The organism is Sorangium sp. So ce426, assembly GCF_051475585.1.
Classification (GTDB): domain Bacteria; phylum Myxococcota_A; class Polyangia; order Polyangiales; family Polyangiaceae; genus Sorangium; species Sorangium cellulosum_B.
In genome coordinates this window covers 10,283,737-10,397,516 of the sequence record NZ_CP150341.1, presented here as the reverse complement: position 1 = coordinate 10,397,516, position 113,780 = coordinate 10,283,737, and the positions used below count along the sequence as shown (strand labels likewise).

The 113,780-nt window shown below is 71.3% G+C and carries 94 protein-coding genes (2 of these 94 only partly in view); 42 read left to right on the top strand and 52 right to left on the bottom strand.

Annotation, left to right across the window (positions count from 1 at the left end; all coding sequences use genetic code 11):
• The 3 genes from WMF44_RS38895 to WMF44_RS38885 all read right to left on the bottom strand — a co-directional run.
• On the bottom strand, window positions 1-236 hold the 5' end (the start) of the coding sequence (locus WMF44_RS38895) for a thiamine pyrophosphate-binding protein (RefSeq protein WP_437295098.1). Its footprint begins 277 nt before the window's first position; 236 of the gene's 513 nt are visible here — the first part of the coding sequence; the start codon lies at window positions 234-236; its stop codon lies off the left edge, out of view.
• 4 nt (window positions 237-240) lie between these two features.
• Window positions 241-1,905, bottom strand: a complete 1,665-nt coding sequence (locus WMF44_RS38890; RefSeq protein WP_437295097.1) for an isocitrate lyase/phosphoenolpyruvate mutase family protein — start codon at window positions 1,903-1,905, stop codon at window positions 241-243.
• A 333-nt stretch (window positions 1,906-2,238) separates the two neighbouring features.
• A complete protein-coding gene (locus tag WMF44_RS38885) occupies window positions 2,239-2,550 on the bottom strand; it encodes a 2Fe-2S iron-sulfur cluster-binding protein (protein WP_437295096.1) in 312 nt (103 codons plus the stop codon).
• Window positions 2,551-2,642: 92 nt separating this feature from the next.
• Here WMF44_RS38885 and WMF44_RS38880 point away from each other — a divergent pair, with 92 nt between their 5' ends.
• Window positions 2,643-3,932 (top strand): NAD(P)/FAD-dependent oxidoreductase, encoded by a 1,290-nt coding sequence (locus tag WMF44_RS38880; RefSeq protein ID WP_437295095.1) that lies wholly within the window; start codon window positions 2,643-2,645, stop codon window positions 3,930-3,932.
• A gap of 52 nt (window positions 3,933-3,984) precedes the next feature.
• Here the strand turns inward: WMF44_RS38880 and WMF44_RS38875 are convergent, their stop codons facing one another.
• The 4 genes from WMF44_RS38875 to WMF44_RS38860 all read right to left on the bottom strand — a co-directional run bounded on the left by WMF44_RS38875 (window position 3,985) and on the right by WMF44_RS38860 (window position 6,931).
• Window positions 3,985-4,329, bottom strand: coding sequence for a hypothetical protein (locus tag WMF44_RS38875; RefSeq protein WP_437295094.1), 345 nt, complete (start codon window positions 4,327-4,329; stop codon window positions 3,985-3,987).
• Window positions 4,330-4,492: 163 nt separating this feature from the next.
• Window positions 4,493-5,794 (bottom strand): DNA methyltransferase, encoded by a 1,302-nt coding sequence (locus WMF44_RS38870; RefSeq protein WP_437295093.1) that lies wholly within the window; start codon window positions 5,792-5,794, stop codon window positions 4,493-4,495.
• Complete coding sequence (locus WMF44_RS38865) at window positions 5,772-6,578, bottom strand: zinc ribbon domain-containing protein (RefSeq protein WP_437295092.1); 807 nt, start codon at window positions 6,576-6,578, stop codon at window positions 5,772-5,774. The genes WMF44_RS38870 and WMF44_RS38865 overlap by 23 nt, the downstream gene beginning before the upstream one ends.
• Window positions 6,575-6,931, bottom strand: a complete 357-nt coding sequence (locus WMF44_RS38860) for a phosphoribosylformylglycinamidine synthase subunit PurQ (protein WP_437295091.1) — start codon at window positions 6,929-6,931, stop codon at window positions 6,575-6,577. The genes WMF44_RS38865 and WMF44_RS38860 overlap by 4 nt, the downstream gene beginning before the upstream one ends.
• 141 nt (window positions 6,932-7,072) lie before the next feature.
• On the opposite strand from WMF44_RS38860, the gene WMF44_RS38855 reads away from it, so the two are divergent.
• Window positions 7,073-7,681, top strand: coding sequence for a CPBP family intramembrane glutamic endopeptidase (locus WMF44_RS38855; protein ID WP_437295090.1), 609 nt, complete (start codon window positions 7,073-7,075; stop codon window positions 7,679-7,681).
• 42 nt (window positions 7,682-7,723) lie between these two features.
• Here WMF44_RS38855 and WMF44_RS38850 read toward each other — a convergent pair whose 3' ends face one another.
• Window positions 7,724-9,016 (bottom strand): response regulator, encoded by a 1,293-nt coding sequence (locus tag WMF44_RS38850; protein ID WP_437295089.1) that lies wholly within the window; start codon window positions 9,014-9,016, stop codon window positions 7,724-7,726.
• A gap of 206 nt (window positions 9,017-9,222) precedes the next feature.
• Here WMF44_RS38850 and mnmA point away from each other — a divergent pair, with 206 nt between their 5' ends.
• The 7 genes from mnmA (at window position 9,223) to ftsH (ending at window position 18,389) form a co-directional block, all read left to right on the top strand.
• Entirely contained in the window at window positions 9,223-10,380 is a 1,158-nt protein-coding gene (gene mnmA, locus WMF44_RS38845; protein ID WP_437295088.1) for a tRNA 2-thiouridine(34) synthase MnmA, read from the top strand.
• Window positions 10,377-11,030 carry a hypothetical protein gene (locus tag WMF44_RS38840; RefSeq protein WP_437295087.1) on the top strand — a complete coding sequence of 218 codons (654 nt, stop codon included), beginning with the start codon at window positions 10,377-10,379 and terminating at the stop codon, window positions 11,028-11,030. Before mnmA ends, WMF44_RS38840 begins: the two co-directional genes overlap by 4 nt.
• A gap of 190 nt (window positions 11,031-11,220) precedes the next feature.
• Window positions 11,221-13,497, top strand: a complete 2,277-nt coding sequence (locus WMF44_RS38835; RefSeq protein WP_437295086.1) for a protein kinase domain-containing protein — start codon at window positions 11,221-11,223, stop codon at window positions 13,495-13,497.
• The gene (locus WMF44_RS38830) at window positions 13,494-14,903 is read left to right on the top strand and encodes a class I SAM-dependent RNA methyltransferase (protein WP_437295085.1); all 1,410 of its coding nucleotides are present in this window, start codon (window positions 13,494-13,496) and stop codon (window positions 14,901-14,903) included. The genes WMF44_RS38835 and WMF44_RS38830 overlap by 4 nt, the downstream gene beginning before the upstream one ends.
• Window positions 14,904-15,021: 118 nt before the next feature.
• The gene (locus WMF44_RS38825) at window positions 15,022-15,258 is read left to right on the top strand and encodes a hypothetical protein (protein WP_437295084.1); all 237 of its coding nucleotides are present in this window, start codon (window positions 15,022-15,024) and stop codon (window positions 15,256-15,258) included.
• Complete coding sequence (gene tilS / locus WMF44_RS38820) at window positions 15,255-16,280, top strand: tRNA lysidine(34) synthetase TilS (protein WP_437295083.1); 1,026 nt, start codon at window positions 15,255-15,257, stop codon at window positions 16,278-16,280. The genes WMF44_RS38825 and tilS overlap by 4 nt, the downstream gene beginning before the upstream one ends.
• Window positions 16,281-16,442: 162 nt before the next feature.
• A complete protein-coding gene (ftsH, locus tag WMF44_RS38815; RefSeq protein ID WP_437295082.1) occupies window positions 16,443-18,389 on the top strand; it encodes an ATP-dependent zinc metalloprotease FtsH in 1,947 nt (648 codons plus the stop codon).
• 148 nt (window positions 18,390-18,537) lie between these two features.
• On the opposite strand, the gene WMF44_RS38810 is transcribed toward ftsH, so the two are convergent.
• From WMF44_RS38810 to WMF44_RS38800, 3 genes are all read right to left on the bottom strand, one after another.
• Complete coding sequence (locus WMF44_RS38810) at window positions 18,538-20,007, bottom strand: alginate export family protein (RefSeq protein WP_437295081.1); 1,470 nt, start codon at window positions 20,005-20,007, stop codon at window positions 18,538-18,540.
• 210 nt (window positions 20,008-20,217) lie between these two features.
• A complete protein-coding gene (locus WMF44_RS38805; protein ID WP_437295080.1) occupies window positions 20,218-21,066 on the bottom strand; it encodes a hypothetical protein in 849 nt (282 codons plus the stop codon).
• On the bottom strand, window positions 21,057-24,011 hold the full coding sequence (locus tag WMF44_RS38800) for a GYF domain-containing protein (RefSeq protein ID WP_437295079.1): 2,955 nt from the start codon (window positions 24,009-24,011) through the stop codon (window positions 21,057-21,059). The genes WMF44_RS38805 and WMF44_RS38800 overlap by 10 nt, the downstream gene beginning before the upstream one ends.
• Window positions 24,012-24,164: 153 nt before the next feature.
• Between WMF44_RS38800 and WMF44_RS38795 the strand changes: the two genes are divergently transcribed.
• The 3 genes from WMF44_RS38795 (at window position 24,165) to WMF44_RS38785 (ending at window position 27,890) form a co-directional block, all read left to right on the top strand.
• Window positions 24,165-24,905, top strand: coding sequence for a ComF family protein (locus tag WMF44_RS38795; RefSeq protein ID WP_437295078.1), 741 nt, complete (start codon window positions 24,165-24,167; stop codon window positions 24,903-24,905).
• Window positions 24,906-25,982: 1,077 nt separating this feature from the next.
• Window positions 25,983-26,987, top strand: coding sequence for a polysaccharide deacetylase family protein (locus tag WMF44_RS38790; RefSeq protein ID WP_437295077.1), 1,005 nt, complete (start codon window positions 25,983-25,985; stop codon window positions 26,985-26,987).
• A gap of 189 nt (window positions 26,988-27,176) precedes the next feature.
• On the top strand, window positions 27,177-27,890 hold the full coding sequence (locus WMF44_RS38785; RefSeq protein ID WP_437295076.1) for a hypothetical protein: 714 nt from the start codon (window positions 27,177-27,179) through the stop codon (window positions 27,888-27,890).
• Window positions 27,891-27,945: 55 nt separating this feature from the next.
• Here the strand turns inward: WMF44_RS38785 and WMF44_RS38780 are convergent, their stop codons facing one another.
• Window positions 27,946-29,010: an endonuclease/exonuclease/phosphatase family protein gene (locus tag WMF44_RS38780; protein WP_437295075.1), complete on the bottom strand. Its 1,065-nt coding sequence runs from the start codon at window positions 29,008-29,010 to the stop codon at window positions 27,946-27,948.
• A 14-nt stretch (window positions 29,011-29,024) separates the two neighbouring features.
• On the opposite strand from WMF44_RS38780, the gene WMF44_RS38775 reads away from it, so the two are divergent.
• Window positions 29,025-29,483 carry a hypothetical protein gene (locus WMF44_RS38775; RefSeq protein ID WP_437295074.1) on the top strand — a complete coding sequence of 153 codons (459 nt, stop codon included), beginning with the start codon at window positions 29,025-29,027 and terminating at the stop codon, window positions 29,481-29,483.
• A gap of 102 nt (window positions 29,484-29,585) precedes the next feature.
• On the opposite strand, the gene WMF44_RS38770 is transcribed toward WMF44_RS38775, so the two are convergent.
• Window positions 29,586-30,947: a tetratricopeptide repeat protein gene (locus WMF44_RS38770; protein ID WP_437295073.1), complete on the bottom strand. Its 1,362-nt coding sequence runs from the start codon at window positions 30,945-30,947 to the stop codon at window positions 29,586-29,588.
• A 178-nt stretch (window positions 30,948-31,125) separates the two neighbouring features.
• Here WMF44_RS38770 and WMF44_RS38765 point away from each other — a divergent pair, with 178 nt between their 5' ends.
• Window positions 31,126-32,121, top strand: coding sequence for a hypothetical protein (locus tag WMF44_RS38765; RefSeq protein ID WP_437295072.1), 996 nt, complete (start codon window positions 31,126-31,128; stop codon window positions 32,119-32,121).
• 36 nt (window positions 32,122-32,157) lie between these two features.
• Here the strand turns inward: WMF44_RS38765 and WMF44_RS38760 are convergent, their stop codons facing one another.
• Both WMF44_RS38760 and WMF44_RS38755 read right to left on the bottom strand, forming a co-directional pair.
• Window positions 32,158-33,570: a DUF4331 domain-containing protein gene (locus WMF44_RS38760; RefSeq protein WP_437295071.1), complete on the bottom strand. Its 1,413-nt coding sequence runs from the start codon at window positions 33,568-33,570 to the stop codon at window positions 32,158-32,160.
• A 32-nt stretch (window positions 33,571-33,602) separates the two neighbouring features.
• Window positions 33,603-34,667, bottom strand: coding sequence for a hypothetical protein (locus tag WMF44_RS38755; RefSeq protein ID WP_437295070.1), 1,065 nt, complete (start codon window positions 34,665-34,667; stop codon window positions 33,603-33,605).
• Between the two features lie 289 nt (window positions 34,668-34,956).
• On the opposite strand from WMF44_RS38755, the gene kbl reads away from it, so the two are divergent.
• Window positions 34,957-36,147, top strand: coding sequence for a glycine C-acetyltransferase (kbl, locus tag WMF44_RS38750; protein WP_437295069.1), 1,191 nt, complete (start codon window positions 34,957-34,959; stop codon window positions 36,145-36,147).
• 5 nt (window positions 36,148-36,152) lie between these two features.
• Here kbl and WMF44_RS38745 read toward each other — a convergent pair whose 3' ends face one another.
• The 3 genes from WMF44_RS38745 to WMF44_RS38735 all read right to left on the bottom strand — a co-directional run bounded on the left by WMF44_RS38745 (window position 36,153) and on the right by WMF44_RS38735 (window position 40,400).
• Complete coding sequence (locus WMF44_RS38745) at window positions 36,153-37,322, bottom strand: zinc-binding dehydrogenase (RefSeq protein WP_437295068.1); 1,170 nt, start codon at window positions 37,320-37,322, stop codon at window positions 36,153-36,155.
• A 289-nt stretch (window positions 37,323-37,611) separates the two neighbouring features.
• Complete coding sequence (gene lepB / locus WMF44_RS38740; protein ID WP_437295067.1) at window positions 37,612-39,072, bottom strand: signal peptidase I; 1,461 nt, start codon at window positions 39,070-39,072, stop codon at window positions 37,612-37,614.
• A 254-nt stretch (window positions 39,073-39,326) separates the two neighbouring features.
• On the bottom strand, window positions 39,327-40,400 hold the full coding sequence (locus WMF44_RS38735) for a hypothetical protein (RefSeq protein ID WP_437295066.1): 1,074 nt from the start codon (window positions 40,398-40,400) through the stop codon (window positions 39,327-39,329).
• Between the two features lie 177 nt (window positions 40,401-40,577).
• On the opposite strand from WMF44_RS38735, the gene WMF44_RS38730 reads away from it, so the two are divergent.
• The 4 genes from WMF44_RS38730 to WMF44_RS38715 all read left to right on the top strand — a co-directional run bounded on the left by WMF44_RS38730 (window position 40,578) and on the right by WMF44_RS38715 (window position 47,185).
• Complete coding sequence (locus WMF44_RS38730; protein ID WP_437295065.1) at window positions 40,578-41,576, top strand: NAD(P)H-dependent glycerol-3-phosphate dehydrogenase; 999 nt, start codon at window positions 40,578-40,580, stop codon at window positions 41,574-41,576.
• Between the two features lie 82 nt (window positions 41,577-41,658).
• The gene (locus WMF44_RS38725) at window positions 41,659-42,729 is read left to right on the top strand and encodes a hypothetical protein (protein WP_437295064.1); all 1,071 of its coding nucleotides are present in this window, start codon (window positions 41,659-41,661) and stop codon (window positions 42,727-42,729) included.
• Between the two features lie 50 nt (window positions 42,730-42,779).
• Window positions 42,780-44,726, top strand: coding sequence for a sigma 54-interacting transcriptional regulator (locus WMF44_RS38720; protein ID WP_437295063.1), 1,947 nt, complete (start codon window positions 42,780-42,782; stop codon window positions 44,724-44,726).
• The gene (locus WMF44_RS38715) at window positions 44,726-47,185 is read left to right on the top strand and encodes an endonuclease MutS2 (RefSeq protein WP_437295062.1); all 2,460 of its coding nucleotides are present in this window, start codon (window positions 44,726-44,728) and stop codon (window positions 47,183-47,185) included. The genes WMF44_RS38720 and WMF44_RS38715 overlap by 1 nt, the downstream gene beginning before the upstream one ends.
• 37 nt (window positions 47,186-47,222) lie before the next feature.
• Here the strand turns inward: WMF44_RS38715 and nusB are convergent, their stop codons facing one another.
• The 8 genes from nusB to WMF44_RS38675 form a co-directional block, all read right to left on the bottom strand.
• Window positions 47,223-47,645: a transcription antitermination factor NusB gene (gene nusB / locus WMF44_RS38710; RefSeq protein ID WP_012239877.1), complete on the bottom strand. Its 423-nt coding sequence runs from the start codon at window positions 47,643-47,645 to the stop codon at window positions 47,223-47,225.
• 16 nt (window positions 47,646-47,661) lie between these two features.
• Window positions 47,662-48,171, bottom strand: coding sequence for a 6,7-dimethyl-8-ribityllumazine synthase (gene ribH / locus WMF44_RS38705; RefSeq protein ID WP_437295061.1), 510 nt, complete (start codon window positions 48,169-48,171; stop codon window positions 47,662-47,664).
• A gap of 96 nt (window positions 48,172-48,267) precedes the next feature.
• Window positions 48,268-49,437 (bottom strand): 3,4-dihydroxy-2-butanone-4-phosphate synthase, encoded by a 1,170-nt coding sequence (ribB, locus tag WMF44_RS38700; RefSeq protein WP_437295060.1) that lies wholly within the window; start codon window positions 49,435-49,437, stop codon window positions 48,268-48,270.
• A 58-nt stretch (window positions 49,438-49,495) separates the two neighbouring features.
• Complete coding sequence (locus WMF44_RS38695; RefSeq protein ID WP_437295059.1) at window positions 49,496-50,239, bottom strand: riboflavin synthase; 744 nt, start codon at window positions 50,237-50,239, stop codon at window positions 49,496-49,498.
• Window positions 50,240-50,255: 16 nt separating this feature from the next.
• Complete coding sequence (locus WMF44_RS38690) at window positions 50,256-50,618, bottom strand: PilZ domain-containing protein (RefSeq protein WP_272102827.1); 363 nt, start codon at window positions 50,616-50,618, stop codon at window positions 50,256-50,258.
• Window positions 50,619-50,624: 6 nt separating this feature from the next.
• Window positions 50,625-53,324 (bottom strand): Rne/Rng family ribonuclease, encoded by a 2,700-nt coding sequence (locus WMF44_RS38685; RefSeq protein WP_437295058.1) that lies wholly within the window; start codon window positions 53,322-53,324, stop codon window positions 50,625-50,627.
• Window positions 53,325-53,904: 580 nt separating this feature from the next.
• Entirely contained in the window at window positions 53,905-54,441 is a 537-nt protein-coding gene (locus WMF44_RS38680; RefSeq protein WP_437295057.1) for a hypothetical protein, read from the bottom strand.
• A 318-nt stretch (window positions 54,442-54,759) separates the two neighbouring features.
• Window positions 54,760-55,305, bottom strand: a complete 546-nt coding sequence (locus WMF44_RS38675; protein WP_437295056.1) for a carboxyl transferase domain-containing protein — start codon at window positions 55,303-55,305, stop codon at window positions 54,760-54,762.
• A 580-nt stretch (window positions 55,306-55,885) separates the two neighbouring features.
• Between WMF44_RS38675 and WMF44_RS38670 the strand changes: the two genes are divergently transcribed.
• Window positions 55,886-58,546, top strand: coding sequence for a protein kinase domain-containing protein (locus tag WMF44_RS38670; protein WP_437295055.1), 2,661 nt, complete (start codon window positions 55,886-55,888; stop codon window positions 58,544-58,546).
• 9 nt (window positions 58,547-58,555) lie between these two features.
• On the opposite strand, the gene WMF44_RS38665 is transcribed toward WMF44_RS38670, so the two are convergent.
• The 4 genes from WMF44_RS38665 to WMF44_RS38650 all read right to left on the bottom strand — a co-directional run bounded on the left by WMF44_RS38665 (window position 58,556) and on the right by WMF44_RS38650 (window position 61,977).
• Window positions 58,556-59,791, bottom strand: coding sequence for a KamA family radical SAM protein (locus WMF44_RS38665; RefSeq protein WP_437295054.1), 1,236 nt, complete (start codon window positions 59,789-59,791; stop codon window positions 58,556-58,558).
• The gene (locus WMF44_RS38660; RefSeq protein WP_437295053.1) at window positions 59,778-60,854 is read right to left on the bottom strand and encodes a peptidylprolyl isomerase; all 1,077 of its coding nucleotides are present in this window, start codon (window positions 60,852-60,854) and stop codon (window positions 59,778-59,780) included. The genes WMF44_RS38665 and WMF44_RS38660 overlap by 14 nt, the downstream gene beginning before the upstream one ends.
• Before the next feature lie 117 nt (window positions 60,855-60,971).
• Entirely contained in the window at window positions 60,972-61,733 is a 762-nt protein-coding gene (gene pyrH, locus WMF44_RS38655) for a UMP kinase (RefSeq protein WP_080599110.1), read from the bottom strand.
• Window positions 61,723-61,977 carry a hypothetical protein gene (locus tag WMF44_RS38650; protein WP_437295052.1) on the bottom strand — a complete coding sequence of 85 codons (255 nt, stop codon included), beginning with the start codon at window positions 61,975-61,977 and terminating at the stop codon, window positions 61,723-61,725. The genes pyrH and WMF44_RS38650 overlap by 11 nt, the downstream gene beginning before the upstream one ends.
• Window positions 61,978-62,021: 44 nt before the next feature.
• Between WMF44_RS38650 and rpoZ the strand changes: the two genes are divergently transcribed.
• Together rpoZ and WMF44_RS38640 are read left to right on the top strand one after the other, a co-directional pair.
• Entirely contained in the window at window positions 62,022-62,264 is a 243-nt protein-coding gene (rpoZ, locus tag WMF44_RS38645; RefSeq protein WP_044966694.1) for a DNA-directed RNA polymerase subunit omega, read from the top strand.
• Between the two features lie 108 nt (window positions 62,265-62,372).
• Window positions 62,373-63,260: a class I SAM-dependent methyltransferase gene (locus tag WMF44_RS38640; RefSeq protein ID WP_437295051.1), complete on the top strand. Its 888-nt coding sequence runs from the start codon at window positions 62,373-62,375 to the stop codon at window positions 63,258-63,260.
• 155 nt (window positions 63,261-63,415) lie between these two features.
• Here WMF44_RS38640 and WMF44_RS38635 read toward each other — a convergent pair whose 3' ends face one another.
• Window positions 63,416-64,153, bottom strand: a complete 738-nt coding sequence (locus WMF44_RS38635) for a metallophosphoesterase family protein (protein WP_012239864.1) — start codon at window positions 64,151-64,153, stop codon at window positions 63,416-63,418.
• A gap of 355 nt (window positions 64,154-64,508) precedes the next feature.
• Here WMF44_RS38635 and WMF44_RS38630 point away from each other — a divergent pair, with 355 nt between their 5' ends.
• Both WMF44_RS38630 and tssM read left to right on the top strand, forming a co-directional pair.
• Window positions 64,509-65,273: a hypothetical protein gene (locus WMF44_RS38630; RefSeq protein WP_437295050.1), complete on the top strand. Its 765-nt coding sequence runs from the start codon at window positions 64,509-64,511 to the stop codon at window positions 65,271-65,273.
• 93 nt (window positions 65,274-65,366) lie between these two features.
• Window positions 65,367-68,279: a type VI secretion system membrane subunit TssM gene (tssM, locus tag WMF44_RS38625; protein ID WP_437295049.1), complete on the top strand. Its 2,913-nt coding sequence runs from the start codon at window positions 65,367-65,369 to the stop codon at window positions 68,277-68,279.
• 15 nt (window positions 68,280-68,294) lie between these two features.
• On the opposite strand, the gene rimI is transcribed toward tssM, so the two are convergent.
• From rimI to WMF44_RS38595, 6 genes are all read right to left on the bottom strand, one after another.
• The gene (gene rimI / locus WMF44_RS38620; protein WP_437295048.1) at window positions 68,295-68,819 is read right to left on the bottom strand and encodes a ribosomal protein S18-alanine N-acetyltransferase; all 525 of its coding nucleotides are present in this window, start codon (window positions 68,817-68,819) and stop codon (window positions 68,295-68,297) included.
• A complete protein-coding gene (locus WMF44_RS38615) occupies window positions 68,816-70,024 on the bottom strand; it encodes a vWA domain-containing protein (RefSeq protein WP_437295047.1) in 1,209 nt (402 codons plus the stop codon). The genes rimI and WMF44_RS38615 overlap by 4 nt, the downstream gene beginning before the upstream one ends.
• A 56-nt stretch (window positions 70,025-70,080) precedes the next feature.
• Complete coding sequence (gene alr, locus WMF44_RS38610) at window positions 70,081-71,361, bottom strand: alanine racemase (protein WP_231864449.1); 1,281 nt, start codon at window positions 71,359-71,361, stop codon at window positions 70,081-70,083.
• A gap of 99 nt (window positions 71,362-71,460) precedes the next feature.
• A complete protein-coding gene (locus tag WMF44_RS38605; protein ID WP_437295046.1) occupies window positions 71,461-72,048 on the bottom strand; it encodes a hypothetical protein in 588 nt (195 codons plus the stop codon).
• A 385-nt stretch (window positions 72,049-72,433) separates the two neighbouring features.
• Entirely contained in the window at window positions 72,434-73,024 is a 591-nt protein-coding gene (locus tag WMF44_RS38600; protein WP_012239857.1) for a GTP-binding protein, read from the bottom strand.
• Between the two features lie 11 nt (window positions 73,025-73,035).
• Window positions 73,036-73,518, bottom strand: a complete 483-nt coding sequence (locus WMF44_RS38595) for a roadblock/LC7 domain-containing protein (RefSeq protein ID WP_012239856.1) — start codon at window positions 73,516-73,518, stop codon at window positions 73,036-73,038.
• 753 nt (window positions 73,519-74,271) lie between these two features.
• Between WMF44_RS38595 and WMF44_RS38590 the strand changes: the two genes are divergently transcribed.
• The 4 genes from WMF44_RS38590 to WMF44_RS38575 all read left to right on the top strand — a co-directional run bounded on the left by WMF44_RS38590 (window position 74,272) and on the right by WMF44_RS38575 (window position 81,766).
• A complete protein-coding gene (locus WMF44_RS38590; protein WP_437295045.1) occupies window positions 74,272-78,075 on the top strand; it encodes a DUF3857 domain-containing protein in 3,804 nt (1,267 codons plus the stop codon).
• A 201-nt stretch (window positions 78,076-78,276) separates the two neighbouring features.
• Window positions 78,277-78,474 (top strand): 50S ribosomal protein L35, encoded by a 198-nt coding sequence (gene rpmI / locus WMF44_RS38585; RefSeq protein ID WP_012239854.1) that lies wholly within the window; start codon window positions 78,277-78,279, stop codon window positions 78,472-78,474.
• Between the two features lie 26 nt (window positions 78,475-78,500).
• Window positions 78,501-78,860, top strand: coding sequence for a 50S ribosomal protein L20 (rplT, locus tag WMF44_RS38580; RefSeq protein ID WP_012239853.1), 360 nt, complete (start codon window positions 78,501-78,503; stop codon window positions 78,858-78,860).
• A 1,421-nt stretch (window positions 78,861-80,281) separates the two neighbouring features.
• Entirely contained in the window at window positions 80,282-81,766 is a 1,485-nt protein-coding gene (locus WMF44_RS38575) for a sigma-70 family RNA polymerase sigma factor (RefSeq protein ID WP_437295044.1), read from the top strand.
• A 163-nt stretch (window positions 81,767-81,929) separates the two neighbouring features.
• Here WMF44_RS38575 and dacB read toward each other — a convergent pair whose 3' ends face one another.
• On the bottom strand, window positions 81,930-83,504 hold the full coding sequence (gene dacB / locus WMF44_RS38570) for a D-alanyl-D-alanine carboxypeptidase/D-alanyl-D-alanine endopeptidase (RefSeq protein WP_437295043.1): 1,575 nt from the start codon (window positions 83,502-83,504) through the stop codon (window positions 81,930-81,932).
• Between the two features lie 177 nt (window positions 83,505-83,681).
• On the opposite strand from dacB, the gene WMF44_RS38565 reads away from it, so the two are divergent.
• Both WMF44_RS38565 and WMF44_RS38560 read left to right on the top strand, forming a co-directional pair.
• Window positions 83,682-84,215 (top strand): hypothetical protein, encoded by a 534-nt coding sequence (locus WMF44_RS38565; RefSeq protein WP_437295042.1) that lies wholly within the window; start codon window positions 83,682-83,684, stop codon window positions 84,213-84,215.
• Window positions 84,212-84,694 carry a hypothetical protein gene (locus WMF44_RS38560; RefSeq protein WP_437295041.1) on the top strand — a complete coding sequence of 161 codons (483 nt, stop codon included), beginning with the start codon at window positions 84,212-84,214 and terminating at the stop codon, window positions 84,692-84,694. Before WMF44_RS38565 ends, WMF44_RS38560 begins: the two co-directional genes overlap by 4 nt.
• Window positions 84,695-84,773: 79 nt before the next feature.
• Here WMF44_RS38560 and WMF44_RS38555 read toward each other — a convergent pair whose 3' ends face one another.
• On the bottom strand, window positions 84,774-85,673 hold the full coding sequence (locus WMF44_RS38555; RefSeq protein ID WP_437295040.1) for a fumarylacetoacetate hydrolase family protein: 900 nt from the start codon (window positions 85,671-85,673) through the stop codon (window positions 84,774-84,776).
• A 460-nt stretch (window positions 85,674-86,133) separates the two neighbouring features.
• Here WMF44_RS38555 and WMF44_RS38550 point away from each other — a divergent pair, with 460 nt between their 5' ends.
• Window positions 86,134-87,819, top strand: coding sequence for a CTP synthase (locus WMF44_RS38550; protein ID WP_437295039.1), 1,686 nt, complete (start codon window positions 86,134-86,136; stop codon window positions 87,817-87,819).
• Between the two features lie 176 nt (window positions 87,820-87,995).
• Here WMF44_RS38550 and WMF44_RS38545 read toward each other — a convergent pair whose 3' ends face one another.
• Window positions 87,996-88,958, bottom strand: a complete 963-nt coding sequence (locus WMF44_RS38545; protein WP_437295038.1) for an acyl-CoA desaturase — start codon at window positions 88,956-88,958, stop codon at window positions 87,996-87,998.
• Between the two features lie 130 nt (window positions 88,959-89,088).
• On the bottom strand, window positions 89,089-90,078 hold the full coding sequence (locus WMF44_RS38540; RefSeq protein WP_437295037.1) for a diacylglycerol kinase family protein: 990 nt from the start codon (window positions 90,076-90,078) through the stop codon (window positions 89,089-89,091).
• Between the two features lie 95 nt (window positions 90,079-90,173).
• Here WMF44_RS38540 and WMF44_RS38535 point away from each other — a divergent pair, with 95 nt between their 5' ends.
• Window positions 90,174-91,481, top strand: a complete 1,308-nt coding sequence (locus tag WMF44_RS38535) for a hypothetical protein (protein WP_437295036.1) — start codon at window positions 90,174-90,176, stop codon at window positions 91,479-91,481.
• Window positions 91,482-91,505: 24 nt separating this feature from the next.
• Here the strand turns inward: WMF44_RS38535 and WMF44_RS38530 are convergent, their stop codons facing one another.
• The 3 genes from WMF44_RS38530 to WMF44_RS38520 form a co-directional block, all read right to left on the bottom strand.
• Window positions 91,506-93,521 carry a DUF6029 family protein gene (locus tag WMF44_RS38530; RefSeq protein ID WP_437295035.1) on the bottom strand — a complete coding sequence of 672 codons (2,016 nt, stop codon included), beginning with the start codon at window positions 93,519-93,521 and terminating at the stop codon, window positions 91,506-91,508.
• 88 nt (window positions 93,522-93,609) lie between these two features.
• Window positions 93,610-94,134 (bottom strand): TlpA disulfide reductase family protein, encoded by a 525-nt coding sequence (locus WMF44_RS38525; protein WP_437295034.1) that lies wholly within the window; start codon window positions 94,132-94,134, stop codon window positions 93,610-93,612.
• Between the two features lie 147 nt (window positions 94,135-94,281).
• On the bottom strand, window positions 94,282-94,809 hold the full coding sequence (locus WMF44_RS38520) for a TlpA disulfide reductase family protein (RefSeq protein WP_437295033.1): 528 nt from the start codon (window positions 94,807-94,809) through the stop codon (window positions 94,282-94,284).
• 407 nt (window positions 94,810-95,216) lie between these two features.
• On the opposite strand from WMF44_RS38520, the gene WMF44_RS38515 reads away from it, so the two are divergent.
• The 3 genes from WMF44_RS38515 to WMF44_RS38505 all read left to right on the top strand — a co-directional run bounded on the left by WMF44_RS38515 (window position 95,217) and on the right by WMF44_RS38505 (window position 99,857).
• Window positions 95,217-96,452 carry a hypothetical protein gene (locus WMF44_RS38515; RefSeq protein WP_437295032.1) on the top strand — a complete coding sequence of 412 codons (1,236 nt, stop codon included), beginning with the start codon at window positions 95,217-95,219 and terminating at the stop codon, window positions 96,450-96,452.
• 126 nt (window positions 96,453-96,578) lie between these two features.
• Window positions 96,579-97,679, top strand: coding sequence for a P-loop NTPase (locus WMF44_RS38510; RefSeq protein ID WP_437295031.1), 1,101 nt, complete (start codon window positions 96,579-96,581; stop codon window positions 97,677-97,679).
• 126 nt (window positions 97,680-97,805) lie between these two features.
• Window positions 97,806-99,857 (top strand): S1 RNA-binding domain-containing protein, encoded by a 2,052-nt coding sequence (locus WMF44_RS38505; RefSeq protein WP_437295030.1) that lies wholly within the window; start codon window positions 97,806-97,808, stop codon window positions 99,855-99,857.
• Window positions 99,858-99,942: 85 nt separating this feature from the next.
• On the opposite strand, the gene WMF44_RS38500 is transcribed toward WMF44_RS38505, so the two are convergent.
• The 4 genes from WMF44_RS38500 to WMF44_RS38485 are packed head-to-tail and all read right to left on the bottom strand — an operon-like array spanning window position 99,943 to window position 104,647.
• Window positions 99,943-101,175, bottom strand: a complete 1,233-nt coding sequence (locus WMF44_RS38500) for an ABC transporter permease (protein ID WP_437295029.1) — start codon at window positions 101,173-101,175, stop codon at window positions 99,943-99,945.
• Entirely contained in the window at window positions 101,172-102,392 is a 1,221-nt protein-coding gene (locus WMF44_RS38495) for an ABC transporter permease (RefSeq protein ID WP_437295028.1), read from the bottom strand. Before WMF44_RS38495 ends, WMF44_RS38500 begins: the two co-directional genes overlap by 4 nt.
• The gene (locus WMF44_RS38490) at window positions 102,389-103,186 is read right to left on the bottom strand and encodes an ABC transporter ATP-binding protein (RefSeq protein WP_437295027.1); all 798 of its coding nucleotides are present in this window, start codon (window positions 103,184-103,186) and stop codon (window positions 102,389-102,391) included. Before WMF44_RS38490 ends, WMF44_RS38495 begins: the two co-directional genes overlap by 4 nt.
• 6 nt (window positions 103,187-103,192) lie before the next feature.
• Window positions 103,193-104,647, bottom strand: a complete 1,455-nt coding sequence (locus WMF44_RS38485; protein ID WP_437295026.1) for an efflux RND transporter periplasmic adaptor subunit — start codon at window positions 104,645-104,647, stop codon at window positions 103,193-103,195.
• 16 nt (window positions 104,648-104,663) lie between these two features.
• Between WMF44_RS38485 and WMF44_RS38480 the strand changes: the two genes are divergently transcribed.
• From WMF44_RS38480 to WMF44_RS38450, 7 genes are all read left to right on the top strand, one after another.
• Window positions 104,664-105,335: an FKBP-type peptidyl-prolyl cis-trans isomerase gene (locus tag WMF44_RS38480; RefSeq protein ID WP_437295025.1), complete on the top strand. Its 672-nt coding sequence runs from the start codon at window positions 104,664-104,666 to the stop codon at window positions 105,333-105,335.
• Between the two features lie 40 nt (window positions 105,336-105,375).
• Complete coding sequence (locus WMF44_RS38475; RefSeq protein WP_012239832.1) at window positions 105,376-105,606, top strand: hypothetical protein; 231 nt, start codon at window positions 105,376-105,378, stop codon at window positions 105,604-105,606.
• On the top strand, window positions 105,603-105,905 hold the full coding sequence (locus WMF44_RS38470; protein ID WP_012239831.1) for a DUF1844 domain-containing protein: 303 nt from the start codon (window positions 105,603-105,605) through the stop codon (window positions 105,903-105,905). Before WMF44_RS38475 ends, WMF44_RS38470 begins: the two co-directional genes overlap by 4 nt.
• A complete protein-coding gene (locus tag WMF44_RS38465; protein WP_437295024.1) occupies window positions 105,902-107,053 on the top strand; it encodes a S1C family serine protease in 1,152 nt (383 codons plus the stop codon). The genes WMF44_RS38470 and WMF44_RS38465 overlap by 4 nt, the downstream gene beginning before the upstream one ends.
• 113 nt (window positions 107,054-107,166) lie before the next feature.
• Window positions 107,167-107,967, top strand: a complete 801-nt coding sequence (locus WMF44_RS38460; RefSeq protein WP_437295023.1) for a sigma-70 family RNA polymerase sigma factor — start codon at window positions 107,167-107,169, stop codon at window positions 107,965-107,967.
• Window positions 107,964-108,689 (top strand): anti-sigma factor family protein, encoded by a 726-nt coding sequence (locus WMF44_RS38455; protein WP_437295022.1) that lies wholly within the window; start codon window positions 107,964-107,966, stop codon window positions 108,687-108,689. The genes WMF44_RS38460 and WMF44_RS38455 overlap by 4 nt, the downstream gene beginning before the upstream one ends.
• A complete protein-coding gene (locus WMF44_RS38450) occupies window positions 108,689-109,207 on the top strand; it encodes a hypothetical protein (protein ID WP_437295021.1) in 519 nt (172 codons plus the stop codon). Before WMF44_RS38455 ends, WMF44_RS38450 begins: the two co-directional genes overlap by 1 nt.
• A gap of 21 nt (window positions 109,208-109,228) precedes the next feature.
• On the opposite strand, the gene WMF44_RS38445 is transcribed toward WMF44_RS38450, so the two are convergent.
• From WMF44_RS38445 to WMF44_RS38430, 4 genes are all read right to left on the bottom strand, one after another.
• Window positions 109,229-110,428, bottom strand: a complete 1,200-nt coding sequence (locus WMF44_RS38445; RefSeq protein ID WP_437295020.1) for a sensor histidine kinase — start codon at window positions 110,426-110,428, stop codon at window positions 109,229-109,231.
• Entirely contained in the window at window positions 110,425-112,446 is a 2,022-nt protein-coding gene (locus WMF44_RS38440) for a PAS domain S-box protein (protein WP_437295019.1), read from the bottom strand. Before WMF44_RS38440 ends, WMF44_RS38445 begins: the two co-directional genes overlap by 4 nt.
• A gap of 96 nt (window positions 112,447-112,542) precedes the next feature.
• The gene (gene ruvB, locus WMF44_RS38435) at window positions 112,543-113,565 is read right to left on the bottom strand and encodes a Holliday junction branch migration DNA helicase RuvB (RefSeq protein ID WP_012239824.1); all 1,023 of its coding nucleotides are present in this window, start codon (window positions 113,563-113,565) and stop codon (window positions 112,543-112,545) included.
• A 103-nt stretch (window positions 113,566-113,668) separates the two neighbouring features.
• Window positions 113,669-113,780, bottom strand: the final stretch of a protein-coding gene (locus WMF44_RS38430) for a sensor histidine kinase (protein WP_437295018.1). The gene runs 1,808 nt beyond the window's last position; the window shows 112 of its 1,920 coding nt (coding positions 1,809-1,920); its start codon lies beyond the right edge, outside the window; its stop codon occupies window positions 113,669-113,671.

Sequence of the window (113,780 nt, the reverse complement as noted above, 5' to 3'; positions counted from 1 at the left end):
CCGGAGTTCTGCATCAGGACCATCGGCAGCCTGCCGCCGAGCCAGGCGCCGAACGCCATGCCGATGGCGCTGTCCTCGCGGGTCGCCGAGATGTAACGGGCGCCCGCGTCGGCGTCGAGCAGCGAGACAAGGCCCTTCAAGAGCGAGCAGGGCACGCCCGCGAAGAAGTCGAACCCCGCCTCCTTGAGCGCGGCGACGAACTCGGGCGCATACGATTTGCCTGAACCGTGGGACATCACCTCACTCCTTGATGAGCGCCCAGGCGCGACGGTAGTCCTCGAACGTGTCGATCTCGAGCCACCCCTTGTAAACGTCGATCGCCTGCACGTCCGCGCCGCGGTCGATGAGCTCCTGGAGCAGGTCGGTGAAGGTCGCGTTGCGGAGCGACTCGGCCTCGTGGAAGCCGCCCTTCGCGCGGCTCTCCTGCAGCTGATGGTAGCAGTCGGTGAGCAGGCGCGCGCCCTTCGCCGTGAACATGGCCATGCCCACGAACTCGCCGTGCGCCTCGCCCGCCGGGATCGCGCGGCCGACGCGGGCCACCCGGTGCGGCGCCTCGGCGCCGACGAAGCGGTAGCCGGCCTCCTGCGCGTCCTTCAGGGCCACGAGGTCGGGCACGCCGCGCGCGTCCTTGGGCCGCTGGCCCTCGGCGTACGCGCGGTCGATGACGATCGAGATGTCCGCCGGGCTCTTGAGGAGCTTCTCGAGGTGGCCGCGCTCGAACACGATGTCGCCGTAGAGGAAGAGGAACGGCCCGCTCAGCTCCTTGGAGGCGCGGAAGAGCGAGACCACCTCGTTCGTCGTCGCGTACTCGTCGTTGTCGTAGAAGCGGGCGTTCGGGACCTTGATCGCCTCCTTCTTGTACCCGCGCACGACGGCGACGTCCTTGACGCCGCACGCGTTGAGCACGTCGATCTGCCGCTCGATGATGCTCTTGCCCTTCAGGTCGAGCATCGGCTTCGGCAGCTCCTCCGTGAGCGGCAGGAGCCCCTGGCTCTGGCCGGCGGCGAGGATGACGGCGGTGACGCCCGGGCTGCCGGAGGGCAGGAAGCTCGACTCCTCCTGCTTCATCTTGTCGACGCCCACGAGCTGGTAGACGCGCTCGAGCGGCACGACCTTGTCGTCGACGCTGCCGGTGTACATCTCGCGCTTCAGCGTCTGGAGCGTCTCCGTCATCGCCTTGATCGACGAGCGGATCGCGTGGTTCGCGAAGATGATCAGCTTGAAGCCGGCCTTGTGCAGCGTGTCGACGCTCGTCGTGCGGTAGATCGTCGGCACGCAGACGAGCGGCGTGTTCGGGCGGTCCCACGCGCGGGCGAAGGAGAGCACCTCGTCCGGGTCCTTGCTCTTCGAGTGGATGAGGACCATGTCGGCGCCCGCGTCCGCGTAGGCGCGGCCGCGGCGGAGCGCCTCCTCCATCCCCCAGCCGGCGATGAGCGCCTCGGTCCGCGCGATGACCACGAAGTCGCGATCCTTCTGCGTCGCCTTCGCCGCGCGGACCTTGAGCGCGTGCTCCTCGACGTCCGCGAGCTCGCGCTTCACGCCGGCGTAGAAGCTGCAGCGCTTCGGGAAGATGTTGTCTTCCATGCAGATCGCCGCGATGCCCGCCGCCTCGTACTCCTCGACGCAGCGGACGACGTTGACGGCGTTGCCGTAGCCGTTGTCGCAGTCCGCGACGACCGGGAGCGACGTGTTGTTCATCATCTTGGCGGCCTGGAGGTTCTCCGCCATCGTGAGGATGTTCGCGTCCGGCACCGCGTAGCTCGCGGAGATCTCGAAGCCGGAAGCCCAGAGCCCGTCGAACCCTGCCTCTTCGCCGATCTTTGCAGAGAGCCCGTTGTGCGCGCCGATGATGACGATCGGCCCGGGGCGGGCCATGAGTTCGCGCAGCTTCCTGGCTTTGGTCACGTCTCGTCCACTCCTCCGCGCGGTGTTGCCATCTCCACCCGACGGGCGACCGCGGCTGCGGGTGCCGCGGTGCGCGTCCCAGGCGAGCGGCGTCCCGTCGTCACCGCGCGCGGGCAGCTCCGGGGTGCGCCTGATCTCGCTCTCCTCCCCGAGGAGCCGGGCCTCAGAACGGGGCGTGCCTTAACACCGTTCGCCTGTGCCGCCAATGGCGGGGCACGACCGGAGCGGACGATCGCGAGGGCGGCGGCGCGCGCTCCGCCGCGTGGGGACGTGCGCGCTGCGGCGGTGCCCGATGGCGGGCGCGCGCGATGCTCGCCGCGGGCCCGCTGCCGCTCAGCTCTCGCGGCCGACGATCCCGCGCAAGCGGACCAGCCCGGGGCCCGCGCGGAGCACCGCCTGGCACGCGAGCCGGAGCCGCGGCGGGGCGCCGAGGCGCTCGAGCAGATCGCGCTCGCCGCGCGCGGGCGGCTCGAGGAGCTGCTCGCCTTCGACGACCTCGACGCGGCACGTGGCGCAGCGCGCGTCGCGGCACGAGAACACGATCGGAGCGCGCGCGTCGTCGCAGACATCGATGAGCCTGCCGGCTCCCGCCTCCGCGGTGACGGCGGGGCCGAGCGCGCCGTCCTCGAACACGACCGTGGGCACCGCCGATCCCTCCTCCTCGACCCGGCGCGTACCCGGCGCGCGGCGCCGAGAGCGCATTTTCTCGGGCGTCGGCACGCACTATACGACGAGCGATGACGGATCGCTGGGACGCAATCATCCTCGGCGGAGGGCCGGGTGGGTCGACGCTCGCCGCATCGCTGGCCCGCCTCGGCCGCCGGGCCCTCGTGCTCGAGCGCGAGCGGTTCCCTCGCTTTCACATCGGCGAGTCGCTGCTGCCGCTGTCCCGCGAGGTCTTCGAGCGGCTCGGGCTGGACGCGGAGCTGGACGCGCGCTTCCTCCGCAAATACGGCGCCCGGTTCCTGTGCTCGTCGACCGGGCGGACGCGGCGCTACAGCTTCGCCGACGCGTTCGATCCGAGGTTCGAGTTCGCCTACCAGGTGCAGCGCGACGCGTTCGACCAGCTGCTGCTCCGCCACGCCGCGGAGCTCGGGGCGGAGGTGCGCGAGTCATGGGAGGCCGTCGAGGTGGTGTTCGAGGGCCCCCGCGCCGTCGGGGTGCGCGCGCGGCCCAGCGCTCGACCCGACGGCGCCGGGCCGGAGGAGGCCGCGGCCGCGCGCGCCGGCTCGAGCGACGCCGTCGAGCTCCGGGCGCCGGTGATCGTGGACGCGACGGGGCGGGACACGCTGCTCGCGTCGAGGATGCGGCGGAAGGCGCAGCTGGCCGAGCTCGACAAGACCGCGCTGTTCACCCACTACGAGGGCGTGCCCCGCGAGGAGGGGATCCACCAGGGCGACATCCAGATCGTCCTCTTCGAGCACGGGTGGTTCTGGTTCATCCCGTTCCGCGGCGAGGTGACGAGCGTCGGCGCGGTGGTGTCGTCGAGCTGGATCCGGAGCCGGGCGAAGGGGGAGCGGCTCGACGAGCTCTTCGATCGCACCGTCGCGCAGAGCGGCTGGGCGCGGGAGTTCCTCGCGAGCGCGCGGCGCGTCAGGCCGGTGGGGGCGCTCGCCGATTTCTCGTACCGGATCGACCAGCTCGCCGGAGATGGATGGCTCTTCGTGGGCGACGCGGGCGGGTTCCTCGACCCGCTCTTCTCGACGGGCGCGCACCTCGCCATCAAGGGCGCCGATCTGGCCGCCACGGCGATCGACCGCGCGCTCGACGCCGGGGACACCTCGCGCGCCGCGTTCGCGGCCTACGAGGCGGAGATCCGCTACGCCGTCGATCTCTTCCTGGGGGTTGTTCAGGGCTTTTACAAAGGCCAGTTCCGGGAGACGCTGTTCGAGCCGAACCAGCGGCCCACGATGCGCAAGCTCATCACCAGCATGCTCGCGGGCGACGTGTTCCACGCGGAGCGGCGGCCGCCGTGGGCCTCGTTCCTCCGGCAGCACTATCCGGCGGAGGTGCCCGCCTTCGCATGAAGCGCGGCGGGCGGCCGCGCGTGCCTCGCAGCGTGAACGCTCGCCCGGGCGCTCAGCGGCCGCACGCCTCGCGGTCCAGGACCGCGTCGCTCATCTGCTTGCAGGCGGCCGCGAGCGCGACGCGCGCCTCCGCCCTCGCGTCGCCCTCCAGCGCGTCGTCGTCGGCGTCCGCCCGGGCCTCGAGCACGTCGCGCGCGATCCGGATCGCGGCCTCGTGGCTCTTCCTGCTCTCCGCGGGCAGCTTGCTGGCGCAGGTGGTCATCGTGGCCAGGTAGCTGTCGCAGGCGTCGACCCCCGTGCTGTCGAGGTCGGCCTTCCCCGGATCGCCGCCCGCCTTGCCGCAGCCGAGGGCGAAGGTGCCCCAGAGAAGAAGAAGTGCCAGGTGAGCTCTCGCCATCGTCGCGCGCGCCGGGGCGCTGCAGGAGGCCGTTGCTGGCCGCCTCGCGCGCTGCCCGACGCCGGTGCACCCTGCCATGAGCCCGCGCCGCGGGGCAATTTTCGGTGGCTCATGCGCGGCGGCGCGGCCTGCCATGCGCCTGCGCCGCGGGGAGCTCGGCGGGTCATGCGCGGATCAGCAGGATGGCGTGCTCGTGGCGCGGGCGGCGCTGGAAGGCGCGCGCCGTGGGGCGGTGGAAGTGGGGGCGCGGCTGCGACGCGACCGCGCGGACCGCGAAGCGCGCGCCGGACGCGGCGGCCCTGACCACGTCGACCGCGTAGACCGGCGCGCCGGCGACCACGCTGTCGGCGATGAGCAGCACGAGCGGCGCGCCGCTCCGGAGGACGCGCGCGAGCGCGGTGAGCACGCCGCCGAGCTCGTCGCGCCAGCGCGCGCGGCCGGCCTCGGGGCCGAGCGGGTCGAGGTGCCGGCGGGCCCCGATCTCGTCCTGCTCGAAGCGAGCGCTGCGGAGCCGGAGCCAGCGCAGCCTCGCCTCGTGGTGGGCGAGGTAGTCGTACACGCCCGGGTAGGGCGGCGACGTGATCGCGAGGTGGACGGAGCCGGCCTCGACGCCGCGGAGCACGCGCGCGTCTCCCTCCTCGACGAGCGCGGGGGGGCTCGCTTCGAGCGGCGCCGCGACCTCGGCGAGGCGCTGGGCGAGCTCCTCCGCCTTGCGGATGAAGAGCCGCGCCGGATAACCGGCGGCGATCCGCCGCGGCAGCTCGTGCTCCGACGTGTCGGACGTGCGGCGGCTGAGCTTCGTCAGGATGGCGGAGAGGACGAGCTCGAGATCGGCGCGGAGCGCGTCGGCGCCGTGGCCCGCGAGGCGGTCGAGGCCGACGCGGAGCCCGTCGAGCTCGAGGAGCACGTGCGGCTCGAACAGGGCGACGTCCTCGGGGCCGTACCGGCGGCTCGGACCTGCGCGCGCCTTGCGGCGCTCATCGGCCGCGGCCGCGACCTCGCGGGCGGCGGCGACGAGCCGCTCGCGCTCGCCGGGGGTGCTGCCCTGCACCTTGAGGCGGGCGAGGCGCACGGCCAGCGGGTTCGCGTCGACGCCGATCGCCGCCCGGCCCGCGAGCCGGGCCTCGACGAGGACGGTGCCGCTGCCGCAGAAGGGGTCGAGCACCCGCTCTCCCGGCCTCGAGAGGCCCTCGATCAGCCGGCGGGCGGTGTCCGGGTGCATCCGGGCCGGGTAGCTGTGGAACCCGTGCACGTGCGCGCGCGCCGCTTCCTCCGCCGTGCTCGAGCTGGCCACGTCGAGCGCGTGGGCGAGCTTCGCGGCGCTCTCGGGGTCGCCCTCGAGCACCGTCGCGCCGCCGATGTGGGTCAGGGCGCGGCGCTCCTGGGGCGCGGGCCGGCCCGCGCGGGCCTTCTGCTGCTGCGGGCCTGGCTTCGGCTTGGGATCAGCGCTTCGCGGGGTCGACATGGGCGGTCCGTTGCGTCAGGGGCTCGGCGGCGAAGGCTTCCTCTTCGGCGGCGAGGGCGTGCGCCGCGCTCTCGGCCCCGGCCTCGCCCTGGTCTTCGCCGCGCGCCGCGCCGACGCGCAGCTTCGGCGCATAGCCGAACTCGCCCGCGGGGCTCACCGCGCCGCGCACGACGTCGTTGACCTCCAGCAGGGCGAGGAGCTCCTCGGCCTGGGACTCGGCGATGCGGAGGGTCGAGGCGAGCCCGCCGGCGGTGAGCGGGCCCTCGGCCTGGCGGGCGACGTCGGAGGCGACGGAGACCCAGGCGGCGTCGAGCGCGGGCGCGATGTCGCGGCTCCGCGACTTCGCCCGCCGGAGCGCCCAGAGGGCGAAGGCGCCGACGGGCGCCATGGTGAGGAGGCCGGCGGTGAAGAGCCCGACGCTCGCGTTGAGGACGAGCAGCAGCACGGCGAACAGGAACAGCTCGAAGCCGAGCAGCGCGCTGGCCGCGACGCCCGCGGCGCGCCAGACCGAGCGCGCCGAGGCCGCCGCGCGCGCCTTCTGGAGCAGCGGCACCTCGCGGCCGGATCGCTCGACGCGGTCGTCGGCGACGGGGACGCGCGGGCCGCCGCAGGCGTCGCACGCGAAGCGCAGCTCGGGGTGCGCCGAGACGCCGGTCACGCCGCCGCAGTGCGGGCAGGCCTCGGCGCGCGCGGCCGCGCCGCACTGCGGGCAGCGATCGCCCTCCGGCGCGAGCGCCGCGTCGCACACGCGGCAGCGGGCGGCGCCGGGCGACGCGTCGCTCACGGCGCGCTCGCGGATGGGGCCGAGCGGGCGCCGCCCACGCTGCGCAGCACGGCGTCGAACAGGGCGCGCCCATCCGCGCTGCCGTGGCCCTGGAAGGGCTCGCTCATCCGTTCGGGGTGCGGAATCAGCCCGAGCACGTTCCGCCGGGGCCCGCCGTAGATGCCGGCGATGTCCATCGCCGATCCGTTGGGGTTCGCGTCGCCGCCGACCAGCCCCTCCCGGTCGCAGTACTGCAGCGCGATGGCGCGCTCATCGACGAGCTTGCGGAGCGTCTCCGGATCAGCCTGGTACCTCCCGTCGGCGTGGGCGATCGGCGTGCGGACCTGGAGCACGTCGCGGAGCGGTTGGATCATTTCGGCATCCGCGTCGGATCCCGGGAAGATGACCACGGTCGCGTGCATGGGCGTCGACGTACTCCGGTTGCCGGCGCTCGGCCAGGGGTCCTGACGGCGCGCGCGGCTTCACCGGCTTCTTTCGGCGTGCCATGATGGGACATGGCGTCGCGATGGGCGCGGACCGGTCGAACCGACGCGACGGTGCAGGCGGCGTCCGGCTATCTCATCCTCGCGGCGCTGGCGGTCTCGCTGGGCCTGGTGCTGCGGGATGGATGGCCGTGGATCCACCCGAGCCCGTGGCTCGCGCTGCCGCCGCTGGCCGCGCTGCTGATGAGCGCCGCGCTCGGCCTCACGCTGGCGGCCGGCGTCATCGTGACGACGCGCGTCGCCGTGGCCCGGTTCAGCTGGGCCCGGCGCCTGCACGCGGAGCTCCGCCCGGTCGCGCGCGACTTCTCGCTCGGCCAGATCCTGCTCCTCGCGGGCCTCTCGAGCCTGGGGGAGGAGCTGCTCTTCCGCGGGCTGCTGACGCCGCTCCTCGGCGTGCTGCTGAGCGCGATCCTCTTCGGTCTGATGCACCAGATGCGCGGCCCCAGCCGCTGGGTGTGGATCGGCTGGGCGGTGGGCGTGGGCGCGGGGCTCGGCGCCATCTTCGCGGCGACGGGGTCGCTCGTCGGGCCGGTCCTGGCGCACGCCGTCGTGAACGCGGTCAACCTGAGCTACCTGCGCGATCACGATCCGGGCGAGGTGGAGCAGCGGACGGCGCTCTAGATCGGCGCTTCCGCTTCTTCTTCTTGTACCCGTTGCCCGCCGTCAGCGCTTCTTCGTGTCGGGGCGGGGAGGCCTGGCCGGCGCCGGTCTCGGGGGGATCGGGGTCGCGCGCGGCGGGCCTTCGTCGCTTGCCGGCTGGGTCTCCGGCGGAGCGAGGGTCCCGCGGGAGAGCTCGCCCGTGTCCACGGCGCTCTGCCGCTCGCGGCCTGGCGAGGACGGTCGCGAGGGCGGCGTTCGGCTCCCGCTTCGCGGGAGCGTCGGAGGCTCGCTCTCCTCCACGCGCCTGCCGCGCTGGCTCGACGGCCTCGCCGTCCTGCGGGCCAGCGAGGGCAGCGTCGGCGCCGCCGCCGGGGTCGCCAGATCGAACTCGAAGTTCAGCTCGAGCGACGGCGGTCCATCGGAGATCGCCAGGCCGGGGTCGGAGCCCTTCGGCGGCGCAGGGGTGGGCCCGCGGCGCAGGCGCTCCTCGGACACGACGCGCGACGACGGCGGCGCGACGTCGTCCAGGATGGATGACGGCCCGCCGAGCGCCGTCGTCGCGCTCCGGGGCTCCGGACGGCGTCGCGATGGCGGGAGCGGCAGCTCGACGCGGGCGCTCTCGTCCTCGAGCCGGGTCGCCTCGAGCAGGTACGCAGCGATGGAGGTCCGCTCCGCGGGCAGGGGGCGGACGCCTGGCACGAACGCGAACCGTCCGACCTTCCAGCTGAGCATGGTGCGGAGCGCGGCGAGCGCCGATGCGCGCGTGCCTCCCACAGTCCCCTCGACGATGCACCCTTCGGCGATGTCCAGCTGAGCCCGACGTTTCTTGCTGCTCACCTCGAACACGCCCGACCGCCGCTCCATCTCGAGCACCGTGAGGACGGTCGCGATGGACATCTGGCTGAGATCGCCCTCGATCGCGGTCTGATCGACGGAGGCCGGGATGGACATGAGGCTGTCCCGCCGCTGGCGCAGGCGCGACGCCATCTGCACGAGCGCCCCGATCTGCGCGACGACCTCGTCGACCCGGAACGGCTTGGTCATGTAGACGTCGGCGCCCACGTGGAACCCTTCGAGGCGGGCCTCCTGGTCGTCGAGCGCGGAGAGGAACAGGAAGGGGGTGACCGATACCCGGGACGGCTGGGTGCGCACGTTGCGCGCGACCCAGTAGCCGTCGTGGTCGGGCAGCCCGATGTCGCAGACGATGCACTCGGGCTCCAGGGTGCAGGCGGTGGAGAGCCCGGCCTCCGCGGTGGAGCAGAAGATGACCTCGTAACCTGCCTCCCGGATCGCGGTGGCGAGCAGGTCCGCGATGTACTCCTCGTCCTCGATCACGAGCACGACCCCGCTCGGCATCTGGCAGACGGTACACGCGCCCTGCGGGGGTGGCCAAGGGTGAATGGCGGAGAGCCAGCCTGATCATTCATTCGCCGGCGCGCCGCCGTCCCGGCGCGTTGCGCGAGCCCTCGCCGCGGCATCCCGCGCGAGCTCGCCGCGGCATCCCGTGCGGGTTCGCCCGCGGCGTCCGGCCGCGGCGAGGAATCCACGCTATAAGAACGGAAATGGCAACTCTGGTCCGAGAGGCCGACGGTACGGCGCGGCCTGGCGAGCGGGCCTCGTCGGGGGCTCGCGTCTTCATCGCGATGAGCGGCGGAGTCGACTCGTCCGTCGCGGCGGCGCGCCTCTGCGACGCTGGATACGAGGTCGTCGGCGTGACGCTGCACCTCTGGGACTACCCCGACGACGGCAGCGTCAAGAGCCGCTGCTGCGCGCCCGAGGATCAGCACGACGCCCGCCGGGTCGCCGACCACCTCGGGATCCCGCACTACACGTTCGACCGCCGCGCCCTGTTCCGCGAGCACGTCGTCGACCCCTTCGTCGACGCCTACCTCGCGGGCGAGACGCCGAGCCCGTGCGTGGCCTGCAACCGCTCCGTCAAGCTCCGGGAGCTGTTCCCGCTGGCGGAGCGGCTGGGCGTCTCGTGGGTCGCGACGGGCCACTATGCGCGGGTCGTCCAGGAGGAGGGCGGCGCTCGCCTCTACCGCGGCCGCGATCGGCACAAGGATCAGAGCTATTTCCTGCACATGCTCCGGTCGGACGAGCTGTCGCGGCTCCTCTTCCCGCTTGGCGACTCGACCAAGGACGAGGTGCGCGCCGAGGCGATCGCCCGCGGGCTCCCGGGCGCCGAGAAGGGGGAGAGCCAGGAGCTCTGCTTCATCCCCTCCGGCCGTTACGCGCCGTTCGTGGCCGACCGCGCCGCGGACAGGCTCCGGCCCGGCCCCATCGTCGATCGGGACGGCCGCGTGGTCGGGTCGCACGGCGGAGTGCACGGCTTCACGGTGGGCCAGCGCAAGGGCATCGGCGTCTCGCTCGGCCGGCCCGCGTTCGTCGTGGGCCTCGACGCCGCGTCCGGCGCTGTGCACCTCGGCGACGAGGGCGATCTGTACGCCGCGGGCGCCGAGATCGCCGACGCTGTGTGGTGCGACGACGCGGTCTTCCCCCTGGAGGCCGAGGTGCGGGTGCGCGCGCGGCACGAGGCGGCGCCTGGCATCATCGAGCGGCGCCGCGACCCCGCGACGGGCGCGGAGAGCTTCGTTGCGCGGTTCGCGAGCCCGGTGCGGTCGGTCTCCCCCGGGCAGATGGCCGTGGTCTACCGGGGCGATCGCGTCCTCGGGGGAGGTCGCATCAAGGCGGCCCTTCGCTCGCAGGCGGCGTCATGAGGATCCGTGCGCTCGCGCCCCTCGCCTGCGCGCTCTCGCTCGGGTGCTCGCTCGGGCAGGGGGAAGGCGAGGTCGTCAGCGAACGGCTGCGCGCGGCCGGCTGCTGGGACGACAGCTACGACATGAACCCGGACTTCTTCGCTGCGGTCCCCTACCGCTCCACCTTGCAGGTCCGGGTGCAGCGGGGGAGCGACCTGCAGGAGATCTCGGACGGGCTCGCGGTCCTGATCGATGACGTCGACCTCATCCGCGGGGACGGGACCGTGAACAAGCTCGACGTCGACCTGAGCGTCGGGCTCCCGCCCGGCGTCGAGCTGCCGGGCTCGCCTCCACCGACGCCGAAGCCGGAGGGGCTCGCGCCGCTCGTGCACATGGCGCTTTACCTCCAGCGGTCCTGCCACAACCAGAACATCGTGCTCTACGCCGTCGATGGGACCATCAAGTTCCAGGCGCTGTTCAGCGGCGATCCCAACGAGACGGACGCGGTCGACAAGTACACGGACGCGACGTTCGACGTCTGGGTCGGCGATCCGCGCGACGCAGGGCTCGGTAATCCGGCCGACGCCATCCCTCGGGAGCTCCTCTCGCGGGTCACCGGGGGGTTCCGCTTCTACTTCGAGCGGGGTCAACCTGGGCAACCGTTCCCCTGAGCCCGTCACGACTCCGTCCTGGGTTTCAGGTGGTGTCCTACCTGTCGGGACAGGCGCCTTCAGCGCTCCGGTGGATTGAAGCTGACCATCTGGAAGGTGTCCTGGCCGAGACGACATGGCAAAGCGCCGCGAACTCGCGGTAAAGTAGTGACCGCTCATGCCCCAACCCCCGCCTCGACCCGCATCGCGAATGGGCGGACCTCCAAGCCCCGGGTCGACCCATTCATCGCTCGAAGCGCGCGCGAAGGAGTCCGAGAAGCAGCAGGGGACCTACTTCCTGGGCCGTTACCGTGTGGTCGACGAGATCGGGGTGGGCGGAATGGCGAGCGTTCACCTGGCTCGCATGGATGGCCCGGGCGGCTTCCAAAAGTGGGTCGCGATCAAGCGGATCCACCCTCATCTGGTCGAGGACGATCAGTTCGTCGACATGTTCCTGGATGAGGCGCGCATCGCGGCTGGCATCAACCACGCCAACGTCGCGCAGGTCTTCGATCTCGGGAAGGACGACAACACCTACTGGATCGCCATGGAGTACCTCCACGGCGAGCCGCTCCGGGAGGTGATGCGCCGCGCGGAGGAGCGCCGGCTGCGCATCTCGCCCGAGCTCGCTGCGCGCATCTGCTCCGATGCCGCAGAGGGGCTTCACGCCGCTCACGAGCTGCGCGGAAAGAACGGCCAGCTGCTCGGCCTGGTGCACCGAGATGTCACGCCGCACAACCTGTTCCTCACCTACGACGGCTACACCAAGGTCGTGGATTTCGGGATCGCCAAGGTGGCCGACAGGCTGTCGTCCACCCGCGCGGGAACGCTGAAAGGCAAGTTGGCCTACATGTCTCCCGAGCAGGTGCGCGGCAACGAGATCGATCGCACGACCGACGTGTTCGCGCTCGGGGTCGTCCTCTGGGAGCTCACGACGAACCAACGCCTCTTCCGGATGGATACGGATCTCGACACGCTCGAGAAGGTGCAGGCCTGCGTGGTCCCGCCGCCGTCCACGATCGTGCACGACTATCCGATCGAGCTGGAGAGCGTGGTCATGAAGGCGCTCGCCAAGCACAAGCAAGACCGCTTCCAGACCGCGCGTGAGTTCTCGCGAGCCCTGCAGAATTTCCTGATGAGGAGCGGGGTCTTCGTTGGCTCCGAAGAGGTCGCGCAGTTCGTGCAGCAGGTGTTCGTCGATCGCATCCAGAAGCGCGAGGCGCACCTCGCGTGGGCCGCCGAGGTGACGTCCACCATCAACGTCGAGCAGGTGCGCGCGCGCAGCTCGACGACGGCCACGGACAGCGTCGGGCTGCGCGGCCGCGGTCGAGAGCCCGAGCCGCAGCAGCGCCTCACGCCGCCGCAGATCCTGCGGCACAACGCTCCGCCGGCGAGCGGGATCGCGCCGGTCGGGCGCCCGCAGCCGAGGGACGCAGACGACAGGCAGATGGTCGCCTCATCGCTGATGGATGACGATGAGGATGTCCCGACGACGGTCGCGACGCGCGAGCAAGCCGAGCCGGTGCGCTCCCTTCCTCACGGGGAGCGCCCGATGGTGCGCCCGGCGGCAGGCATGGTGCCCGAGCCGGCGCCAGCGCAGCTTCGCCAGGCCGGCGTCCAGTCCGGCATTGCCACGGTGCGCCCTGGCATGCCGGCGGCGCGCCCCGGCGTTTCGCCGGCCTACCCGAGCCCACCGCGCGTGCCCGGCGGCCACGACCCTGCTCCGCCTCCGCTCTCCTCGATCCCGTACCCTCCGCGCGACTTCGACACGGGCGAGCTCGCGCCCCTCCCCAAGGGAGGCCTCCTCGACAGCGATCTGGGCAACCCGCTCGCGTCAACGCTCGCGCTCCCGTCGCAGGATCCACCGCCGGTTCTGCAGAGCGCGAGCGAGCCTGCGCGTCACGCCCGGATGACCAGGACCCCTGCCGTCGCCGCGCCGTCGCCGGCGCACGCTGCGGTCCCGTACGCGCTCCCCTTCAATGGCCAGGGCCATGCCCCGGCCCATGCGCCCGCTGTCGGCTCGCCGGTGCAGGCGGCGCCGCCGCCGATGACCGTGGGGCAGGCCCAGCTGTTCGCGTCCGCGGCGACAGCGCAGCCTCCACAGTCGCAGATCGAGACGGCGCTCTCCCTGCCGCGCCCGGATCCGGCGGCCATCTGGGCCGCCACGCAGGACGCGGCGTCCAAGGGGAACGGCAGGAACACGCTCGTGCTCGTCGCGGTCATCACCCTCACCGTGCTGTGCGTGCTCGGGATCGGCGCGCTGATCTACATGAAGACGAGCGCCGCGCAGTCCTCGCCTTCCAGGGGCGTGGACGCTGTCCCTGCGTCGCCCGCCTCGACGGACGCGACAACCACGGGCCAGTCGAGCTCCTGCGTGCCGGGGGGCTCCTCGGGGGACGGGGGCGCGCGCGGCCTCGCTGTCCGCGACCGAGCGTCCGTCGTCCACCCCGGCCCGATCCGCCTGCAGCGCCTTACGATGACGGGATGAAGTCTGTCCACCGCCGCTCGAACGGTGCCAGGGCGCGGCACCGCCCCGGCGAGCGAGCTCAGCTGCGTATCGAGGCGCTGGCCGCCGGAGGCGCGGGGGTCGGTCGGCTCGCGGGCGAGGTCGTCTTCGTACCTGGGACCGCGCCGGGTGATCTCGTCGAGGTCGAGCTCGACAGGAGCGCGCGCCCGGCGAGGGGCAGGCTCCTCGGTGTCGTCGAGCCGAGCGCCGACCGCGTCCCTCCGCCGTGCCGCTTCGCTGACGCCTGCGGCGGCTGCGACTGGATGCACGTCCGTATCGAGGCGCAGCAGGCCGCGCACGAGCAGATCGTCCGGCAAGCCATCGCGCGGGCGACGTCGCTTGCCGAGGCCGATCTGCCGCCGATCCGCGTCCATCCGGCCCCCCTTCCGCTCGGCTACCGGTCGCGGGCGAGGTTGTTCGCGCGCGCGGAGCGCGGCGAGGTGCGCGTGGGGTATCGCGCGCCGAGGACGCACGCCGTGGCGGCGGTCGATCGCTGCGTGGTGCTCGTCGACGCGATCGCGCCGCTCGCCGGCGAGCTGCCCGGCGTCCTCCATGGGGCCGTGGGGGAGGGCGATGTCCTGATCTCGCTGGGCGCCTCGAGCCGCCCGGTGGTCGAGGTCCTGTGGCGTGGCCAGCTGCCGCCGGCCGTGTGGCAGCGGCTGGACGAGCGCACGGCGCGCGGCGGGTGGGCCGGCGCCCGCGTCACGCTCGACGGCGCGCGCGAGGCCGCGTCGTTCGGCGATCCGCGGCCCGCGATCCTGGGAGCGGACGGCCTGCCGCTGTTCCTCGCGCCGGGCGGCTTTGGGCAGCCGTCCGAGGAGGGGGCAGCCGTCCTCGCCCGCCGCGCCGCCGAGCTCGCCCACCTCGACTCCACCCGCCCGCCGCACGTCCTGGAGCTGTTCGCCGGGAGCGGGACGCTCTCCGTGCTGCTCGCGCGCGGCGCGCAGCGACCCTCCCCGGCCGCCGAGCCCGCCGGGGCCGCGGCTTCCGGCGCGACCTCCGACCCCCCGGGGCCCGCGTCCTTCACGGCCGTCGAGCTCTCGTCCGCAGCGGTCGCTTGCCTGCGGCAGAACCTCGCCGCTCGGGGCCTCGCCGGCAAGGCGATCGAGGCGGACGCCGATCAGTACCCGATCCCGGCGCGCACCGACGTCGTGGTGCTGGATCCGCCGCGCAGCGGGGCTCCCGGCGCGGCGCGCGCGATCGCCGCCTCGAGCGCGCGCGTGGTCGTCTACGTCTCCTGCGATCCGGCCACCCTCGCGCGCGATCTCGGCGGGATCCTCCGCGGGGGCTTCGAGATCACGGACATCGAGGCGGTCGAGCTCTTTCCCCAGACGAGCCATATCGAGTCGATCGTGCGGCTCTCCCGCGCCCGCAGATCCGCGCGCTGATCCGCGCGGGCATGCCGGCTTGCTCGCCGCGCCGAGCGCTGCTCCGCCGAGCTCGGCCGGAGGGCCGCGCGCTGCCGCGCGGCGCCGTCGCCCGGCGGCTTGCGCTACGCTGCCAGGGATGATTCACCACCTCGACGATCGGCTCCGCGACGAGGCGCGGCGCTATCGTCTCGTGTTCGCCTGCCCCGATTGCGCCTCGTTCGAGCCGGTGGTCCCCGATCCCGACGACGGGGGCGCCGGGCCGCCTGGCCGCGGGCCTCGTTGCTCGCTTGGCTACCCGGTCGCGCCGCACCTGAGCACATCGCTCGAGGATCGCGACGAGATCATCTTCTGCAAAGCGTTCGAGCTGCGATGAGCCCTCCTGCTGGACCTCCCCCGCCGCCCAGGCGGGGCCGGTCGCATCCCCCGTCGCTGATCCGCCTCGCCGAGCGGCTGATCCGGGACGAGCGGCTGCTCGCTCGCGGCGACGTCGTGCTCTGCGCCTGCTCCGGAGGCCCCGACTCGACCGCCCTGCTGCACGTCCTTTCGCTGCTCCGGCGGCGGATCGGCCACGAGGTGGTCGCGCACGGCGTCGACCACGGCCTCCGCGCCGCGGCCGCGGCCGAGCTCGCGATCGTGCGCGACCTGTCCGGGCAGCTCGGGGTCCCTTACGCCGAGACCCGCGTGGACGTGGCGCCCGGCGCGAACCTCCAGGCCAGGGCGCGCGCCGCCCGGTTCGCCGCGCTGGCGGCCGCCGCGGCGGCCCACGGCGCCCGCGCGATCGCGACCGGCCACACCGCGGACGACCGGGCCGAGACGGTGCTCTTGCGCCTGCTGCGGGGCGCGGGGCCGCGTGGGCTCGCCGTCCTGCCGCCGCGCGCCCCGCTCCCGTCCGACGTCGCCGGCGCGGCGCGCGGCGGCGCGGAGCCGGGCTCGGCGGCGAACATCGAGCTCATCCGCCCCTTGCTCCAGGCCCGCCGCGCCGACGTCCTGGCCCACCTCGGCCGACATCGCCTGGCGTTCGCCGAGGATCCCAGCAACCGGGATCCCCGTTTCACCCGCGTCCGCGTCCGCCGCGAGCTCCTCCCGCTCCTCGAGGACCTGTCACCGGCGATCGTCGAGCACCTCTGCGCGCTCTCGGACATGCTCGTCGCCGGGCGAGAGCGGCCGCCTGGCGGCGATCCAGACGTCCTCGACGGCAGCGAGCCGCTGTCGATTCCGCTGTCGATTCCGCTGTCGATTCCGCTCGGTCGGGCGCAGCGATTCGCGATCGAGCGGGCTCGCAAGCTGGGGCGGCCGCTGCGCGTCCGGGTTCGCGGCGGCGAAGAGATCGCCGTGGGCTTTCCAGAGGAGTCCAGCGTGCTTATCGAGGACGGGTCTGCGCGTCGCGGGACCTGACCGCATGCACCCCACCCGCGGCCCCTGTCGAGTCCCTTTTTTCGCTGTGTCACCACGGTGGAGAGCCGCGGTCGACGACCGAGCTGACGGGTGGCATGCTGACTGGAACACGCGTACAATTTCAGTACACGCCGGCTCGCCGCGCGAGCTTAGAGGGTCCTCGTGAAGCAATCGCACAAGACGCTGCTGCTCTGGGTTCTGCTGATCATGATGTTCTTGGCGATCTGGCGTTTCTTGAGCCCGGATTCCCGGCCCGCCACACAAGTCGCGTTCAGCGAGTTCATGGCCCAGGTCCAGGTCGAGGCCAAGGACAAGGATCCGCACGTCGAGTCGGTCACGATCAAGGACCGCGAGTACACCTTCTGGGTCAAGGACCCGAAGAGCGGGACGAAGACGAAGAAGGTCACGATCGGGCCTGACAACGCCGACGAGATCACGAAGACGATCGTCGACAACAAGGTCGCGGTGTTCTTCGAGAAGGAGGACACGTCGCCGTTCTGGCCGGGGGCGATCATGTACCTCCTGCCGACGGTCTTCCTGCTCGTGATGTTCTATCTGTTCATGCGCCAGCTCCAGGCCGGCGGCGGCAAGGCGATGAGCTTCGGCAAGTCGCGCGCCCGGCTGCTCAGCGAGGCGCAGAACAAGGTGACGTTCGCCGACGTCGCGGGCATCGACGAGGCGAAGGACGAGCTCGAGGAGATCATCGCGTTCCTCAAGGACCCGAAGAAGTTCCAGAAGCTCGGCGGCCGGATCCCGAAGGGCGTGCTGATGATGGGCCCCCCCGGGACGGGCAAGACGCTGCTCGCGCGCGCGATCGCCGGCGAGGCGGGCGTGCCGTTCTTCTCGATCTCCGGGTCGGATTTCGTCGAGATGTTCGTCGGCGTCGGCGCGAGCCGGGTGCGCGACCTGTTCGAGCAGGGCAAGAAGCACGCGCCGTGCATCATCTTCATCGATGAGATCGACGCGGTCGGCCGCCACCGCGGCGCGGGGCTCGGCGGCGGTCATGACGAGCGCGAGCAGACGTTGAACCAGCTGCTCGTCGAGATGGACGGCTTCGAGTCGAACGAGGGCGTGATCATCGTCGCCGCGACGAACCGCCCCGACGTCCTCGACCCTGCGATCCTGCGGCCTGGCCGCTTCGACCGGCGCATCGTCGTGAACCGCCCCGACGTGCGCGGCCGCGAGGGCATCCTCCGGGTCCACACGAAGAAGGTCCCGCTCGGTCCGGACGTCGACATGGAGATCCTGGCGCGGGGAACGCCCGGGTTCGTCGGCGCCGACATCGAGAACCTGGTCAACGAGGCGGCCCTCCTCGCGGCGCGTCAGGACAAGGACGTCGTCTCGATGGTCGACTTCGAGATGGCCAAGGACAAGGTGCTGATGGGCGCCGAGCGCCGCAGCATGGTCATCAGCGACGAGGAGAAGCGGACCACGGCCTACCACGAGGCCGGGCACGCGCTCGTCGCGAAGCTCCTGGAGAAGTTCTCGGATCCGGTCCACAAGGTGACGATCATCCCGCGCGGCCCGGCGCTCGGCCTCACGCAGCAGCTGCCGAAGGAGGACCGGCTCAGCATGTCGCGCGACTTCGCCAAGGCGCGGCTGTCGGTGCTGATGGGCGGCCGCGTGGCGGAGGAGATCGTGTTCGGCCAGTTCACGACGGGCGCGGGCAACGACATCAAGCAGGCGTCGAACCTCGCGCGGCGCATGGTGACCGAGTTCGGCATGAGCGACGTGATCGGACCGATCTCGTACGGCGCGGACGAGGAGAGCGTGTTTCTCGGGCGCGATTTCACGAGCCGGCGCCGCGACTACTCGGAGACGATCGCCAACCAGATCGACGACGAGGTGCGGCGGTTCATCCTCGACGCCCACGCCGAGGCGCGGCAGCTCCTCACGGACAACCGCGAGATCCTCGAGCGGCTCGCCACGGCGCTCCTCGAGCGCGAGACGCTGGACGCCGAGGAGGTCGAAGCCATCGTCGGGGGCCGCGAGCTGCCGCAGCGCCAGCGCGTCGTGATCCCGAGCTACAGCGATCGCGATCGCGCCGCCAAGGAGAAGCGCCGCGCGGCCAGCATCTTCGGCACCCCGAAGCCCGCCCCGAGCACCTGATCCCGAAGCGCGGGGCGGCGCCCGATGCCTCGGGCGGCCCCCCGCGCACCTGCGGCGCCACGCGGGACGGCGCGGCGCCCCGGGCCCCCTCGATTCCCTTCCTCATCAGAAAAGCGGCGCGCGCAGCCGGCGCGCTCCCGGGATCGCCTCAGGGGGCGGTCAGCGTTGCCTGCAGGAACGCCCACTGCTGCAGATCCGCCGGGCGGCCGTCGTCGTGCGCGCGGTTCGCCTTCGTGAAGATCGCCTGGGCGCCGTCACCGAAGATGAACAGGCCGTAGCCGAGCGCGAGGCGCAGCGGCTCCCACGGCTGCAAGGTGAGCGAGACGTCGATCTCGTGGCCCAGCGTCCGGCTCTCGTTGTCGCTGGCGGCGCCGACAGGGAGGAGGCGCGCTGTCACCCACCTGCCTGCTGGAGAGGCGAGGCCGACGAACGTGTATCCGGCGGAGACGGTCAGCGGGTCGAACGGTGAGGCGCGGACGCTTCCGCCCCCCTCGATCACGTTGGACCACGCGTAGAGCCCCATGGGGCCGTGGTTGTTCTGTGCGTCGGGCAGGATCGGATCGAAGCGGCGCTGCGTCTCGCCCACCGCGAGCGCGCCATCGTCGCCCGTCGCGTAAGCGCCGCGGGCGCTGAAGGTGAGGTGGGCGGGGAGCGCTGTCTCGAGCTCTGCCCGCGCCGCGGCCGCGAACGCGCCGAGAGCGCGGTCGGCCGCGAACGTGGCCACACGACCGAGCTCGTACGCCCCCTCGATCGCGTAGCGAAAGCCCCGGCGGTCGCCGGAGACGCGCGCGTCGAGGACGACAGTGTCGCCGGGCGTGAGCCAGGTCGGGCGCGGCTCCCGGGTGATGCGCGCGAGCGCCGTGGCCTCGAGGTGGAGCAGGGGAGCGAGCCGCCAGATCGCGTTCAGGCCGTAGAGCTGGGACCCTGTCCCGGCGGCGATGGGCTTGCGCGTCCCCGCCACCTCGGGCGGAGCGCCTCCCGGCGCGGCGAGGAGCACGGCCATCGCCTCGAGGTCGACGTTGCCGAGCTGCAGCCCTGCGCGCACCGCATCGAGCGATCGCCCGGTGAGCGTCTCGTCGTCCGCTCCGACGAGGCGGCCGTCCCCCCACGTTACCCGCTGCCGGCCCAGCCGGAGGAAGGCGCGGCGTCCCGAGCGCGTGCGCAGATCGATGTACGCCTCGTAAGGCGCCGTCTCCGGGAGGGCCGGCTCGCCCGGCCCGACGAAGATCGCGTCGTCGTTCCCCCAGAGCCGCGCGTCCTGCAGCGTGACGACGCCCGTGACGGGGCCGCGCTCGACGGTCAGCCCGAGGCGCGCGCGCTGGGCGAAGAACCACTGCGTCTTGACGACGTTGCCCGTGTCGCTGAGCGGCGGCAGCGCGCCTCCGAAGCCTTCGGCGAGCACCGCGTTCGAGCTGTAGACGTCGCCGCCCGTGTCGACCGGGTACCGGCGGAACTCTCCGCGGAGCCGGAGCTCCACCGAGGGGCGGAACGTGAACCCGCCGACGGCCAGGCCCTCCGACTGCGGCGACGCCTGCGCCGCTGCCCTCCTGGGCGCGGACGTGAGCGCGAGGAGCGCCGATCCCAGAGCGATGGAGGCGAACGGCAGGGATCGGATCATCAGCGAGGAGGGCCGGAGCGCGGGGGCGTCGAACTGCAGATGTGCGGCCAGGACCGCGCCGTTCAGGCGGGCCGCGCTCCTGGAACGCTCGCGCGAGGATAGGCGTCCCGATGCGCGTCGGACAAGTGGGGAAGCGGCTCCGCTCCTCCCCGGCGGCCCAGGCGTCCGGCGGACCAGCTCGCGCGGCGTGCGGCGTGCGCCATGCCGACGTCAGGGATCGAAATCGTCCTCGCCGTGCGACGTCGGTGGCTTCGGCGGCTTCGGGGCGGCCCCCGTGCTGCTCCCGCGCCGCGGCGGCGCCTTCACGCTCGCGGCGGGTCGCCTCGTCGGCGGTCGGCTCGCCGCGCCCCGCCGCGCCGGAGCGTCGCCCGAATCGACGGCGAGCACCAGATCGAGCGCGAGCTTCGACGCCCTGCCGGCGTGTCGATCCGCGGACGCGCCCGCCTCCGCGATCACGCGCTCGGCCGCCTCGAGCTCGTGCTTCACCTCGCGGCGCTGCGGATCGTCCGCGAGCGCCTCTGCCCACGCGGCCGAGAGCGACGCCCGCTTCTTCTCCAGCTCCGCGGCGCGGCTCGACAGCTCGCCGAGCTGCTTCGACATCGCGAGGGAGCTCTTCAAGGACGCCTCGAACGCCGCGATGGTGTCCCTGTCCTCCGCGCCGAGCGAGCGTCCGCCTCGTGCGCTCACGATCCGCGCCTCTGGCACGAGCTCGACCTGGAGCAGCACGCCCGCCGCGCGGAGCTCCGCCGCGCGCGCGCGCGCCGCTTCGAGCGCCGCCTTGCCGTCCGATCTCGGATCGAGCCCGAGCGCGCGCGACAGCTCGGTGGCCGCCGCGTTCGAGAGCTCCTCGGCCTTCAGCGACTCGTCGCGGAGCGCCCGCGTGGCCTCGAAGAACTCGTCGTAGGGCTGCTTGCCCGTGCGCAGGGCCTGTCCCTGATCGAGCAGCGAGACCTGCGCGGTGCACGCGGCGAGCAAGGGGGCGTGCGGCGCGACGAGCAGCAGCGCGAGCGCCGCCATGCGGAGCCGGCTCGCGCGGTCCGGCGGCCTGGTCACCCACATTGGAGGATGACCCCCCAGAGCTCGTAGCTCGCGGCAGGCTTCGAGAGGAACACCACGCCCACGTAACCCGAGCGCGACGATACGCCGAGCACGCCTTGCCCGAAGTTCCCGGCCGGCGGCGAGAGCGCGATCGGGTCCCCGATCGGGGAGAAGTTGGCGGCCAGGGTCTGCGCGCGCATGGCGCGGCTCCCCGGAGGGCCCTCGGTCCACACGAGGAGCCAGCGTCCATCGCCGAGCCCCGCGATGTCCGGCGCGAAGGCGTCTCCCCCGGGGCCGCCGGAAGGGAGCGGGATCACCTGGGTCGACCCGGGGATGGACCCCGGAGCGGCCTGCCCGGCGCGGATCTCCCATCGCCCGTCCGCTGGCCGATCGGCAAAGACGACGGCGAGCGCGCGCTCGTTCCATCCGAGCGATGGCTTGCCGAGCGAGCCTCCGGAGCCGGTCACCCGGGTGAGCTCGCCGACGGGCTTCCGCTCGGCGTCGAGCCAGCCTGCCCACACGGCCTTCTCGCGGCGGAACGCGACGGCGTAGCCGCCGGCGCCGGCCGAGAGCGCGCGCGGCGCCTCGAGCGGCTCATCACCCTGCACCGGCCAGAGCGTGGAGGGGGCGGCGTCGGGAGCATCGGCCGCCACCAGGGCGCCGTCCGCCAGACCGACGACGAACGGCCTCGGCCCCGGCACGCTGACGGGAGAGCGGATGGCCTGCTGCGCCGCCGTGAGAATGGTGAAGCGCTCCTCGACCGGCGAGATGCTCACGATGTCGGCGGCCTCTCGGTTCGAGAACCGCTCGCGCCGCTCCCCGGTCGCGGGATCGATCTCGAGGCCAACGGCCTCCATGGGGCTCTTCGCGTACCCCACCACGAGCTTGCCGCCCTTCGTCGCCGTGACCTCGAAGGGGATGCTCTTCGCAACGAGCGGCGCCCATGGCTGGGGCTGACGCGCCACCCAGCAAGGCTTCGGCGGGACGGGGATCGCCGAGCGCGCGGCGTCCTGCGCTGCGCCGAGCGTCGTGCGCGCCGTCCCGACCGGCGACTGGCGCGCGGTCGTGACGGAGCGGCGGCCCGCGAAGAAGGCGACGACGCTCATGAGCAGCGCCGCCCCGCAGAGGCCGACGAGCGACGAGACCGGCACGGTCACCGCTGCAGAGAGCCCGTTGCCGTCGCCGCGTCGCGCCGCGAGCGCGCGCGGGTTGAGCGCTGGCGGGCCGTTGCCCGATCCGGGGACAGAGCCCCGATCCGAGCGCTGGCCCGAGGCCTGGAGCGCGTCGGCAGCCGTCGCGCTGCGCTGCGGGTTCGGCAGCCCCGGCCACGAGCGCATCGCCGGGTGCCCCGGCGACGCGCTCGATCCGACGCCGACCGACGGGATCGTCGCGTACTCGCGGCGCCCCATCGGCGCCTCGGCGGCCAGAGGAGAGCGCTTCGTCTCGCTGGGCACGGGCGGCGTGGGGAGCTCCGGGCTCTCGCGGCGCAGCACCGTGGTGGAGGGCTCCGGGGCGTCGCTGCGATCGCGGCTCGCCGCGGGATCGTGGCCGTCGGCGGCCGGCGTGTCCTCGGCGCTGCGGGGCGAGGGACCGTCGGTGGGCGTCGCTGGGCTCGCAGGGCGAGAGCCAGGCGAAGAGCCAGGCGACGCCGTCGCCGTGGGGGCGGCGCCCGTGACAGGCGCAGCTTCGGCCGGCGGGGTCGGCGCAGCGAGCGGCAAGGTCGGCGTCGCCAGCGGGGCCGATGGCGCGGGGGGCGCTGCCATCAAGGGCGTGGCGCGGGGCGCGTCCGCGGGGGGGCGCGGCGGCGGCGCGGGGAGCGCTCCGAGACGGACGAGCGCCTTTGCGCCGGCCGCCGTCTGATCCGGCGCGTCAGGCGCGCGCGGGCCTGCAGGCCGCTTCGCGGCGACCGCGGGGAACCGGACCGGAACTGGAGGTGGCGGCACGGAGCGCTTCCCCGCGGGCGCGAGGCGCCTCGTGGCGCGGCCGGGGCTCGACGGCGCCGGTGGCGTCGCCGCGAGCGGCTTGCCGGCGCCCTGATCCGCGCCGGTCGTCGCTCCGCCGCGCCCATCGTTCTGCGGTGCGGCGCCCGCCGGCGGTGCGTCGCGATCGGCGGGGAGAGGCGGCGGCCGGGGTGGTCTCGCCTCCGCGCGCGACGTCGTACCGCCCGCGGCTCTCGGCGCTGTTCCCGGGCTGCTGGGCGCGGCCGCGCCCGCCGCACGCCTCGGCGGCGCCGGCTCATCGCCGTCCGTCGTCGCGCCGGCGCCGCCCGCGGCGCTGCCTGCGTCTGCGGCGGGGCGCTGACCCGCGGAGGTCTCCTCGGGTTCCTCCGCCCCCGAGGGGAGCTTCGGCGCGCGCGGGATCTCGGTCGTCCCCTGGTCGCCCGGCGAGGGGCCGTCGTAACGGGGGAGCTGGGTGATCGCGCGGGCGACCCCCGCATCGAACGTTCCGCCCGCGGCTGGCACGACGATCGGCGCGTTCTGTCCGCTGGCCGGCGCGTCTGCCGGCGCCTCGACGCCCGTGAGCGTCCTCATGGACTCTCGCTTGCGCGGCGGCAGGGGAGGCGGCTTCGGTCGCGTGGTCGCCCGGCTCGCGTGCGGCGCCGCGGGCCTCCGCCCGTTCGAGGACCTCTCCGCGGGCGCCGGGCCGATGGGCTGACCGCCGCGGGCGGGCGCTGGACCCAGATCCTCGATGAGCTCGAGCTCCAGCGCCGCGCCGTCCTCGTGAGCGGCCTCTTCAACCCCGGCGGCCGACCCCTCGGGCGCAGCGGTGCGCGCCTCGGGCTTGCGCCGGAGCTGGGCGGCGTCGGCGAGCTCCGGCTGCCCGGACGCGGGCGCCCAGGCGTCCATGCCCTTGCGCCAGACGAGCGTGGAGCCTGGAATGATCCCGGCAGCCAGCGCGCTGCGCAGCTCGGCGGTGCTCAGGCTCCGCTGGACGCCACGCTCGTCCGTCCACCTCCACGCGCTCAACGGGGGCCCCTCCGCCAGCTGGTAGAGCGCCGGAATTTCAGGACGTGAACCACGACGATCGCGATCGTACCGCGCGTCGTTTGCAAAGAGATCTTCTTTCGTGCGCCCACGCAACCGCACGTCCACTCACGACGAAGATCGCGCTGGTAGCTCATGAGCCTTTCCAGCGCCCTCGCCGCCGCAGTCCGCTCCGTGGTCGCCGCCGCTGCGCGCACGCTCAGCCCGCCGGCCTGCGCGGGCTGTGACACCCCGATCGCCGATGCCTCGGTGTTCTGCGCCGATTGCGCGCGGACCTCCGTGCCGTACGCAGAGGGGGCGCCGCGGGGAGGAGCGGGCACGCGCGCCGCGGCGGGAGCACCTCTCGTCGCGTTCGCTCCGTTTGGAGGGGCGGTCGCGGAGGGTATCCGGCGCTTCAAGTACGGAGATCGTCCGGATCTCGCGCGCCCGCTCGGCCGGTTGATGCTCTGCGCGGCGCGCGATGCGGGGGTGCGCGCCGACCTCGTTGTCCCGGTGCCGCTGCATCCGCGCCGTCTCGCCGAGCGCGGGTACAACCAGGCCGCCCTGCTGGCCGCGCACGTCGCTGACGGACTCGCGGTGTCCTTCGCGCCACGGGCCCTCTGCCGTGTCCGTCCCACCGCGCAGCAGGCGCAGCTCCCGCGCGATCTCCGCCTGCAGAACGTGGCAGGTGCGTTTCGCGTGCACGCGCCCGAGCGCGTCCAGCGCCGGAGGGTCGCGCTCATCGATGACGTGGCGACCACGGGGGCCACGCTCGCGGCGTGCCGAGATGCGCTCCTCGGGGCGGGCGCAGCTTCGGTGACCTACCTCGTCCTCGCGGCCGCCGAGAGCGGGGCGGACGAGCTCAGAAGCTCACCTCCGTCAGCACACCGCACTTGACGCGGACGGTCCTGCCCTCGGTGAGCCATCGCGTGCCGTCGCGCGTCGGCTCGCCGAGCCGAACGAAGAAGCGCCCGCAACGCACCTCGACGGGTCGCTCGCTGGGCCCCACCGGCACGCCCGTCACGTAGACGGTCGCATTCCGGGAGGAGTTGAGCTTGAGCAGGCCGTGGCCCTTTCGCGGGGTCGGTAGAGTCGTCGCTGCAGCGTCGACGGATGTCTGTTGTTGAAGGGCTGCCGTCTCGGTGGCTGGTGGTGCTGGAGGTGCCGCGGCCTCGGTGGCTGGTGGTGCTGGAGGTGCCGCGGCCTCGGTGGCTGGTGGTGCTGGAGGTGCCGCGGCCTCGGTGCTTGGCAGTGCTGGCGGTGGCGCAACCTCAGCACGTGGCGTCGGGGATGCGGTCGGCGTCGGCTGTGCCGTGGCGTCGGTCGCGCTCGCCAGCTGCACGGGGGCGGCTGCTTGCTTTGAAGCCACAGCGGTGATGCTTGCAGGATCGCCGGTGGTCACGATCGCCGGTCGAGGCGCTCGGCTGCGCGTCGCCAGTTCGGGCAGGCTCGTCTCGACGGCGTACACCCCCAGCGCAAACAGGATGGTTGCTGTCGCCAGCGCAACTCCGGCCGTGCCGAGCGGCGAGAGCGGCTTCGACAGAGGCGCCGCGACTGACTCAGGTTGAGGCGAGGCCGAACCAGGTTGGGGCGAGGGCGGCTTCGACGGGGGGCCATCGTCCGACCCAGGTTGAGGTACGTTCGACCCAGGTTGAGGTACGTCCACGCCCGTCGACCCAGGTTGAGGTACGTCCGACCCAGGTTGGGGGGCGTCCGCAGGTTGGGGGGCGTCCGGGGGAGCGTCCGCGTCCGTCGAGAACATCGGGCGCCACTCTAGCGGGATCGCTGTCGCGCCGGATTCCCCGGTCGGCGGCCCACCCGCCGGAAGCGCAGGAGCTTCGCCGTCGGAGCCGGTCTCGAGAGCAAGCACGAACGTCGAATGTGTGCTGGAATACATTCGTGTACGTCGTCGCACATCCACTGACGTGGATCCGCAGGAGGTTGCCGCGCGGTCGTCGTGTGCTGGCTGCCGGGGTGCTCGACACCCTCGGGCTCCTGGATCGCTTCCTCTGGCTGCGCGCGAAGCTTCGGCTGCCCGTGCTCTCCGTGTTCACCTACCATCGCATCGCGGACGTCTCGGAGGTGGACGAGCTCGATCCGGGGGTCGCCGAGGTGAGCGCGCGCGAGTTCGAGGAGCAGCTCGCGGTCATCAAGACGCACGGCACCGTGGTGTCCCTCCGGGACGTGCGGCTGCTCGCGAAGGGGCGGAAGCTCCCGCCGAACCCCGTCATGGTCGCGTTCGACGACGGCTACCGTGACAACCACGACGTCGCGTTGCCCCTCCTCGAGCGCGCGGGGGTCACGGCCACGTTCTTCATCGCCACCGGGTACCCCGACAGGGGCCGCCTCTTCTGGTGGGATCGCGTCGCGCTCCTCATGCACCGGTGCCGGCGGGCGCGCGTCGAGATCGCCTACCCAGCGACGCTCGTGCTCGAGCCGCTGCGCGACCCGATCGCCGCGGCGACGCTCGTCTGCCAGACCATCAAGCATACCTCCGGGGTCGACATCGGGCGCCTCTGGGACGAGATCGAGCGCGCCACGGGGGTGTCGATCGACCTCGGCGAGGAGCGCGCGCTCGCGACCAGGACGATCATGGACTGGAAGCACATCGGGGCGCTGCGCCGGGCGGGCATGGACGTGCAGTCGCACTCGCACAGCCATCGTGTCCTCCAGACCCTCTCGCCCGAAGAGGCGACTCGCGATCTTGCGCGCTCCCGCCGCGTGCTCTCCGACGCCCTGAACGAGGCCGTGCACGCGGTCGCGTACCCCGTCGGATACAGCCTGTGCGGCGCCTTCCATCGCGCCGTGAAGGAGGCCGGCTTCGAGATCGGCTTCACCAACAACTCCGGCCTTTGCATGCTCTCGTCCTTCGACCCCCTGAATTTCCCGCGCATCGCCATGGACCGCGGGCAGATCGGCGCGCTCTTCAAGCTCAAGCTGCTCATCGGCCAGCGGCCCGGCTCTCGGTCCGGCCGCTGATCGAGCAAAGACCGCGCGCCGCTCCGCCGCCGCGCGCCCCGAGCGCCTCCGCTCGCCCGACGCCGCCTCGGCCGGCGCGCGTGTGGCCTGGGCTGTGCACGTGCACGTCGCTGGGCCGGTTCTGCACGCGCGTGGCCTCGATGGGCCAGCAAAGCTGCTGCGCAGCCTGTTCGACGAAGGGGGGCTCCCGTGAAAGGCACAATCCAAGAACGCAGCTTCCGCGCCGCCGTCTCCATGCTCGGCGCGGCCTCGCTGATCTCCGCGGCCCTCGCGTCGGGATGCGGCGGCGCGCCGGCGCCCGCCGCCTCCGCGAAGGCGCCCGCGCGGCCCGCGCAGGCGTCGCCCGACGGGCAGGGCGCGCGGGGGGCGGGCGTCGAGCAGCGCGAGCAGCGCGAGGCCCAGCGCGCCTGGTGCGTGTACCTCGAGGCGCTCTACCAGCGGGCCACCGAGCAGGCGAAGGGCTGGCCGAAGTTCGAGCAGTGCACGCAGATGACGACGATGGCCTCGCCGAAGATGCTCCGCGCGACCTCGGAGTGCTCGCTGGCAGCGCTGCGGCGCTTCGAGGGCGATCCCTTCACCGCCGCCTATGCGGAGGAGGTGAGCCGCTGCGGCTCCGAGGCCATGACGGCCACCACGCTCGCGCGCGCCGACCTGGCGCCGTACATGGCCGTCCTCTGCGGCCGCCTCGCGGGGTGCGGAGACCTCGACTACGACACCTGCCGGCACAGCCTGGAGGACGGCCTCGGCCCGCAGCTCGAGCGAGCGATCGGCGCGATGAACAGCCGCGGCCGGCACGAGGTCCGCGCCTGCTTCGGCAAGCTCGCGTGCGGCGGCGATCTCGGCCCCCAGATCTCCGCGTGCCTCGAGCCCATCATGGACGACCTGCTCTGGCTGCCGGGGTGAGCGGCCGCGGCGCCGCGCTCCGCCGCGCCCAGAGCGCGGCGGCGCCGCGCGGCGGTCAGCCGCCGGCGCCCGGCAGGCGGCAGCGCGCGATCAGGGGGACATGATCGGATAGCCCTGCGAACGCGCCCTTGTGCCCGAACGGGTGCGTGCCCGTGAAGTCCAGCCACTGGAGGCGCTCGGACGAGTAGACGTGGTCGAGGTGCATGCGGAGGTTCATGAAGCCGGCCGTCGGGAAGGCGCGCGCCTCGGTCTCGGAGAAGCAGCGGACCTTGGCGAACGCGTCCACGAAGCCGATCTCCTCGCGCAGGAAGCGATCGACCGGCGAGCCTGGCAGCGAGTTGAAGTCGCCGACCACCACGAAGTTGTCGCTCCGGCGCTCGCGGCGGACGAAATCGGCGAGCACCCTCGCCTCCTCGATCTGATTGGGCCCGAACCCCATCCGCGCCTCGCCTGTCCAGAACTCCCGCGAGAACACGCTCGGCAGGCTGAGGTGGGTGTTGAACACATCGAAGCTCTGCCCGCTCTCGTGCTCGAACGACACGTGCGCGCAGATGCGCGTCTGCTTCAGGCTCTTGACCCCCCGCCGATGGGTGATGTCGTGCGGGCGCTCCGCGTTGTGGTGTCCGATGTGGAATGTGTCGCGCGCGAGCACCGCGAGCCCGGTCGTGTAGATGTTCGTCCGCGAGGTAAGCCTGTAGGTGTGCGCGGGGAAGTAGTAGGCGACGTAGCGCTCGCGCCGCGCTGCCTGCGCCAGCGCCGCGTGCAGCTCGGTCATCAGGCGATCGAGCTGGGTCTCCTCCGGGTGCCAGCGCGGGTTCATCGTCGAGGACCTCAGCGACTGGGTCTCGACCTCCTGGAGGCACACGAGATCGGGCAGCGGGGACATCCGCGCGAGCGTCGTCGCGATCCGGGTGATGGCGGCGCTGGTCGAGGCGATGCCCCGCGTCCCGTGCCCGAAGTAGCGGACGTTATAGGAGACGATCCTGAGCGACGTGGCGTCGTCGCGCGGTGTCCCGGGGCCGAGGAGAGCGCCGGTCGGCGCGCGCGTCGAGGTCGGGTCCGGCACCCGCTCCGCCGGTGTTGGGCCGCTCGAACGAGGTGGGAGGCGTCGCTCGGTCATGTATCCTCTCGCCCATGGGCAAGAACATCATCGTTTCCGAGGATACCATTCGTGACCTGCTGGAAGCGCATGCCTCCCTCTCCGCCTGGTATTACGAGCTCTGGTCGGCGCTGCGGGTCGCGAAGGCCTCGGCGAGCGCCCCCGATGATGCGGCCCGTGCGGCGTTTGTCGAGCGGATGGCCACGAGCTTCCCGGAGGTCGCGTCGATCGCCCGCTCGATCCAGGTGCCGAGGATGTTCGTCCCGCCGCCGCCCGCGGTGAGCGTGCCCCCCGTCGCGGCGGGCGAGACGGGAGGAGATGAGGCCCCGACAGCGATCGAGCCCGCGCCCGCCCGGCTGCGGGAGCTCCACGGCCAGCCACCCAAGAGCCAGCCAGGCTCGGACCCCACCGATGAGCCTGCCCCGGCGCCGTCGCAACCCGCCATCGCTCCTCCACCGATGGTGGTCCCGTCGACCGTGAAATACGACACCTGAGGTCGAGTCCACGCCCGGCCGGACTCTCGAGCTCCCACCACCAAGGCACGCCTCGCGTGCTCACCCCCAGCGCGCCTCGCGCGCAGCTCCTCGCACAGGCCGTCAGCGCGGCGGGCCGCGGGGGGCCCTGCGACGCGCGAGGAGCTGCTCGGCCTCGGCGGCCCCTGTCATGTCGAACCTGGGGTTCAGATCGAGCGCCTCCCGCACGAGCCGCTCGCCTCCCGCCACGTCCCCCAGGGCGATCCGGATCGCCCCGGCGTGGTAGAGCAAGCGCGCGTCCCTCGTGCCGAGCGCCAGCGCCCTGTCGCTTGCCGCGCGCGCTTCGGCCAGCTTGCCCGCGCGGTACAGCGCCCAGGCGTGGGTGTCCTCCGTGTAGATGTCCGCGCGGACGGCGCGCTCCGCGGCGGCGAGGCGGAGCGCCTCGTCGCGCTCCAGGCCCTTGGTCGCGTAGTACAGCGCGAGGGCCTGGCGGTCCGACCGCTGCCCCGCGTCGACCGCGCCGGCGTAAGCCCGCGCCGCGCCGGCGTGGTCGCCTGCAGCCATCCTGGCGTCGCCGAGCAGCCACGCGGTCTCCGCGTCCGGGCCCTGCTGGTGGGCCCGCTCGAGGAGCTCGACGGCGCGGCCCCACGCGCCGCGGGCCAGCGCGACGCGCGCCCTGCCGGTGAGCGCCGGCGGATACCCGGCCTGCGCGGCGAGCGCCCGCTCGAAGCCCAGGTCTGCGCCCTCGTGGTCGCCCTCGTGCCAGAACATCATGGCCGCCTGGGTCAGGGTCCACGCGAGCGCCTCGGGTTCGCCCGGGTCGCCGGCGTCGATCGCGAGGCGGATGATCCGCTTCGCCGTCGCCGCGTCGCCCTGGAGCCACCGCAGGTGTGCGGCCCGCGCGTAGGACGGCAGGCCGGGCCGCAGGTCGACCATCCGCTGCGCCGCGTGCGCCGCGACCTGGAAGGCGCCGAGCGCGAGGGCGGCGTCGCTGAGCGTCCCGAGCGCGAGCGCGTCGCCCTCGTCCCGCGAGAGGACCCGCTCCGCCGCGTCGCGCGCCTCAATGAACCTGCGCTCGTGGATCAGCACGAGGCCGAGCAGGTTGAGCGACGCGCGATCCCCTGCGGCCAGCGCGAGCCCGACCTCCGCGCACGTGTGAGCCCGGCCGTAGAGCGACGGATCGCCCGATGCGCGCGCCTTTCGGAGCCACGCGTGGCCGAGCGCGCTCCAGAGAGCCGCGCCGCCGGGCGCCGTCGCGAGGCGTCGGGACAGCGCCTGGATCTCGCGATCGACGGCGCTCGCGCCCACTGGGGCCGCGAGCGCGAGCGCGCGCGCCGCGTCGAGGCTCGAGGGCGCCGGCGCCTCGGCGGCGCGCCCGGTCGATACCGTCGCGGCCGGGACGGCCTCTGCGCGCGGGCGCTCGGTGCAACCGAGGCTTCCGCTCAGGGCAGCGCAGGCGAAGAGGCAACCCGTTCGTCGCAGCATCGGAGCGCTGACCTCCCCTCGCGCTGGAGCTCCGCCCTGGGCGCGCCGCGGCTCACCTGGGGCGTCACAGGCGCGAGCCGATCGCGAAAGAGCTTGCCTCGCCGGCCTGCGCCGGCAAGCTCGCCGCTCCAGCGCATCGCTCGATCGACCAGCAGCGCGCAGCGCGAAGGAGATCGCATTGCCTGTCCAGACGGATGGCCGCCGCCTGCAGCGGCTCTGCGCCGCGGCGCTCATCGTGCACCTCTGCGCCGCGTGTGCTCGCCGCACCTCGCCGGAGGCGGGCACGACCGCGGCGCCCTCGCCGGAGGCGGGCGCGGCCGCGACGCCCTCGCCGGCAGGGCCCGCGGAGAACCTGCCGGGCGACGAGATCACGCCCGTCTACGGGAAGGCCGAGGGCGCGCCGGAGCCGCTCGCGGCCCGGCTGTGCGACGCGCTTCATGCGTTGCCCGCGCGGCGCAAGGCGGCGTGCTGCGGCGGCGCCGCGGGCTTCCAGGCCGCCGCCGAGTGCGCGCGCGCGCTGAGCGTCGCGGTGCGCGCGCGGGCGGTGACGCTATCGACCGACGAGGTGGGCCGCTGCGTCGAGGCGATGGAGCGGTCGCTCGATGGATGCGACTGGGTCTCTCCGCTCGCCGCCCCGGTCCCGCCCGCGTGCGAGGGGATCGTGCGGGGCGCGCTCGACGAGGGGGCCCGGTGCCGGTCGTCGCTCGAATGCGCGGGCGGGCTGCGCTGCGACGGCGCCGGCCCCACCGACGCGGGCACCTGCCGCGCCCCGCGCGCCGCGGGGCCCTGCGGCCTCTCGGTCGACGCGCTGGCCGCGGTCACCCGGCAGACGCGCTACGCCGAGGCGCACCCCGAGTGCCGCGGCCACTGCGCCGGGCGCGCGTGCGCGGACGACGTCCCGCTCGGCGGCCGGTGCGAGGCCCACGCGGCCTGCGGGAGGGGCCGCCGCTGCGTCGACGCGCGCTGCAGCGAGGCGGCGCTGCCCCCCGCCGGCGCCGCCTGCCTCGGCGGGCTCTGCGCGGCCGGCGCGCGCTGCGTGGACGGGCGCTGCGCGGCGCCGAAGGCCGAGGGCGAGGCCTGCGCGCGCGCCGGCGAGTGCCGCGCCGCGTGTGTTCGACGAGCGCGCGGGGGCGCCGCGGGCGGCGTGTGCGGGATGCGGTGCGCCGCGCCGTGACGGGCGAGCTGCGCGCGCTGCGCCACGCCGGGCGGCTCAGGGCCGGAAGTGGCCCTGGGTCGCGCCCTCCCAGGCCGTCGCGAGGTAAGGGAAGGCCGGGAGGAACCGCGCGTCGTTCGCGCCCACGCCGTCGCCCGCCGTCGCGCCGAGCGCGCCGGTCAGGACGAGCGTGAGCAGCGCGTCGGTGACGTCGGTCTGCTCGTGATCCGCGCCGGGGACCAGCGCGCGGCCGTTCGGGAAGCCCGACGGCATGCCCAGATCGATCCGGAGCACGTCGCCGACGGTCTCCAGGCTGTGCCCTCCGAGGTTCGCGGGCTTCAGGTTGAAGGCGTCGATGAGGTCGGTCCGGCTCTGCTTCAGCGCCTCGGGATCGAACGCCGCGAGCGGCTGGCCTGCCTGGTAGAGCCCGGCGAACTCGGCGTCCCGCACCAGGATCGGGTTCAGGAAGTAGGCTCCGAAGTTGGCGAGATCGTCGCGCGGGTGCGCGCGGTTGTACTTGTCCTTGTCCTGCAGGCCGATGATCCAGGTGTTGATCAGCGGCAGGCCGACGCGCGACACCTGGACCCAGGGACCGAGGCCATCTTCCTTGCCGTTCGCGCGCAGGATCCGCACCTTGCGGCGGCTCGCGGAGGCCCAGACGCCGAGCGTCTGCCGGTCGCTCGGCCCCGGCGTCGGCTCCGCGCCGCCGTTGACCGCGGCGAGCGGGAGCTCGAGGGCGAGCGTGTGGACGTTGAAGCCGGCGAGGTTGTCGCGCGGGGTGCACGACGGGTTCGGCGCCGCGAGGAGCGGGCACAGCCCCGCCAGATCGGACGCGCGGCCGAGATCCGCGTAGAACCCGTCGTCGCGCGGCCCGGCCCAGGCGCGCCCCGCGCCGCCCGCCATCTGCTTGAGGAACTTCGAGGACGTCGCGAAGGCCGGGTAGCCGCCGCCGGTGATCCGGTAGGCGAGCTGGTTCGTCCTCCTCCCGATGTTCGGCGGCGCGACAGGGGCGTCCCTCAGGAGCACGGTCGACGCGCCGCCCTCGATCCTCGTCACGGTGTACGTCTGCTCCCCGCCGGCGAGCTGCGAGAAGAACTCGTTGCCGCCGCTCGGCGCCGGCGTGAGCCCCGCCGGATCCGCCGCCACGTACGGCCTGGTCGAGAACCGGAACTGATAGGTCAGCGCGTCCTCGAGGCTCGACGGCCCGCGCGCGATGTGCACCTCGTAGAGCACGTCGTCCGAGAAGCCGTGGAAGTTCGGCCCGCTGGCGGGCTCCTCGAGCGGAATGTAGCTCGCGAGGATCACGAGGTTGCCGCCTTCCACCCACGCGTACAGGTCGGTGTTGTCGGCGGCCGGATCCCTCGCGATGGCCGGCGCCTCGCGGTGGCTCGACGCCGCGGCGAGGCTGGGCGCGCTGAGCGCGACGGACGCCGTGAAGACGGCGACGGCGCGCGACGGTCGGTGGATCATGCGTGCGGGTCCTTCCATCGCTCCTCTGCGGCTCATTGCCTGAGCAGGAACACCGAGCCTCGCTCCTGGGCCCTGTGATCGACGAACGCGAAGACGTCGGCGCCCCTCGCCCGGTGCAGCCCCCCGGGCTCGTCGTGGCCAGGCGCGCCAGCGGCCGTCGCCGAGCGCGCTCCGGACGCCACCTCGATCCACACGACCTCGTCGGCGCCTCGGGTCGGGTCGCGCGTGAGCACGAGCAGCGCCGCGTCGTCGCGCGTCAGCGCGATGCCGCACGGAGTACCGACGTGGAGCCCGGTCGCGAACGGGCTCACGAAGCCGTCCTCGATCCTGAAGATGGTCGCCGTCTTGTCGGGGCTCGCGAGGGCGTCGCACACGAAGACGTCGCCCCGCCCGGTGACCGCGATCCCGCTCGGGTCGACGAGCGGGCTCCCCTTGGCGAGCGCCGACACCTCGCCGCCGCGCGCCGGCAGCGAGAACACGCCGGGCTGGCCGTCGTCGCGATCGCGCCCCGAGAAGATGATCCGCTCCTCGTTGTCCGCGCCGCGGGCGACCTCGAGGCCGCGCGCGCGCAGCCCCTCGCCGCCGTCGATCGGGGCCACGGCGCCGCCGGGCAGGTCGATCGCGAAGAGGGCGCCCGCGTCGTCGAGCGCCGGGTCGCCCGCGCCTGGGTCGGCCACGAAGACGCGACCGCCGTCCGCGCTCGTCGCGATCCCGAGCGGCGCCACGAGCGGCGGACCGGCCGCGATCTCGGTAGCGCCCCCACCGCCTTGCGCGCCGATCCTGAAGACCCCGGCCCTGCCGTCCGCGCCAAGAGCGGTGAAGTACACGTAAGCCCCGGCGACATCCGGCGTCGCATCGAACGCGATCGCGGAGACGAGCGGCAATGCCGCATACGGAGCATCCCCCCCCGCGCCGCCCCCGCCTCCCGTTCCGCTCGCCGCGGTCGTGCCTGGCGCTCCGCCGGTGGAGCCCGCGCTGCTCCGTCCGGGCGGATCCTCCGCGCGGCTGCAGCCCGGGTTGCTCGCGGCGGCCGCGAGCGACGCGGCAGCGCACAGCACACCGGCGCTTCGCCGGAAGTCCCCCCTGGCTTCCGTCATGCCTGCTCCTCCCGAGGGCGCCGTTCGTGCGCTCGGCTCGCGCGGCGCGCGCTGGCGCACGCGACGCGAGCCGCACGGCGATCGCGCGGCGCTGGACGCTGCCCGTTCTGCCACGTGCCTCCCGGATCGAGTAGGCCGCGGCCGCGCCGCGCGCGACAAAGCCGCGCGCACCCTGCCTCTCGGGTCCGGGGTAGCCTGCTGGCGCTCAGGCCCATGAGCAGCGCCGCCCTGGGTGTCCGGACGGCGTTCCCCCGTCGACCGGCTGACAGCCGCGTTTTATAACGACGTCATGTTCGATGTCGCTCGGTCACTGTACGTACGGGCGTTGGAGGACATCCGTGCGGCGGGTCTCTACAAGGAAGAGCGGATCCTCGCGACGCCGCAAGGGCCGGTGATCCGGACCGAGGGCGGCGCCGGGGTCCTCAACTTCTGCGCGAACAACTACCTTGGCCTGTCGTCGCACCCGGCGGTCGTCGCGGCGGCGAAGGAGGCGATCGACACGCACGGCTTCGGCCTCTCCAGCGTGCGCTTCATCTGCGGCACGCAGGACCTCCACCGGCGGCTCGAGTCCAGGATCGCCCGCTTCTTCGGCGCCGAGGACGCCATCCTCTACTCGTCGTGCTTCGACGCGAACGGCGGCCTCTTCGAGACGCTCCTCGGCGAGGAGGACGCCGTCATCTCGGACGCGCTGAACCACGCGTCGATCATCGACGGTATCCGCCTCTGCAAGGCCGAGCGGCACCGCTACCCGAACGGGGACATGGCCGCCCTCGAGGACATCCTCCGCGCGACGGCCGGCAAGCGGCTCCGGCTCATCGCCACCGACGGCGTGTTCTCGATGGATGGGTACCTGGCGAAGCTCGATACCATCTGCGATCTCGCCGACAAGTACCGCGCGATGGTGATGGTCGACGACTCGCACGCGACCGGGTTCATCGGGCCGACGGGGCGCGGGACCGCGGAGCTCTGCGGCGTCATGCACCGCGTCGACGTGATCACCTCCACGCTGGGCAAGGCGCTGGGCGGGGCGAGCGGCGGCTTCACGACCGGCCGGCAGCCGATCGTCGACCTGCTCCGGCAGCGATCGCGCCCGTACCTGTTCTCCAACACGCTCGCCCCGGCGATCGCCGGCGCCTCGATCGCCGTGTTCGACCTCATCGACGCGGAGCCCTCGCTGCGCCTGCGGGTGATGGAGAACGCGCGCCGGTTCCGGCAGGGGATGACGCAGGCCGGCTTCACCATCAAGCCCGGCATCCACCCGATCGTGCCCATCATGCTGGGCGACGCGCAGCTCGCGAACGAGATGGCGAGGGCGCTGCTCGCCGAGGGCATCTATGTCATCGGCTTCTCGTACCCCGTCGTGCCGAAGGGCGAGGCCCGCATCCGGGTGCAGCTCTCCGCCGCGCACGAGCCCGAGCACGTCGATCAGGCGATCGACGCTTTCCTGCGGGTCGGCCGGCGCCTCGGCGTCGTCGCCTGAGCGGCTCAGTAGCGGAGGATCACCTTCGGGTGGCTCGAGATCGCCTCCTGGAAGGCCGCGGCGTCGTAGTCCTCGAAGTCGAACACCGTCCCCTCGCCCCGGTTCAGGATGACCTCCCAGATGAGGTCGTGGATGTTCGGATCGCGCGACTCGAGCAGGTGGCGCGTGATGTGCCACGTCTCGAAGATGCGCCGGCCGATCACGCTGTGGAGGCTGATGCCGTCCACGATGAGGCGGTCGAAGTTCTCGATCACAGCGTCGCCGCTCTTCAGGCCGAAGAGGATCACGTCGCCCCCGCGCCTCGCCGCGTGGATCGCGTTGTTGACGCTGCTGTTCACGCCGCTCATCTCGAGCACGACGTCGACGCCGACGCCGTCGGTGAGCTTCCGGACCCGCTCCGTCAGCTCGGGATCGCTCGCGTGGGGCCGCTCGGGGCTCGCGCGGTGCGGGCGCAGGACCGCGTCGGCGCCCAGGCGGCGGGCCATCTCGGCGTTCCGCTCCGCCGGCTCCACGCCGATGACGTAGATCGCCCCCATCGCGCGGGCGATCGCGATCGCGAACAGGCCGATGGTGCCGCAGCCGAAGATGGCCACGCGCTTGCCGCGGAGGTTCACCTTGGTGCACGCGTGCACGGCGTTGCCGAACGGCTCCTGCACCGCGGCGACCTCGGGCCGGATCCTCGCGATATCGGTGCGCCAGAGGTTCTTCGCGGGCAGCTTGACGAGCTCGGCGAAGCAGCCATCCTCGCTGATCCCGATGATCTTGTCGTCCGCGCACACGTGGGTGTCGCCGACGCGGCACTGGTAGCAAGCGCCGCAGGCGATGTGGCTCTCGGTCGACACGATGTCGCCGATCTGAAGCCCGAAGGACCGGCGCGCGTCGGTCCCGAGGTCGACCACGCGGCCGAGCAGCTCGTGGCCGATCGTGCGCGTCGCCTTCCGATCGCGATCGAGCGACGAGAGGATCATGTCCTTGAAGGCGCTGCGGAACCAGATGCCGCGATCCGAGCCGCAGAAGCCCGTCATGATCGGCTTGACGAGGACGCTCGCGCGGTCGTGGTAATCCCTGGCCTCGTCGATCGCCGGGCGCTCGACCTGATCCTTGGACAGCCCGACGGTGGACTCCCACGGCTGCTTCTCGCGGTTGTACGTCAGCGCCCACATCGCGTCGCTCATGCACCTGGCTCCTGTTCGGGGTTCGAGGCGCACGCAGCTGGCGCACGGGCGCCTCGGGCACGGGAAGCGTGGCGCGTGGACGACCGAGCGCCCATCAGAAAATTGCGCTCGGGCTGCTCCCGTCTCCGGCGTCTCCCCTCGGCCTCTTCGGCTCGATCCCGCGGCGCCCCGGGCGCACCGTCGGCTCCGTCGCCCTGGACCGGATGACTCGCCGCGTCGACCGCGAGCGCACAAAGACCGCCTGCGCGCTGTCGGGGAGACTGCGTTCGAACGCGCTGCCGGAGCGGCTTCAGCGGCGCTTCGACGGAGGGCGTGCGGACGGGGGCGGCGGGGTCGTCTCGGAGGCGGGGGGCCGCTCGCGGAGGCATTTCTCGAGGCCGTCGTGCAGGGTCGCCTCGTGGGCGCCGGGGAGCTTCGGGCGCCCCATGACGTTCACGAAGAGGCGATCCTGCGCGATGCCGCCGCCGGGGCCGAAGCTCATCCACACGAACATCGCGCGCCCCTTGATGTGATCGAAGGGCACGCCCGCGCCGAGCCCGCCGCGCCAGCTGCGCGAGTCGTGGCTGTTGTTGCGGTTGTCGCCCATCACCCACGCCTCTTCGGCGGCCACCTTGAAGGGGCCCTGGAGATCGCCGCAGATGCCGCCCCGGCACGTGGAGCCCGGCGTGCAGTCGTTGCTCTCCACGCACATCATGCCGTCGGGGTTCTTTTCGTAGAGCGTGAAGTACGACTTGTCTCCGAGGTACTCGACGAACAGCTCCGCTTGCCGGCCCTCGTAGTGGTAGGGGCCGACGTGACAGTGGGGGACGAGCCAGCCGTTGAGGACGGGGCGGCCGTTGATCGCCTCCAGCGTGTCGCCGGGGATGGCGATCGTCCGCTTGATGAAGTCCTGCTCCTTGTTCTCGGGGAACTTGAACACCATCACGTCGCCGCGCGACGGCGGCAGGCGAGGGAAGAGGCGCTGGTCGGTCCAGGGGATGAGCGGGCCGTAGGTGAACTTGTTGACGAAGATGTGGTCGCCGACCATGAGGGTCGGGATCATCGAGCCGCTCGGGATCTTGAACGCCTCGACGACGAAGGCGCGAAGGAGGAGCGCGACGGCGACGGCGATGCCGATCGACTCCGCGTACTCGCGCATCTCGCCCTTGCGCCAGCGGCCGAGGTGCTCGCCGACCGCGCGATCGGCGCGGCTGTGGGCGGCGTCGAACTCGTCGGCGTCGAACGTCTCGGCGCTCATCGCGCGCTCGAGGGCCGCGATCGCCTGCGCCACCTGCTCGCGCTCGCCGCTCGTCAGCTCGCGCTCGACGTCACGCTTGCGGCCGCGCAGGATCCGGTGGGCCTCCTCGAGGAGCGCCGCGGCGTCCTCGAAGCGAGCGCGCGCCTTCGGCGGGATGTCCCGGCGGCCGCCCACGCCGATCGCCGACGCGAACGGCAGCTCGTGGCGGAACCGCCAGAGGATCATCGCGAAGATCGTGAAGAGCACGATGCCCGCCGGGATCTGCTGCTCGCCGACGAAGACCCGCAGCGGCTGGGAGCTCCCTCCCTGGGCCGGCGGGGTGAGCAGCCAGACGTTCAGGACCGCCAGCGCGAAGGGGACGATGCAGATCCACACGAGGTGGAACAGGAAGCGCAGCGGCGCCCGGCCGTCCCTGCCCCCTGGCGGAGGAGAGCTGCCAGTCGAGCGCGGGTCTGCGCCGCCTGTCGCCTTGGCCGCGCTGGCGCGGGGCTCCGAGCTCGCGCTGCCCCTCATCGAGGGTCTGAACTCCGAGCTTGCGGGCCGGTTGGCCGCGACCGACGGGACGCTCTGGGGTTGATCATCGGGGCGCGGCGGCAAGAGAGAGCTTATGTATACGCCGCCCCTCGCCGCGGCAAGTGCGCAGGCGTGGCGGGCGACGCGCGGTCCGTCGGCGTCGTCGCCCGCGTGTCCTCGTTCGCTCTCGTCGCCCTCGTTCGCCCCTCGTTCGCCCCTCGTTCGCCCCTCGTTCGCCCCTCGTTCGCCCCCTGTCAGGGCGCGTCTCCGACCTCGACGGCGTAGCTCACGAGGGCCGCGCGGTCGTCGCGGGCGTACGTCGTTGGCTGCGTCCGCCCCGCGGCGCTCGTGTTGTCGATGACCAGGTAGTACTGCCCCTTGGGCAGCGGCACCGTTCGCCGCCAGGGGGCGCCGGAGTACACAGGCTCGTCGAGCAGGGCCGCCGCTGGCAGGGGCGTCGGCGCGGGCTGCGTCAGGTACGCCTGGAGCCACGGCTCCCCGGTGCCTCGAGGCACGAGGAGGACGTCCACGCCGGGCGCGCCCTCGACGGCGACCGTGAGCGTCAGGGCCTCGCCGCTGCCCGCGATCTCCAGCGGGCCGATGGTATCGCGCTGCTCCTGGTGCACCTCGGTGCGCTCGTTTGCCAGGAGCAGCTTGCCGTTGTCGCGGCGCTCGTACGGAGCGTCGGGCCGCTTTCCCTTCTCGATGATGCCGAGCCCGAACTGCACGGCGCCGTCGTCGTCGCGGATGACGGTGAACCCCCGGGCGATCTCGGTCTTCAGGAGCTGGGCGCCGAGCGCGTTCGCGTACGCGCTGCCCTGGGCGAGCGACACGCCGCCGAGCGAGATCGCGGCGGGCTGCTCGATGAGCTTGGTCGTGAAGCTCGCCGCCGTCGTCGAGCGCTGGCGGAAGTACACGTACATCGTGTCGCCATCCATCAGGAAGTCGTGGTCGTACTCGACGGCCGCGCTCGCATCGAAGCTCATGCGCTTGGTCAGGTTCGTCCAGACGACGCCGCTCCCCCCGAACTGGAGGAGCAGGTGCCCGTTCGCGAGCTCCTGGGCGACGCACGCGCCCGGGTAGAACCGGCCCGTCACCGGATCCTCGTCGCGGAGGCGCAGCGGCACGCTCCGCTTCCGCATCTCGGTGCAGAGCTGGCTCGTCGCGAAGGCGAGGATGGCCCTGCGGAGGGACAGGTTTCCCGGATCGTTCACGACGCCGGGCATCACGCCGAGCGCGCCTTGGCCGCACGAGACGCCCACCGTTCCGAGCAGCGAGAGGCAGAGCGCGAGGCCGAGCGCGCGCAGCGCGGCGGTGCGGAAGAGCATGGGCGCAGCATAGTCGAAACACCGGCGGGTCGAGCGGCGCGCCGCCGGCCCCAGCGCGCCGTGAGGCGCGTCGCCGTCGGCCCCCGCGCGCCGCGAGGCGCGTCGCCGTCGGTCCCCGCGCGCCGCGAGGCGCGCCGCCGTCCGCCTCGGCGCGCGGGTGGTGATAGGGTCACTGCCATGGCGAACGTCGCAGTCATCGGGGCCGGCGCGTGGGGGACGGCGCTGGCGAAGTTGCTGGCGGACAAGGGCAACCCCACCGCGCTCTGGGCGCACCACGGCGAGCTCGCCGAGCGCATCGGCCGCGAGCGCCAGAACGACAGGTACCTGCCGGGCGTGGCGCTGCCCGCGAGCCTGCGGGCGACGGGCGATCTCGAGGACGCGCTCCGCGGCGCGGAGCTCGCCGTCGTGGTCGTCCCGTCGCACGCGCTGCGCGAGGTCGTCCGGGAGGCAGGGCGCCACATCCCGCGGGACGCGCTCGTGTGCAGCGCGACGAAGGGCATCGAGAACGACTCGCTGATGCTGATGAGCGAGGTGCTGATCGACGAGCTCGGGCGCGAGGCCGAGCCGCGGCTCTCGTACCTGTCGGGCCCGAGCTTCGCGCGCGAGGTCGCGGCCGGCCAGCCGACCACGGTCGTGGTCGCCGGCAGGAGCGAGCGGGAGACGCACGCGGTGCAGCGCATGTTCGCGACCGACAGGTTCCGGGTCTACTCGTCCGATGACGTCGTGGGCGTCGAGGTCGGCGGCGCCCTCAAGAACGTCATCGCCATCGCCGCCGGCATCTGCGACGGCCTCGGCTTCGGCCACAACGCGCGCGCCGGCCTCGTCACGCGCGGCCTCGCGGAGATCGGCCGCGTGGCGGCGGCGAAGGGGGCGAACCCGCTCACCCTCGCGGGCCTCTCCGGGATGGGCGACCTGGTGCTCACGTGCACGGGCGAGCTGTCGCGCAACCGCACCGTCGGGATCGAGATGGGCAGGGGACGGAAGCTCGACGAGATCCTCGCCGGCCTCGGCCATGTCGCCGAGGGCGTGAAGACCGCAAAGAGCGCGCACGACCTCGCGGACAAGCTGGGCGTGAGCGCGCCGATTACGGTCGAGGTGTACCGGATGCTGTACGAGGGGAAGCCGCCGCAGCAGGCCGTCGTGGACCTCATGACCCGCGCCCTCACGAGAGAGTGAGACGCGGGGCCGGCTCGCGGGAAGGCGCTTTCTCGCGCCGCCGCGCGCCTCGCCTCTCGCGAGCGTGTAAAGTGGCGGCGCGATGCACACGCGACCTCTCGTGAGTCTCCTCTCCGCGCTCCTCCTGTCGAGCGTCAGCTCGACGGCCGCTGCCCAGTACGGCGCGCCGCCCTACGGTGGTCAGCAGGGCGGCGGGTACGGCGGTCAGTACGGCGGCCAGTACGGCGGCGGGTACGGAGGCCAGTACGGCGGCTACGGGTACGCCCCGCAGAAGAAGAGCGAGCCCAAGTCGACGCCGCTCGAGGTCGGCTACCTCTACGCCACCTCCGTGGCCTACGGCGTGGGGACCGGCATCTGGATCGACGCGCTCGCCGGCATCGACGATCCCGGCGCGCAGTTCATCGCGCCCGCGCTCCTCGGCGTCGCGGCGCCGGTCGGCGTCTACTTCCTCGACTCGCCGCCGATGCCGCGCGGCATGCCGTCCGCGATCGCCACGGGCATGGTGATCGGCGCGGGCGAGGGGCTCGGCATCGCCTCCTACCAGTACGTCAGCGCGCGCAAGGGCAAGGAGTGGGGCTTCCTCGGGCTCGCGACCGCCGAGGTGATCGGCTCGACCGTCGGCGGCGCGGCGGGCTGGGGCTTCTACTACCTCCTCCGGCCCAAGCCGCAGACCAACATGCTCGTCGCCTCGGGCGCGGTGTGGGGCTCGCTCATCGGCAGCGCGTTCGGGGCCGCCGCCAGCAACGGCGACTGGAGCGAGTCGAACGACAGCATCTCGCTCGGGGGCCTCATCGGGTTCAACGTCGCGACCGCGGGCGCCGTCGGCCTGTCCGTCGCGTGGACGCCCTCGTGGAATCAGCTCGCGTGGATGTGGGGCGGGCTCGGCATCGGCACGGTGGTGTCGTTGCCCATCTACCTCGCGTACATCGGGAGCGATCATGACCCCCGCCGCGGCCTCATCGCCCAGGGCGCGGCGGGCACCCTCGGCCTCGTCGCGGGCGCCTTGTTCCTCGGGAGGCCGGACTCGAGCGCCTCCGTCGCCCTGGACGACCAGGAAGATCGTGGCCGTCCCCCGTTCGCGCGCGTGCTCGGCGGCAGCCTCACGCCCTATCGGGGCGGGCTCGGCGCCGTCGTCGTCGGAGAGCTCTGGTAAGCCGCCGTGTGCCGTCCAACACGGCTGCATGAGGCCGCGGCACGCCTGCTATGCTGCCCTCGATGCCGACCCTGAAGTATTTCGCCGCCGAGGGCGCGCCACGCCTCTACAGCGTCCACAAACCGGTCACGACGATCGGCAAGGCGCTCGGAAACGACGTCGCGGTCGCGGGGGCGGGGGTGCTGGACCATCACGCGCAGATCGTGTTCGACGGACGCGACTTCGTGCTGGAGGAGTGCGAGCGCGACGGCGAGATCGCGATCAACGGCAAGAAGAAGCGGCGCGCCCGCCTGGTGCACGGCGACCGCCTCCAGCTCGGCACGGTCGAGGTCGGCTTCTCGATGTTCGCCGAGGCGCCGACCGTCCAGGAGCGGCTCCCGGCGTGCGACGGCGGGGCGGAGCGGCCCGCGCCGCTGCAGGGATCGTCGGAGCTCGCCGGCGTCCGCAAGCTGTTCGCCTTCAGCGAGAAGCTCATCAACCGGCGCAGCGTCGACGAGCTCCTCGAGGCGATGCTCGACGACGTCATCGAGCTGACGCACGCCGACAAGGGCTTCCTCCTGCTGCTCGAGGGGGCGGAGGCGGCGGCCGACACGGCGGTCAGCGGCGGCGCTCCGGCCGCGCCGGCCGCTGGCGGCGATCGCAAGCTGGCGGTGCGCGCGTCGCGCAACATCCGCAAGGAGGCCATCACCGACGCGGCCGGGGGGATCTCGGACAGCATCGTGCGTCAGGTCATCGTCTCGGGCCGCCCGGTGATCGTCTCCGACGCGCTCGCCGACACGCAGTTCGGCCGGAGCGACAGCGTCATCGCGATGAAGCTCTCCAGCGTCATGTGCGCGCCGCTCCTGTCGCAGGGCCAGATCATCGGCGCGCTCTACGTCGGCAACGACAAGATCAAGCACCTCTTCGACCGCGCCCAGCTCGACCTGCTCAGCATCTTCGCGTCCCAGGCCTCGCTCATCCTCCAGAACGCGATGCTCCTGAACGCCCTCAGGGCCGACAAGGCCAAGCTCGTCGCCGAGCTGCACGACAAGAAGTTCGGCGAGATCATCGGCGCCTGCCCGTCGATGCTCGAGGTGTTCCGCAAGCTGCAGAAGGTCGCGGCGACGGACATCAGCGTGCTCATCACGGGCGAGACGGGGACCGGGAAGGAGCTCATCGCGCGGGAGCTGCACCGGCGCAGCCCGCGCGACGGCGGCCCCTTCGTCACCATCAACTGCGGCGCGATCCCCGAGAACCTCATCGAGAGCGAGCTCTTCGGCCACGTGAAGGGCGCCTTCACCGGCGCCATCGCCAGCCGCCCGGGCAAGTTCCAGGTCGCCGACAAGGGCACGCTGTTCCTCGACGAGATCGGCGAGCTGCCGCTGAACCTCCAGGTGAAGCTCCTCCGCGCGCTCCAGGAGCGGGTCGTCTTCCGCGTCGGCGACTCGAAGCCCGAGAAGGTCGACATCCGCATCGTCGCCGCCACGAACAGGAACCTCGAGGAGGAGATCCGCGCCGGCAATTTCCGGGAGGATCTCTACTACCGGCTCAACGTCGTGAACCTGTGGCTCCCGCCGCTCCGCGAGCGCGGCGACGACGTGCTCATCATCGCCAAGGTCCTGCTCTCGAAGTACGCCGACGAGCTCGGCAGCGCCGTGCGAGGCTTCAGCCCGGCCGCGCTCTCCGCGATCAAGAAGTACCCCTGGCCGGGCAACATCCGGCAGCTCGAGAACCGCATCAAGAAGGCGCTCGTCCTCTGCGACCAGGCGCTCCTCGCCGTGGAGGATCTCGATCTCGGCCCGGGCGCCGAGACGGCCATCATGCCGCTGGAGAAGGCCAAGGAGGAGTTCCAGCGGCGGTACGTGCTGGAGGCGCTCGAGCGCAACAACGGCAACCGCACGCAGACGGCCCGCGACCTCGGCGTCGACCCGCGCACCATCTTCCGCTACCTCGAGAAGGAGCAGAACCCGATGCCGAGCGGGGCCGGCGGCGTGGCCCGCGATCCGACCGAAGCGTGATGGACTACAACCCCGAAGGGCCCTTCGCAGATCCCTGTCCCACCAAGACCCGCGCCGACCTGGAGTGGGATCGCGTCCTCGAGGCGCTCGCGGAGCGATGCGCGTCGCGGGGCGGGAAGCGGCTGGCCCGGGCCCTGCCGTTCGCGTCGACGCGCGCCGAGGCCCTCACCGCGCTCGCGGAGGTGCGCGAGGCGGTGGCGCTCGCCCGGGCCGGGGAGCCGGTGCCGGCGCGCGACGTCGCGGAGCTCGAGGGCGCGCTCGATCGGGCCCGCATCGGCGCGGCGCTCGCGAACGAGGAGCTGCGCGCCGTGCTCGGCCTCCTCGAGGCCGCGCGGACGTCGCGGCAGTACCTGCAGGGCCGGCGCCAGATCGCGCCCGCGCTCCACGCCGCGTGCGCGACCGACCCCGAGCTCGACGCCGTCGCGCGCGAGCTCGCGGCGGCGTTCGATCCGGACGGCACGCTCGCCGATCGCGCGTCGCCTCGCCTGGAGGCGCTGCGCGCGGAGCGGCGCGCGGTGCGCGAGCGGCTCGTCCGGCGCCTCGAGGACCTCATCCAGAAGCACGAGGACATCCTCCAGGACCGCTACTGGACGGAGCGCGACGGGCGCTACGTGCTGCCGGTGCGATCCGACGCGCACGAGCGCTTCCCCGGCATCGTCCACGCGACGAGCGCGAGCGGCGCCACCGTGTTCGTCGAGCCCCGGGTGCTCGTCGAGACGGGCAACCGGATGAAGATGGTCGACGCCGAGGTCGCGCGGGAGGAGCTGGCGATCTATGCGGCGCTCACCGCCCGCGTGGCCGAGGACGTCGAGAGCGTCGCGGCCGCCGCCCGCGCGCTGGCCCACGCCGACGTGCGGGCCGCTGCGGCGCGGCTCGCGGAGGACCTCGACCTCACCTTCCCGGACGTCCCGGAGGACGCCTTCGGGGCCGGGCGGGGCGCCTCGGAGGGCGGATCGAGTCCGACCTCCATCGAGCTCGTCGGGGGCCGCCACCCGCTCCTCGCGCTCGACGGCGTGAAGGTGGTCGCGAGCGACCTCGCGATGAGCGCGGGCCGCGCGATGATCGTCTCCGGACCGAACGCCGGCGGCAAGACCGTGGCCCTGAAGACGCTCGGGCTCGCGGCGCTGATGGTGCGCGCGGGCCTGCCGGTCGCGGCCAGGGAGGGCTCTCGCGTCGCGCTCTTCGACGTCGTGCTGACCGACGTCGGCGACGAGCAGAACCTCCACAAGAACCTGTCGACCTTCAGCGCCCACGTGAAGAACCTGGGGCTCATCCTCGGCGAGACGCGCCCCGGCGCGCTCGTCCTGCTCGACGAGCTCGCCGGCGGCACCGATCCGCGCGAGGGCGAGGCGCTCGCCGCGGCCGTGCTCGACGCGCTGTGCGCGCGCGGGGGCACCGTCGCCAGCACCACGCATTACGAGGGCCTCAAGGCGCTCGCGCTCGGCGATCAGCGCTTCGAGAACGCCTCGGTCGGCTTCGATCTCGCCACCATGAGCCCGACCTTCCGGCTCGTCGTCGGCGTGCCCGGCGCCTCGAGCGCGCTCGCTGTCGCGCGGCGGTTCGGCATCCCGGGCGCCGTGCTCGAGCGGGCCGAGCGCTTCCTCACGAAGGAGGCGGTCACCTTCGAGCAGATGGTCGAGAAGCTCTCCGCCGAGCGCCGCGCGCTCGAGCTCGCGCGCGAGGACGCCGCGCGGGAGGCGGCCGCCTCTCGCGCGAAGCGGCGGGAGCTCGAGGCGGAGATCGAGCGGCTCCGGGACAAGGAGCGCGGCGTGATCACGCGGGAGGGGGAGGCGCTGCTCGCCAGCCTGCGGCGCGCGCGCGAGGACCTCAAGGCGGCGCAGGCGCGCCTGCGCGGCAAGCCCACCGAGGACGACGTGCGCGCGGCCGCTCGCGCCATGGACGCGGTGGGGCAGAAGACGTCGATCGGCGGCGAGCTCGAGCTGCGCCCGAAGGACGAGCCGCAGGCGCGGCCGGCGATCGATCCGGCCGCCATCCGCGTCGGCGCCCGCGTCTACGTGCCTCGCTTGCGGGCCGAGGCCGAGGTGGTGGAGGTCCTCTCGGGCGGCCAGCTGCGGGTCACCGCCGGCTCGCTCAAGCTCACGACCTCGATCGCCGAGCTGCGCGGCACCGGCGCGCCGCCGGCCGCCGCGGCGCCCCCGCAGCGCCGCGTCGATCTGGACGCCGCCGCCGACCCCGACGTCCCGATCCAGACGGCGGACAACACCGTGGATCTCCGCGGCCTGCGGGCGCACGAGGCGGTCGCCATGGCCGAGCAGTTCCTCGACCGCTCGCTCGGCGCGGGCCGCAAGGTCACGTTCTTCGTCCACGGGCACGGCACGGGCGCCCTGCGCGACGCCGTCCGCGAGGCGCTGCGCGGGAGCCCTTACGTGGCGCGCCTCCGCCCGGGCGGCCCGAGCGAGGGCGGCGACGGCGTGACGGTCGCCTGGCTGAAGTGGTGAGCGAGGCGCGCGCCTGAGCGACGGCGCGCCGTGACGCTCAGCGATCCCGGTCGACGCGGCCGAGGTTCTCGGCGATCCGGTCGAGCACGCCGTTCACGAAGGCGCCGCTCTCCTCGCTGCCGTAGCGCTTGGCGAGCTCGACCGCCTCGTCGAGGATGACCGCGCGCGGCACCTCCGGGCGGTTCATGAGCTCCCACGCGCCGAGCCGGAGGACGTTCCGATCGACGCGCGCCATCCGCTCGAGGCGCCAGTTCGTGCTCGCCTTCCGGATCGCCTCGTCCACGGCCGCGAGATCCTCGGCGACCCCGACCACCACCTCGTCCGCGTAGGCGCGTCCCTCGGGATCGCCCGGCGTCTCGCGCCAGAAGGTCGCGACGACGCGGGGCGCCGAGCTCCCGCCGGCTTCCACCGCGAACAGCATCTGCAAGGCCGCTTCGCGGCCGGTAGAGCGCGCACCCATCTCTCAGAACCTTCGTTTACAGGCCAGCGGTGTCCAGCGCGGCGCCGAGCGCGAGCATCTCGATCGCGCTGACGGCGGCCTCCCACCCCTTATTGCCATGCTTCGTGCCGGCCCGCTCGACCGCTTGCTCGATCGAGTCGGTCGTGAGCACCCCGAACGTGACCGGCACCCCGGTCTGGAGCGACACGGTCGCGATCCCCTTCGTGACCTCGGCCGCCACGTAGTCGAAATGCGGCGTCGAGCCCCGGATCACCGCGCCCAGCGTGATGATCGCGTCGACGCCCTTCTTGTGCGCGAGCCTCCCCACGATGGTGGGCATCTCCCACGCGCCCGGGACGCGCACGATCGACGTCCGACCGAGCGCGCCGCCGTGCCGCGCGATGGCGTCGAGCGCGCCCTCGACCAGGCGGTCGACGATGAAGTGGTTGAAGCGGCTCGCCACGATCGCGAAGCGCGCCCCCGGCGGGACCACCAGGTTCCCTTCGATCACCCTCGCCTGTGCCTGCCCGACCGCTTGCTCTGCCATCCGCCGTTCCTCTCTCCTGCCGCGCGGGATGCGCGATCGCCCCGATCGCGATCCTGTCCGAGCGTCCTTTTACCAGCGAACGAGCGCGCCCGTCTGTCAGGCTTCGCCCTTCATCGAGACGAGCGGCACCCGCTCGATCACGGTGAGCCCGTACCCGGTGATCCCCGCGATCTTCGGCTGGCTGTTCGTGAGGAGCCGGATCTGGTGCACCCCGAGGTCCGCGAGGACCTGCGCGCCGAGGCCGAACTCCCGCAGCGTCCACGGCTGCTGCGTCTTCACGACGGGGAGCGCCTCGTCGGAGCCCGAGCCCTTCAGCAGCTCCAGCTCGCGGCCGAGGTCCCCGCGCGACGGGATGTAGACGACGACCCCGACGCCGGCGCCCTCGATCGCGAGGAGCGCCTCGCGCAGGTTCGAGCCGCCGTCGAGGGGCGTCGAGCTGAAGAGGTCCGCGATGGTCGACCCGGAGTGCACGCGGCACAGGATGGGGTCCGGCGTCGCCACCGCGCCCTTGGTCAGCGCGAGGAACTGCCGCTGCTCGTTGATCACCTCGTAGACGTACACGGTCCACTCCGTGCCCGTCAGATCGAGCCGCAGCGTCCGCTCGCCCACGCAGCGGACCAGCCGCTCGGTCTGGAGCCGGTACTGGATGAGATCCGCCACCGTCACGATCAGCAGGCCGTGCTTCGCGGCGAACCCCTCGAGATCCCGCATGCGGGCCATGCTGCCGTCGTCGTTCATGATCTCGCAGATCACGCCCGCCGGCCGGAGCCCGGCGAGGCGCGCGAGATCCACGGACCCCTCGGTCTGCCCCGTCCGCACGAGCACGCCCCCGCGGCGCGCCTTCAGCGGAAACACGTGCCCCGGCGTGACGAGGTCCTCGGGCGCGGCGTCGCGCGCGATCGCGACCCGGATCGTGTGCGCCCGATCGGCGGCGCTGATCCCCGTCGTCACCCCCGTGCGCGCCTCGATGCTGACCGTGAAGGCGGTGCCGAGCGGCGGTCCGCTCCGCCCTGGCGCGGACATCATCGGCAGCTCGAGGCGCGCGACCTGCTCCTCGTCGAGGGCGAGGCAGATGAGCCCGCGCCCGTGCATCGCCATGAAGTTGATCGCCTCGGGGGTGACCGCCTCCGCGGCCATGCAGAGATCCCCCTCGTTCTCGCGATCCTCGTCGTCGACGAGGATCACCATCTTGCCCGCGCGGATGTGATCGAGCGCGGTGTTCACCCGGTCGAGGACCGCTTTGTCGATGGTCAGCCGATGAGGCATCGGGCCCCCGGAGGTCATGTCCTGGTCGAGCCTGCCGCTCGAGGCGGCCGACACAGCCTCACCAGAATCCCCCCGCGCGCAGCTTTGCGAGGAGTCGTTCGTCGTGATCCGCATGCTCTCCCGTATTTCCACGCTCTTCGTCGCGCTCGGCGGAGGCATCGCCGCCGAGCGCGTCCTGGCTCGAGCGGCCCTTCACGCTGGCGAGCGACGCGACCGCGAGCGCCCGCGCCACGTAGCGCGCGAGCACGTCAACTTCAAGGTTGACGGCCGCGCCGGGGCGGAGCTCTCCGAGGAGAGTCCGGCCGATGGTGTGCGGCACCAGCATCACATCGAACCAGATCTCGGCGGCGCCCGGCGTGGACACGGCGTTGAGCGTGAGGCTCGCGCCGTCGACGGCGATCGAGCCCTTGGGCGCGAGGTACGGCGCGAGCTCGTGCGGGGCGCTCACCCGGAGGCGGATCGCGTCGCCGGCCCGCGCGTGCTCGACGACGCGGCCGAGCCCGTCGACGTGGCCCAGCACCACGTGCCCCCCCATCCGCGCGCCGAGCGGCGTCGCGCGCTCGAGGTGGACGCGCGCGCCCACCGGCAGCGCGCCGAGCGTGGTGCGGCCGAGGGTCTCGGCGGACATGTCGCACTCGAAGCCGCCGGGCGCGATGCGATCGACCGTGAGGCAGGCGCCGTTCACGCTCACGGACTCGCCGAGCGTCAGCGGCCCGAGGCTCGCCTCCACGAGCGCGCGGGCCACGGCGCCGCCGCTCCGGCGGCGGAGGACCCCGATCGTCTCGACAAGCCCGGTGAACATCGCCGACGCCCTCTGCCTAGCCCTTCGAGGTGCGGTGCCCCTGGCTGGTCAGGAGCTTGTCGATGAGCCCCTGCGAGTAGCCCGACAGCTCGGTGAAGACGACGCCCATCCCCTGCGGATCGTCGTGCACGCGCACGACCTCGCCGACGCCCTCGACCGTCTCGATGTCGTCCATGATCACGGTGAACCGCAGGTTCACCTTCGTCCCGACGGCGAGCGGCGTCTTCGAGCGCACGAACACGCCGGTCCGCGAGATGTTCGTCACGTACTCGTTGATGAACGCGTCGTAGGACTCGAACTCCTTGTTGATGGTGACGCGCTCTTCCTTGCGTCCCGTCTTCGCGTCGCTGCTCTCCGGAGAACCCTGATCGTCCACCATGACGCCTTACCTGCCTTGCAGATCGAACTGCTCGAGGTGGTACTCCTTCCGGGGCACGAGATCGATCCGGCGCTGGAACAGCCGCTCCGCCTCTTGCACGGCGATGCGCTCGTCGTTCTTCAGCAGGTCGATCACGGCCGGGTGCGCGTTGACCACGACCGAGTAGCCGGGCAGGTTCATCCGCTCGCGCCGTATCTGCCGCAGGATCTCGTAGGCGACGGTCTGCTTGGATTGCAGCTGGCCCGTCCCGTCGCAGTAGAAGCACGGCTCGAGGATCGTCCGCCCGAGGCTCTCGCGCGTCCGCTTCCGGGTCATCTCGATGAGGCCCAGATCGGAGATCCGGTTCAGCGTGGTCTTCGCCTTGTCCCTGGAGAGCAGCTCCTCGAGGCGGCGCCGCACCTTCTCCCGGTTCTGGGCGCGCTCCATGTCGATGAGGTCGAGGATGATGAGCCCGCCGATGTTGCGGAACCGGAGCTGGTAGGCGATCTCTTCGACCGCCTCCAGGTTCGTGGTCAGGATCGTCTCCTCGAGATCCTTCGACCCCTTGCCGACGAACCGCCCTGTGTTCACGTCGATCGCGGTGAGCGCCTCGGCCTGGTCGATGATCAGGTGCCCGCCCGAGGGCAGCGGGACCTTCCGCGACAGCGCGCGCTGGATCTCGTCCTCGATCCCGTACGCGTCGAAGATCGGCTCCGTCCCCTCGTAGAGCTCCACCGCGTCGGCGCGCTCGGGCATGAACATCTCGACGAAGCGCCGCAGCCGGATGTACTCCTCGCGGTCGTCGATCACGATCTTCTCGATGTCGTCGGTGAAGAGGTCGCGGGCGGTCTTCAGCACGAGGTCGAGCTCGGTGTAGAGCACCGCAGGCGCCCTCACGCCGCTCTCCCGCTTCTTCGCCACCTCGCCCCAGAGGCGCACGAGGTAGCCGACGTCGGCCTTGAGCTGCTTCTTCGTGAGGCCCTCGGCGAGCGTGCGCACGATGAGCCCGCCCTGCGGAGGCTTCATCGCCTCGATGGCGTCCCGCAGCCGGGATCGCTCCTTCTCCGAGCCGATGCGCTTGGAGATCCCGATGTGATCGACCGTCGGCAGGTACACGACATAGCGGCCGGGCAGCGAGATGTGGCTCGTGACCCGGGCGCCCTTCGTCCCGATCGGCTCCTTCGAGACCTGGACGATGACCTCCTGCCCTTCGCGGACGACCTCCCGGATCGGCGTCGACTTCGAGATCCGCGGCGGCTCGTTCTGCCAGCTGCGTGAGCTCTGCTGGCCCCGCGCCGCGCTCTTGCCCTTGCCGTCCCGCGACTGCTCGCGCCCGCGCTCTCGCGTCCGCTGCTCGCGCCCGCGTTGCTCGCGATCGCGCCCCTCGCGTCCGCCGCCCTGTCCTTTGCCGCCCCGGTCGCGCCCTTCGCGCGGCGCCTCGCGGCCCTCGCGCCCTTCGCGCGGCGCCTGGCGTCCCTCGCGCGGCGCCTCGCGGCCTTCGCGCGGGGCCTGGCGCCCCTCGCGCGGGGCCTCGCGGCCTTCGCGCCCCTCGCGCGGGGCCTCGCGGCCTTCGCGCCCCTCGCGCGCTTCCGCGGGGGCCGCCTCCGCGAGCGCGGCGCCGCCCTCGAGGTTGGCGCGCCGGTCGCGCGTCCGTCCCGATCGGCGCACGCGCGCCTCGCGCCGTCCGCGCGCGCGCCCGCTGCGCGCTCGCGCTGCCGGCGGGACGTCATCGTCCGAGGCCGCTGCCGCGGCCTCCGGGACCGGCGGCGCGCTCGCCTCCTGTCCGGCTGGCCAGTCGCCGGCGGCGCCGTGCGCGGCGGGCTCGTCCGACGCGCTCGCCTCCTGCGCTCCCGCCTCGCCGCTGTCCGCGGTGTTGCTCAGCGCTTCCGGATGCTCCTCGGCCGCGCTCCACGCGTCCGCGGCATCCTCCGGTGGCGGGGAGGCAGGCTCGACCTCGTAGCCGGGCGCGTCGAGCTCGTCGTCGTCCTCGATGCTCGCCTCGTCGGGGCCGGATTCCTCGTCGCTGGCCTCGTCGGCGTCGCTGCCTCCGCCTGGCGCGACCAGCTCCTCGTCGTCGTCGTCCGCGCCGTCGTGCTCGTGCCCGTCGTCGATCTCCGGCTCCGGGTCGTCGGCCTCGTCGAGCGCCACCATCGTCCCCACGCCGGCGAACGCCTGGCCGGAGGGGCTTCCGAGCACATCGAGCGCCGTGGGCAGCTCGATCGGCACGTCCCTCCCTTCGTCGAGCGAGCCGCCGGCATCGACGGAGCCGCCGGCCTCGAACCCTTCTTCCGCCCCGAAGTCCGCTCCTTCCCGGAGCTCGTCTGGCCCGGGCGTCAGGTCGGGGCTCTCGGGCGCGGCTTCTGCGCCCGATAGCTCATGCACCTCGCTTTCATCAGGTCTAGGCGCCTCGCTGCCACGCGCGGCGCGGCCTCGCGAGGAGGCGCGCTCTTCCTCGACAGTCCGGCGGTGCCCAGCCAGGTACGCCTCGAAATCGTCGGGCCGGATGAGGTCCTCGACGTGCAGGAAGGCTGCTCGCTCGAGCCCCACGTCGATGAACGCGGCCTGCATTCCGGGCAAAACACGGCTGACTTTGCCGAGGTAGATGTTTCCGAGCGTCCCCTTGGAGCTCTCCCGCTCGAGATGCAGCTCAGCGATGATCCCGTTTTCGATCAGCGCGACGCGTGTCTCGCGGATGTCCACATTGATGACGAGAAGGTTCTTTCCCATGTCGGATGCCGCACATCGGCGGCGCCGCCAAGCGTTACCACGGGTTGCCCGGCCCATGAAGGCGCAACCCGGAGTATGCTGCGCGATTGGGGGCCCGGGACCGGAGGTCGCCGAGTCAGGCCGGCCGCCTGCGCGTGAGCTACCTCGCGTCTCCGCCGCTCTGCCTCGGCGGCGCCCGGCGGCGCCCGGCGGCGCCTGCCGCCTGGCCCGCGGACCGGCGGCGCCTGCCGCCTGCTCGTGGACCGGCGGCGCCTGCCGCTGGGCCAAGGCCCTGGCCGGGAGCGCCGGGTCGAGGCGCCCGCACGGCGGCGAGGGCGCGCGCGCTGGGGCGACGTCCCTCGGGAGGCGCTCCCCGCCCTCGCTCGGGACCCGAACCGCCCCGCTCCCTCGCCCCGCTGGCACGCCGCCGCTTCCGTGCTGCTCCGGAGCCGCCGGTGTCGTGCCTCGCGCCCCCTGCGCCGGCTGCCGAGCCGCGACGGCTGGCGCGGGCGAGCCGTCCGCCGCGGCTCGGCCCGCATAAAGGCCGAAGGGGGCGGCCATCTGGCGCCCCCTTCGGAGATGCGCTGCTGTTGTCAGGAGCTCACAGGCCACATACCGGCTCTCCGCCGGCATCGCAGCTCTCGGCGCACTCCTCGCAAACAGTGCACGTGATGAGGGCGTCGTAGGCCTCGACCCCGGCCGCGTTGTCGGTGCGGCACGTCTCGATGCACGTGGCCGAGTCTTCCTCCGCGGCGCATTCAGCGATACACACCACCACGTCAATACAATCGTCGCTGTCCACGCAGCCCTGGTGGACCTCTTTGCACGGCCCATCGACGGCGCACTTGTAGCAGCCCGCATTCGTGTCGCGGCCGCACGTGTCCTCGGTGTCATCACAGGTCGGGGTACCCGTCGAGGAAGTGCTCGTGGCGCTCGCGCCTCCTTCTCCGCCGGCGCCGCCGCTGCCGCCATTGCCGCCGTTGCCGCCGTTGCCGCCGTTGCCGCCGTTGCCGCCGCCAGAGCTGCTGCTCCCGCTGCTGCTGGTGGTGCTGGAGCCCGACGACGTGTTGCCGTCGTCACCGCAAGCCACGAGGGCGCAGCCGGAGATCAAAATCGCAGCGAATACCCAAGATTTCATGCTCAATACCTCCACAGAACCCAACCGACCCTTCATTCGTGTACTCGGCGCCCCCCCAACGCTCGGCATGCCTGCCAAACCACCCGTTTCCTGCGACCGGCCCCCGGGTGCACCTGTGCAGATCGTCGGTCAGAGAGAAGCATCGCGCGTGGAGTTCAAAGAAAAACAGCCACGCAAGTCGTTTCTACACGCTCGGGATCGGCCGCGCAACGGCGTCGCTCGCCCCAGCACCCACCTGCCGTGGCGCTCTAAGCGGTTTGCTCGCCGATCTCTCCCGGAGCCCAGCTCTCGCGGGCTGCCAGCTGCCGCAAAATTCTGCTAAAGCGGGATGTTTCCGTGCTTCGTCGGTGGGTTCTTGTCCCGCTTGTCGCGCGGGAGGTCGAGGGCTCGAGCCAGTCGAGTGCGGAGCATGCGCGGGCAGATCACCTCGTCTATGAAGCCGAGCTCGGCCGCCTTGTACGGGGTGGCGAATTTCGCCTTGTCGTCGCCGACGATGCGTGCGCGGGCGGCGGCCGGGTCGGCTGCTCGCTGGATCTCGCTGCGATACACGATGCTCACCGCGCCTTCCGGGCCCATGATCGCGAGCTCGGCCGTCGGGAACGCGAGGTTGTCATCGACCCCGATGTGCTTGGAGGCGATGACGTCGTGAGCGCCGCCGCAGGCCTTGCGGTTGATCCCCGTCGCCTCGGGCGCGGTGGCTCCGGCGAACGCATAGAGGAGCTTCGCTCCGTGAGCGATGATCCCGCCCTGTCCCGCCGCGCGCGACCGCGCGAAGCCATGGCGGGGCGACGACCCCTCGCTGCCTGTACGACAAGGGAGCGAGGCCGGCGGAAACGTGCGAACCGTGCGAACCGTGCGAAACATGCGAAACATGCGAAACATGCGAAAGATGCGAAACGCGCGCGACCTGGAGACGTGGGGACGTGCGAGTCGCGCGGGACCTGCGACGAAAAATGACCGCGCTCCTCGAGCGGCTCCGCCCTACTCTCTTGCATGGCCGAGGGGACACCACGTACGCTGAACGGCGCCCAGCTGCCGATGGTAAATGCAGGAATTCCCGATACGTAGACCATCTGAAGACCGGGACGCGGGGGGCGCCATCGCCGCTGCGGACCCGCCGCGCCGCGACTTCGAACGGGGCAGCTCGGGCCGGCGTGGCAGCAGAGCGGTCGCCTGCCACGGCAACTGACGTGCGGCGCCTCGTGAGATGCGCACGGAACAGCGTCACCGGCAGCCCTCGATCGCTCGCGGGAGCGCCACGCGCTCCTGGCTCGCCGCGCCTTGCGCTCGACGGCCTCAGCGTGGCCTTCCGCCTCGCGTCGCGGGGTGAGATCGTTTCGGACGAGAGGTCGCTCGAGTGAAGCTCGCTCAGACTCGTGAGGCTCGTGCCCTGGCCGTCGCCGCCGTGGCGCGAGGGCTCATCGAGCCCAACGCCCTTTGGGATATGGCTTGCCGATGGACCCTCGGCGGCGCGTCGACGCCCCAGGAGCTCTTCGAGGGGATCCTCACGCCGGAGCAGCTGGCGGCGCTGCCGGAGCTGCTCGCGCAGGAGGGCCGCAGCCCGCCCGCCGCGCGCGCCCTCTCGCCGCAGAGCGAGGACCAGGACGCGCTGCGCTTCGACACGCAGCGGGAGATCGACCTGCCCGAAGAGGACGTCGGGGCCGATTTCCCGACGCTCGCGACCTCCGCCACGCGCGCCGTGAACTCCGGCGGCACCCGGTACGAGGTGGGCGAGGCGCTCGGGGCCGGCGGCGCCGGGAAGGTGGTGAAGGCGCGCGACCGGGAGATCGGGCGCGTCGTCGCGCTGAAGACCTTGAAGCCGGGGGCCGAGGAGGACTCCGCGGTAGGCAACCGCTTCCGGACCGAGGCGCGGATCACGGCCCAGCTCGAGCACCCGAACATCATCCCGGTCTATGACCTCGGCACGCTGCCGAACGGTCAGCCGTACTACTCCATGCGGGTCGTCAAGCGGCAGAGCCTGCAGAACGTGCTGACGAACCCCGAGCTCCGCAGGCAATGGCCGCTCGTCCGGCTCATCGGCGCGTTCGTGCAGATCTCCCGGGCGCTGGCCTACGCGCACCGGCGAGGCGTCGCCCACCGCGACATCAAGCCGGAGAACGTGCTGCTCGGCGACTACGGCGAGGTCTACCTGGGCGACTGGGGCAACGCGAAGCTGCTCGCGAGGGCGGAGGTGAGCGAGCCGATCTCCATCGATCCGAGCGGGCAGGACTTCGGCCGCAGGCGGCACGAGGCGATCGCGAGCGCGCTCTCGGGCACGCCCGGCTACATCGCGCCCGAGCAGATCCGAGGGGACCACGCGCGGATCGATCACCGCGCGGACATCTTCGCGCTCGGCGTGGTGCTCTACGAGATCCTCACCGGCGAGCACCCGTTCGACGCGCCGACCGTCCTCGCCGTGATCCTCGCGACGCAGACGCGCGATCCCAGGCCGCCGCGCTCGATCGCGCCGAGCTGCCCGCTGCTGCTCGAGGATCTCTGCCTGGCGATGCTCGCGAAGGATCCCGATCAGCGCCCGCCGACCGCCGACCGCGTCGCGGCGGAGGCGGAGGCGTTCCTCGAGGGCGCCAAGGAGCGGATGCGCCGCCGCGAGGAGGCCATCAAGCTCTGCGAGCTCGCCAAGGCCCCGCTCGAGCGTGACCGGCGGCTCGACGGCGAGCGCGAGCGGCTCGTCGAGGAGGCGCGGCGGCTGCTCAAGGACGTGAAGGAGTACGAGGCGATCGAGCGCAAGCGGGCCGGGTGGCAGCTCGAGGACAGGGCCGCCGGGGTCGAGCGCGAGCAGGCGCGCGCCGCGGCGGAGGCGATCGATCTCTACACGAAGGCGCTGGCGTACGATCCGGACCTGGTCGAGGCGCGCGCCGGGCTCGCGGATCTCTACTGGTCGCGCGCGGTGCGGGCGGACCAGGAGCACCAGCACGCGGCGCGCATCTACCACGAGGCGCTCGTGGCGGAGTTCGACGTGGGCCGCTACGCCGCGCTGCTCACCGCCGATTCCGTCCTCTCGTTCGACTCGTCGCCGCCCGGCGCGAGCGTCGTCGCGTACCGTTACGTCGAGAAGGATCGCATCCTCGTGGCGAGCGACGAGCGCTCGCTCGGCCGCACGCCGCTCCGCGAGGTGCACCTCAAGCCGGGCAGCTACCTCTTCATCCTGAAGCGCGCCGGCTGCCGGGACGTGCGCTACCCGCTGCTGCTCAAGCGCGGCACCCACCACCGCGTCGAGGTGAACCTCTACACCGACGCGGAGATCGGCGAGGGGTTCGTGTACATCCCGGGGGGGACCTTCATCGCCGGCGGCGACGCGCAGGCCGACGATCCGCTCCGCCGCGCCGAGCTCCACGTCCCCGACGTCGCGATCGCGAAGTTCCCCGTCACCTTCCGCGAGTACTGCGAGTTCCTGAACGAGCTCGAGACGCGCGATCTCGATCTCGCCCTCAAGCGCGCGCCGCACGGGACGCGCGGCTCCGAGGGCTACGTCGCGCGGCCCGCCAGCAGCGGCGGCTGGGAGCCGTTGCCCAGCGTGGTCGAGGGCGACGCGCAGAAGCGGTTCCCGGCGGAGGAGGGGCACCTCTGGAACCTGCCGGTCATCCTCATCGACTGGTTTGACGCCGTGGCCTACTGCCGTTTCCGGAGCGAGCGCGACGGGATCGAGATCCGGCTGCCCACCGAGCTGGAGTGGGAGAAGGCGGCGCGCGGGACCGACGGGCGGTTCTACCCGTGGGGAGATCACTTCGACCCGACGTTCTGCCTGATGCGCTCGTCGCGGCCGTTCCTGGCGCAGCCGGAGCCGGTAGGGACCTTTCCCATCGACACCTCGCCCTACGGCGTGCGCGACATGGCGGGCGGCGTGCGCGAGTGGGTCGCCGACGTGAACGGCGAGCGATCGTGGGCGGAGACGTCGGGTGAGCTCGAATCGGCGGCCGACGCTGGCGGGGACGCGCCGCCGTGGCGCATCGTCCGCTCCGGGAGCTGGGCCGCGGACTCGCAGCAGTGCAGGAGCGCGTCGCGCACCCGCTTCTTCGGGATCGCGCGGGCGCTGAACCTGTCGTTCCGGGTCGCGAAGCCGCTCTCGCGGGGCCTGGGTCGCTGAGCGGGCGGCTCAGCCAGAAGACCCCGCCGGGGGGTCGACGTACTCGACCTCGACGCCGCGGTGCGTGCGGAGGACGGTGCGCCCCGGCCGACGGTCGACGACGTACTCGGGCCCGACGGGCACCTTGCCCATCCCGCCGGGCGTATCCACGATCAGCTTCGGCAGCGCGATGCCGGTGAGCCGGCCCTGGAGCTGCTCCATGAGGGAGACGCCGGTCGCGAGCGGCGTGCGCAGGTGCGCCGTGCCGCGCACGGGGTCCATCTGGAGCAGGTAATAGGGGCGCACCCGCCAGCGCACGAGACCCCGGAAGAGCGTCGCGAGCGTCGTCGCGTCGTCGTTGATACCGCGCAGCAGCACGGTCTGGTTCATGACGGGGAAGCCGTGATCCGCGAGGCGCTTGCACGCGCGCTCGGCGGCGGGCGTGAGCTCCTTCGGGTGGTTGAAGTGCGTCATCACCCAGAGCGGGTGATACGGCTTGAGCGCGCGCACGAGCTCCGCGGTGATCCGCTGCGGCAGCGTGACCGGCACGCGCGTCGCGATCCGGATCGTCTCCACGCTCTGGATCTGCCGCAGCCGAGCGATGAGCCGCACGACGCGGTCCGTCGAGACGGCGAGGGGATCGCCGCCGCTCACGATGACATCGCGCACCTCCGGGTGCGCCTCGAGGTACGCCATCGCCGGCGCGAGGCGCTCGAGCGCCACCGCGCCGCCGCCGTCGCCGACCATGCGTGATCGGGTGCAGAAGCGGCAGTAGACGGCGCAGCGGTCGGTCGCGAGGAGCAGCGCGCGATCCGGGTACCGCTGCACGAGGTGGGGGGCGACCTCGTGCGCGACCTCGCCGAGGGGGTCGACCAGATCGCCGGGCACCTCGGCGGACTCGTCGGCGAGCGGCACGCACTGCCGGCGGATCGGGCACGCCGGATCGGCGTCGTCGCAGAGGCTCAGGTAATAGGGGGTGACGCGGATGGGCAGCCCCGCCTTTTCGGCGCGCCTGGCGCCAGCGAGCTCCTCCGGCGTCAGCGACAGCGCCCCGTGGAGCTCATCGGCGCTCGAGAGAGCGTGACGCAGCTGCCATGTCCAGTCGCTCTTCCGCGTCTTCACGCGGGCTGGTCGCGCTCCCTGCTGCGCGCTCGCGGCGAGCGGCCCCGGTCGCTCCGGCGGCGCGACGGCGCGGGTGTTCGCGCCTTCCTCGCCGGGTCCCCGGGCGAGCCGCGCGGCGGCGACGAGCTCGCTACTTGCCCGCATCGCTCGACGGCGCCGCGGCAGCGCCGGACCGCTCCGGCTGTGGCGTGCGGGGCTTCGCGGGATCGGGCTGCGCCGCGCTCCCGGTCTCCGTGAGCTGCTCCGGCAGCTTAACCGAGGAGAGCGCCGCCTCGTTGATCTCGACGGGGAACTTCTTCCGCAGCTCGTCCTCGAGAGCGCGCTCCTGCTCCTGCATCTTCTGCTGGAGGAGCGCGACCCGGATCGAGCGTTCGGCCTCCGCGAACTCGCGCCGGTGCCCGCTGGTGAGCCCGTTCAGGCGGACGACGAAGAACCGTCCGTCGGCCTCGACGAGCTCCTCGCCGACCGCACCCACGCCGCCGATGCGAAAGGCGGCCGCGCGGACCGGCTCTGGGACGCGGGGGTGGGCGCCGCGCGGATCGCCGGGCGGGCTGACGATGCCGAGCTCTCCGGCGAGATCGAGCGGCGGGGCCGCGCTCTTGTCCTTCGGCGCCGTGAGCGAGTGCTTGAAAAAGAGCTCACCCCACGCGCTGCTGCTCCCGGCCTTCTGCGCCTCCTTGAGGACCTTCTCCCCGAGGGCTCGGTCGCCGACGACGATGGCGGCCACGCGCCTGCGCTCGGGCTCGCTGAACTTGTCGGCGTTCGCCTCGTAGTACGCGCGCACCTCGGACGCGGGGATGTCGGCCGGCGCGGGCAGGCCCTTTCGCGCCCGGGCGATCATCGCCTCGCGGAGGATCTGCCGGATCGTGTCCTCGACCGCGGGGTCCTTGTCGAGGCCTCGGCGCCGGGCCTCCAGCGCGAGCAGCTCCGCGTCGATGAGCTCGCTGAGCAGCTCGCGGCGCCGCTCCTTCGTCTGGTAGCGGAGCCGATCGAACTGGTCCATTCGCTCCAGCGTCCTGCCGAAGTCGCCCAGCGTGATCACCCTGTCCCCGACCTTCGCGAGCACGCGCGCCGACTGCTCGGCGGTGAGGCCGAAGACCGGATCCCCCGCGTCCGAGGGGACCTGGAGGGCGGGCTCGTCGCAGCCCGCGACGAGCGCGACGAGCGAGATGGCGAGCAGGGGTCGGCGCACCGGAGCTCGGGTCATTGCTGGCTCGGGGTCTAGCATGGTTTCCGCGTGGCTCGAGGTCGCAGCGCCTCGTTCGGGCTGGCGTGCCGGCGAACGCCTCGGATCGTCGCGCGCGCTGAGCGCTCGAACGCGCGCTCAGTCGACGATCGTGCCGATCTCTTCGCCCCTGCAGACGCGGAGGATGTTGCCGCGGGTCATGAGCTTGAACACCCGGATGGGCATCTTGTTCTCGCGGCAGAGCGTGACCGCCGTCGAGTCCATGACCCCGATCCTGTCCGCGAGGAAGCGGTCGTAGCTCAGGTGCGCGAACATCTGCGCGCCTTCGTGGCGCACGGGATCGCGGTCGTAGATGCCTTCGACCTTGGTCGCCTTGAACAGCGCCTGCGCCTGGATCTCCATGGCCCGCAGCGCCGCCGCCGTGTCGGTCGAGAAGAACGGGTTGCCCGTGCCCGCGGCGAAGATGACGATGCTGCCCTTCTCCAGGTGCCGCATCGCCCTGCGGCGGATGTACGGCTCGGCGACCTGCCGGATCTCGATCGCGGTCATCACGCGCGTCGGCACGCCCGTCTTCTCGAGCGCGTCCTGGAGGGCGAGCGCGTTGATGACGGTGGCGAGCATGCCCATGTAGTCGCTCTGGGAGCGGTCCATCCCCGCGCTCGCGCCCTTCAGCCCGCGAAAGATGTTGCCGCCGCCCACGACGACCCCGATCTGCACCCCCATCCGCTGGAGCTCGGCGACCTCGCCGGCCACGTGGTGGAGCGTCTCGGGACGAATGCCGAACCCCCCTTCCTCGCCGCAGAGCGCTTCGCCGCTCAGCTTGAGCACGATGCGGCGGTACTTCAGCCCGGGGGCCGGACGAGGGGGAGGGGGAAGGAGAGAGTCCTGGTCAGCGGCCACGGTGCGACCTCGTAGCCGGGACCTGCGTGGAGGGCAACGAACAACGTGAACCACCGCTCGGGCGAAGCGGCAGCGCGCGCCGCAACCGCAAAAGGAGGAAGAGCGGGAGGCAGAACCAGAAGCGGCAGAGGAAGCAGAGGAAGCAGAGGAAGCAGAGGAAGCAGAGGAAGCAGAGGAAGCAGAGGAAGCAGAGGAAGCAGAGGAAGCGGAGGAAGCAGAGCAGGTAGACCCGCCGGGGCGGCATGTCCCTTGCGCTTGCCGGGGCGGGGAGCTACTCTCGGCCCCCCTATGGCGCGTGTGACTGTGGAAGACTGCCTCGAGCGCGAGGAAAACCGTTTCGCTCTCGTCGTGCTCGCGGCCAACCGGACGCGGCAGCTCATGAAGGGCTCGGACGCCCTCGTGAAGACGAAGAACAAGCCTGCCGTGACCAGCCTCCGAGAGATCGCCGCGGGCAAGGTGCACTTCCACCGGAGCTCCCACGAGGTCGTATCCGAGTGGCTCCAGCAGATGAACGCTGGCGGCCAGCGCTGATGCCGCATCGGAAGGGCGCGCGTCCGGTGATGCGCGCCTCCGTAGGGGCTCCGTTCCGCAGCTCGCTCCCGTCACCGTGCCAGCGCTGCGCTTGATCTGTTGCCTCGCATGAGCGGGATGGCCACGAGGCGGTCGGCGCGCGTTTCAGGCTCCGGCCAGCGTCGCGATCCGGAGCTCGAAGCAGGGACGTCGGCCCACTACGAGGATCCGGCGTACTACGCGAAGACGTACGCGCGCCGTAAGGATGACGTCCGCTACTACGTCGACCTCGCGCTCGCGTCTGCGGGGCCGGTGCTCGAGTACGGCTGCGGTAACGGACGGATCACGCTGCCTGTCGCGAGGGCGGGGGTCCAGATCACCGGCGTGGACCTGTCCGCGCCGATGCTCGGCGATCTGCGCGCTCAGCTGGGACGTGAGCCGCGCGCTGTCTCCTCTCGCGTGAGCCTCCGGCGGGGCGACATGCGGGCGCTGCGGCTGGGGCGCCGCTTTCCGCTCGTGATCTGCCCGTTCAACGCCTTCTTGCACCTGTACACGCGCGTGGATGTGGAGCGGTTCCTCGCGCGAGCGCGCGAGCATCTGACGCCGAAGGGCGAGCTCGTCTTCGATGTTTCCATGCCCGAGCCGGCAGAGCTCGCGCGAGATCCGGATCGCGCCTACGCCACGCCGCGGTTCCGGTACCCCACGAAGGATGGCCCCGGCGAGTTCGTCCGGTACACGGAGCGGTTCGACTACGACAAGGTCCGGCAGATCCTGTTCGTTTCCATGGAGTTCTCGCCCGTCGACGGCGGCCAGCGCTGGATGACGCCGCTCGCCCATCGTCAGTTCTACCCGCAGGAGCTCGAGGCCTTGCTCCACTACAACGGCTTCGAGCTCACGGAGCTCCGCAGCGATTTCTCCGCCGAGTCGCCGGACAACCAGACGAGCATGCTGCTCTATCAGTGCCGGCCACGCCGTTCTGCCAGGGCTCGCCGCCCTGGACATGACGCGAGCCGCTGAAGGGGCGCGGCACCGGCGCGCAAACGCCTGGCCCAGCTGCGCCTCGCGCCGCCCTGAGGCCTCAAGCCATGCGCGACGTGTCCGCGCACGAGCGCGCGCATGCCCTCGGTCCTGCCGCACCGAGCGTGCGCCAGGTGCCGCCGCTGTCTGGAGCCTCAGACCCCGATGTAGAGGCGGTGGGCGAAGTTGCGCTCGAGCTTGGCGCGCAGCACCTTCTCCGCCGCTGTCTCGATATCGTACTCGACGCGCTTGAACTCGAAGCGCTTCGTGTCGCTGTCGTAGACCGTGTAGCTCGCGCGGTTGTCGTAGTCCCGCGGCTGTCCCACCGAGCCGACGCTCACGATGTACTTGCGACCCTGCTCGAGCTGGAAGTCCACCGCAGGGAGCTCCTCGACGCTGTTCGGCGTGAGCGCGAACACCTTGCAGAGGTGGGAGTGGCCGATCAGCGTGATGTGACCGAGCTCGTTCCACATCGGGAGGCACTCGCGCGCCTGCTCGGGGGCGAAGATGTACTCGAACTCTTCGAGCCGGACGGGCGAGCCATGGCAGAGGTCGACGTTGATGTCCGTCAACTTCTCCTGGTACGTCAGGCTCCGGAGCCAGGCCGCGTTCTCGGAGGACAGCATCGCTGCGTGGGTGTCCAGCGCTTGCCGGGCGGCCTCGTAGTAATACGAGTAATCCATCCGGCCCGCGACGGCCGCGTCGTGGTTGCCGAGGATCGTCTTCTTGGCCACCTTGCGGACGAGATCGGCGCACTCGTTCGGCGAGCCGCCGTAGCCGACCGTATCCCCGAGGCAGTAGTAAACGTCGATACGTTCGTGGCGGTAGGACTCGAGCACAGCGCTGAGCGCCTCGTAGTTGGCGTGCGTATCGCTGAAAATCCCGAGTCTCATTTCGACGCGAGGGCGGAGCTTAGCACGAAGGCCTCGACTTCCGTTAGGAATTCAAACCTGGATCCACGGATGGCCCGGTACGACCGGCACCGAGCTTTGTCGGCCCGTTGGCGTTGTGTCGGCTGGCTCGTCGGTTCCGTTACCTCCGGCGGTTCCGTTACCTCCGGCGGTTCCGTTACCTCCGGCGGTTCCGTAAGCTCCGGCGGATCCATCGGGTCCGTCAGTTCCTTCAGTTCCGTCGGTCCCGTGAGTTCCGTCAGTCTCGTCAGCTTTGTCGGCTCCGACGGAGCGTGCTTCCGCTGCGCCCGGGGATCTGCAGAGGACGGTCGAGGGCCGGACACGGTCCTTGCGGAGCTTGCCGAGGCGCTCCAAGCACGACCACGTTGACGAGCGGCCACCCGCACCGGAGAAGAATAGCGTGGAGCCCATGAATACCAAACAGAACGGTGCAGGGACGTCTCCGATTTCTGCGGAGCGGCCGGCCGAGTCTGCGCTGTCCGCTGCAGCTGTCGAACCTGTCGCGCCGCCGCCGTCCACCGTGGAGGATCTCGCCGAGGGGTGCGTGCGGTTTGTGGAGCGCGCCCTCGGCGTACGGCTTGACTATCGGCCGGAGACCCTGCCCGTGCTCGACCACTACCTCGAGCAGGCGCGCGGCGCGACGTCGGAGCGGGTCGAAGCGTTGCCGGTGATCGCGCACATGGCAGGCGCTTACTTCGGCGAGGTGATCCGGCGCCGGCACGCGTCGTGGTGGCGCCTGGATGGCGAAGATCCGACCTACTGGCAGGTGCAGTTCGGCTCGGTTTACCTCGCGTTCAGCCCCGTCCTCTTCGTGCGCGAGGCGCTCACGCGCGGACATCGGGCCGACGCCGCGCCGGACCTTGCAGAGGACTCCCTGAGCGGCGATCCGGCGGCGCTGGAGCTGGAGGAAGACGATCGCGAGGCGGTCGCGGCCAGGCTCGCGGAGCTGCCGTCGGTCTCGGAAAACGAGTACTACGCCCCCTCGACGCGGCTCGAGGTGATCGACATCGCCGTGGACGCGATCCGTTCGCGCCGGCTCGAGGCCGGCGAGGATACCGACGCCGCGCTCGATCCGGGCGACTACGAGCGCGGCGGCGACTGACGCGCGTATCGCGGCGCGCGGTCGGCCCACGCTCGCCCGGCGGCGCCGCGTGGACGTGCTCCGGAAGCGGCGACCGGTGGTATCGTCGCTTCCGTGTTGTGGGTCCTCTTCGGGCTGTTGTTCCTCATCTCGTGGGCGGCGTTCTTCACGTTCGACCTGCCCACCGCGATCCCGATCGCGACGAGCGTCGTCATCGCGCTCGCCGCGATCGCGCTCTTCGTGTACCGCCGGATCAACGCGCGCCGCGCCGCGTCTGCGCTTGAGCGGGCCATCGTCCAGCAGGGAGCGCAGCAGGCGCTCAACGCGCGGCCCGAGCGCCGCGCCGAGATCCAGGAGCTCCAGCGGCAGGTCCAGGGCGGCATCAGCGCCCTGAAGAGCTCGAAGCTCGGCAAGGGGAAGGAGCACGGCAACGCCGCGCTCTACTCGCTGCCCTGGTACGTCATCATCGGCCCGCCCGGGGCGGGGAAGACGACGGCGTTGAAGCACTCCGGCCTCGTCTTCCCGTACGCGCACCCGAGCAACGGCGGCGGCGTGCGCGGCGTCGGCGGCACGCGCAACTGCGACTGGTGGTTCACCAACGAGGCGATCCTCCTCGACACCGCGGGGCGCTACACGACGGAGCAGGACGACCACGAGGAGTGGATCGCGTTCCTGCAGATGCTCCTCAAGCACCGCGCTCGCCGCCCGCTCAACGGCATCCTGGTCGCCGTGAGCGTGGCGGATCTCATCGACGCGAGCGAGCAGCAGGTCGAGCTGATGGGGAAGAAGCTCCGGGCGCGCATCGACGAGGTGATGACGCAGCTCCACATGGTGCTGCCCGTCTACCTCCTGTTCACGAAATGCGACCTCATCGCGGGCTTCTCGGAGTTCTTCGGCGACATGCGCAAGAGCGACCGCGCGCAGGCGTGGGGAGCGACGCTCAAGCTCAGCGCGGACAAGGCCGACCCAGGGAGGCTGTTCGACGCGGAGTTCGACGCCCTGGCGAAGCAGATCCACGGCCGCTCGCTGAAGCGGCTCGTGATGGAGCGCAGCCGCGAGGCGCGCGAGCGCGTCTACCAGTTCCCGCTCGAGTTCTCGGGTATCCGGCGGAACCTCTCCGATCTGGTCTCGACGGTCTTCATGGTCAACGCGTTCCAGGGGACGCCCATCTTTCGCGGCTTCTACTTCACGAGCGGCACGCAGGAGGGCAGGCCGCTCGACCGGGTCCTCCAGCGCATGGGCCAGGCGATGGGGATCCGCACGCACGAGGCCGCGGCGCAGCAGAACGTGGAGTCGAAGAGCTACTTCCTCCACGACGTCTTCATGAACGTCGTCTTCCCGGACGGGGACATCGCCGCGAGGAGCGCGAGCGAGATCCGGCGCCAGCGGCTCGTTCGCGGCGCGATCAGCGCGGCGGCCGCGGCGCTCGGGGTCATCCTCGCGATCCCCAGCGTGGTGTCGTTCGCCAACAACCGCGCGTTCCTGCGCGACGTGGAGGCGGACGCGCGCGCCGTCAGCGCGCTCCGGTGGGAGGACACGCGACCCCTCTCGGAGAAGCTCGCCGCGCTGCGGCCTGCGCTGGATCGGCTGAAGGAGATCGACAAGGCGCGCGAGGAGGGGCCGCCGGACGGGATGGGGTGGACGATGTTCCAGGGCGAGACGGTGTACCCGCCGCTCGTGCACGTCTACGTCGCCAGCCTCCAGAACGGCTTCGTGATCCCGTGCAAGCAGCGGCTCGAGGATCGCCTCAAGCTCGCGAAGGGCGACCACTACCTCCGCGAGCGGAACGACCTCAAGCTGTACCTGATGCTGAGCGACGTCGAGCACCTCGACGTTGCGTGGGCGAAGGACAGGTTCACCTCGCTCTGGGCCGAGGTGCTGCGGGCGACCTCGAACCTCACCGAGACCGAGCTGAAGAAGCAGCTCGAGCGGCACGTCGAGTACTACCTGACGCTCATCAAGGAGAAGCGGGTCACCCCGATCGCGCGCAAGGAGGATCTGGTCGCGAGCGTGCGCGCGACGCTCCAGGCCGTGCCGCCGCGGAAGCGGTACTACGACTTCTTCGTCAACGCGATCATCGAGGAGAAGTACGACGAGACGGGCGACAACAGCCGCGCCAACCGCAAGTACCCTCCGCACACGCTCGGCGACATGTTCGCCGACCGTCCCGCCGTGCTGAAGATCATCGGCAGCAAGCTGTACGCGAAGGAGAAGCGCTGGAAGGAGGTGGACGGTCCGTACACCGAGAGGGGGCACTTCGCGGTGCTCGAGAGGCTCGAGAGCGGCGCCGACAGCTTGATGGCTGAGCGGTGGGTCGTGGACCTCGCCCCCGGCGAGGAAGCCTCGATCAACAAGAACCTGGACGGCCTCGCGGCCGACTACGACGTCAGCTACATCGCGCAGTGGACCGACTGGATGGCGGACCTCACCGTGCGGGTCCCGGCCAACCTGAAGGAGGCGAAGGAGACGTACCAGGCGCTCACCCAGGCGGATTACCCCTACCTCCGCATCCTCCGCGCTCTCGAGGACAACACGCAGTGGAAGCGGGATCGCAGCGCGATCGAGGACTCGGCCTTGGCCAAGCGGGGGAAGGAGTACCTCGATCGAAAGATCGAGCAGAAGACGAGGCTGAAGGTCCCCGTCAACGTGAAGCTCATCAGAAACCGGCCGAGCTCGGTGCCGGATGAGTTCAAGCGGACCGTCGAGTTCGGCGTGCCGGCCGCGCCGAGCGGCTCGGCGCCGATCACGGACACGCCCCTGGCGAGGTACATCTCGTTGCTCAGCGCGCTTCGCGACGAGATCCAGCGCCTCGAGGATCTGAACCCCAACGTCGACGCGCGCCTCATGGCCGATCGGTTGGTCGAGGCGACGCGACAGGCCGACGCGCTCCTCCAGCCCTTCGACGAGCGGGCCAAGACGCTGCTCCGGCCGCTGTTGCTCACCCCGATGCAGGTGGTGGCGGCGCGGCTGCCGCCGCTCGCCGCGGTGTCTCGCTTTCCCGCGGCGCCTGCTGCGGGCCCGCGCTGAGCCGCGCGGCGCGGTTCAGATCTCGATGCGGATCTCGTCGCGGCCTGGTTGCACCGCGCCGGTCGCTGGATCGAGCGTGAGCACCATCTCGATCGCATCCTCGCCGTTGTCGCTGTAGTACCGAGGGCGCACCCCCATCGCGGTGAAGCCGAGCTTCCGGTAGAGCCGGATCGCCGCCCGGTTCGAGCGGCGCACCTCGAGCAGGATCAGCCGCACTTGCTGCTGCTGCGCATACTCGAGCGATCGATTCATCAACGCCGTCGCGAGCCCGCGCCGCCGCGCGGCCGGGCAGGTGGCCACGTTCAGCACGTGGAGCTCGTCGGCGACGTGCCACGCGATGAGGAAGGCGAGCGCGCGCCGCTCTTCGCGCGCGATCCAGCAACGCGTCCAGGGGCGGCGCAGCTCTTCTCGCGCGGAGAATTGCGGCACGTCGAAGGCCGCGGACGCGACGGCGTCGATCTCGTCGAGCGCAGCGTCGTCCGCGGCGTCGGCCGTCAGCTGGCTCAGCGAGGCCGAGGGCCTCGTCGCGTCGCGCTTCACCTCGCCACCTCCGTGGGACAGCCGGAGACGATCTGGACTTGCTCCACCCGCCCGCTCTTGAGCTTCGTGCAGGCTTCCCCGAGGAGCTCGACGACAGCGGGCGACCTCCAGCGCCAGCCGTTCTCCGGGTCGTAGGCGACCAGCTCGTCGTCCAGGTAGACGTTCGTCTGTCCCGCCTCGGGAGGCGGGTCGACCAGGTCGAACTCGCAGGAGACGACGATGCTGGCGATCTTCGAGAGGACGTTCCCCAGCGTGTCGAGGTTGTCCACCTTGAAGTAGAACGGGCTCACGAACTGCGCCGCGCCGCCGGCGAGCGCCATCTGGTCGAGGACATCGCCGTAGAACTCGCTCCCCGGGATGCCGACGACGTAGACCTCGATCCCGCTCGCCGCGAGCCGCTCGATCGCGGCGACCGTATCGTCGCGATCGAGGCACCCTTCGGGGCCCGAGAGGCCCAAGGGCGAGCAGCAGTTCTCGTCGGGGTCGGGGCACTGCTGTTCGATGTTGGCGATGCACCCGTCGGCCTCGCAGCTCGCCGAGCTGTTGCAGTTCGGGCCGCCGTCGGTCGCGAGCACGACGATGGTCTTGCCGGGGAGCTCGACGAGCTTCGGTGTCAGCGCTGCGAGGGTCGCCGCGGTAGGCGTGCCGCCGAGGGGCGCGGCCCGCGTCGCCGCGCGGAACCGCGATGTCGTCGTCGAGCCCACCTGTCCCTCTGCGAAGGGAGCCCCCGGCGTGACAGCGAAGACCTCGCCGCCCGGCCTGCACGGCGCCTCGTCGGTCGCGTCCAGGGGGAACACGGCGGCGCCGACGTTGATCAGCGGGCCCAGGTTGCGCACGAGGTCGACCGCGGCGTCATGGACCCGGTCGTATCGGGTCGCGTTCGAGCTCGAGGACGCGGGGCTGAGCATGCTGCCCGACGCATCGAGGACGAAGTAGATGTTCGGCGCTTCGGCGATCTCGACCTGGTGGATCCGGTTGCCGCAGAGCCCTCCCGCATCCGCGGCCGGTGGTCCGCTCGGGTCTTCGGTGTCCGGATCGAACCCCTCCTCCGGCTCCTGCGCCTCCTGACCGGTGCCGCTGCGCGGGCGCTGCTTCGTGACCTCGTCCTCGCATGCGGTCATCGCCGCGCCGCCGAGCGCGAGCGCGGATCCGACGCAGAGGAGCATGCCGCAGGCGCCGGCTCGCTGCTTCACGGCCGTCTTCATGGCGAGCAGCGTATCACGCCCGTTCGCGCCGGCAGCGCTGGCGCCGCCGCGCGCGCTCAGGGCTCGCGGTAGAACCTGGGCACGCGGCGCGAGATGCTGGTCAGCACCTCCCAGGCGATCGTCCCCGTGAGCCCCGCGATCTCTTCAGCGCTGATCGTGCCGCGCCCGAGCGGCCCGTCCTGCGTTCCGAGGAACACCACCTCATCCCCCAGGCGTGCTCCCGGTACATCCGTCACGTCGAGCATCGTGAGATCCATCGACACGGCGCCCGCGATCGGCGCGCGTTGACCGCGCACGAGGGCGGCCCCGCGGTTCGAGAGCTGGCGGCTCAGGCCGTCGGCGTACCCCATCGGCACGGTGGCCACGACGCTCTCCCGGGAAGCTTGCCAGGTGTGGCCGTAGCCGATCCTGTCGCCCTTCGCGATCGTGCGCAGCGCGACGATCTCGCTGCGCACCCGGATGACCGGCTTGAGGTCGGGCGCGAGCCCCGCGCACGGCGATATTCCGAAGAGCGCGACCCCCGGACGGACGATGTCGAGCAGCGCCGCAGGGAGTCGCAGCATCGCCGCGCTGTTCGAGGCGTGCCGCACCCGCGGCGTGAGGCCGAAGCTCTTCGCTCGCTGCTCGATCTCCCCGAAGAGGCGCATCTGCTCGATCGTCACGCCGAGATCGTCGGCGTCCGCGCAGGCGAGGTGGGTCATGAGCCCGTCGAGCTTCACCTCCGGGTGCTTGGCCAGCGTCGCCAGCACCGCCTCGATCTCCGAGCTCGCGGCCCCGAGCCGTCCCATGCCGGTGTCGACCTTGAGGTGGACGCCCACGCGACCGCGCTGCTCGAGCCGCACCACGCTCGCGAGGCGCTCGATCTGGCCAGCGTCGTAGACGACGGGCACGAGATCGCGCGCGATGATCTCCTCGAACCCGTCGCGCCGCGGGCCGTAGTAGCCGCCCATGACGAGGATGGGCAGCCGGATGCCGGCGTCTCGCAGCTCGATGGCCTCCTCGAGCAACGCGACGCACAGGCCGGGGATCCCTGCGCGCTCGAGCGTCCGTGCGACCGCTGGCGCGCCGTGGCCGTACGCGTCGGCCTTGAGCACGCCCCAGATCTGCGGCTTCGTCGCGCCGGTCAGCCCTCGCTCGAGGACGCGCAGGTTGTGCCGCAGGTGCGCGAGGTTCACCTCGGCGCGGGTCGGCCGCACGGCGTCCGCGGGCGCCGCTCGCCGTGGCCGCAGCACCCGCATGGGGCCTGCGCTCGCACCGAGCCCCTCGAGGGGCGACGCCGTGCCGTTGCGATCAGGAGTCGTGCTGCTGAGCTCTTTGGGCGCGTGCGAAGCGGACATCGTGTACGCCGATAGCTCTACGCTCGATCGCGGGTCAAGATTCCAGGCCATCTTGGTGTGACAAGGTGAGGCATCTGCGCGAGGAGCAGACGACGTCGATCAGAAGCAGCGACGCATGCACCGCGTGTACTTGCCGGAGCATCCTTTTTCGCAGGCGGCGGATTTGCAGTCGTCCTGGCATTCCTTCCAGTCCGTCTGGCACGACGCGCTGCACTTCGCTCCCGGCGGTGCAGCTTCCTCCGCGGTGTTCGACGCCGAGGCCGCAGCGCCGCCGTCATTCGCGGCTGGGTCTGCATGGGCCTCTTCCGTTGCCGCCGGCGCGGCCACGTCGGCGGTCAGGAGCCTGGGCGGTGGAGCGAGCGCGCTGGTCGGCTCAGGCACGGCGGGGGCTCGGCTGCTCGGCGGAGTCCACTCGCCTTCGTCGAAATCACTGGCGTGGCTGAGCTGCCTGGCCCGCAGCGTGGCGTACTCCACACGGTCGCGCGTCTGGCCGAACGTACAGAACTGAAGCCACTCGTCCCAGCACGCGCGCCGCAGGGTCGGCTTGACGTCGGCCAGCGAGTCAAGCGCCATGCAGTGCTCGAAGCGTACGTCCCCCTCGTAGACCGCGTTGATGCTCGCGCCGCATGCGGTCACCGAGGCGGCGGCTAGGCAGAGGAGGGTCCTGAACCGCACGTCGTAGAACACCGATAGCAGAAAAGCTCGGCCCCGGTGCCAGGGCCCGTCCTATCCGCCGCGGGAACCTGCCGGTCGCCCGGTCGAGGTGCTCTCCGGTTGAACTTTGGGCTGTGATGCCGTACGTTGCCGCCCCTTCGCACCGGCGGCGGCGGCACGACGCCTCCGCGCCGGGCGCCTCAACGGAGCCTGTTCATGTTCCTCATGCTGTCGAAAGGTCCTCGGAAGACCACGCGCTCCAAGTCGAAGCGCCACCGGTCCAAGCTGAAGGCGAAGAACCGCAACCGGCGCAACCGCATCTACCAGCGCACCTGATCGTTGCGCCGAGCGCGAGCGAGCCCACGGGCTCGCTCGCTGCGCGTTCTTCGATCCAATCTCTGGGGCCGGCCCTTGGAACCTAGGGGCCGCCCTTCTTCAGCTCGGTCAGCACCAGCTTGGCGACCGCCTTGAGCGTGTCGAACACCCCGACGCCGGTCCGCGCGACCCCCTCGAAATCGGGGACGTTCGTCGGGTTGAGCAGCGAGCGGAGCTCCTCGACGGTGCCGATCTCCGGCAGGTCCCGCTTGTTGTACTGGATGACGTACGGGATCTTGTCCAGCGAGTAGCCCTGCTCGGCCAGGTTCGTGCGGAGGTTCTCCACCGACTCCTGGTTCGCCTCGATGCGGCCGAGCTGCGAGTCTGCCACGAAGACCACGCCGTCGACGCCTTTCAGGATGAGCTTGCGGCTCGCGTCGTAGAAGACCTGCCCCGGCACCGTGTACAGGTGGAACCGCGTCTTGAAGCCGCGGATCTCGCCCAGCGCGAGCGGGAGGAAGTCGAAGAAGAGTGTCCGGTCGGTCTCCGTCGCGAGGGAGATCATCTTCCCCTTCGCGTCCGGGTTGGTGCGCTCATAGATGTACTGCAGGTTCGTCGTCTTGCCGCAGAGACCCGGGCCGTAATAGACGATCTTGCAGTTGATCTCGCGCGCCATGTAATTGATGAAGCTCATCGACCGCGCTCCTAGTCGTTGAAGAGGTTGTCGATGTCCTCGTCGGTGATCTCGGCGAACGGCGAGTCGGCGCCCGGCTCCTGCACCTTCTTGAGCAGCGCCTCGAAGATGTGGTTGAGCTCCTCGCTCGCCTTTCGCACCCGGAGCCTCACCAACCCGAGGCTCGACTTTGAGTCGAAGATCACCACGAGGATGACGCGGTTCCCGACCAGCTGGATGTGGATGTTCGCCTTTTCACCCTCGTGGAACTGAGTGGCGAACTCGTTCTCCTTGAGGAGCTTCGCCATCCCGCCCGTGGCGGCGATGTTCCCCGCCGTCAGCGAGGCGAGCGACGTGGTGTCGAGGTTGTCGACGTCTCCGCTCGCGGCGATCAGTTGCCCGTTCTTGTCAACGATGAAGACGACCTTCGCATTGGCGTCCTTGACGAGGCGATCCACCACGCTCTGGATCTGATTGAATTCCTCCTCGTACATCACCATCTGAGGGTTGACCATCGTTCCTCCGCCAGCGCTCTCGCGATGGGGCCCTGGGCATTGCGGGCTCTGTCGCCCTTGTCATCACCGGGCGCCGCACGTGCGGTCCCCGACCATCGTCATCCAACTGGCTTCCCGCTGCGCGGGCTTGCCTTACCACCGGTACCACGTTCGCGGCGTGACGCTCGCTGCCTTGGGGCTTGCACGGCTGGTTCGCTGCGCGCAGTGCGGCTGCTCCTCGACCGTGCACCCGTACATCTTGGGACGTTTCTATCCGAAGCAGGTGCGGCGGAGCAAGGCGGCCCTTTCTGGAAGTTGGAGGATCGCACGGCCGAACCTCGCCGGGCCTTGCCGGACCCCGACGGACCTCGCTCCCCCCTGCCCCCAGGGGAGGCTTGGTTCCGGACCTTTTCCAGGCGCCTGTCCGCCCCGGCCGCCCAGAAGGCCTGCATGATAAATATCGAAAATTGTTTATATTTTCTTCGTTGAATGCGGTCGGACGGCGCTCCGCCCTCCTTCGAGGGCGCTGGTGTGGGGCGCGCTGCGTGTCATCGCGCTGTACCCGGCCGAAGATCGACGAAATTCGCGGGATCGGCGCGCGCGGCGCGGCGAGTTCATGAAGCGGCCCGATGAACGCGGCCTGGGGGACGCCCTCCTGCCGGCGTGCGTTCCGCCGGCTCCTGGGCAGCACCCCCTTGACCTCGGCCGGTCCGACGCGTCTGCAGCCCTGGCTTGTGCTTGACCGATGGCTTCGGCCACGGGATAGCGCCTCGGATGCGTGACGTGCTCAGCCGGGCCGAGCCCCGTGAGATCGAGCTCAACCCGGGGACGACGAGGGGGCGCTCCTTCTGCGCGCTCACCGTGGGGACGGCGGCCCTGGCGTGCGCCATGTCGCTCGGCGCCGATGCGCGCGCGGAGCTCGGCGCGGTTCACCCTGAGGTGCTCTCCACGCACGCGGCTGTCCGCGCGGCGAGGGGCCCCGAGGTCTACGGCGCGTTACGTGAGCTCTGGCGCACGTGGGACCGCGCGGATCCCACCCAGGTCGAGGAGGCGATCGCGTCGATCGCTGAGGCCGGCGCGACCAGCGCGCCCACCCAGGTCTATGCGGAGCTCCTCTCGGCGTACGCGCGCAGGCGTCGAGGTGATCTCGACGGAGCGGTCGCGAGGATCCAGAAGCTCGGGTTCATCGGCCGCTGGGCGACGATCGGACCGTTCGACAACGAGAACAAGGGGGGCTTCGAGCGGGCGTTCGGGCCCGAGGAGGATCTCGAGCAGCCGGTGGCTGCGGGCAGGACGTACGACGGCAAGGCGCGCGTGGTCCGCTGGCGCGTGCCCCCCGAGGCGCCGCAGTACGGGTGGTTTGATTTCGGCGACTTCATCCGTCCGGTGGAGAGCGTCTGCGGCTACGCGACGACGTTCGTCCGCGCGAAGGCCGGGACGCGCGCTCCTCGGCCGATCTCGATCTGGGTCGGGGCAGACGGGGCGTTCAAGCTGTTCTGGAACGGCGCGAAGGTCCTGGCCGATCCGGGGTACCGCGAGCTCGACATCGATCGGTTCGCCGCGCCGGTGACGCTGCGGCCCGGCTACAACCGCTTGACGATCAAGGTCTGCGGAGGTGCGTCGGCGCCCAAGTTCGCGCTGCGCATCGGCAACGAGAAGGGGGCGCCGGATCTCGATCTGGATGTGACCTCGGACATCGCAACCCAGGTCACGGCGCCTCAGGGGGAAGCCGCTGACGCGAGGCGCGCGGGCGGGGCGCGGGCCGAGGGCCCAACCTCCGGCGCGAAGCTCGCCGCGCGCGCGGCTGCCATCGAGGGGCCGATGCAGGCGTTCGAGCGAGCCGCGAGCGCCGCTCGGCCTTCGCCCGCCGTGCTGGAGGCGTTCGCGCGGTACCTCATGCTCACCGGCGGCGACGCCGAGGGGGAGCACAGAGCGCGCGATCTCGCGCGGCGCTCCGCCGAGGCCGCGCCGAGCGTGCGTCGCTACCTGCTCGCGGGTCAGCTCTCCGAGGACAGGAACCAGCAGCGCGCTTGGATCGAGCGCGCCGCCGCGCTCGCGGGCGGTCGTGAGGACACCGACGTCCTGCTCTCGCAGGCTCGGCTCGCGCAGACGAGCCCGAACTGGCGCGAGGCGGCTCCGCTCTACGAGCGCATCCTGGCCTCCGATCCCGATCATGTCGCGGCCGTCCTCGGGCTCGTGGACCTCTACGTGGAGGCTGGGCTGAAGCGCACCGCGCTCGCCACGCTGGAGCGGGCGCTCGCGCGCCAGCCGAGCAGCGTCTCGCTCCTCCGCGCCTCGGCGGCGCAGCTGCGCGCGCTCGGGCGCGACACGGAGGCCGCCGAGATGGAGGCGCGCTACGCCGCGCTGCGGTTCGACGACTCGAGCTTCCTTCACCAGCAGGTCGAGCTCGCGGTGGCGCGCCGCGACCCTGCCGGCGCGGAGCGCTGGATCGAGCGCTTCCTCCGCAGCGAGCCTGACTCCGTCTGGGCTCGCACGGTCGCGGCGCGCACGTACCGCGCGCTCGGCCAGGGCGACCGCGCCCTCGCGGCCCATCAGCGCGCGCTCGCCATGGCGCCCGAAGACATCGGAACGCTGCGCGCTCTCTCGGACCTCTACGGCGAGGAGGGGAACCGAGAAGCGCAGCTCGAGATGCTGCAGCAGATCCTGGCGATCAGCCCTCAGGCGAAGGACGTGCGCGAGTACATCGAGCACATCGAGCCGCCGAAGCCGCGCGCCGACGAGGCGTACGCCTGGGCGCCCGACCGCTTCCTCCCGATGCGGCGCAACGCCGACCGGCAGTACCCCAAGCGCACCCTGCGCAACCTGACGGTCACCACCGTCTTCCCGAACGGCCTGGCGAGCCGGTTCCGGCAGGTCGTCTTCCAGCCCCTGACGGACGAGGCTGCGGCGAGCGCCCGGCAGTACGCGTTCGAGTACCAGGCCGATCGCCAGACCGTGAGCCTCCGTGCCGCGAAGGTCTACCGAGCAGACGGCAAGGTCGACGGGGCGATCGAGAGCGGGGAATCGGGGGCGAACAACCCGGCGCTCGCGATGTACACATCGGCGCGCACGTTCTACGTCAGCTTCCCGCGGCTCAACGCCGGCGACGTTGTCGAGCTGCGCTACCGCGTCGATGACGTCAGCCCTCGCAACGAGATCGCCGATCACTTCGGCGAGATCGAGTTCCTCCAGGGGGATGAGCCGATCGCCAGCAGCGAGTACGTGCTGATCACCCCGAAGACGAGGCAGTTCCACCTCTTCGCGTCCGACCTCCCTGGCCTCGTGCGCGAGACCAAGGAGGACGGCGAGCGGCGCATCTTCCGCTTCTCTGCCGCCTCGGTGCCGCCGGTGGCGCCCGAGCCGGCGATGCCCGCGTGGTCCGAGATCCTCGCGCACGTCCACGTCTCGACCTTCAGGACCTGGGACGAGGTCGGCTCCTGGTACTGGGGCCTCGCGCGTGAGCAGTTCGATGTCGATGATGAGGTGCGCAAGCGGGTGCGCGAGATCACGAAGAACCTTGCCGACGATCGGAGCAAGGTCCGCGCGATTTACAAGTACGCGACCGAGACGCGCTACGTGGCGCTCGAGTTCGGCATCGAGGGGATTCGCCCGAGGAGGTGTGCGCAGACGCTCGCGCGTGGGTGGGGTGACTGCAAGGACAAGGCGACGCTGATCGTCACGATGCTCCGCGAGATCGGCATCCCAGCGACGATCGTGCTCGTGCGCACCCGCATGCGAGGCGACATCGGGCCGGAGCCCGCGAGCCTTGCTCCGTTCGACCACGCGATCGCCTACGTGCCGTCGCTCGACCTTTACCTCGATGGAACGGCGGAGCACTCGGGCTCGACGGAGCTTCCGATCATGGATCGCGGAGCGATGGCGCTTCAGATCAACGAGGGCAAGCCGAAGCTCGTTCGCCTCCCGGAGCCTGCTCCCGAGGCCTCGGTCGTGCACCGGACCGTCGACATCGCGGTCGGCGCTGACGGATCAGCTCAGCTCGGGGTCGACATCCAGGTGGCCGGTGCGTCCGCGCCGGAGTGGCGGACCCGCTACATGGCGGAGGGGACGCGCCGCGACCGAGCAGCTCGTGACCTCGCCACGGATTTCGGCGCGGTCGAGCTGGCCCCTGGGAAGGCCGGGGTCGAGGTGAACGATCTCGAGGACATCGAGCAGCCGGCGAAGCTGCGGGCTCGAGGAAGAGCCGTCGCGCTCGCTCGAAGGGAGGGCGACAGCCTGTCGGTCCCGGCTGTCCCCACGCAGCGTCTCGCCACCGAGTTCGCCTCCCTGTCGACGCGCACCCGCGACGTGATCATCCCCGCGCTCACCACGCGCCGGGACGAATGGACCATCCGGATCCCTGCCGGGTGGCGTGTCACCAGGGCGCCGCTGCCCCAGGACGTGGACACCCCCTTCGGCAAGTTCTCGCTCTCGGTCGAGCAGTCCGCGGGGAAGATCGTCGTCCGCAGTCAGATCTCCCTCACGAAGTCCCGGATCAAGCCGTCCGAGTACATGGCCTTCCGAACGTTCTGCGAGACGGCGGACCGCGTCTTCGGTCAGCGGGTGGTGTTCGGAAAGTGAGCGAGTGAGCGACGGAGCGACGCCCGGACCCCGGCCCTTCGGGGCGCCGACCGACCCCTAGCCGCTGCCTGGACACTTGACAACCCCACGCCGGATCGCCATAAAGCGCCCCCTCTACGCATCCCTGCGGCGCAGAACAGCCTCTCCGGTGGTTCGGAGCGGTGGCCGCCGGGAGCGATAGGCATTCGGATCGAGGGCATCATGCCGAAGATGAAGACCAACCGCGCCGCGGCCAAGCGCTTCAAGGTGACCGGCTCCGGCCGCATTCGCCGCAGCAAGGGCGGGCTCAACCACTGCATGCAGGAGAAGAGCAAGAAGCGTCTGCGTCGTCTCCGCAAGAACGACATGGTCGATTCGGCGATGGAGAAGCGCGTCAAGCTGCTTCTTCCCTACGGCTGACCCTGGAGCAGTGAGGTAAATTACCGATGCCGCGTGTAAAGAGAGGCTTCAAGGCCCGTCGCCGTCGCAACCGTGTCCTCAACCAGACCGAGGGCTACTTCCTCGGCCGGAAGAACCGCTTCCGCCAGGCGGTCGAGGTGCTCCGTCACGCCTGGGAGTACGGCTACATCAGCCGTAAGCTCAAGAAGCGGGATTTCCGTCGCCTCTGGATCACCAGGATCAACGCCGCCGCGCGTCTCAACGGTACGACGTACTCCCGCCTCGTCAGCGGGCTCAAGAAGGCAGGCATCGCCCTGGATCGGAAGATCCTCTCGGAGATCGCGATCCACGATCCTGCGTCGTTCGGCGCTGTGGCGAAGCTCGCTTCGCCCGCAGCGGCGAAGTGATGGCCCCGCGGGGTGGTCTTGAGCCCGCCGCTCGACCACCCCGATGCGGAACAGTCGGAATTGGCCAAGGTCGCTTCCCTTTCCTCGGCAGTTCCCGATTGTCCTAGTATTTCATATATTTGAATCGCTTCCGCTGCGAACAATCCCTTGGGTTGCATCGCAGACGTAGCGTTCGGGTGCATCCCTCGGGCGGGGACGTGCGGCTGACGTCGCTGACGCTGATCAGCGTCAGCGGTGTGAGGCAATTAGGCACCGAGCAAATGCGCAGCGTGCATTTCGTGCGCACCTGCTATGCACCACCGATGGCACCCTATGATCGCGCGATCAGGGTAAAATCCGACCCAGCTCGTCCGTTGGCGACTGGCCGACCGTTCGTTGTTTCTACAAGGAGCTCCGCATCCCCAGCCGAGGGTTGATCGACCTAAGGCGTGCTCCAGGTCCCCTCCCCGGGGACAGACCTAGCGATAAATTCCGTTGAAGCTAAACAATTGGCCGGAATTTCTAACTTTCCAGGCGGTCTGTCGCGAAAAATAACCTTCTCCGCCTTCGTCCGTCGGGTGAGGGCTCGACATTGCCATCGGGAGGCCCAGGTTCAGGAAACATCGAAGCTCACTGAGAGGACGACCTCAGCGGCTAGGCGCGGGTTCCTACACGCTGGAAAAGACAGCGAAATTCCCTTGCCTGGGCCGTGAGGGCGGATCCACCGAACCGCGTAACGCTGGCGAGCTCGAGGTGTCCCCAAGGAGAACAGGTTGCCGATGTTGTTGCGTCCCCGAAAGCGTACCCAGCCATGCAGTTCGGCTCGGTCGCAGCGAAACGCCTCGCTCGACAGGACATGGACAGCGCCTTCCGCTCTACATAGCGCACCCCGGCCGAGCTCTCAAACAGGAGAAGCGGGAACGCACGCTAAAAAAGGCACTGTTTTTGCTTCTGGAGCTGGGCTGCTACCGGGGAGTGGCGCAGGAGCATCATTCTGCAAGAGCAGACCTGCCTCAGGTGAGAAGAGTTCGACCGGAATCAAAAGAAAGCACCAGCGGTTGCCAGTTTCAACAGGGGCTCCTTCGGTCAGCTCCTCCCCTCTGTTTGGCACGAAATCGTCTCGCCTGCCGCCAAAAGGTGGCGAGACATTTCAATCTCGCAAGGTCAGCCGTTTAGAAGTGAACGCCGACACAAAGACCAAGATGAGCACGTCGACCGCCCGCCGTCCAGAAACTGCGCGGAGAAACGCCAAGTCCTCTGCTGTAGGTGCCTCTGCGCGGCTCGCGGCATCCAAGAGCTCGCAGGGGGCCGAGACCGCATCGGCTCCCCGGCGGGAGGCATCGCAGACCACCGAGTTGGAGGTCTCCGAGGTCGAAGATTTCGGGGACAACCAGTCGCCGCGCTCGCACTTTCAAGGAGCTACCACCGTGGAGGGAGCCGCCATGAGGTCGACCAAGAGCAACGCCACTGTAGTGAAGGGCGACCCGCTCGCTCAGGGTGGGACGGCCACGCCGGAAATCGCAGCGCTCGGCCTTCTGGAAGACGACCAGACGGAGGAGACGGCTGTGCGACCCCGCCCGGCCGAGATCCTCGATGAGGAGCGGGCGCCCGACTTCATCGATCTGGACCTTGGGCCGCTCGATCGGCTGCCTCAGCCCGAGCGCGCGAGGAACCAGGATCGGGAGCTGAAGGATGTCGAGGACGGGGGCGGCGACTCGATGCTCGCCCGCTATTTCCGCGACATGGCGCTCCACCCTGTCATGGGGCCGGACGAGGAGCTCGACACCGCGCGGGCGGTCGAGCGCACGGAGGTGGAGCACTGGGTGGCTCTCCTCTCCTACCTGCCTGCGGCCGAGTACATCCTCACCGCGCTCGAGGAGGATGTCGCCAAGGCGGGTGAGGACGAGGTGAAGGCTCCGCAGATCGCGGAGATGCAGAAGCTCGTTCGCCTGGCGAAGAAGCAGAAGGGAAAGCTGCTCGCCGAGCAGGAGAAGCCGTGGACCCAGCTCTCCGAGGAGCTCGCTGCGGCTGTCCGCCTGCCTGACTCGGATCGCCTCTGGATGGCGCGTGCCTTCACCATCGCGCGCGATCTCGTGCGCGAGCCGGACTTCGAGGACGACGTGAGCGATCCCGAGGAGACCCGCCCCGCGCGGCCGAGGCTCCCGATGTCTGGCTCCTACCGCCGTTACCTCGATCGGGTCGAGCGATCCTTCCAGGCGCAGCACGACGCGAAGAACCGCTTCGTGAAGGCCAACCTGCGGCTCGTCGTGTCGATCGCGCGGCGCTACAACCGCGGGCGCCTGCCGCTCATCGATCTGATCCAGGAAGGCAACATCGGCCTGATGAAGGCGGTGGAGCGCTTCGACCACAGCCGTGGCTACCGCTTCTCGACGTACGCATCGTGGTGGATCAGGCACGCGATCAGCCGCGCCTTGGCCGACAAGGGCCGCGCGGTCCGCATCCCGGTCCACATGCTCGATACGTACAACCGCGTGGCGCGGGCGACGCAGGCGATCATCGCGCGCACGGGGCATGAGCCGACCATCGAGGAGCTCGAGAAGGAGACGGGGGTTCCGCGCGAGAAGCTCGACAAGGTGAAGGACTTCTACGCGGAGACGCCCTTCTCGCTCGATCGTCCGGTCGGTGACGAGGATGGACGCAAGTTCATCGACTTCCTCCAGGAGGAGAACGCGCTGTCGCCGTTCGATCACCTGGCCAACAGGAAGTGGAGCGACGAGGTCCGGCGTCTCCTGACCACGCTCACGCCGATCGAGTCGCGGATCATCCGCTGGCGCTTCGGCCTCGACGACGAGGACGAGCTCACGCTCAAGGAGATCGGCGACAAGTACAACCTGTCGCGCGAGCGCATCCGTCAGCTCCAGGAGCAGGCGCTCGGGAAGATCCGCAAGCAGATGCGCGACTACTGAGCGACGAGCTCAGCACGAGTCGGTGAAGCGGCCGCGCGGCGTCATGCTGCGCGGCCGCTTTGCGTGAGCCGCCCGAACACGCGGCTGCGTGGGGGCGCGCAGAGGTGAGCGGGGGCCGGAGCTCACCGCGGCCCAGCGGGCCGACACGAGACAACCCGCGCTCTCACGGCGTGCGTGCGTCCTTCCAGAGCTCGTCGGTGAGCGACTCGACGAAGTGGTCGATGGCCCTTCGTGCGGGGTCGATCTTCCCTGGGACGTCGGAGGCGAGCACGGCGAAGGCGATCGGGGAACGACCAGGGGGCGCGAGGATGTAGCCAGACAAGGCCACAACCGAGGCGAGCGTCCCCGTCTTGGCGCGGATGGCGCGCTCCTTCGACCACCCGCGGAAGCGGCTGCGCAAGGTGCCGTCGACGCCGCCGATGGCGAGCTGCGCGGTGAAATCTGCGCCGAGCGCGGGATCGAGGAGCGCGGCGCGCAGCAGCCGGACGATGGCCTCCGGCGATGCGCGAGCGGCGTCGAACAAGCCCGAGCCGTTCCTCAAGACGACGTCTTGTCCGAACGCATCGAGCTCCGTGAGGGTCTCGCCGACCACCTCCGCGGCGCCCTCGGCTGTGCCGGGGCGCCCGCGCTTCTCTGCGGCGAGCGTCTTGAAGATCGTCTCCGCGTAGAAGTTGTCGCTGTCCTTCCCGAGGGCGGAGAGGAGCTCGCCGAGCGGCGCCGAGCGGTGAGCCACGAGGAGCCGCTTCTGGCGCTCACCGCCGAGCCGCACCTCGCCGGAGACGTCGACGCCCACCTCCAGCAGCATCTCCTTGAGCGCGTACGCTACGACCAGGCGGGGATCGTCGACGCGCCTCGCCAGGCTCACCGCGCGGCCGCCCTCCGGGATGTGCCCGCTGAGGTGCGCGACGAGGCGCTGGCCGTTCGGCTCGAGCCGGACCCCGAGCTTCTCTGGTGTGCCGCGCTTCGCGGTGGTCACCGTGCCCTGGAGCACCGTGAAGCCCGGGGGATCGATGGCGACGGAGGCAGCCTGCCCTGCCTTCGATGGGCGCACCGTGAAGAGCAAGGCGTTCGCGTTCAGCGAGGCTGCCGCGACCGGGGCGCGGAAGGCCGCCCACTCCTCCGGCTGCTGTTCGAAGGCCGGAGGCACGTAGCGCGTGTCAAAGTAGCCCTGGTCGATCGCGATCGCCGCGACCTTCCGGACGCCGGACGCCCTCAGAGCGCGCGCCATCTCCCAGAGATCACGCGTCCTGAGGGAGGGATCGCCCGAACCCCGGAGCACGAGCTCGGCGACGGTCCCGTTCGACGCATCCCCGTAGAGGCCGGTCAGGTAGCGGTAGCTCGGCCCGAGCAGGCGAAGCGCGGCGGCCGCCGTGAAGAGCTTCGCGTTGGATGCGGGGTTGTACAGGCCGCGCTGATCGAAGGCCGCGAGCGTCGCGCCGCTGGCGACGTCGAGGGCGAGCACGCCGACCCGTCCCCCCAGGCGGCGCACGTCGGTAACGAGCGTCTCGACCTGCGCTCGAGCGCGCTCAGGGTCGATTTTTCGAGGTCCGTGCGACGCGAGGCGCGCTGGGGGCGCGCTCGGCGAGACTGGGGCTCCCTGGGTCGGCCTCGCTGTGGGGGTCGAGCGATCAGCGGGAGCGGCGCCGCTGTCGAGCGGCTGGGAGCCGCCGGGGCGGGCGAGGAGCGACGAGAGCACGAGCGCGACCGCGGAGACTGTACGGCGGGGATGTCGAGGCATGAGGCGTCTCCGCCTCTACACCGCCTCCACCGCGGACGCCTCCTCCGGTCGACCGGTCGTCGTAGCCCGGCGTCGCTCATCGGTGCGCGCGTGTGCGCTCGGGGTTGTCCTCGGAAAGGAGAGCTTGCTAGGGTGCGCGCAGACGCTCCTTCACGCTCTGTTCGAAGGGAGGACACCGTGTCCCAGCAGCATTCGACCCGCGCGCTCTTGCCGCTCCTCATCCTCGCGGCTGCAGCATGCTCCGGCGCCAAGCCCAAGCAGGCAGGGGAAGACTACAACTTCGATCAGGCACCGTCCGATGTTGCCGCGCCCGCCGAGACGGGGAGCTCGGGCGCCGAGGCGGGGAGCTCCGGCGCCGAGGCGGGCGCGTCGGCGGACAGCGGGGGCGGGCTCAACCCCGATCAGAAGAAGCAGATGGAGATCGCCCTGCGACGCGGAGGGGACAAGGCGGCGAACTGCGCCGAGGTCGTGTCCAACGCGCCGACGGGCGAGGGAGAGGTCAAGGTCGTGTTCGACGGCCAGAAGGGACGCGTGACCGACGTGCTGGTCGGGCCGCCCTTCGCAGGGACGCCCGCCGAATCCTGCGTGAAGCGCGCCTTCGTCGGAGAGATCGTGCTGCCGTTCGAGGGTGATCCGCTCGAGGTCCCGTACACCGTGAAGCTGCCGTCCAAGAAGTCGGGCGCGGGAGCCTCCGGAACGAAGACGCCATGAAGTTCGCCTCGATCGCCGTCGTCGCCGCGCTGGGGTTGGCCGCTGCCTCCGCCGGCGCGGAGGAGCCGGCGGCGCCTCCGCGGTACCCGCCGTCCTCGACACGCGTGAAGGTCATCGTCGGCGGGGTGGCCGTGACGGCGCTCGCCTACGGCGCCGCGTTCCTCGCCGCATCGTCATGGCCAGAGGTCCCCGGGGCGAGCGAGCTGAAGATCCCGATCGCCGGCCCATGGCTCGCGCTCGCCAAGAACGGCTGCGCCGCGGACGATCCGGACTGCGGAGCGACGCTGTACGTTCGCGGGGCGCTCACCGCCATCGGTGGGCTCGCGCAGCTCGCCGGTCTGGGCCTCGTCGGCGAAGGGATCTTCATGACCACGGAGGCGCGCTCGGCGCAGCCTTCGACCCCTGCGGCGCTGACGGTGCGGCCGGCCCCGGTGATCACCGCGACCGGCATGGGCATCGGCGTCGTCGGCACGTTCTGAGCTACCGAGAACCGAGAACCGAGAACCGAGAACCGAGAACCGAGAACCGAGAACCGCGCGGTGAGGCGCCGACGCCGGCTCACCGGCGGCGCCAGGGCAACAGCGCGGGGCCGCAGACGGGCTTGCCGGTCATCCGTCCGATGCGCTCGATCATCAGCTCGACGCTGGCGCCGTACGGTACGCGCTGATCAGCGCTCCCACCGAGGACGCGGCCCGCGCCGATCACGTCGCCCGCGCGCAGCTCGACGTGGTTGCTGATGTACGCGACGGACTCCGCCAGCGAGAAGGTCCACTCGCCAACGCGCGAACAGGAACGCGCCTCGGCGTCGACGCGGACCTGGGTCCGCAGCGCCTCGACCGAGCTGAGCTCGTCGGGCGTGACGAGCACCGGGCCGAGCTGCGTTGCAAAGTCCTTCGCCTCCGACGGGGGGAGCCCGCGCACCAGCGACCGCGCCTCCAGGCCGCGCGCGGTCCAGTCGTTCAGCACGGTGTAGCCAGCGATCGCGCGCTCCACCTCCTCCGGGGTGGCGCGCCGCAGATCGTCGCCGAGGACCACCGCGAGGTTCAGCTCGTAGTCGGGCCTGTCCTCGAGCGGGGGGAAGGGGATCTCGGCAGCATGTCCAAGCAGCGCGCGGCTGTTGCCGAACCGGTACCAGGGGCGCTCGGCGCCGGGCGCGTAGGGGCCGAGCTGGATGTACGCCGCGCGGTCGGTGGCGCAGGGAGGCAACCACAAGATCGTGGCTGGGTGCAGATGCGCCGACGCGGGACGATCTCCGCTGAGCAGCCGATCATCCAGCGCGTGAAGGCCGGCGCAACGGAGCGCCACCACGCGCGTGTGAAAGTCCGATACGCCGCGGATGTCCGCGAGCCTCGTCCCGAAGTCGCGCTCCAGCTCCGCGACGTCGTAGAGCGCTCCGTCCCGTTCGAGCGCTACGATCGGGGTGGAGGTCGCGAGGTGGAGCACGTGCGCGATTCTCATGGCGTGACCAGGCCCGCCGGGAGCCGGCGGAGCGTACCATCCCGGTCCGCCGACGCTCTCAGGCCGGCGGAGCCCCCAGCGCGTACGCCTGCGGCCGGCGGTCGGCGTCCGATCCCGAGGGACTCGACCCTTCTTGGGACATCGGATTGTCCTTTGCATTGACGCGCTGGGAGAGCGGCCTAGAATGCCGGCGGATTCAGAGCGGCATCACGTCGCGCAGGCTTGCCGTGGGTCCCTGCCGGTTGCAGATGGGCTCGTACGGTGGGTCAGGTTCTGTTGCCGGCGCGGGGTTCCCCGTCGCGGGGTTTCCTCCGGCTTCGGTCCTGCTGACGGGGCCGTGCGGCTTGTAAGCCGGGCAAGGTATTTGCCGTGGACAGCCGACCCTTGGCGGCGCTCACCTTGGAGCGCCGCTCGAGGGACTGGTTACAGGCGCGCACACGGCGCAGCGGAGCGATGGGTCATGAGCAAGCGGACCAAATTCGTCTTCGTCACAGGCGGAGTCGTATCGTCGATCGGCAAGGGACTGGCTGCGGCCTCGATCGGGGCGCTGATGGAGTCCCGTGGGTTGAAGGTCACCCACCTCAAGCTGGACCCGTACATCAATGTCGATCCCGGCACGATGTCCCCCTACCAGCACGGCGAGGTCTTCGTCACAGACGATGGAGCGGAGACCGATCTCGATCTCGGGCACTACGAGCGCTTCACGCTCGCCCGGATGAGCCGCCAGAACAACTTCACCACCGGCCGCGTCTACGAGGCGGTCATCTCAAAGGAGCGCCGCGGCGAGTACCTCGGGGCGACGGTGCAGGTGATCCCGCACGTCACGGACGAGATCAAGCTGCGCATCCGTTCTGCTGCGGATGGGGCCGACGTCGCGATTGTCGAGGTCGGCGGCACCGTGGGTGACATCGAGTCGCTTCCCTTCATCGAGGCGATCCGCCAGCTCAAGGTGGAGTCGGGCGCGCAGAACGCGATCTCGGTGCACGTCACGCTGGTGCCGTTCATCGCGACGGCGGGCGAGCTGAAGACGAAGCCCACCCAGCACTCGGTGAAGGAGATGCGCGAGATCGGCATTCAGCCGGACATCCTCCTCTGTCGCTGCGATCGGCCGCTCCCGCGCAGCATGAAGGAGAAGATCTCCCTCTTCTCGAACGTCGCCGTCGACTGCGTGATCGCGGCCGTCGACGTCGACTGCATCTACGAGCTCCCCCTCGTGCTCCACGCCGAGGGGATCGACGAGAAGATCACGGAGCTGCTCAACATCTGGGCGAGGCAGCCGGACCTGTCGCCGTGGCAGCGCATCGTCGAGCGATTCAAGAAGCCGTCCCGCGGCATCGTGAAGATCGGCGTCGTCGGCAAGTACGTGCACCTGCGCGACTCCTACAAGTCGCTGCACGAGGCGCTCGTCCACGGCGGGCTCCACAACGACGTGCGGGTCGAGCTCGAGTACATCGACTCCGAGCAGATCGAGGCGCGCGGCGCGGCCGAGCTGCTGTCGAACCTGGACGCCATCCTCGTGCCCGGCGGCTTCGGCGATCGCGGGACCGAGGGGAAGATCGAAGCCATCCGCTACGCGCGCGAGGAGAAGATCCCGTTCTTCGGGATCTGTCTCGGCATGCAGCTCGCGGTCGTCGAGTACGCGCGCCACGTCTGCGGCATGACGGGGGCCAACTCCGTGGAGTTCGATCGCAACGCGGCCGACCCGGTGATCGATCTGATGCCCGACCAGAAGGGGGTCGTCGAGAAGGGCGGGACGATGCGCCTCGGCGCGTACCCGTGCGTCCTGGACAAGGGCTCGATCGCCGCGGAGGCGTACGGGCAGACGAGCATCAGCGAGCGGCACCGGCATCGGTACGAGGTGTCGAACAAGTACCGCGAGGCGATGGTGCAGAAGGGGCTCGTGCTCTCCGGGACGTCGCCCGACCAGCGCCTCGTCGAGATGATCGAGCTGCGCGAGCACCCGTACTTCGTGGGCTGTCAGTTCCATCCCGAGTTCAAGAGCCGCCCCCATAGCGCGCACCCGCTCTTCGCGCGCTTCGTGCGCGCCGGTCTGGAGCGCCAACGCGAGCGCAACAAGGCCGAGAAGCCGAAGCCCGGCGATTCTGCCGCGGCCCACACCCAGCAAGCTGCCTCGTCCGTCAACTAGAGCGGGGTGCCCAGGTTCGTGCGCCACGGGCTCCGTCGAGGGGCTCTGGCCGCCGCATCGACGGCGAGACGGGCGGCGCTGCGATGGTCGTCGAGGGTTCTGTCGCGAGCTCTCGCGGACGAAGGCGGCCCTGCAGCCTCCGTCCGCAGATCATCGATGACGAACGCCGCGCGCGATCAGACGTCGCCGAGGCTCGGCCGGCCCAGCGGCGGGGGGTCAAGGGGCTCGGCGTTCGTGGCCCGAGGGGCGAGGAGCGGCGAACGCTCGCCGACCTCCTTGATCAGGTTCCGCTGCAGCACGTGCGCCGGCGCGGTCCTGAGCTCCCAGATCAGGCCGAGCTTCTCCATCGCGCGCAGGACGTAGAAGCTGACGTCGATCTCCCACCAGAAGAAGCCCTGGTTCGCGCTGCTCATGTAGTGGTGGTGGTTGTTGTGCCAGCCCTCGCCGAGGGTGATCAGCGCGAGCCAGAAGTTGTTGCGGCTCGTGTCGGTCGTCGCGTAGCGCCGCGAGCCGAACACGTGCGCGAGGGAGTTGATCGTGAACGTGCCGTGCATGAGCGCGCACGTCGACACGACATAGCCCCACAGGAACGCGTCGTAGCCGCCCACCGTGAGGAGCAGCGCCATCATGCCGATCGGCCCGATCGCGTGGTAGCGGTCCAGCCAGCGGAGCTCAGGGAAACCCGCGAAGTCGGGGATGCGCTTCAGGTCCAGCTCCTCGTGCTCGCGGCCGAGCCACCAACCCATGTGCGCGTACCAGAACCCCTTGCGGAGCGGGCTGTGGACGTCGCGCTCGGTGTCCGAGTACTTGTGGTGGACGCGGTGCGTCCCCCCCCACCACAGCGGGCCCTTCTGCGTGGCCGTGGTGCCGAGCAGCGCGAGCAGGAACTGCAGGCCGCGGCTGGTCTTGTAGCTGCGGTGCGAGAAGTACCGGTGGTAGACCGCCGTGATCGCGAACATCCGGACGAGGTAGGTCGCCGCGGCGAGCGCCGCGAGCTTCCATGTCGCACCTCGGACGATGGCGACAACGGTGCCGATGTGGATCGCAGCGATCCCCAGCACGTTGAAGATCTGGCCGAGGCTGGGGCCAGGTTTCGGTACGACGACCCGTGTAGGGCTCGATGCAGGCGCTTGCGTCATGGGTTCCAAGGTGGATGGAGCATCGAGCACGCCCGTCACTGGGGCTCACGACGCCGGTCATGATTCCGTCATGCGATGCAGCAGCCGGCTCGCCGACCGATCGGCGCAGGGCGTCGGCGAGCGCGCGATCTCAGCGGCGCGCGGAGAGGACGTCGATGGCTGGCCCGGCGGAGACCCGGATCTCGCTGGCTCGAAGGGGATCGCCGTCGAGGATGTAGGGGCCGTCCCCGAGCGAGGTCGCGCTGGCCTCGGCGCCGAACCGGACCGTGAAGTCTTGGACGAGGTCGTCGAAGTGGTCCGTGCCGCCGATCCGGCGGCCCGCGAGGACGAGCGGAGCGCGCGGCCCGAGCTCTCGAGGAGGCAGGGCGCTGGCGACGAGGTGAGGGCGATCGAGATCCTCCCCTGCCCGGTAGGTGACCAGCATGTGGATCCCGAGGTCACGCACTGCAGACGAGCAGATGAGCGACCAGGCGCGCGGGGCGAGCCGCCGCCCCCCCACGTCGATCGTGCAGGGCAGCGGGTCGAGGACGCGGCGCGCGTAGGCGCCGCCGTAGAAGGACTCGACGAACACCCGCGCCACGATGCGCGCAGCGGCGCCGTAGCCGTCGCCTCCGCGCTCGTAGTAGACATCGAAGAAGCTGGCCACGAGCCCGGTGCCGAAGATGAAGCCGATGCGCTCCTCGACGCCGCTGCGCGTCGTCGCGCGCACGCGCAGGGTGGGCCGGCGGACGGCGCTCGGGATGGCCGCGCCGCTCGGGAGGCCGCGAACCTCGCTGACCGTCCGCGCGAGGAGCACGGCCGGATCGCCGGTCATGCCCCAGTTCCGCGCGACGGTCGCCACGGTGCCGCCTGGCAGCAGGACAAGAGGCGGCAGCGAGCGCTCGCCGAAGGCGCGCGCGAGGGCCGTGACGCCGGCCATGAAGCTGCCGTCGCCGCCCGAGAGCGCGACGAGATCCGTGCCTCGCTGGGCGAGCCGCTCGCAGGCCTCCGCGAGCTCCGCGACGTTCGAGGTCGGGTGGAGCTCAGCCGCGCCAGCGCACGCGGCCGCCATGCGGTCGATGAGCGACGGCCTCGCCCGGTACCGGCGCGCCGTGGTGTTGACGATGACGTCGATACGCATGGTGCCGGAGCGTGACCGCCCTATAAAACGGATTCCCCGGGTGGTCGAGCCGAAGGGGCTTCGAACGCGAACTTCGGCGCGGTAAGAGGCGCGTCATGCGCCGCGTGCTCTCCCGGTCGATCCTCGCCGGCCTCCTCTCGTTCGCCGCCGTCACCGGCTGCGCGAGCTCGGCCTCCCTACGCGCAGCCGAGGCGGGCAGGTTCGACGAGCTGCGCCGCACGTTGAGCGACGAGCTCCGCCGCGGCACGCTGGACAGCGACGACGCACGAGCGATCGCCCGCGCGGTCGCGCAGGGGGAGATCGCGCGCGCGACGCCGCCATCGGGGGCCGATCGGCTGCGCGAGCTCCGGACGTGCGCGCGCGCGCTGGAGGACGCGCTCGCCGAGCGCGCCGCGGGCTCGGACGCGATCGCCACCACAGCGGCGATGATCCTCCTCGAGGCGGGGCTCACCGACCCGGAGCGCGTGAAGCGGTACGCGGGCGACGCGGCGGCGGGGCGGTACCCCGGCAAGGACACGGCGCTCCGCGCGCTGGAGACGCGGGCGCTCGTCACAGCCGAGGACGGCGCGCTGCGCCGCTCGCGGATGCTCGACGGAGATCAGGAGGTTCGCGTCTCGGCGCTTCGCGCCGCCGCCGCCGCCGCGGACCCGAGCGATCGGGAAGCGCTGCTCGAGGCGGCGCGGCTCGATCCTTACCCGCTCGCGCGGACGCTGGCGATCCGCGCCGCCGGGGCGCTCGGCGGTCAGGACATCGTGCTGGCGCTGCGCGATGTCTGGACCCTCTCGGATGAAGCCGGGCGCGAGGCGATCGCCGAGGCGTGGGCGACGCCGCGCGCGCTGGAGGGCGGCGGGCGCGCGCAGCTGCGCTGGGTGATCTCCACCCAGCGCGGCGCGCCCGCGATCGCCGCCGCGCGCGCGCTGGTCCGCGCCGGAGGCGAGGGCGCCGGCGAAGCGATCTCCGTCCTCATCGGCTCCATCCGCTCCAGCCAGAGCCGGGATCGCGTCTACGCCATCCTCTCCGCGCCGCTCCAGGACCCGGCGGTGCGGTCTGCGCTCATCGAGGCGCAGGGCGATCCGGATGAGGCCGTGGTCTTCGCCGTCCATAGCCGCCACGTCGACGCCGCGGCGCGCGAGCGCTCCGCGGCCGTCGCCTGGCTGATGAAGCTCGCCGCGGGGACGTCGACGCGCGCGGTGCTCGCGCGGGGAGTCCTCGCACGTGCAGGGATCCGCGCGGTCGTGCCGCTGCTGGAGCGCGACGTCCGATCCCGCGAGATCCCGGTGCGCGAGGCGGCGGGGGCGGGCCTGGTCGCGCTCGGCGAGATCCCGCGCGCCGCATCGCTCCTCGCCGACGCAGAGCCCCGGGTCAGGACGTCGGTGGCCTGCGCCATCCTCGAGGCGTTCTGAGCGTTGCTGAGGTGGTCCGGTCGCTCAGAACCTGGAGACGAGCTCGAGCCGCGCCCCCTCGAACGGTGGGAAGAACCGGCACACGCCCGAAACGCAACGCAGGCCCCCGCGCCGCTGGCCCACGAAGAGCTGTACGGTATCGACGATACGGTCGAGCGTCGTCCTCCTCGACCCGGCCTTCCACTGCAGCCCCCCGTTGAAGAAATGGCAGAGCTCGGTGTCCTTGCCAGGTTCACACCCAGGCTGTGAGGTGTACTCGTAGCCGAACATCGCCGCGAGGTGGGGCGACCACTGGAGCGCGAGGTAGTTGTCCCCTTCGACCCAGGAAGATTCGAAGTTCTCTGGCCTGTAACGGCGACGGCTGTTGCCTTGCGCCTGGATCGAGAACGCGCCGGCGAGGTGCTTCACGACATCGTAGCGGACGTAGCCCTCGCTGTAGAAGACGTGGCCAGTGTCGGCTTCATCGGATTGCCGGACTCCAGCCCACGCGCGCACGTGCGAGCGGCTGCCGTCGAAATCGATCTCGGTGCCTGCCGCAGTGTCCCAGGTGTCGGTCCTGTTCGTGTCGTCCGTCTTGCAATCATCGTTCGCCTGGCGCTCGGAGAAGCTCACGTAGCGACCGAGCCAGGCATAGATGGCGGCGCTCCGGGTGAAGCGGTAGTCGACGCGCCCGCGCCCGCCGGTCACGCAGACGTTGGGCGCTCCGATCGGCTCGACGTAGATGGGCTCCGCCGTCGGAGGCTGGTTGTACGCCACACCCTCGAACTCCGGCGCATTGAACCCCGGGTTCGACAGCGACGAGACGTCGATGTTGGCCGAGAGCGGGAAGAATCGCCGGTAATGCTTCCCTTCGATGGCGACGGCGAGCGGACCGCCACGCCCGTTCGCCGCCAGATAGACCGCATAGCCGGACACGTCTTTTGCCGGTATGTCATCACGGTCGAGATGACCGCCACGGAGCTGCTGACCGGCAACCTCGACGTAGACGTCCCCGCGCTCCGCGACGGACGGAATGCTCACCGAGCCGCTGAAGGTGCGGATCGTGTTGTGCTGCCGCGCAGGGGAGGCGCTGACGACATTGAACTCCGGGAATTTCCCGCCGCACAGGCGCAGCGCGACCTGAAGATCCGCGCCGCCTTCGTCCAGGCATCGATTGAACTCTTCGGTGTATGTCTTGCGCAGCAGCAGCGCGCCGTTCGCCGCGAGCTCCACGCCCTTCAGGCTTGCCTCCAGGCGTCCGCCGAGCACGGTGTCCTCCAGGTAGTTCGGCCGTGCCCCTTCGGTGACATCGCGGGTACGAGGGTTTCCCGCCGCATCCACGGTCGTCTCGCGCGTGACAAGGTCGTCGGCGCCAGGGAAGCCGAAGAAGAGCGGCGACCCGTCGCCATGGAGCCGCCTGCCGCTCGCATCATCGACGCGCAGCGGGTTCATCTGCCCGGCGAAGGCGGTGGCTTCGAGCCTGAATAGCTGGAAATCCTTGTCGAGCACGAGCCTGCCGCCCCTCACGGTCGTATCGATGGCGAGCTCGTCCATCTTCCGCACGCTGAAAACGAGGCCGCGTCCGAGTTGGGCGTAAAAGTCGCCTGCTGTCGCCTCGATGCCCGGCTGCGTGTAGGTGAGCCAGAGCTTCGCTGGATAGACCGTCGTCAAATAGCGGGAGTGAACCTCCCGCGCGGCGTCGTTCAGATCGAACGAGACCTCGTCGTTCAGGACCTTCTGTTGCAGCTCGAAGCTGGTCGCCGAGGGCCTGGCCAGGTAGAAAGAGGCGTTGAGCCGCGTTCCGAGCTGGAGGCGCCACCAGTTGAGCTGGGCGTCGAGCCGATCGACGATCTCACCGTAGTTGTCGTCGAGATGGCGGGAGGGATAGCGGCGATCGTCGTTGCGGTTGTCGAAGTGGTAGCTGACGGCCGCGGTGTTCACGACATCGAGCGAGATCGGTTCGCCGCCGACGTTCGGGAGATCGACCGCCGCCGCCGGCGAGGCCGCGAGGAAGAGCGTCGCTGTCAGGCAGGAACGGACGAGGCGGAGCGGGCTGCGCACCGCCCGATCTCTACCATGGACCTCGCCGCCGTGGAGCGAGCGAGCCGCCGATCGCGCCGACAAGGCGCGCCGGACGGCCGCCCCGGCGCTACAGGCCAAGCGCCTTCTCGACCTGCTCGGTGAGCGCCGCCTCGTCGCCGGGCTGGTACCCGCCGCGCTTGTGAAGAATCGAGCCGTCTCGGCCGATGAGCACGGAGAACGGAAGCTCGCGCTTCGGATTGTACCGGGCGGCCACGGTCGTCTCCTCGTCGAGGAGCACAGGGAAGATCATCTCCCTGTCGTGGACCGTGCTGCTCACCTGCGCCCGCGACTCCGGTCCGTCGAGCGACACGGCGAGCACGACGAACCCCTTGTCCCTGTGCTTCTTGTAGAGCTCGACGAGGTGGGGCATCTCCGCCAGGCACGGATCGCAGGTGGTCGACCAGAAGTCGATGAGCACCACGCTCTTGCCGGCATAGTCCGAGAGCCTGACCGTCTTGCCGTCGAGGGCGGGGAGCGAGAAATCCGGGGCCGGGCTCGCCGATGAGCCGCCGGAGGCAGCTCCGCACGAGGCGGCGGCGAGGCCGAGGACAATGAACGCCAGCGAGAGCGCGCAGCGGGTTTTTCGGTTCATTGGGTTTCCGTCGCGAAGGGGCCGGCCTGAGCGGCCGACCGGCATGAGGGCTCAACGTCGCGGGCGCCCTCTGCGGCGCCCTGGCAAATTCTCCCTACACGCGCGCGCCGACCGGTGGTTCGACGACGCGCCCACGGCGAAGCCCGTTCAGAGCTCGCCGTTCATGATCTTCTCAAAGGTCCGCCAGAAATTGCTGTTCTCCTCGGGCACGCCAGCGACGATCTCCATGATCGTCATGTCCTGCGTCCTGACGATCATGTTCGCCGGGAATGCGTCGGCCTGGAAAAGCGCGCCGAGCTTGTACGAAGGGTCGATCGCCGACGGGTACTGCACGTCGTACCGGGTCGTCCAGCGGTACAGGTCGTTCGGGACCGCCGCCTCGCCTGGGGTCCTTCCGTCTGCGAGCTGAACAAGGAACTCGCCGCCCTGGGGTTGATACTTCTTGTAGAGCCCGGGCAGGACGGACTCTGCCTCGATTTTGCAGGGGCCGCACCATACGGACGAGACGTCGATCAGCAGCACCTTCGGCTTCGGCTCTCCCGCGCCGTAAAGCGAGCCTTCCGGAAAGACCTCCGTCCCGGTCGGGTTGTAGAAATCGGCGAGCTGAATCGGCTGCATCGTGTCGTTGTGTTCGGCGGCGTTGGCGTACCCGACGAACTGATAGTTCGCGATCACCCGGTGGAGGCTCACCCCATACGGCCCAGCCGGATATCGAGCGTTCGCAGCTTGACCCGTCCCCTCGGGAAAAGGAGGAGCAGGAATGGGATCCTCTTCTGCGCAGCCGACGAGCCCTAGAGCCGCCACGACGAAAAGGCCCATCCCACCGAGAACCGCGTCGATTCGCATGATGCCACCGCCTGAAGTATGGTGTAGGAGTGCTCATTCTTCTGGGCGGCACGGGGGGCGTCAAGGGCAACCTTGGCGTCGCCGCTTCGCTCGGGAGCGCGTTTCCGCAATCTCCGGCCAGGCCCGCCGTGCCTGCCCCGATCCGCGGGTGTTTCCCGCGCTGAGGTCCTATGCAGCAGGTTGTCGCTTCTCACAGCGCCCGTCGGCCCCGTCTCCGTAGTATCCACGCCTTCCTGATGCTGTGCTGCCTGGCGAGCGGGGCGGCCATCGCGAGCGGCGCATGCTCGTCGGGTACGCCACAGGACAAATGCTTCGGGGGGGTCATCGTCGACGGCGTCTGCGAGGGCAAATGCAAGCCAGAGCTCTGCCTGGAGGGCAACACCTGCGTCGGCAACCGCTGCGTGCTCAGGTGCAGCAGCCACCGCGAATGTATTCCAGGCATCCAGGACTGCGCGCCGGCCGCGGAGGACGACACGAAGGCCGAGATCCTGGTCTGCACGCAGAAGGAGAAGATGGTGGGCTTCGGTGCGCCCTGTCCATTCGGCACCGAGTGCGGCCAGTTCGGGCGCTGCCCCGACGAGACGCCGTGCAACCCGACCCAATGCAACGGGAACCCAGGCGAGTGCCAGCGCGACACGGAGCGGTGCGGCGGCGACCCCGCCTGCTCCGCCGGCAAGTGCAGCGACGGCAGCGCCTGCGTCGTCCCGGCCTGCTCTCCCGACCAGTGCACCTCGCTCGGCCTGGAGTGCCTTGGCAAGGGGCAGGGCGACGCCGAGGCCTACTGCACGATGCCGCACTGCATGGGCGACGCGGACTGCCCCGGCGGCTTCGAGTGCGCCGTGTCCCGCGATCCTCACGCGATCTGCGGCACGGACAAGGGGGATGACGGCTTCTGCGGTGAGACCGACGAGGAGTGCATCGACCCGTCCACGTTCGGGGACGGCAACACCTATGTCGAGGGCCCGGTGTGCCTGCTGCGCAGCACCTGCGTCAAGCGCGCCCAGTGCGCGCCGTGCAGCACCGATTTCGACTGCTCGTTCGCCGCGGAGCAGCGCTGCGTCGCGATCGACGGCGAGCGCCGGTGCGCCAGGTCCTGCAGCGCGGACTCCGACTGCGACCTGGACTTCCGGTGCGACGAGGGCGCGTGCATCCCGCGGTTCGGCGCCTGCACCGGCAAGGGCAACTTCTGCGAGCCGTGCCGCAACGACACCGACTGCGGCGACGCGGACTCCACGATGGAGTGCACCACCACGCTGCGCGGCGAGCGGGCGTGCCTGGACGCGGCGCTCCCCATCCGGTGCACCGCGGAGAACGCGGCCGAGGTCTGCCCGAAGTCGCCCAGCGGGCTCGTCGGCGCGTGCGTGTGCGTCGAGCAGAACTCGAGCGGGGACTGCGTGGACTCGCGGTGCTACCTGCCGTCGCGCCAGCTCGATCGCGGCGACCCCGATTCCAAGGTCGCCACCTGCTGGTAACGGCGCCGGCCGGGCGCAGGAACGGCCTGTGTCGCGCCGCGCCCGGCCAGGCCAGAGCGAGCGCCCGCGGCGACGCCGCGCTCGCCGGTTGACGGGAATCCCGAGCAGTCCTAACTCCTTCGCCCCATGCCCATCACGAAGGACGCCGCGCTCGCCGCGCTGGCAAAGGTCATCGCGCCGGACCTCCAGCGCCCCATCACCGACCTCGGTCGCGTCCGGGAGCTCTCGGTCGAGGGCGAGGCCGTCTCGCTCACCGTCGAGCTGACCAGCTACTTCAAGCAGCGGCTCGCGACGGACATCGAGGCGGCTCTGAAGGGCGCCGGCGCGAAGGGCGTCCGGATCGCGTGGGACGTCGGCATCCCCACGCGCACCATCCTTCAGGACGACCCGTCCCCGGGCGTGCGGAACATCATCCTCGTGATGAGCGGCAAGGGCGGCGTCGGCAAGAGCACGGTCGCCGCGAACCTCACCCTGGCGCTCAGCCGCGAGGGGGCCAAGGTCGGCCTCCTCGACGCGGACATGTACGGGCCGAGCGTCCCGACCATGCTCGGCGTGATGGGCCGCCCGACGTCGGCCGATGGGCAGAAGTTCCTGCCGCTCGAGCGCTTCGGCGTGAAGCTCATGTCGATCGGCTTCCTGCTGGAAGATCCGAGATCGGCGGTCGTCTGGCGCGGGCCGATGCTCCAGAACGCCCTGATCCAGTTCATGCGCGACGTGGAATGGGGTGAGCTCGACTACCTCGTGCTGGATCTTCCGCCTGGTACCGGCGACATCGCGCTGACGATTTCCCAGAAGATGAGGACAACGGGCGCGATCGTCGTGACGACGCCGCAGGAGGTGGCCCTCCAGGACGTGTACAAATCGGTCTCGATGGCCCAGAAAGTCGGGATCGCCCTGCTCGGCGTGGTCGAGAACGAGAGCTACTTCGTGTGCGACGGGTGCAGCAAGCGGCACGAGCTCTTCGGGGCCGGCGGCGGGCAGAAGATCGCGGAGTTCGCCGAGGCGCCGCTGCTCGGCCAGATCCCGATGGATCCGGCCATCCGGGAGTGGGGCGACGCCGGCACGCCGGTCGTACAGGCTGCCCCGAGCAGCCCGATTGCGCGCGCTTTCGTGGATGTGGCGGAGCGGCTGGCCGGCCAGGTCAGCGCCCACAACCTCGCGAGCGGGGGCGGCCTCCGCATCGATCGGAGCGGGGGGACCAACAAGCACCTGCCCATCATGCGGTAGGCTCTCGCGTAAACGTCCCGGGTACGATATGGTTCCGGCCCCTTCCCCCATTCAACCGAGGGGGCCGCTGGAGAGAACGCGAGCACGTTTCGCCCCCATCGGCATGCGTTGTCGCGCGAGGCGCGGATGAATACCCACGAAAATACCACCACGCCGGCGGACGCGCCGGGAGCTCCGGCCGACCAGGGCGGCCCGCTCGAGTCGTCGAACGCTGCGCCCGAGCAAGCAGCCCAAGCCCATGAAGGGGGGTCCACCCCCCCGACCGAAGCGAGCCACGAGCCCGGCGAAGAAACGTCGCCGCAGGCGAGCTCGGCCCAGTCCGAGGCGACACCGGCCGCGGCGGCGAGCGCCGCCCCGGCGAGTGATGCCGACGACGAGTGGGAAGAGCAGCCGGGCGACGACATCGGCAACCGCGTTCCAGGCCTGCCGCGGGACGATATCGGCAACCGCAAGCCGGGGTTCTCGCCCGGCAGGCGGACCCCTCCGGCGGCCGCGAAGCCCGCGCCGGCCGCGAGGCCCGCGCCTGCCGCGAAGCCCGCGCCGGCCGGAGAGGCCGGTGCGGCCGCGCAGACCGAGGGTGGCGCTGGAAAGAAGCGCCGTCGCCGCCGTCGCCGCAAGGGCGCGGAGGAGGCCGGCCAGCCCGAGGGCGAGGCGGCCGACGCGGCCGAGGCCAGCGGCGCGGAGGCGGCCGACGCGGCAGAAGAAGAGGAAGGCGAGGAGGAGCAGGCGGCCGACGAGGCGGGCGGGCAGCCGCAGCCTGGTGGCGAGAAGCGCAAGCGGCGCAAGGGGCAGGGCGCGCCGCCGCCGCGCGAGCGCCCGGCCTTCAGCATCGGCGAGGAAGTGTTCGGCAAGGTCAGCAAGATCACCGACCACGCCATCTGGATCGACATCGCCGGGAAGGCGACGGGGCTGTTCGACCGCCGTGAGATCCTCGAGGAAGAGCCGCCCGTCGAGGGGGATCAGTTCATCGCGACGGTGGCGAGCACCGGCGTGCGCGGAGGCATGCTCCTCCTGTCGAGGGCGCCTGTGCAGCTCGATCAGGCGCGCGCGCGCGCCGAGGCTGCGCTCCAGAGCGGCGAGTCGATCGAGGGGTTCGTGACCGGGGCGGTGAAGGGCGGGCTCGAGGTCGATCTCGGCGGCCTCCGCGCCTTCGCGCCGGCGTCGCACGTCGATCTGCGCCACGGCGCCGACCTCAACTACCTCGTGGGCCAGCGGCTCGACTTCGGCGTGACCCAGTTCGCGAAGAAGGGGCGCGACATCGTCGTGTCCCGCCGCAAGATGCTCGAAGAGGAGAGCCGGAAGGCGCGCACCGAGGCGCTCACGTCGATCGAGCCCGGCTCGCTGCACAAGGGCATCGTGCGCAAGGTCGTCGCGTGGGGCGTGTTCGTCGCGCTCCCCGACGCCGGCGGGGTCGAGGGGCTGGTGCACATGAGCGAGGCGAGCCACGACCGCGGCGCCAAGCTGGCCGACCTGTTCAAGCCGGGCGCGGAGATCGACGTGAAGGTCCTCCGCGTCGACGACAAGGGCAAGCTCTGGCTGAGCCGCAAGGCCGCCACGGTCGACCCGTGGGACGCGGTGAAGGAGAAGTACGCGGTCGGCACGCGCCACAAGGGCAAGGTCGCTCGCCTGCAGCCGTTCGGCGCGTTCATCGAGCTCGAGCCGGGCATCGATGGGCTCATCCACACGGCCGACCTCTCGATGAAGCCGATCCAGCACCCGAACGAGGTCGTGAAGGTCGGCGACGATGTCGACGTCGTCGTCGCGACCTGCGACGCCGCGGGCCGGCGCATCGGGCTCCACCCTGCTCCGCCCGAGGGCGAGGAGAGCGAGCCGCGCCAGCGTGTTCAGCAGGGCAAGGCGGTGAAGGTGGCTGTCACGCAGGTGACCGAAGGGGGGCTCGTCGTCCGGGTGCTCGGCACCACGGGGCGAGCGGCTCGCGGCTTCATCCCGGCCGGCCACACCGGTACGCAGCGCGGCACCGACCTCCGGAAGGAGTTCCCCATCGGGACCCAGCTCGACGCGAAGATCATCGAGGTGGATCCGCGCCGGGGCGAGGCCAAGCTGTCGATCCGCGCCCTCAAGGAGGACGCCGAGAAGCAGGCGTACCAGCAGTACCGCGCGGGCGTCGCGCGCGAGGCCAAGTTCGGCACGTTCGCCGACCTGATGAAGAAGAGCTGATCCCGGGGAGGCGGCGCCGCCCGTGCGGCGGCGCCTCCGCCTCCCTCCTCCGCCAGCCACCGCCCGCGGTCCGGCGCGCTTCGCGCTACTCGCGCCCCAGCGCGTTCACGGGATCCATGCGCGCGGCCCGCCGCGCCGGGAAGAACCCGAAGACGATCCCGATCGCCGTGCTCACCCCGAGCGCGACCGCGAGCGCGGCCGGCTCGAGCCTCATCGGCCAGCCGAACGCGCGCGAGAACCCGAGGATGACGCCGTACCCGAGCGCGCTGCCGACGACGCCGCCCAGCGTGGCGAGCACGAGCGCCTCGAGCAGGAACTGCAGCAGGATGTCGATCTCCCGGGCGCCGATGGCCATCCGGATGCCGATCTCCCGGGTGCGCTCGGTGACGCTGACCAGCATGATGTTCATGACGCCGATGCCGCCCACGACGAGCGACACCGCCGCGATGCTGATGAGCAACGCCGAGAGCGCCGCGAAGATCGCGTCCTGCATGGCCTGGAACTCCGCCTGGCTCCGGACGGCGAAGTCGTCCTCGTCGTTCTCGCCGATGCGGTGCCGCTGGCGGAGGATCGCCTCGGCCTGCTGCCTGGCGCGCTCCGACGTCTCGGCCGACGTCGAGCTCAGCAAGATGGCGTGAACCTCCCCGGGCCGCGTGGCCATGACGTGCGACCGCATCGTGGTGATGGGCATCAGCACGATCTCGTCCTGGCTCTGCCCGAAGGGCGACGCCCCCTTCTCCTCCAGCACGCCGAGCACGCGGTACATCTGGCGGCCGATCCGCACCATCCGGCCGACCGGATCGAGCGATCCGAACAGATCGCGCGCGGTCTGGGCCCCGATCACGACGACCTTCTCGGAGAGGTTCTCCGAGGCGGGGCTCCACGGCTCTCCCTGCGCGACCTTCCAGCTCCGGATCTCGAAGTAGTTCAGGCGCGTCCCGACGAGCGTCGGGCTCGCGTTCTGGCCCTCGTGGATGACCTGGGCGCTCGACCTGAGGAACGGCGCCACGAGCCGGATGCTCGTCGACTCGCGCGCGAGCGCCTGGCCGTCGAGCTCCGAGAGCCTGGCGCCCGCGGTGCTGCGGACGCCCGAGGCGCGGGCGGAGCGGGCGAAGACGATGAGCGAGTTGGAGCCGAGGTTCGAGATCTGCGCGTTGACGTTGGCGCGCGCGCCGCTCGCCAGCGCCGTGACGGTGACGACGGCCGCGACGCCGATCGTGATCCCCAGGATCGTGAGCCCGGCGCGGAGCTTGTTCCGGCGGACGGCGCGCAGCGCGATCACGACCGCGGAGAACACCCGGGTGAGCGTGGCGCTCATTCGTGCCTCAGGGCGGCGATGGGATCCTGACGGGCCGCGCGGCGGGCCGGGAAGAACCCGAAGACGATCCCGATCGTCGCGCTCGTCCCCACCGCGACGACGACCGCGCTGGCCGGCAACGTCATGTTCCAGCCGAGCGTCGCGGCGAGGGCCTTGATGACGCCGAGCCCCGCGCCGAGCCCGAGCACGCCCCCGATGAGCGACAGGGTGATGGCCTCGACGAGGAACTGGACGAGGATGTCTCCCTCGGAGGCGCCGATGGCCATGCGGATGCCGATCTCGCGCGTCCGCTCGGTGACGCTGACCAGCATGATGTTCATGACGCCGATCCCGCCGACGAGGAGCGACACCGCGGCGATCGAGGAGAGGAGCATCGTCAAGGTGTCCAGGATCCGCTCCTGGGACGCGCGGAACTCCGCCTGCGTGCGGATCACGAAGTTCGGCTCGCCGTCCGGCGCGATCTCGTGGCGCTGCCGGAGGATCCTGTCGATCTGCTCCACCGCGCGATCGACGGTCCGCTCGCTCGTGGCGGCGGCGACGAGCATCTGCACCCGGCCCGGCGCGCTCGGCACGATCCGCGATCGGAAGCTGCCGATCGGCATGAGCAGCCGGTCATCCTGGTCCTCGCCGAAGGGCGATTGCCCCTTCTTCGCGAGCACCCCGATCACCCGGAACGGGTGCTTGCCGATCCGGATGTACCGGCCCACGGCCTCGCCCGAGCCGAACAGGTTCTCCCGGACGGTCTCGCCGATCAGGCAGACCTTCGCCTTGAGCTGCTCGTCGGCCTCGGTCCAGCCCTCGCCCACCCCGACGCTGTACGAGAGGATCGAGAGGTAGCTCCGGGTCACGCCCATGACCTGGGTCGCGACGTTGGCCTCTCCGGCCACGACCTGCGTCGACGTCGAGCTGAACGGGCTCAGCGCGACCACGCTCGTCGACTCCTTCAGGATCGCGATCCCGTCGGCCTCCGACATCCTCGCGTTCTCGCGGCGCTTCAGCCCCGACGCCTGCGTCGACTGCGGGAAGATGTAGATCGAGCTCGCCCCCATGCCCGAGATCTCGCCCAGGACGCGGTTGCGCACGCCCGTCCCGAGCGCCACGACGATCACAACGGCCGAGACCCCGATCAGGATGCCGAGCACCGTCAGGGCGGCGCGGAGCTTCGAGCGGACGATGGCGCGCAGCGCGATCCGGACGGCGGCGAGGTAGCCGCTCATGGCGAGAGCTCGTCGCGCTCCGCCGCGGAGAGCGGCAGCGCGGCCAGCGCCGCGGCCGCGTCGACGGGGCGATCGTTCCTGAGATCGCTGCGGATCTCGCCGTCGCGCATCGTGATCACGCGGCTCGCGCACGCGGCGATGTCCGGCTCGTGCGTCACGAGGACGATCGTGATCCCGCCCCGGTTGAGCCGCTGCAGCAGCCCGAGCACCTCGTAGCTCGTGCGCGTGTCGAGGTTGCCCGTGGGCTCGTCGGCGAGGAGCAGCGGCGGTGAGGTGACGAGCGCCCGCGCGATGGCGACGCGCTGCTGCTGCCCGCCCGAGAGCTGGTTCGGCGTGTGGTGCAGGCGCTCTGCCAGCCCCACCGCGCCGAGCGCGTCGAGCGCCCGCTTGCGCCGCTCCGCCGCGCCGACGCCCCGGTAGACCAGCGGCAGCTCGACGTTCTCGAGCGCCGTGGTGCGCGGCAGCAGGTTGAAGCCCTGGAAGACGAACCCGATCAGGCGGTTCCTGACGATCGCGCGCGCGTCGTTGCTGCGCCGGGTGACGTCGAGGCCGTCGAGCCGGTACGTGCCATGCGTCGGCCGGTCCAGGCACCCGATGATGTTCATCAGGGTGCTCTTGCCCGAGCCGCTCTGCCCGACGATCGCGACGAAATCACCGTGCTGGATGGTCAGATCCACGTGCCGGAGCGCCCTCACGACGACGGCCTCGGTCGTGTAGTCCTTGCCGACGCTCGAGAGCTCGATGAGCGGCTCGTCCCGGGGCGCCGCGGCGACGTCTTGGCTCTGGGGCAGCATCACGCCTCAGAACAGCCGAGGGCCGCGCCCCCTGCCGCTCGCTGACGGATCGTCGTTCTCGTCGGTGACGACCTTGAGCGGCCCGAGATCGGACCCGAGCGCGGTGAAGATGCCGTCGGTGATCCCGACGTCGACGACGCGCGGCTCGATCTTCTCCGCCCCGGGCGTCGCGTCGGTCAGCACGTAGATCCGGCCCTTCTTCGGCGGGAGCGGCTCGAGGGGCGGCGCCTTGATCGCCTTGCCGTCCTTGTCCCGCGCGGGGGCGGGCTTGAACCGGAGCGCCGCGTTCGGCAGCCGCCGCACCCCCCTGGCCTCGGCGGACCGGACGCTCACCGTCGCCGTCATCCCCGGCCGGAGCTTGACGTCGGGGTTGTCGACCTCGACGACCGCCGCGTACGTCACGACGCCGGACTGGCTCAGCGGGCTGTAGCGCACCTGGCTCACCGTCCCTCGGAACGTCTCGCCCGGGAACGCATCGACGCTCACGTCCGCCGTCATGCCCTCGCGGAGCCGCCCGACGTCCGCCTCGTCGATGTCGGCGAGCACGCGCATCTTGCGGAGATCCTGGGCGATCACGAAGAGGGTCGGCGCCTGGAAGCTCGCCGCCACCGTCTGCCCGGGGTCGATCGCGCGGCTGATGACGACCCCGTCGATGGGCGAGAAGATGCGCGTGTACTGGAGGTTCGTCGTGGAGGAGCGGAGCACCGCCCTGAGCTGCGCCACCTGCGCCTTCGAGGCCGCGAGGTCGGCGAGCGCGACGTCGTAGGCGCCCTGCGCCGTGTCCAGATCGGCCTGCGAGCCCACCCCCTCCGCGACCATCTTCCTCGCGCGCTCGAGCCGCTGCTTGGCGGTCCCGAGCGACGCCTCCGAGCGCACGACGCTCGCGCTCGCCGCCGCGATCTGCGCCTGGTTCGAGTCGATCTGCGCCCCGAAGAGCGTCGGATCGATCTCGGCCAGCACGTCGCCGGCCTTCACGATGCTGTTGAAGTCCACGTAGACCTTGGTGATTCGCCCCGAGACCTGGGCGCCGATCTGCACCTCGGTGAGCGGCTTGACCTGCCCCGTCGACTGGACCACTTCGAGCACGTCGCCCGTGGTGATGTCGCCCGTGACGTAGCGCGGCGGCGGCGGGGGCCTCGTCCGGATCCGCCAGACGACGATCCCCGCGACGAGCGCCGCGATCGTCGCGAGGACGCCGAGGCGAGCGAGCCAGCGCTTCGTGCCTACCCGGGAGAGCTCTTGCTCCAGGCTCTCTCCTCCACGTCGAGGACGCGGTCCGCCCTCGCGCAGGCCCCGGGCTGCCGCGCCGCCGGGGGGCGCCGGCGCGGTCGAGGCCGGTCGCGTCTCGCCCGGCGCCGCCTCTCCGGGACGGAGGCGCTCCGTTTCCGTGGTGGCCTGCGCAGCAGGGGGCGACGCGTCGAGGGGGTCGCGGCCGGTCGCCCGAGCCATGGAGTCGGCCATCGGACGTCCTCATAGCATGCTGCCGCGCGAGCGCGCCTCGCTTGAAACCGCGGAACCGCCGTGGCAGACCAACCGCCGCCCCATGGAGTCGCTGCCCATCGCAACGGATACGGTCGTCACGCTGTCCTACGTCCTCTTCAATGAAAGCGGAGAGACGGTGGATGAAGCATCGACCGCGGAGCCGCTCGTCTACACGCACGGCTATGCTCAGATCGTGCCCGGGCTGGAGCGCGCGCTGGAAGGGCTGCGCGCCGGCGAGCAGCGCGAGATCACCGTCGAGGCGGAAGATGCGTTCGGCGAGCGCGATGACGCTGGCGTCTTCGAGGTGGACAAGGCGGATTTCCCCGATGGGGGCGCTGTCGAGGTCGGCGACGAGTTCGTCGCCCAGGGCCCGGACGGTTCGCCGATCGCGCTCCGGGTCATCGAGATCCTCCCCGAGGGCTTCCGGGTGGACACGAATCACCCTCTGGCAGGCCAGAAGGTGCGCTTTCAGGTTCAGGTCAAGGACGTGCGCGCCGCCAGCGAGGAGGAGATCGCGCAGGCTCAGGCCGAGCTGGAGGAGCGCATCGAGGATTCCGATGGCGAGGGCTGCTGCGGTCACGACCACGACCACGACCACGATCACAGCCACCATCACGAGCACGGCGATGGCGGGGTGCTCGTGACGCTCTCGAAGAAGTCGTCATAAGCCCACCGCGAACTGGTGGGTTGTCCGAGGAGATCACATCATGACCGTAGGTGAGAAGGGCAAGCTGACGGAGCTGCAGCTCGACCGCCGGGTGCGCGAGCGCCTCCTGGCGAGCGGGACGCTCAGCGCCGGGACCATCGAGGCGCACCTCGCGGGCTTGCCGGACCTGGAGGAGCACGCCGAGGGGATCGCCGTCGATCAGCCGGCGCTCGGCGCGTCGGCGCAGGGGTCGCGGATCGAGCCCGAGCTCGACGACGAAGGCGCAGAGTGAGCGACGCGAAGAATCGGGAAGAGCTCCCTCCGCCGGGGAGCCCCCCGGAGCTGCCGACGCTCGACTTCTCGACCTTCGTGCTGTCGATCATCGGCTCCGCGTACGTGCACCTCGGCGACGCGCCCAGCCCCGACGGCAGGGAAGAGCAGAACCTGATCCTCGCGCATCAGGACATCGATTTGCTGTCGCTCCTCCAGGAGAAGACGAAGGGGAACCTCTCGGGCGACGAGGAGAGGTTGCTCGAGCAGGCGCTCTACGATCTGCGGATGCGCTACCTCGAGGTCTCGAAACGATCGTGACCGCTGGCGCCAGGGCTCTCCTGTGGGTCCTCCTCGCCTCGCTGGTCGCCTCGTGCAGCAAGGCCTCTCCTGGCCACTCTTCCAGCGCAAGCAGCTCCACCGTCCCCTCGGGCGCCGTGCCGGTGACGACCGCGCCGCCGCCTCCGTCCGCGCCGCCTCCTCCTCCGATCGTCCGCTCCGAGGGCATGCCCGGCTCCTTCGCGCCGCTCGCGCGCAGGGCCGATCCAGCGGTCGCGACGGTCAAGGCGCGCGTCGAGCGGCAGCAGCAGCCGGGCGGCCGCCGCCGCACGGTCGCCGAGGGGCTCGGGACCGCCTTCGTCTATGATCCAGAGGGCTTCCTGCTGACGAACAACCACGTGATCGAGGGGGCGACCGACATCCTCGTGAGCTTCGTCGACGGCCGCGACATCAAGGCGACCGTCATCGGTCGCGACAAGCACACGGACGTCGCCGTGCTGAAGGTCGACGAGAAGGGGCTCCCGTCGCTCCCCCTGGGCGACTCGGACACCACCGAGGTCGGCGACTGGGTGGTCGCGATCGGCAACCCCTTCGGCCTCTCCCACACGGTCTCGGCGGGCATCCTCTCCGCCAAGGGCCGCACCCGGGACGACGTGAAGGGGCTCGACCCGAGCGGCTACTTCAACTTCCTCCAGACGGACGCGAGCATCAACCCCGGCAACTCCGGCGGCCCGCTCCTGAACCTCAAGGGCGAGGTGGTCGGCATCAACGCGGCCGTGCGCGCCAACGCGAACAACATCGGGTTTGCGATCCCGATCAACATGGTCCGGCAGTTGCTCCCGATGCTGCTGCGCGACGGCAAGATCCGGCGGAGCCAGGTCGGGGTGATCGTCGACGTCCTCAACTCGATCGAGGCGGGGCGGCTCAAGCGCCCCGATCGAAAGGGGGCGTGGGTGAAGACCGTGGTGGCGGGGGGACCCGCGGACCGGGCTGGCATCGCGCCGGACGATGTGATCCTCGGCTTCGAAGGAAAGACGATTTCCGACCCGAACGAGCTCCGGTGGATGGCGAGCATCGCCGGGGTGAACAAGGTCGTTACGCTCCGCGTCGCGCGGCTGGAGCGGGTCTTCGATGTCCGCCTCACGCTGGGCGAGCTGCCCGAGCTCAGCGACGAGGCCGATGAGCCGTGAGCCGGACGGCCGCCGTCTGCCGCCCGGCACGTTCGCCTGCTGCCGCGCGCCGTGCGTGGCCGCCTGCTCCGCGACCTCCCTCGTCCCCCAGCCTCCTCAGGTAAGCTGACCCCGTGGCCATTGCACCTTCTCACCCGGACGAGCTCGAGCCGGTCGCACCTCCCGGTGATCCCGGCGAGGGCGACGCGGAAGGCGACGACCTGTCCGCGGAGGGCGACCACCCCGAAGCGAAGCAGATCCACCCGCGCCTGAATAGCGCTTCCGCCCGTGCGTCCAATCGCGAGGCGCGACGGCGGGAAGCGGAGGAAGATCGTGAGCTCATCGAGCGAGCGCAGAAGGGGGACCAGGCGGCTTTCCGCTCGCTCGTGGAACGGCACCAGCGCAGGGCGTTCGCGATCGCGATGGGGCTCGTCCGCGACGAGAACGACGCGCGCGAGCTCGTGCAGGACGCCTTCCTCCGGGTCTACAAGGGCCTCGGCTCCTTTCAGGGGGGCTCCTCGTTCTTCACCTGGCTCTACAGGATCGTCACGAACCTGGCGATCGACCTCATGCGGAAGCCGGGGCGCCGCGACCTCGAGCTCCAGGAGAACCAGGCGGCGGACGAGCAGTCCGACTTCCCGCTCGTCGCTCGGATCGACGGCGCGGACCCCCTCAACGTCGTCCGGCGCCGGGAGATCGCCGGGCGCATCCAGGCCGCGCTCGACGCGCTGCCGCCCTACCACCGAGGCGTGATCCTGATGCGGGAGGTGGAGGGCATGTCGTACGAGGAGATGGCTCAGGCCATGGGGGTCTCGAAGGGGACGATCATGAGCCGCCTGTTCCACGCCCGTCAGAAGCTTCAGCGCGCCCTCGCCGACTGTTACGCGGAGGAAGAGGGCAAGGCCGCAGCAGAGGACCCGGAGGAGATCGCGTGAGCACCGCCAACAGCAGCAAGGCGAATCACGGGGAAGCGAGCGCCCCGCCGACGGATCTGGAGCTGATGCTCTATGTCGACGGTGAGCTCGATGAGGCGCGCCACCGGCAGGTGGAGGAGTACGTGCTCCACGACCCGCGCTGCCGGGCGAAGGTCGCAGCGCTCGTCACCGCGGCCGACATGGTCCGGGACAGCGCGCTGGCCTCGAGCGCGGCCGACGGCATCGCCGACGGGGTGATGGCGAAGATCCTCGAAGGGCAGGCGGGCGCCGCGCGGGTCGACGGGGGCGGCGCCGCGCGGCCGCTCGCGGCGCCTCCGTCGGGCGAGCCGCCCCGCGCCCGGGCGCGGCTCCAGGGATCGCCGGCGAACGACAACGCGCGCGGCATCTTCGCGCTGACGGCGCTCGCCGTGGCGGCGGCCGCCGCCTTGATGGTCTGGGGCAAGATGGGCGTGGAGACGCCCACTGCGGAGCTGACGACGTCGGCGCCCTCCGCGCTGCTCGCCCCGCCGCCCGCGGCGCCCTCCGCGTCGCTCGCGGCGCCGGCGAAGGAGCCGGACGCCGCGCCGAGCTTCGAGGGGGAGGCCGAGCCCGGCGTCGAGATCGCCGCGGTCGACTTCGGGGCACGCATGGGCACCATCTTTTACGTCCCGCAGGAGGCCGTGGCTTCAGGCCCGACGACCACGGTGGTCTGGCTCTCCGATGACGGTCCGGGAGGACAGTGATGAGATTTCTTGCGAGTGCGATCACCGCGACCATGGTCCTTTCGCTCGGCGTGAGCCCTTCCCCTGCCGTCGCGCAAGAGCAGGCGCCGGCCCCCCCGCAGGCCGCGCCGTCGGACGCCGAGGTCACGTCCGAGATCGTGATCCTCCACGCGACGAACGATGGGAAAGGCATCGACCCGAAGATCGGCAAGATGCCCGAGCTCGGGAAGCCGCCGTTCTCGTCGTACAACAGCTACAAGCTCCTCGAGCGGCTGAAGGTCACCCTGCAGAAGGGGAAGCCGACCACGACGAACCTGCCGAACGGCAGCGTCCTCATGGTGTCGCTGAAGGACGTGGTCGCCGCGAAGAAGAAGGACGAGCCGAGGCGGTTCGTCGTCAGCGCGAGCATCCAGAAGCCCGGCGGCAACTCGTTCCTGCCCCTGCTCGAGGTGAACGCCAAGGCCGGAGAGAGCTTCTTCGTCGCGGGTCAGCAGCACATGGGCGGCGTGCTCGTGCTCGGCATCAAGGTCGCGCCCTGAGCCGAGGGAGCTCGCCCCTGCTCAGCGGCGGGCCGAGGACGGCAGCGCGATCGGCAGATCCAGAGAGAAGACCGTCCCGCGCGGGGCGCGCGCATCCGCGCGGATGCTGCCGCCGTGCGAGGCAACGATGTTCCTTACGATGCTCAGGCCGAGCCCGGTGCCGGTCCCGTCGGTCTTCGTCGTGAAGAAGGGGTCGAAGATCCTCGGCAGGTGCTCGGGCTCGATCCCGTGCCCGTCGTCGCGGATCGTCACCGTGATGTAGCCGTCCTCCGGCGACATCGCGGTGGAGATGCCGAGGCAGCCGCCGCGCTCGTTCATCGCGTGCGCGGCGTTCGTGAACAGGTTCACGAACACCTGCGTCAGCGGATCGATGACGCCGCAAACCGGAGGGATCTCGTCGAAGCGCCGCTCGACGGTGACGCCCGTCTGGTCGAGGAGGTGCTCGCAGAAGACGAGCGCGCGCTCGATGATGTCGTGGAGCGAGACGGCGCCCGGCTTCTCCGTGGACGGCCGCGCGTAGGCGATCAGGTCGCGCGAGAACCGGCGGATGCGATCCGCCGCGTCGTTGATCCTCGCGAGCCGCTCGATGTCCGAGGGGTCGAAGCCGCCGCGCTCGCCCTTGCGGCGCAGGTACTCGGAGTAGGCGAGGATCGAGGTGAGCGGGTTGTTGAGCTCGTGCACGACGCCTGCGGCCATCTTCCCGAGCGAGGCCAGCTTCTCGGCCTGCATGACCTGGGCGCGCAGCGACTCGTGCGCGCGCGCCTCGCGGAGCGACGCGCCCAGGGTGAGCACGAGCCGGTCGACCAGCGCCTGTACAGGCGCGCTGTCGAGGTACGCGGCGTCGTCGGCCGCGATGTGCATCGTCGAGCGACCCCCGGGCTCGATCGCCACGACGCGCTCGAAGGCGAACTCCGGGAGGAGCCGCGCCGGATCGCGGCCGTCGTCGCGGCGAGCGCGCGGCGAGACCCGGACGGCCACCTGCGCCCCCGTCGCGCCGGGGATGTAGATGCCGAGCCCGCAGGCCGTGAGCACCTTCGCGGCCGCGCCGAGCAGCGCCGAGGCGCGCTGCTCGATGGAGGCCGACGGATCCAGCTCGCTCGACGCGATCAGCAGGCTGTCCACCCACTCGAGCGGGATGTCCCGGGTGAGGGGCTTCCGGAGCGTGACGGGAGCGTCGGACAATGGCTGCTCCCCCAGGCGCTCCGCTGTCTTTCCGCTCACCCGATCACCCTGTTCGGGTCGTCGCCGCTCGATCGGTCGAGATCGATGATCTTCGCGGCGCCGACATAAGATTTCGTCTCATAGCGGGTGATCTTGCCGATCTTGCGGACGATCTCCGCCATCCGCTCGGCTTCGCTGCGGATCGTGCTCGCGGCCCCCTTGATGGGGGACGCGTCGTCGATCCGGCGGCAGATCAGCTCGGCGTAGCCGAGCACGCTGGTGAGCGGCTGGTTCAGCTCGTGCGCGGCCGCGCCCGCGAGCTCGGCGATGATGGCCTGCTTCTCGCGAGCGCGGAGCTCCTCCTGCGCCTCGGTGAGGCGGGCCTCCATCCGCATCCGCTCCCGCAGGTCCGTGAAGATGCCGACCGAGCCGACCGGGACGCCGTTCTCGAAGATCAGCGCCGCGGAGAGGTGCACCGGGATCCGCGACCCGTCCCTGGCCAGGACCTCGGTCCGGTAGCCCTCGAGCCGGCCGGGGCCGCCGTGCTCCTTCGCGTGGATGAGCCTCATGATGTGCTCGGCGTTGTGGTCGGGGTAGAGCGCGCGGGCGTTCATCGCGCCGACGACCTCCTTCGCGTCATACCCGTAGATCCGCTCGGCGGCGCGGTTGAAGAGCAGGACGACGCCCTCCATGTTGGCCGAGACGATCGCGTCGACCGAGCTGTCGATGACGCGCTCCAGGAACTCCTTCGTCTTGGTGAGCTCCGCCTCGGTGGCGCGCTCCGTGGTGACGTCGCGGAAGCTGACCAGGACGGCGCCGCTCTCCTCGCGAAGGACGCTGCTGAAGCTGAAGCTGAGGATGAGCCGCTCGTGCTCGCCCCGCCGCACGGTGAAATCCACCATGTGCGGGAACGATCCCTTGGCGAAGCCGGCCCGGATCTCCTCGAGGAGCGGGTGCTCGCGCGCGTCGACGAGATCGGCCAGGTTCGCCCTCTCGAGGTCCTCCGCCGTGCGCCCCGTGATCGCCTGCGCGCGCGGGTTGGAGAAGAGGATGTGGCCGTCGGGATCGACGACGACGATGCCGTCCGCCGTCGAATAGAAGAAGTCGGCGTAGCGCTGGAGCGCCTTCAGCCGGCGCTCCGCCTCGAACCGCGCGAAGGTGCTCTGCTGCGTCTGGTCGCGGAGCGACTGCAGGATGCGCGCGTTGCGCAGGGCGATCGCGGTGGCGCTCGCGACCGTGCGGGCCAGCGAGAGCTCGTGCGCGTGGGGCGCCACCGGCTGCCGGCCGCGCAAGAAGAGCACGCCGAGCGGCTTGTCCTCGAACAAGATCGGCAGGAGCGCCAGCGAGCGGAACGCGTTCTCCGGGAGCTCCGCGCGCACGATGTCGAACAGCGGGTGCGCCTTCGCGTCGTCGATCACGAGCACGTCGCCCGTGCGCATGACGCGCTGGATCTCCGGGTACTTGCCGAGATCGATCGGGAGATCCCGCAGCTCCTTGTCGTCGCTCGCGGCGACCACGTAGCCGACGTCGCCCGCGTCGCGCACGAGGACGATGCTGCAGCGGTCGACGCGCGCCACCTCGGCGATGCGCCGCACGACCGTGAAGAGGATGTTCCGGAAGTCGAGCGTCGAGGAGAGCGCCTGCGTGAGCTCGAGGACCACCTTCGCGTCGTGCTCTTTGCGCGCGAGCGCGTCGACGTAGTCCCGGATCCGGAGCTGACCGCGGATGCGTGCGATGAGCTCGGCAGGGCGGAACGGCTTGCGGATGAAATCGTCGGCGCCGAGCTCGAAGGCGCGGGCGACGTCCTCGTCCGCGTCGAGCGCGGTCAGCACGACGACGGGGACGTCCTGCGTCCGGGGGGCGTCCCGCACGGCGCTGAGGACCACGTAGCCGTCAGGGGGCGGCATCACGAGGTCGAGCAGCACGAGCGCGGGCACGCTCGCCTTGAGCCATGCGAGCGCGTCCGCGCCCGAGGTGACCGCGACGGCCTCGATGCCCGCGTCGGCCAGCGCGTGCAGCAGCATCTGCCGGCTGACGGCGTCGTCGTCCACGACGAGCACAGGATCACGGCGAGGCACACGCCAAGCTTAGCGACTCCAGGCTGGGGCGATGAGAGAATTCCGGGCCTCGGCGCGGCGCTGGCGCGGCGTTGCGCTGCCCGTGCGGCGCTGGGATCAGGAGAAGAGATCTCCCTGCTTCGTCGCAGGAGCCGCGAGGCCCAGGTGCTCGTAGGCGCGGCGGGTCGCGACCCTGCCGCGCGGCGTGCGGCCGACGAAGCCCTGCTGGAGCAGGAACGGCTCGTACACGTCCTCGATCGTGTCGCGCGGCTCACTGAGCGCCGCGGCCAGGGTGTCGATGCCCACAGGGCCGCCGTCGTAGTGATCGACGATGACGCGCAGCAGCCGGCGATCCATCTCGTCGAGGCCGGCCGCGTCGATCTCGAGCCGCTCCGCGGTCTTCCGCGCGATCTCCATCGTGATCGCGCCGTCGCCCAGCACCTCGGCGAAGTCGCGGACGCGGCGCAGGAGGCGGTTGGCGACGCGCGGCGTCCCTCGCGCGCGCGCTGCGATCTCGCGCGCTCCGCCGGCGTCGATCGGCACGTCGAGCAGGCCGGCGCTGCGCTGCACGATGCGCTGGAGCTCCTCGACGGGGTAGAAGTCGAGGCGGACGACGTGGCCGAAGCGCGACAGAAGCGGCGCGGTGAGCAGCCCGGTGCGGGTCGTCGCGCCCACGAGCGTGAAGGGCTTCAGCGCGAGCTGGATCGTCGTCGCGTAGGGGCCGTCACCGGTCATGATGTCGATGTTGAACGACTCGATCGCGGGATAGAGGCTCTCCTCGACCGCCGGCGTGAGCCGGTGGATCTCGTCGATGAACAGCACGTCGTTGCGCTCCAGCTTCGTCAGCAAGCCGGCCAGCGCGCCCTTGTGCTCGATCGCCGGTCCGCTCGTGACATGGAGCGCGACGCCCATCTCGCGGGCGATGATGTGGGCGAGCGTGGTCTTGCCCAGGCCGGGCGGGCCACAGAACAGCATGTGGTCGAGCGGCTCGCGCCGCCGGCGCGCGGCTTCGACGAAGACCTTGAGGTTCTCCGTGTGCTTGGCCTGGCCGACGTACTCGGCGAGCGAGGCAGGCCGGAAGAGGCGGTCGAAGCGATCGTCGTCGCCTGTCTCGGCAGGAGAGAGCGCCCGTTCAGGCATGCCACGGGCGTACCGCGTGCAAGCAGCGAAGGGAAGCGATCCGCGCTGCGGCGTGGGTCGCCGCGGGGCCCTGGTCGAGGTCAGCCGAGCGCAGGGGTCGAGGTCAGCCGAGCGCAGGGACAGAGGACAGGCGGGGACGGCGGGGGGGCGGGATGCGCGGCAGACGAGCGCGGCAGAGCGGCCGGCCGTCGGGGGCGCCGTCCACCTCGAGAGAG

Excerpts from the sequence above, each read along its gene's own strand:
- WMF44_RS38880 (WP_437295095.1), top strand. The coding sequence starts at position 2,643 with ATGACGGATCGCTGGGACGCAATCATCCTCGGCGGAGGGCCGGGTGGG.
- WMF44_RS38875 (WP_437295094.1), bottom strand. The coding sequence starts at position 4,329 with ATGGCGAGAGCTCACCTGGCACTTCTTCTTCTCTGGGGCACCTTCGCC.
- WMF44_RS38870 (WP_437295093.1), bottom strand. The coding sequence starts at position 5,794 with ATGTCGACCCCGCGAAGCGCTGATCCCAAGCCGAAGCCAGGCCCGCAG.
- WMF44_RS38860 (WP_437295091.1), bottom strand. The coding sequence starts at position 6,931 with ATGATCCAACCGCTCCGCGACGTGCTCCAGGTCCGCACGCCGATCGCC.
- WMF44_RS38855 (WP_437295090.1), top strand. The coding sequence starts at position 7,073 with ATGGCGTCGCGATGGGCGCGGACCGGTCGAACCGACGCGACGGTGCAG.
- WMF44_RS38850 (WP_437295089.1), bottom strand. The coding sequence starts at position 9,016 with ATGCCGAGCGGGGTCGTGCTCGTGATCGAGGACGAGGAGTACATCGCG.
- mnmA (WP_437295088.1), top strand. The coding sequence starts at position 9,223 with ATGGCAACTCTGGTCCGAGAGGCCGACGGTACGGCGCGGCCTGGCGAG.
- WMF44_RS38840 (WP_437295087.1), top strand. The coding sequence starts at position 10,377 with ATGAGGATCCGTGCGCTCGCGCCCCTCGCCTGCGCGCTCTCGCTCGGG.
- WMF44_RS38835 (WP_437295086.1), top strand. The coding sequence starts at position 11,221 with ATGGGCGGACCTCCAAGCCCCGGGTCGACCCATTCATCGCTCGAAGCG.
- WMF44_RS38830 (WP_437295085.1), top strand. The coding sequence starts at position 13,494 with ATGAAGTCTGTCCACCGCCGCTCGAACGGTGCCAGGGCGCGGCACCGC.
- WMF44_RS38825 (WP_437295084.1), top strand. The coding sequence starts at position 15,022 with ATGATTCACCACCTCGACGATCGGCTCCGCGACGAGGCGCGGCGCTAT.
- tilS (WP_437295083.1), top strand. The coding sequence starts at position 15,255 with ATGAGCCCTCCTGCTGGACCTCCCCCGCCGCCCAGGCGGGGCCGGTCG.
- WMF44_RS38810 (WP_437295081.1), bottom strand. The coding sequence starts at position 20,007 with ATGATCCGATCCCTGCCGTTCGCCTCCATCGCTCTGGGATCGGCGCTC.
- WMF44_RS38805 (WP_437295080.1), bottom strand. The coding sequence starts at position 21,066 with ATGTGGGTGACCAGGCCGCCGGACCGCGCGAGCCGGCTCCGCATGGCG.
- WMF44_RS38795 (WP_437295078.1), top strand. The coding sequence starts at position 24,165 with ATGAGCCTTTCCAGCGCCCTCGCCGCCGCAGTCCGCTCCGTGGTCGCC.
- WMF44_RS38780 (WP_437295075.1), bottom strand. The coding sequence starts at position 29,010 with ATGACCGAGCGACGCCTCCCACCTCGTTCGAGCGGCCCAACACCGGCG.
- WMF44_RS38775 (WP_437295074.1), top strand. The coding sequence starts at position 29,025 with ATGGGCAAGAACATCATCGTTTCCGAGGATACCATTCGTGACCTGCTG.
- WMF44_RS38770 (WP_437295073.1), bottom strand. The coding sequence starts at position 30,947 with ATGCTGCGACGAACGGGTTGCCTCTTCGCCTGCGCTGCCCTGAGCGGA.
- WMF44_RS38760 (WP_437295071.1), bottom strand. The coding sequence starts at position 33,570 with ATGATCCACCGACCGTCGCGCGCCGTCGCCGTCTTCACGGCGTCCGTC.
- WMF44_RS38755 (WP_437295070.1), bottom strand. The coding sequence starts at position 34,667 with ATGACGGAAGCCAGGGGGGACTTCCGGCGAAGCGCCGGTGTGCTGTGC.
- kbl (WP_437295069.1), top strand. The coding sequence starts at position 34,957 with ATGTTCGATGTCGCTCGGTCACTGTACGTACGGGCGTTGGAGGACATC.
- WMF44_RS38745 (WP_437295068.1), bottom strand. The coding sequence starts at position 37,322 with ATGAGCGACGCGATGTGGGCGCTGACGTACAACCGCGAGAAGCAGCCG.
- lepB (WP_437295067.1), bottom strand. The coding sequence starts at position 39,072 with ATGAGGGGCAGCGCGAGCTCGGAGCCCCGCGCCAGCGCGGCCAAGGCG.
- WMF44_RS38735 (WP_437295066.1), bottom strand. The coding sequence starts at position 40,400 with ATGCTCTTCCGCACCGCCGCGCTGCGCGCGCTCGGCCTCGCGCTCTGC.
- WMF44_RS38730 (WP_437295065.1), top strand. The coding sequence starts at position 40,578 with ATGGCGAACGTCGCAGTCATCGGGGCCGGCGCGTGGGGGACGGCGCTG.
- WMF44_RS38725 (WP_437295064.1), top strand. The coding sequence starts at position 41,659 with ATGCACACGCGACCTCTCGTGAGTCTCCTCTCCGCGCTCCTCCTGTCG.
- WMF44_RS38720 (WP_437295063.1), top strand. The coding sequence starts at position 42,780 with ATGCTGCCCTCGATGCCGACCCTGAAGTATTTCGCCGCCGAGGGCGCG.
- WMF44_RS38715 (WP_437295062.1), top strand. The coding sequence starts at position 44,726 with ATGGACTACAACCCCGAAGGGCCCTTCGCAGATCCCTGTCCCACCAAG.
- nusB (WP_012239877.1), bottom strand. The coding sequence starts at position 47,645 with ATGGGTGCGCGCTCTACCGGCCGCGAAGCGGCCTTGCAGATGCTGTTC.
- ribH (WP_437295061.1), bottom strand. The coding sequence starts at position 48,171 with ATGGCAGAGCAAGCGGTCGGGCAGGCACAGGCGAGGGTGATCGAAGGG.
- ribB (WP_437295060.1), bottom strand. The coding sequence starts at position 49,437 with ATGCCTCATCGGCTGACCATCGACAAAGCGGTCCTCGACCGGGTGAAC.
- WMF44_RS38695 (WP_437295059.1), bottom strand. The coding sequence starts at position 50,239 with ATGTTCACCGGGCTTGTCGAGACGATCGGGGTCCTCCGCCGCCGGAGC.
- WMF44_RS38690 (WP_272102827.1), bottom strand. The coding sequence starts at position 50,618 with ATGGTGGACGATCAGGGTTCTCCGGAGAGCAGCGACGCGAAGACGGGA.
- WMF44_RS38685 (WP_437295058.1), bottom strand. The coding sequence starts at position 53,324 with ATGGGAAAGAACCTTCTCGTCATCAATGTGGACATCCGCGAGACACGC.
- WMF44_RS38680 (WP_437295057.1), bottom strand. The coding sequence starts at position 54,441 with ATGAAATCTTGGGTATTCGCTGCGATTTTGATCTCCGGCTGCGCCCTC.
- WMF44_RS38675 (WP_437295056.1), bottom strand. The coding sequence starts at position 55,305 with ATGTTTCGCACGGTTCGCACGGTTCGCACGTTTCCGCCGGCCTCGCTC.
- WMF44_RS38670 (WP_437295055.1), top strand. The coding sequence starts at position 55,886 with ATGGCTTGCCGATGGACCCTCGGCGGCGCGTCGACGCCCCAGGAGCTC.
- WMF44_RS38665 (WP_437295054.1), bottom strand. The coding sequence starts at position 59,791 with ATGCGGGCAAGTAGCGAGCTCGTCGCCGCCGCGCGGCTCGCCCGGGGA.
- WMF44_RS38660 (WP_437295053.1), bottom strand. The coding sequence starts at position 60,854 with ATGACCCGAGCTCCGGTGCGCCGACCCCTGCTCGCCATCTCGCTCGTC.
- WMF44_RS38650 (WP_437295052.1), bottom strand. The coding sequence starts at position 61,977 with ATGCCGCCCCGGCGGGTCTACCTGCTCTGCTTCCTCCGCTTCCTCTGC.
- rpoZ (WP_044966694.1), top strand. The coding sequence starts at position 62,022 with ATGGCGCGTGTGACTGTGGAAGACTGCCTCGAGCGCGAGGAAAACCGT.
- WMF44_RS38640 (WP_437295051.1), top strand. The coding sequence starts at position 62,373 with ATGAGCGGGATGGCCACGAGGCGGTCGGCGCGCGTTTCAGGCTCCGGC.
- WMF44_RS38635 (WP_012239864.1), bottom strand. The coding sequence starts at position 64,153 with ATGAGACTCGGGATTTTCAGCGATACGCACGCCAACTACGAGGCGCTC.
- WMF44_RS38615 (WP_437295047.1), bottom strand. The coding sequence starts at position 70,024 with ATGAAGACGGCCGTGAAGCAGCGAGCCGGCGCCTGCGGCATGCTCCTC.
- alr (WP_231864449.1), bottom strand. The coding sequence starts at position 71,361 with ATGTCCGCTTCGCACGCGCCCAAAGAGCTCAGCAGCACGACTCCTGAT.
- WMF44_RS38600 (WP_012239857.1), bottom strand. The coding sequence starts at position 73,024 with ATGAGCTTCATCAATTACATGGCGCGCGAGATCAACTGCAAGATCGTC.
- WMF44_RS38595 (WP_012239856.1), bottom strand. The coding sequence starts at position 73,518 with ATGGTCAACCCTCAGATGGTGATGTACGAGGAGGAATTCAATCAGATC.
- WMF44_RS38590 (WP_437295045.1), top strand. The coding sequence starts at position 74,272 with ATGCGTGACGTGCTCAGCCGGGCCGAGCCCCGTGAGATCGAGCTCAAC.
- rpmI (WP_012239854.1), top strand. The coding sequence starts at position 78,277 with ATGCCGAAGATGAAGACCAACCGCGCCGCGGCCAAGCGCTTCAAGGTG.
- rplT (WP_012239853.1), top strand. The coding sequence starts at position 78,501 with ATGCCGCGTGTAAAGAGAGGCTTCAAGGCCCGTCGCCGTCGCAACCGT.
- WMF44_RS38575 (WP_437295044.1), top strand. The coding sequence starts at position 80,282 with ATGAGGTCGACCAAGAGCAACGCCACTGTAGTGAAGGGCGACCCGCTC.
- dacB (WP_437295043.1), bottom strand. The coding sequence starts at position 83,504 with ATGCCTCGACATCCCCGCCGTACAGTCTCCGCGGTCGCGCTCGTGCTC.
- WMF44_RS38560 (WP_437295041.1), top strand. The coding sequence starts at position 84,212 with ATGAAGTTCGCCTCGATCGCCGTCGTCGCCGCGCTGGGGTTGGCCGCT.
- WMF44_RS38555 (WP_437295040.1), bottom strand. The coding sequence starts at position 85,673 with ATGAGAATCGCGCACGTGCTCCACCTCGCGACCTCCACCCCGATCGTA.
- WMF44_RS38550 (WP_437295039.1), top strand. The coding sequence starts at position 86,134 with ATGAGCAAGCGGACCAAATTCGTCTTCGTCACAGGCGGAGTCGTATCG.
- WMF44_RS38545 (WP_437295038.1), bottom strand. The coding sequence starts at position 88,958 with ATGACGCAAGCGCCTGCATCGAGCCCTACACGGGTCGTCGTACCGAAA.
- WMF44_RS38540 (WP_437295037.1), bottom strand. The coding sequence starts at position 90,078 with ATGCGTATCGACGTCATCGTCAACACCACGGCGCGCCGGTACCGGGCG.
- WMF44_RS38535 (WP_437295036.1), top strand. The coding sequence starts at position 90,174 with ATGCGCCGCGTGCTCTCCCGGTCGATCCTCGCCGGCCTCCTCTCGTTC.
- WMF44_RS38525 (WP_437295034.1), bottom strand. The coding sequence starts at position 94,134 with ATGAACCGAAAAACCCGCTGCGCGCTCTCGCTGGCGTTCATTGTCCTC.
- WMF44_RS38515 (WP_437295032.1), top strand. The coding sequence starts at position 95,217 with ATGCTGTGCTGCCTGGCGAGCGGGGCGGCCATCGCGAGCGGCGCATGC.
- WMF44_RS38510 (WP_437295031.1), top strand. The coding sequence starts at position 96,579 with ATGCCCATCACGAAGGACGCCGCGCTCGCCGCGCTGGCAAAGGTCATC.
- WMF44_RS38505 (WP_437295030.1), top strand. The coding sequence starts at position 97,806 with ATGAATACCCACGAAAATACCACCACGCCGGCGGACGCGCCGGGAGCT.
- WMF44_RS38500 (WP_437295029.1), bottom strand. The coding sequence starts at position 101,175 with ATGAGCGCCACGCTCACCCGGGTGTTCTCCGCGGTCGTGATCGCGCTG.
- WMF44_RS38495 (WP_437295028.1), bottom strand. The coding sequence starts at position 102,392 with ATGAGCGGCTACCTCGCCGCCGTCCGGATCGCGCTGCGCGCCATCGTC.
- WMF44_RS38490 (WP_437295027.1), bottom strand. The coding sequence starts at position 103,186 with ATGCTGCCCCAGAGCCAAGACGTCGCCGCGGCGCCCCGGGACGAGCCG.
- WMF44_RS38485 (WP_437295026.1), bottom strand. The coding sequence starts at position 104,647 with ATGGCCGACTCCATGGCTCGGGCGACCGGCCGCGACCCCCTCGACGCG.
- WMF44_RS38480 (WP_437295025.1), top strand. The coding sequence starts at position 104,664 with ATGCTGCCGCGCGAGCGCGCCTCGCTTGAAACCGCGGAACCGCCGTGG.
- WMF44_RS38475 (WP_012239832.1), top strand. The coding sequence starts at position 105,376 with ATGACCGTAGGTGAGAAGGGCAAGCTGACGGAGCTGCAGCTCGACCGC.
- WMF44_RS38450 (WP_437295021.1), top strand. The coding sequence starts at position 108,689 with ATGAGATTTCTTGCGAGTGCGATCACCGCGACCATGGTCCTTTCGCTC.
- ruvB (WP_012239824.1), bottom strand. The coding sequence starts at position 113,565 with ATGCCTGAACGGGCGCTCTCTCCTGCCGAGACAGGCGACGACGATCGC.